Origin of the sequence: Embleya sp. AB8 (assembly GCF_049739465.1) — a bacterium.
Classification (GTDB): domain Bacteria; phylum Actinomycetota; class Actinomycetes; order Streptomycetales; family Streptomycetaceae; genus Embleya.
Window position 1 is genome coordinate 230,686 of sequence record NZ_JBMHHY010000006.1, and the last position, 112,302, is coordinate 342,987.

The window sequence follows — 112,302 nt, forward strand, 5'->3', positions numbered from 1 at the left end:
CGCAGGAGATGATCCTGCCGACCATGCACCCGGCCGAGATCTGGCAGAAGAGCGGTCGCTGGGAGGTCATGGGCGACGAGATGTTCCGGCTCAAGGACCGCAAGGGCTCGGATCTGGCGCTGGGCATGACGCACGAGGAGATCTTCACCACGCTCGCGCACGAGCTCAGCTCCTACCGCGACCTGCCGCAGACCTGGTACCAGTTCCAGACCAAGTTCCGGGACGAGCCGCGGCCCAAGAGCGGGCTGATCCGGGTGCGCGAGTTCACCATGAAGGACTCGTACAGCTTCGATCTGGACGCCGAGGGTCTGGACCGCTCGTTCGAGGCGCACCGGCAGGCGTACGTACGGATCTTCCAGCGGCTGGACATCCCGGCGATCGCCGTGCAGGCGTCCAGCGGCACCATGGGCGGCAGCGGCTCGACCGAGTTCATGTGCCCGTCGGCGGCCGGCGAGGACCTGGTGGTGCACTGCCCGAACTGCGACTACGCGGCCAACGTGGAGAAGGCGACCTCCCGGCTCGCCGAGATCGAGGACGGCGCCGGTCTCGACGCCCCGGAGCGGTTCGACACCCCCGGCATCAAGACCATCGAGAGCCTGACCAAGGCGCACGGGGTGCCGGCCGATCGGCAGATCAAGACGCTGGTCTACGTGGTCGGCGGGCAGCTCACCCTGGCCCTGTTGCGCGGCGACCACGCGCTGGTCGAGCAGAAGCTGATCGACACCACCGGCTCGACCGATGTGCGCCCGGCCACGCCGGACGAGATCAAGGCCGCGCTCGGCGCCTACCCGGGCAGCCTGGGCGGGGTCGGCGTGCGCGACCTGCCGATCCTGGCCGACGAGGCGCTGCGCGGGCGCCGGGACATGGTCACCGGCGCCAATGTGGACAAGGTGCACGTGCGCGGCGTGGACGTCGAGCGGGACATCGCCGTGGGCACCTGGGCGGACCTGCGCGAGGTGGTGGCCGGCGAGCCGTGCCCCAAGTGCGGCACGGGTCTGGAGGTCGAGCAGACGGTCGAGATCGGGCACATCTTCAAGCTCGGCTACAAGTACACCGAGGCGCTCGGGGTGAATGTGCTCGGCGCGGACGGCGAGCGGGTCGCGCCGATCATGGGCAGCTACGGCATCGGCGTCGAGCGGGCGATGGCCGCGGTCGTGGAGACGCACCACGACAAGAACGGCATCGTGTGGCCGGTCGCGGTGGCGCCGTTCGAGGTCGCGGTGGCGCTGCTCGACGTGGACGACGAGAAGTCGCGCGGCACCGCCGAGGAGATCTACGCCGAGCTGAAGCGGCAGCGGGTGGACACGATCCTGGACGACCGGGCCGAGCGGCCCGGGGTCAAGTTCAAGGACATCGAGCTGGTCGGCATCCCGTTCCGGGTCACCGTGGGCGCGCGCAGCCTGGCCGAGGGCAACGTGGAGATCGTCTCGCGCGCGAGCGGCGACAAGGCGCTGGTCCCGGTCGCCGAGGCGGTCGAGTACGTGCGCAAGCTGGTCCTGGACGCGAGCTGACCCGCGCTCTCCTACGTACGGCCCGGCACCGCGCAGGTGCCGGGCCGTACGCGTGCCCGCGGCGGATGTCGGGTCAGCGCAGGGTCAGTTCGGTGGGCTTCTTGGGCTGGGCCGGGTCGAACAGGTCGAGCAGTTCGGCCGCCCGGGCCGCGGTGCCGCGAATCGCCCGGGCCTCCTCGCCGGCCAGCGCGCCGCGCAGGTCGGTGCGGCCCAGGTGCAGGGATTCCACGGTCGCGCGCGGGAGTTCGATCACCACGTCGGCATCTGCCGGGATCTCGCGCAGGAAACGGGCGACGCCCCGGTGGATGTGCAGCGCGATCTCCTCCTCACCCGACACCCCGCCGAGCACCCGCCAGCCGAGCACGGCGTCCGTCTCAAGCGCCTCCTCCGCGCGCAGCCGGGTGGTGTACAGCTCGATCAGCCACGCCGCCGGGATCCGGGCGATCAGGTCCGGGGGCGCGAAGACGGCCGCGAAGTTGATCAGCGGCAGGATCGGCTGGATCCGGTCCTCCAGTTCGTCCGCGCTGGTCAGGTACCAGTTGCGCCAGTTGACGTTGAGCTGGGCGTAGCCAAGGCGCCGGAACGCGGCGGCCTTGACCGAGCGGGCGTCGGCGTCCTCGCGATCGATCCGGGTCAGGTGGGTGGCCAACTCGGCCGCCCACTGGTACTCGCCCATCGTGTAGGCCTCGGTCGCCGCGCCGAGCACCCGCTCCCGGCCGCCCATCAACTCGACCGTACGACGCGCGAATTCGGCCCGGGGCAGCGGGTCCAGGTCCACCGGGTCGCCGCCGAACCAGCCCAGGTAGCCGAAGAAGATCTGCCGCACGGTGTGCTTGACGGTGCCGTAGTACTCGCGGGCGTAGGGCGCGTACGAGGCCAGGTGTTCGGGCAGTTCGACGGTCTCGGCCAACTCGTCCGGGGTCAGCCCCTCGTTCATCCGGCGCACCGTCTGGTCGTGGATGTACTGGATGCAGTCCCGCTCCACGGCCAGCACCTCGGCCACCTTCGCGGCGCCCGACACGGGCTGTCCGTGACTGGGGATCAGATGTGCGGCGCGGTGCGCGCGCAGCGCGTCGATGCTGCGCACCCACTGCATCGGGTCGCGGTAGCGACAACCGCGCAGGGTATGGATGTTGGGCAGGGTCGGGCCCTGGATGGTGTCGCCGCACAGGAGCACGTCACGGTCCGGGAGGTACACGCTGATCGCGTCGTCGGTCTCGCCGGGATTGTGGAACAGCCGCAGCCGCACCCCCGCGACCTCGGTCTCCAACTCGTCGCCGACCAGGACCGTGGGCATCACGAACGACGGTGTGCCGACCCCCGCGTGCGGGCCGACCGCGTCGTTGACCCCGTCGGTGTCCGAGGGGCCGAGCAGGTTGCCCAGCGAGTAGACCGAGCGCAGGCCCATGATGTGCAGCGTGGGCCCGGACTGGTCGGTCAGCGCGGCCAGGAAGGTCCGATGCGCGTAGACGTCCACGTCGGGCGTCGCGGCCCAGTGGCTCAGCCCGTTCACATGGTCGGGGTGATGGTGCGTCACCACCACGGCCCGGACCGGCGCGTGCGGGTCGCGCAGGTACGGGCGCAGTTCCGCCTCGATCACCGCGGCCAGGTCCGCGCCGCTGCCGGTGTCGACCACCACCAGGCCGTCGGGGCCCTCGATCACCGCCGCGTTGGCCGAGGACCAGCCCACGGCGACGTGTACATGCTCGGCCACGGTGTACACGCGTCTGGTGAAGTGCGCGGTGTGGGCGGCGAGTTCGGGATGGACGGCAGGCTCGACCTCGTACGTCATGGGCGGGCAGCCTGCCACGTCCGGCCCTACGAGGGAAGAATCGCCTTTTCCGCTCCCGGCCACTCCTCGGCGGTCAGCGCGAAGCGTTCGTGGTCGCGCCACGCGTCGTTGATGAACAACATGCGCGGCGTGAAGCCCTCGTAGCGAAAGCCCATCCGGCGGGCCAGTGCGATCGAGGCCTCGTTCCCCGGCTGGACGTTGATCTCGAGCCGGTGCAGTCCGAAGCCGTCCGCGGCGAACACCCGATCGATCACCAGGGCGAGCGCCTCGGTCATCCGGCCGGTGCCCGCGTAGGGCGTGTAGGCGTCGTAGCCGAGCGTGGCGTTGCTGAACCGCGAGCGCACGATGTTGGAGACGTTGACCCGGCCGGCCAGACCACGATCGGCGAGGTCGAGCACCAGGAAGGTACGGAAGTTGTCGCTCTGCCGGCCGATCAGGTCCGGCAGGTCGTCCGGGTCGGACGGGTTCCAGCGCGCGATGTGCTCGGAGCGGCGGATCGCCTCGGCGGACGCGGCCACGTCCGACTCCAGCGGCCCGCGAATGCCCACCCGACAGCCGGGCACGGTGTACAACTCCTGGTCCATGGCCCCCGTCATGTCCTTCTCTTCCTTCTCTTCCTCGTCGTCGCGGGCGCGTCCGCCGACGCGACCCGGGGCACCCGCGGGCCCGGGTCGCGGGCGCGCCTACTTCTGGCTCGGCGGCAGGAAGTTCTTGAACTCGTCGGGCAGTTCGAAGTCGGCCGCGCCACCCGCGGCGCCGCCGGCGGGCAGCCCGAACGGGTTGGCGGCACGCTCCTCGCGCCGGGCCGCCTCGGCCGCCGCCTCCTGCTTGCGCTTCATCGGGTTGCCCGACTGGCGCTTGCCCTTGGCCTGCTTGGGCGCCTTGCCCTTCTTCTTGCCGGCGCCGCCGCCCAGGCCCGGCATCCCGGGCATCCCCGGCATGCCGCCGCCCTTGGCCATCTGGCCCATCATCTTGCGGGCCTCGACGAACCGTTCGATCAGGTTGTTGACCGCGTTGACCTCGGTACCGGCGCCCTTGGCGATCCGGGCCCGGCGAGAGCCGTTGAGGATCTTCACATCGGCCCGCTCGGCCGGTGTCATCGACTTGATGATCGCCGCGACCCGGTCCAGATCGCGGTCGTCGATGTTGTCGATCTGGTCCTTCATCGCGCCCATGCCGGGCAACATGCCGAGCAGCTTGGAGATCGAGCCGAGCTTCTTGACCTGCTCCATCTGCTGGAGGAAGTCCTCCAGGGTGAAGTTGTTGCCGCCGCCGTGCAGCTTCTCCGCGGCCTTGAGCGCGAGGTCCTGGTCGTACTTGGCCTCGGCCATCTCGATCAGGCTGAGCATGTCGCCCATGCCCAGGATGCGCGAGGCCATCCGGTCGGGGTGGAACGCGTCGAACTCGTCGAGCTTCTCGCCGCTGGAGGCGAACATGATCTGCCGGCCGGTCACCGACGCGACCGACAGGGCCGCGCCGCCGCGCGCGTCGCCGTCGAGCTTGGAGAGCACCACGCCGTCGAAGCCGACGCCGTCGAGGAACGCCTGGGCGGTGACCACCGCGTCCTGGCCGATCATCGCGTCGACCACGAACAGGATCTCGTCCGGCTTGACCGCGTCGCGGATGTCCGCGGCCTGCTGCATCATCTCGGCGTCGATGCCGAGCCGGCCGGCGGTGTCCACGACGACCACGTCGTATTGCTTGGTCTTGGCGAACTCGATCGAGTCGCGGGCCACCTTGACCGGGTCGCCGACGCCGTTGCCGGGCTCGGGCGCGTAGACCGCGACGCCGGCCCGCTGGGCGACCACGGAGAGCTGGTTGACCGCGTTCGGGCGCTGGAGGTCGCAGGCCACCAGGAGCGGCTGGTGCTTCTGCTCCTTGAGCCACCTGCCCAGCTTGCCCGCCAGGGTGGTCTTGCCCGCGCCCTGGAGGCCGGCCAGCATGATCACGGTGGGGCCGGTCTTGGCGAAGCGCAGCCGGCGGGTCTCGCCGCCGAGGATGCCGACCAGTTCCTCGTTGACGATCTTGACGATCTGTTGGGCCGGGTTGAGCGCACCCGACACCTCGGCGCCGCGGGCGCGCTCCTTGACGCGTCCGATGAACTCGCGGACCACCGGGAGCGCGACGTCGGCCTCGAGGAGGGCGACGCGGATCTCGCGCGCGGTGGCGTCGATGTCGGCTTCGGAGAGCCGCCCCTTGCCGCGAAGGTTCTTGAAGGTCGCTGCGAGGCGGTCGGAGAGAGTGTCGAACACGTCGGCAGAGGTCCTTCGTCAGATACGGGTGGTGTCGGCCCCAGCCTAACCGCCCACCGAGCCCGCGTGACGTGGGCACGCACCCGAAACCGCCACACCCGGCTGCCGCCCACCCGGTCGCGGGTGCGGGCGGGGGCACCGCACGGGCTCGGCGGGCCGGCGCGGCACGGGCGCGGTGGGCAACGCGGGTGGAGCGAGCGGACGGCATGGGCGGGAGTGGGCAACGCGGGCGGGGCGGGCAGGCGCGGTGCGGGTCCGGGCGCAGGCGTGGCCGCAGGCGCGGGCGGGGTGGAACGCGGGGCGGAGCGAGCGGACACGACACGGGCTGGGCGCGGGCGGGGCCGGGTGGGCAACGCAGGCGGGAGCGGGCAAGCGCGGTGCGGGCGTGGGTGGGGCGAGCGGACGCGGCGGGAGTGGGGACGAGCAGGCGCGGGCGCGTGGGCAACGCAGGCGGGGCAAGCGGGCACGGCACGGGCTGGACGCGGGTGGGGTAGGGCGGTCGGCGACGGACGGGTGCGGGTGCGGTAGGCAATCGCGCTGCGGGCGTGGGCGGTTCCGGTGTAGCGGGTCGTGTGGGCGGTCCCGGGCGGGGGCCGTGGCCGATGCCGGCGAGGGCGTCGGGGTCGGTCCCGCACCGGTGCGGCCGGGCACGGAGTGGGTGTCGGGGCGGTCACCCGGTGTGGGTGTGGTGGCCGGCCCGGGCGCACGGGTGTCCGTGTCGGTTACGGGGACAGGGCCTTTTCCAGGGTTTTGGCCAGGGTTCTGGCCTCGGCCGCGGATAGGGGGGTGCCGGTCGGGGTGACCACGTAGAAGGCGTCGACCGCTTCGGCGCCGTGTGTGCCCACTCGGGCCTGGCGAACGCTCACTCGGGCGTCGGCGAGGGCCCGGCCGATCCGGTGCAGCAGGCCCGGGCTGTCGTGCGCGCGCACCTCCAGGACGGTGGCGCTCGCCGAGGCGTCCGGGATCACCTCGACCCGGGCGGGCGCGCGTCGGGTACCGCGACGCGGCGGGTAGGCCGCCTCCCGCTTGGCCAGCCGCGCCGCCACGTCCAGGCCGCCGGCCAGCGCCTTGCGCACGTCCTCGCGCAGCGCGGCCGGATCGGGCAGCCGGCCGAATTCGGTCTCCACCGTCCATACCGTGATGCCCAGTTCGTCCACCACGTCGAGCGTGGCCGAGCGCACGGTGAGCCGATGCAGCGCCAACACCCCGGCCGCCAGCGCCAGCAGGCCCACCCGGTCGGCGGCGGCGATGGTCACCTCGGCGCCGAACGGCAGCGGTTCGAGCCGGACCACCGGCAGTTCGCCGGACACGTCGGCGGTGACGATGCGCTCCGTCGGCACCGGCATCGGCCGCCCCGCGAACACCGCCCTGGTCCGGGCGACGAGGTCCCGGACCAGGGCGTCCCGCCAGGCGCTCCACGCGGCGGGTCCGGTGGCGGCGGCGTCGGCCTCGGTGAGCGCGTGGAGCAGTTCGAGGGTTTCCACACTGCCCACCGCCTCGGCGAACGTCGCCACGGTGGTCGGATCGTCCAGGTCACGCCGAGTCGCCGTGTCCACCAGGAGCAGGTGATGGCGAACCAGCGTGCCCAGTACGTCCACGTCGTCCTTGGCGAAGCCCATCCGCGCGGCGGCCTCGCGCGCGATCACCTCGCCGCTGACGCTGTGGTCGCCGGGCCAGCCCTTGCCGATGTCGTGCAGCAGCGCGGCCACCAGGAGCAGGTCGGGGCGGGACACCCGGCGGGTGCGCGCGGCGGCCTCGACCGCGGTCTCGATCAGATGCCGGTCCACGGTGAAGCGGTGCACCGCGTTGCGCTGCGGCCGACAGCGCACCCGCTCCCAGTCGGGCAACAACCGGGTGATCAGCCGCCGGGCCTCCAGCGCCTCCCACACCGGCAACACGTCGCGGCCCGCGCCGAGCAGCGAGACGAACGCCTCGCGCGCGGCGGCCGGCCACGGGTCGGCGGGCGGCGGGCACTCGATCGCGAGCCGGTCCACGGTGTGCCGGGACAGCGGCAGACCGGCCTGCGCGGCGGCGGCCGCGGCGCGCAGGAGCAGTACCGGGTCCCGGGCCGGTTGCGCGGCCTGGGCGAGCACCACCTCTCCGGCGTACTCGACCACGCCCTCGGCCAGCGGGGTACGGGCCGAGACCCCGGCCCGGGCCCGGCGCAGCCGGCGTACCCCCGCGCCCGCCTCGCGCGCCGCGAGCACCCGGGAGACCTCGCGCCAGGTCACATCGGCGGCGTAGGCCAGCGCGCGGGCCGCCTCCGAGACCCGGCGCAGCAGCGTGTCCGCGTCCAGCAGGCCGAGCCGGCGGGCCACCGCGTCCTGTTCCTGGAGCAGCAGCCGGTCCGCGCCGCGCCCGGTGACCAGGTGCAGCGCGTCGCGCACGTCGAGCAGCGTGGCGCGCGCGGCGGCCACCTCCTGGTGCGGCGCGTCGGCGATCCAGGACGCGGAGATCGCCCGCAACACGCCGGCGTCGCGCAGGCCGCCGCGGGCCTCCTTGAGGTCGGGTTCGAGCAGGAACGCCACCTCGCCGTGCCGTTCGGCGCGTTCGCGGCAGGAGGCGAGCAGTTCGGGCAGCCGCCCGGCCGCGCCGGCCCGCCACGCGCCGAACGTCGACGTGCGCAGCGCGGCGGTCAGTTCGGGGTCGCCCGCGATGTGCCGGATGTCGAGCAGGCCGGTCTGCACCCGCAGGTCGTCGGCCGCGGCCCGGCGGGCCTCCTCGGGGGTGCGCACCGCGTGGTCGAGTCGGATGCCGGTGTCCCAGACCGGATACCAGATCGCGTCGGCGAGTTCGGCGATCCCGCCGTGGCCCGCGTGCAGGAGCACCACGTCCAGGTCGCTGCCCGGGGACAGTTCGCGCCGGCCGTAGCCGCCGACCGCGACCAGGGACACGCCTCGCTTCGGCGCGCCCGCGGCGGTGAACAGCTCGGTCAGCCAGCGGTCGGAGAGCGCGCCGAGCGCCTGTCGGCGGGCCGCTCCGGTGGGCCCGGCGGGGTCGGCCAGCAGGTCGTCCCTGGCCCGGGTGTACCGCGAGCCGGCGGTCGGTTCCATCGGAGACCACTCCCTGGTTCACATGCGGCGGACGGCCTGGCTCTCGAAACGGCCGACGGCCGGACCCGTCCCCGAGGACTCGCTTCGGGGCGGGACCGGCCATCGGGGTGCTACAGGGCTTCCGGGCCGCGCTCGCCGGTGCGCACCCGGACCACGCTGTCGACGGGGACGATCCACGCCTTGCCGTCGCCGATCTTGCCGGTCCGGGCGGCCTTGACCAGCACCTCGAGCAGTTCGTCGGCGTCCTCGTCGTCCGCGAGCACCTCGATCCGGACCTTGGGCACGAGGTCGACCTGGTACTCGGCGCCCCGGTAGACCTCGGTGTGGCCGCGCTGTCGGCCGTAGCCGCTCGCCTCGGTCACGGTCAGGCCGTGCACGCCGAACGCCTGGAGGGCGTTCTTGACGTCGTCGAGCCGGTGCGGCTTGATCACCGCCGTGATGAGCTTCACGCATCCACCTTCGTGTCGGCGGGCACCGCGGCGCCCGCGCCCGTAGAGGTGCCGATGCCCGCCGAGGGTCGGGTGGAACCGCCGAGGCCGGCGAAGTCGTACCCGGTCTCGGCGTGCTCGACCTGGTCGATGCCGGCCACCTCGTCGTCCTCGGACACCCGGAAGCCGATGGTCTTGTGGATCACCGTGCCCAGGAGATACGTGACGACGAAGGAGTAGGCAAGCACGGCACCGACCCCGATCAGCTGCTTGCCCAGCTGGTCGAGGCCCCCACCGTAGAACAGGCCCCGGGCGTCGCTCTGGACGTGCCCGGTGGCCAGCAACCCGGGGGCCAGCGAGCCGATGATGCCGCCGACCAGGTGCACGCCGACCACGTCGAGCGAATCGTCGTAGCCCAGCCGGTACTTCAGCCCCACCGCCCACGCGCACACCGCGCCCGCGACCAGGCCGAGCGCGATCGAGCCGAGCGGGCTGAGCGCGCCGCACGCGGGGGTGATCGCGACCAGGCCGGCCACCGCGCCGGAGGCGGCGCCGAGCGTGGTCAGGTGCCCGTCGCGGATCTTCTCCAGGAACAACCAACCGAGCATCGCGGCGGCGGTGGCGATCTGGGTGTTGATCAGCGCCCGGCCGGTGACGCCGTCCGCGGCCAGCCAGGAGCCGGCGTTGAAGCCGAACCAGCCGAACCACAGCAGACCGGCACCGATCATCACCAGCGGCAGGTTGTGCGGGCGCATCGGATCACGTTTGAAGCCGACCCGTTTGCCGATCACCAGGACCAGGGCGAGGGCGGCGACACCGGCGTTGATGTGCACCGCGGTACCGCCCGCGAAGTCGATCACGCCCTTCTTGAACAACCACCCGTCCGAGGCCCAGACCCAGTGCGCGATCGGGAAGTAGACCAGGGTTACCCAAAAGGCCACGAACACGGCCCACGCGGTGAACCTGGTGCGGTCCGCGATCGCGCCGCTGATCAGCGCGGGGGTGATGATCGCGAACATCAGCTGGAAGGCCGCGAACACGGTGACCGGGATGGTGTAGCCGTCCCACAGTTGCGCGACGCCGATGTTGCGCATGCCGTACCAGTGCAGGTCCCCCACCAGACCGCCGAAAGCGTCCGTGCTGAACGTCATGGAAAACCCGTAGAGCACCCACAGCACCGTCACGACCGCCAGGCAGATGAAGCTCATCATCAGCATGTTCAGGACGCTCTTCACGCGGACCATGCCGCCGTAGAAGAACGCCAGCCCGGGCGTCATGAGCATCACCAGTGCGGCGCTCAGGAGTACGAATGCGGTGTTACCCGTGTCCATACTCTGCCTCTCTTCTCCGTGGCCCCGGCCGACCTCCGGGAGCTCATGGGAAGGAGCTTCGGGGCGCGAGGTTTCACCGCGTGGCGCGACGTGTTTCGCCGACATGACGCTTGTCGCACATGTGTTTCCGGGGGATGAACGTCCGCTCACCGCCGCGGCCGGCCGGATCGCGCCGGTCGCGGCGGCCCCTCGAGGGCACCTCGACGGCGCGCCGGCGGCACAGGGGATCGCGCGCGAGGCGCGGGTCCGGGTGTCCCGCGGGTGAGCGGCGGGCGACTCGCACACAGCCCGTCGACGACATCTGACGCACCGTCAGTTCACGGTCCCGTACACCTTGTTCCCGCAGGTCGACACGTGCCGCCGGAGCACGACGCTCCGGTTTCACCGGGACGTTTTCGACCCGCTAACGGTTGCCGCGAATCCATTGACAATGATCGCGCCCACTGCCGTAATTAATCACCGCGCTTAACTGACGACCCGTCAAGGCACGTGTCACCACCGGTGATCCGGCCCGATTCGGGTTCGCCCGTATCGCGCGGCCGCGCCACCGCTGCACCGCACGGAATGTTCAACAGACCTCGTCAACCGACCAGACCAGCGAGAGGGGGTGACACCGTCGTGTTGCGCCTGCTCGGTCGCAAGTTGCTGGCCCTGATTCCGGTGCTGTTCCTGGTCACGTTCGCGACCACGGCCCTGCCCGACCTGGTGGACGGCTCACCGGTCGCCCAGATGCTCGGCCCCGGCTCCACGCCGCAGGACCTCAAGGACCTGGAGCACGAGTTCGGGTACGACAAGTCACTGCCCGTCCGATACGTGACCTGGGTGGGCCACGCGCTCACCGGCGACCTCGGGGAGTCCCTGAAGACCCGTACGCCCGTCATGGACGGCATCGGCGAGCGCTTTCCGGTGACCCTGGAACTGGCCGTCTTCGCGCTGCTCATGGCCCTGGTGGTGGCCGTGCCGCTGGGCGTGTGGACGGCCGCCAAGGCGGGCGGCCGGGTGGACCGCGTGGTCGGGGGCTTCTCCTCGGCGCTGCTGTCCATCCCCACCTTCGTCAGCGTGTTCATCCTCGTCTACTTCTTCGCGAACCCGGAGACGATGCTCGCGTTCAAGCCGACCGGCTGGGAGTACATCTCGGTCGACTTCGGCAAGAACATCGAATTCGCGTTCCTGCCCGCACTCGCCCTGGCCCTGGCCGAGATCCCGCAGTTCCAGCGCCTGTTGCGCAGCGACATGCTCGCCACGCTGCAGGAGGACTTCATCCTGACCGCGCGGTCCAAGGGCCTGTCCACGCAATACGTGCTCTTCCGACACGCACTGCGGCCCTCGTCCTTCTCGCTGCTGACCGTCTCCGGGCTGACCCTGGGCCGGTTGATCGGCGGCACGGTCATCGTCGAGTCCTACTTCGCCATCCCCGGCCTGGGGCAGGGCATGTACCAGGCGATCAGCGGCAAGGACATCCCGGTGGTGCAGGGCACGGTCGTGGTCATCGCGATCGTCTACGTACTGCTCAACACGCTCGTGGACATCGGCTACTCCCTCATCGACCCGAGAGTGAGGGCCCGATGAGCGCACTCGAGACCGCCGCCGCGCCCGCCCCGGACACCGCCGAGGAGGCCGCGCCGGTCGCCGCGGCCAAGACCCGCAAGCGGCGCGGCTTCCTGCTGTGGTTCGCGATCGTGTGGATGGGCCTGGTGCTGCTCGGCGCGCTGCTGAGCCTGGTCGCCCCCGGCGTGTTCCCGCACGAGTACGGCAAGGCGTTCGGCGAGGCGAAGCAGTCGCCGTTCTCCGCCTGGCCCGAGTTCCTCGGCACCGACGGCCTCGGCCGCAGCCACCTGACCCGGCTGGCCTTCGGGGCGCGTGTGTCGATGATCGTCGCGCTGGTGTCGGTCGTGGTCGGGGTGCTCGTCGGCGGGCTGCTCGGCCTGGTCGCCGCCTACTTCCGCGGCGTCGCCGAGCTGGTCATCGACCTGTTCTCGGACGCCCTGCTCGCCTTCCCGCCGCTGATCCTGCTGCTCGCGCTGTCCTCGGTCTACGAGCCGTCGCAGACCAGCATCACCGCAGGGCTCGCGGTGCTCACCATTCCCGGCTTCACCCGGCTGACCAAGGCGAGCGCGATCGCCCAGTCCAACCGCGAATACGTCACGGTGGCCAAGGCGATGGGCGCGGGCCCGGGGCGGATCATCTTCAAGGAGCTGCTCCCCAACACGTTCCCCGCGGTGATGTCCTACTCGGTGATCGTGATGGCGGTGCTGATCGTCGCCGAGGGTTCGTTGTCCTTCCTGGGCCTGAGCATCCCGCCGCCGATGCCCAGTTGGGGCGGGATGATCAACTCCGCCAAGGACGACCTGTCGCTGTATCCCTCGCAGGTGTTCGTCCCGTGCGGCGTGTTGTTCCTGACCGTCTTCTCGCTCAACGTCATCGGCGACCGGCTGCGCGCGAAGTTCGACGTCCGCGACACCAAGCTGTAGCCGCGGGATCGGCGGCGGGCCTCCGCCCGGAGGGCCGCCGCCGGTACCGCTCTTCGACCCCCTCACACAGACGGGACACCTCCTCATGGACGGGATCCGACAGCCGCGCGGCACGAAGGTGGCGTGGTGACCATGGCGGAGCCGAAGACGACCGGCTCGCCCACGCCGGCCGAGCCGCTGCTGCGGGCCGGCGACCTGCGGGTGCACCTGGACACCCCGCGCGGGCTGCTCAAGGCGGTGGACGGGGTGTCCTTCAGCATCGAACGCGGCGAGACGCTCGGCCTGGTCGGCGAGTCCGGCTCGGGCAAGTCGATGCTGGTCCGTTCGCTGATGGGCATCTGCCCCTCGATCGCCAACATCCACGGCAGCGTGCGCCTGGACGGCCGCGAACTGGTCGGTGTGCCGCGCAAGGAGGCCCGGCAGATCTGGGGCAACCGGATCGCGATGGTCTTCCAGGACCCGATGACCTCGCTCAACCCGGTGTTGCGGATCGACCGGCAACTGACCGAGTCGATGCGGCTGCATCTGGGCCTGGGCCGGAAGGAGGCCGACGAGCGGGCGATCGCGCTGCTCACCCAGGTCGGCATCCCCGAACCGGTCAAGCGCGCCCGGCAATACCCGCACCAGCTCTCCGGCGGCATGCGCCAGCGGGTGACCATCGCGATGGCACTCGCCTGCGACCCCGACGTGCTGATCGCGGACGAGGCGACCACGGCGCTGGATGTCACCGTGCAGCGGCAGATCCTCGACCTGCTCCAGGAGATCCAGGCCGAACGCGGCATGGGGATGATCCTGGTCAGCCACGACCTGGGCGTGGTGGCCGGGCGGACCGACCAGATCGCCGTGATGTACGCCGGTCGGATGGTCGAACACGCCTCCACCACCGACCTGTTCGCGCACCGCCGACACCGCTACACGGAGGCCCTGCTCGGTGCCGTACCGCGCCTGGACGTGCCCCGCGACGAACGCCCGCGCGCGATCCCGGGGGCTCCGCCGGACCTGATCACGCTCGGTTCCGGCTGCGCGTTCGCCGCGCGCTGTACGGCGGCCGACGAGCTGTGCCGCACCCGGCGACCGGAGTTGGGCGATCGGCTCGGCACCCACCGGTTCGCGTGCCACCACCCGGTCGGTACGCAGACGCCCGCGGCGGACGCGGCCGAGCAGCCGTCCCTGATGAAGGAGACCCCCGCATGACGGCCGACGACAACACGCCGGGGCCGGTCGCCGTGGCCGAACCGACCGCGGCCGCGACCGGCACCGATCCGCTGCTCACGGTCACCGACCTGGTCCAGCGCTTCCGGGTGCCCGGCGGGATGATGAACGCCGTCGCGGGGGTCAGCTTCGAACTCGGGCGCGGACGCACCCTTGGCCTGGTCGGTGAGTCCGGCTGCGGCAAGTCCACGCTCGCTCGGGCGATTCTGCAGCTGACCAAGCCGTCGGAGGGCTCGGTCCGGTTCGACGGGCAGGAGTTGACCACGCTGCCCAAGGCCGGTCTGCGCACCATGCGGCGGCGCATCCAGATGGTGTTCCAGGACCCCGTCTCGGCGCTGAACCCGCGCCGGAAGATCTTCGACATCGTCGCCGAGGGCCTGGTCATCTCCGGGATGCCGGCCGAGCAGATCCGCCCGCGGGTGGAGGCGGTACTGCGCCAGGTGGGCCTGGACCCGGAGTTGGTCGCCGATCGCCGGCCGCACCAGTTCTCCGGCGGGCAGTGTCAGCGGATCGCCATCGCCCGGGCCATGGTGGTCGACCCCGACCTGCTGATCTGCGACGAGCCGGTGGCCTCGCTCGACGTGTCGGTCCAGGCGCAGGTGCTCGATCTGCTCGACGAGATGAAGCGCCGGACCGGCGTGTCGATGATCTTCGTCGCGCACGACCTCGCGGTGGTGCGCAACATCAGCGACGACGTCGCGGTGATGTACCTGGGCACCATCGCCGAGACCGGGGACACCGCGGCGATCTACGACTCGCCCGCGCACCCGTACACCCGGGCCCTGCTCGACGCGGTGCCCGCGCCGGATCCGGCGGCGGTGCCCGCAGGTCCGGCGCTTGCGGGCGAGATCCCGTCGCCGATGAACCCGCCGAGCGGCTGCCGGTTCCGCACCCGATGCCCGATCGCCCGCGCGGAGTGCGCGGCGCACGTGCCGACGCTGCGCGAGATCGCGCCGGGACATCGGGTCGCGTGCCACTTCCCGCTGATCGGCGCGGCGGCGGTGTTCGACGCGGCGGCGGCCGGGGCCGGGGCACCGACCGACCCGACACCGGCGGTCGCGGCCGAGCCGACTCCCGAGCCTGCGGCGGACGTCGAAGCCGAGGCCAAAGCCGAAGCCACGCCCGAACCCGGGACCGAGGCCGGGACCGAGGCCGGGACCGAAGCCGCAGCCCCGCAGCCGAACTGACGCACCGTCACCCCTCGCGGCCCGGCCCCCGGTCCCACCCCGGCCGGGCCGCGTCGCTGTGCGTACACGGACGAGTCCGACCCGGCCGCCGAGGGGCCGAATCGGGCATCCCGTCGTCGATGCGACACGTGTCGAGCTATAGCCTCACGGCGCTGACCGCGCTGACCGCGCGGCAGCCGGCCTTCGGCCGGCCTGCTCCACGCTTGAGGACGTTTTCTGTGGCACACGCACGACCTTTCGCCCTTCGGGCCCGCCACCGCACCGCCGCCGTGTTCGCGGCGATCGGCCTGCTGGCCGCGGCCGGCTGTGGCTCCGATTCCGGTGAGCCGCCCAGCGCGGTGGGCACCCCCAGGGCCGGCGGCTCGCTGGACATCCTGGCCACCTCCGAGGCCCGCAGCCTCGACCCGTTCCTGCCCTCCTACGCGGCGCAGGCGGACGGCAACCGGCTGTCCGCGCTCTACGACAGCCTCGTGTGGACCAACCCGGTCACCGGCTCCGTACAGCCGCAGCTCGCGCAGAGCCTGGAGCCCGTCGAGGGCGGCGGCAACAAGGTGTGGAGCCTGCGGCTGCGGCCCAACCTCAAGTTCACCGACGGCACGGTGTTCGACGCCGCCGCGGTCAAGATCAACTGGGACACGCACGCGCTCCCCAGCACCAAGTCCCGACAGCGGGACGCGACGGTGGGGATGAAGAGCCAGATCGGCGCCGACGCGCTGGAGCTGCGGATCACCCTGGACAAGCCGAACGGCAACTTCGACCGCCTGGTCGCGCGCAGTCTGTCCTTCATCGCCTCGCCCAAGGCGATTGCCGAGGGCGTCGACAAGTTGGCCGAACACCCGGTCGGTGCGGGCCCGTTCATGTTGTCCCAGGGCGGCTGGGTCAAGGGCGACCACCTGACCCTGGTGAAGAACCCGACCTACTGGCAGGGCCCGGCCAAGCCCTACGTGGACTCGATCACCTTCCGCTACGAGGCCGGCGGCAGTGCGGCCGTCGACAAGGTCAAGCGGGGCAAGGCCGATGTGGCCAACGTCAGCGACGCGTTCAGCCTCAAGGCGGCACGCGAGGCCGGCGTCGGCATCGAGTCGCTGGCGCTGTCCGGCGGCCAGTTGCTCAGCTTCGACACCTCCGGTGGTCCCACCGCCAACCCCGACGTACGACGCGCGATCGTCCTGGCGCTGAGCAGCGAGGAGATCAACCGGCGCGTGTTCGGCGGCGCGGGCACCCCCGCGCGCGGCATCTTCAACCAGTCCTCCCCGGTGGCCAACCCGCAGCTGTCCGCGCCGGAGAACAAGCCGCAGCAGGCCGCGGAGTTGTTCGACAAGGTGACCGACAAGGGCGCCAAGCCGATCCGGATCAAGTTCTTCGCGCCCAAGAGCACCGCGATCGACGAACTGGGTCGCTATCTGAAGGAGACGCTGGAGCGCTATCCCGGGGTCGGGCTGGACGTGGAGACCGCCGACCTGTCCGAGTTCGTCAAGCGCTCCAACCTCCCCGAGTCCTTCGACGTCAAGGTCAGCCAGCTGCTCGCGGACGATCCCGAGCCGGTGGTCTACCAGTACCTGCACCGGGGCAGCCCGAGCAACTGCTGCTTCTACGGCGACGACACGGTGGACCGGGCGCTCGACGACGCGCGCAACACCACCGACCCGGCCCGGCGCCGCGCCGCGTACACCCAACTGCAACTCCAGTTGGACAAGGACATGCCGCTGTGGGTCTACCAGGAGGCGGTGGTGGCCGGGGTGTTCCACTCGGGCGTGACCGGCGTCCAGCTGTCCAACGACGGCATCTTCCTCTTCGACCGGATCGGCAAAAAGGGCTGACTGGTCATCAGAAGTACAACGGTGACCGGATCTTGATGGACCATCAGGCCGGAAGGCAGTAGAAAGGGACGGCACCCTTACCAGTAGGTTCGTGGAGGCCGGGAGTCACTTCGTGATTCCCGGCCTTCACGTGTCTCGTGTACGGATCGCAGACAGTCGAGTACCACGCTCCACCGCACGACCGCACAACCGTACGGACGCACCACCATGCTCCACCCGGGGCGCCGTCGCCCTCTCCCCCGAGTCGGCCGACGTACCCGGCACCATGCACGTCCGCCGCCCGGCCACAGACGCCCGGACGGTCCGTCAGGTGAAGGTTGGCCCTGCAGTGACTCGTACTTCCCTGTTGTCCCTTCGATCCCCGCGCCGTACCCGTCCCCGGCGGCGAATGGCGGCGCTGATCGCCGCCGGCACCCTGGTCACCGCCCTCGCCGGTTGTGGCAGCGACGACAAGACCAAGCCGTCGGCCGCGGGCACGCCCAAGCAGGGCGGCTCGCTCACGATGAGCCTGCCAGGCGACTCGACCAGCCTGGACCCGTTCGCCACCTCGTATGTCAACGTCGCCGACGGCAGCCGGATGTCGGCGCTCTACGACTCGCTGGTGTGGGCGGACCCCACCACCGGCAGCGTGCGCCCGCAGATCGCCGAGTCGCTGGCGATCAACGGCCCCAGGGCCGACACGTGGCAACTCAAGATCCGCCCCAACGTGAAGTTCAGCGACGGCACACTGCTGGACGCCGAGGCGGTGCGCTTCAACTGGGAGCGGCACAAGGACCCCAAGGTCGGCTCCTTCCAGCGCGGCGCGGCGAGCAACATCGCCTCGCTCACCGTGAGCAGCCCGCTCACCCTGGACATCAAACTGGTCGCCGAGAACGCGAACTTCGACCACCTGGTCACCCGCACCCTCACCTTCATCGCCTCGCCCACCGCGCTGCGCGCCTCCCCCACCGGAATCGGCGACAAGCCGGTCGGCGCGGGCCCGTACAAGCTGGTGTCGTGGGAGCGCGGGGCCAAGCAGACCTACACCCGCAACCCCGACTACTGGCAGCGCGAGAAGGGCCTGCCGCACCTGGACAACCTGACCATCACGGTCGACACCGACGTCAACCACTCGATCACCGCGGTGGACCAGGGCAAGACCGACCTGACCGTGGCGGTGGACCCGCTGGCCACGGCGCAGGCCGAGGACAAGAAGCTGGGCGTCCAGCGGATCAGCCTCAACGGCGGCCAGATGGTCGTGTTCAACATGAACGTGGCGCCGTTCAAGGACCTGCGCGCCCGGCGGGCGTTCGTCTTCGCGTTCAGCGGGGCGGAGCTCAACCAGAAGTTCTTCGGCGGCAAGGGCACCCCGGCCAAGGGCATCTTCGCCGCGTCCTCCCCCGTGGCGAACATCCAGCTCGCCGCCTCGGAGAACGACAAGGAGCGGGCCAAGCAGCTCTTCGACGACGTCACGGCCGGCGGCACCAAGCCGATCAAGTTCACCTACTGGGTTCCGCAGGCCCCCGCCTCGATCCGGGTCGCGGAGTACATGAAGCAGGTGCTCGGCACGTATGCCGGGGTCGAGATGGACGTCAAGATCGTCGACATCGCGACCTACGTCAAGACCGTCCGAGGCGGTGGCAGCACCGAGTGGCAGGCGGCCCTCGGCCAGCAGTGGATCGACGACCCGGAGCCGGGCATCTACGATCTCCTGCACAGCAAGAGCATGACGAACAACAGCAGTTACGAGAACGCGCTCGTCGACACCGCGCTCGAGGACGCCCGCCGGACGACCGACCCCGCCCAGCGCCGCGACGCGTACACGCGAGTACAGCTACAGGTGAACAAGGACATGCCGTTCTGGGTCTACCAGGAAGCGGTCGCCGCCGCGATCCACAGCCCCAGGATCACCGGCGTCCAGCTGATCAACGACGGCGTCGTCCTGTGGGACCGAATCGGTACCACCGGCTAGTCGATCGACCTCGTCCCGCCCGGAAACCGTGATCCCGGGCGGGACGCCCCGGCGCCCGCCCGACCCCTCCCGCGACCCCGACGCGCGGGACGGGTCGGGCTCCCTCGCGTGATCCGCGTACGCCGCTCGCAGCACAGCGCTACCGCACTTTTGGAACGACTGCACGACTGCACCGACGCACGAGGCACGTTCGAACCCCACAGTGATAGGTAGGTAGGCCGGCAGTGGCACCCCACCCGACGACACCCTCACCACCGAGACGTCCCCGCGTTCGCCGCCGGCTCTCGCTCGCCCTCGCGCTCGCGGCGGCCGGCGTGCTGGCCACGGCCGGCTGCGGGGCGGACTCGTCCGACGCCAAGGGCTCCTCCGGCGAGCCCGCGCGCGGCGGTTCGGTGACCATCCTGATGCCCGGGGAGGAGCGCGGCCTGGATCCGTTCACCGCGTCCTACTCCAGCGTCGGCGACTCCAACCGGCTGGCCGCGATCTACGACGTGCTCGTGTGGACCGATCCGAACACCGGCGGGGTGCGGCCCAAGTTGGCCGAATCGCTGGTGTCCGATCAGAGCGCCCGGATCTGGACGCTGACCCTGCGGGCGAACCTGCGCTTCAGCGACGGCAGTTCGCTCGACGCGGGCACGGTCAAGGCCAACTGGGAGGCGCACCGCGACCCCTCGGTACGCTCCCTGGTCGGCGGCCCGCTGCGGGGCGTGCAGCTGACCGAGGTCTCCGCGCTGCAACTGCGCATCGAACTCCCCTCCTCCAACGCCAACTTCGACCACACCATCGCGCGAAACCTGTCCTTCGTCGCGCCCCGGCGGTTGGCCGCCACGCCGGAGGGCCGGTTCGAGCTCAAGCACGCCCCGGTGGGCGCGGGCCCGTTCAAGGTCAAGAGCTGGGAGCCGGGCAAGGAGCTGCGCCTGGAGCGCAACCCCCAATACTGGCAACACAATCGGCCCTACCTCGACGAGGTGGTCTTCCGGGTCGACAAGGACGTGGAGAACGCCGACAAGACGATCCGGGCCAAGCACGCCGACCTGACCCTGACCACGGATCCGCAGACCCTGGCCCAGGCGCGCGCGGACGGGCTGGCCGCCGAGGACTCCCGGCTCAACGGCGGCACGATGGTCGCGTTCAATGTGCGCAAGGGGCCGTTCGCGGACCCGAACGCCCGCCGCGCGGTGACCCTGGCGTTGAGCAGTACGGAGATCAATCGGCGCTTCTACGCCGGTCGCGGCGACCCCGCCCGGGGCATCTTCGATGCCGGCTCCCCGCTCGCCAACGTCAACCTGGCCGCGCCGGAGAACCGGCCGGACGCGGCCCGCGCGCTGTTCGCCCAGGTCACCGCCAACGGCAGCAAGCCGTTCGTGTTCCGCTATCTGGTACCGGACAGCGCCAAGATGCGGGCCACCGCCGAGTACATCCGGCAGACCCTGGAGGGCTATCCGGGCGTCACGGTGATCGTCGAGGTCACCGACATGGCCTCGCTGGTGACCCGGCTCGCGGGCAACGACTTCGACGCCACGGTGTGTCAGCTGTGGGCCGACGACGTGGAGCCGACGATCTATCAGTTCCTGTACGGCAAGGCCGGGTTGAGCAATATCACCGGCTACGCCAACGACGTCGTGGACGCCGCCCTGGAGGACGGCCGGCGCTCCACCGACCCCGCCGCGCGGCGCGACGCCTACACCCGGCTGCAGAACCAGGTCAATCGCGATCTGCCGTTCTGGGTCTACTCGCAGGCGGTGATCGGCGCGGTGCACCGGTCCGATCTGGTCGGGATCCAGCTCTACAACGACGGCCTGATCCACTTCGACGCCATCGGGCGGCGCCGATGAGCGGCTGACCCCACAGACTCGGCCGGTCGGCCGCCGCGGCGCCGCGTTCCCGGGCGCCGCGGCGGCCGACCGGTCGTGCACCACCGCACCACCACACCCGGTCCGAACGGGGGCCGGTGTGCCTTGTGACAACGGAGGAGTCACATGAGCAAGCACCACGGCGACAACGCGAGAAAGCGCGCGGCGGCCCTCGCCGGCGCGTCCGTCCTGGCCCTGACCCTCGCCGCGTGCGGCGGCGGCGACGGTGCCGCCGGCGGCAAGGCCGACCCGAGCGCGTCGGCGGGCGGGAAGAAGGGTGGCAATCTGACCCTGCTGACCGTGTCCGACGCGCGCAGCATGACACCGTTCAACGCGTCCTACGCGGCGGTCACCGACCTCAACCGCATGCTCGCGGTCTACGACGCGCTGTTCTACGTGGACAACACGCAGAACACGGTGGTCCCGCAGATCGGGAAGAGCCTGAAGAGCGACGACGGCGGCAAGACCTGGACGCTCGAGGTCAAGCCGAACGTCAAGTTCAGCGACGGCACCCCGTTGGACGCGGCGGCGGTCAAGTTCAACTGGGAGATGCACGCCAAGCCGGAGGTGCTCAGCCAGCACCGCCCGGCCGCGTCCGGCCTGGGTCTGGAGGTGGTCGACCCGCTGACCCTCAGGATCACCCTGCCGATGCTCAACGCCAACTTCGACCGCACGGTGGCCACCGAACTGTCCTACATCGAGTCGCCCAAGCAGTACGGGATCGACCCGAAGGGGGAAAGGCCGGTCGGCGCCGGGCCGTTCGTGCTCAAGACGTGGACCCGGGACAGCCAGATGGTGTTCGAGAAGAACCCGAACTACTGGCAGGGCGCGGACAAGCCGTATCTGGACACGCTGACCATCAAGGTGGTCAACGACGTCAAGCAGCAGGTCGACACGATCAAGGCCGGCGGCGCCGACATCACCTTCACGATCGACGCGCAAAAGACCAAGGCCGCCCAGGAAGCGGGCCTGGGCGTCACGCCGTTCACCCTCGACGGCGGCCAGATGATCGTGTTCAACACCGCGACGGCGCCGTTCGACGACCCGCGCGCCCGACGCGCGGTGGCGCTGGCGCTCGACCCGGCCGACCTGAACCAGAAGATGTTCGCGGGCACGGCGACCCCGGCCAAGAGCATCTTCCACAGCGGCAAGAACTTCACCGACCCCACCGCCGTGCAACCGAGCCCGAACAAGGCCGAGGCGCAGCAGCTCTTCGATCAGCTCGCGGCCGAGGGCAAGCCGGTGAAGTTCGGCTATCTGGTCCCGGAGAACCCGACCTCCAACGCGACCTCCGAATACACCATGACCGCGCTCAACGCGTTCAAGAACGTCGAGGTCAAACTGGACAAGGCCGAGGTGTCGAGCTACTACCTGCGGCTGACGGTACAGAAGAACTTCTCCGCGGCGCTCTACCAGATCTGGTCCAGCGACCCGGAGCCGGTCCTGTTCAACAGCCTGTTCTCGCAGACCCCGTTGAACTTCACCGGCTACCGGAGCCAGGAGGCGGACGCGGCGCTGCTCAAGGGCCGCTCCACCACCGACGAGAGCGCGCGCAAGGCGGCCTACGCCGACCTGCAGAAGGTGCTGGTCAAGGATCTGCCGATGCTCGCCTACCAGGAGGCGGTCACCAACATCATCTCCGGCTCGCGGGCCGCGGGTGTCGTCGGTGTCCAGGACGGCGGCATGCTGATGGACCGGGTCGGGCTGAAGTAACCGGTCCCGCTTCCGCTTCCGGGCCCGCCTCGTCGATCGATCCGACGCCCTGTCACCATCGTTGCCCGGGAGGCCCGTTCGCACTCGCGGACGGGTTTCCCGGGCGGCTCGCGAAGGCCGGGGAGCGCAGGCGACCCGACACGATTCAACGACGCCCGGTAACGATGTGAACGAGCGGCTCGCATCGCGTGCAAGTTCCACCGAGTGGATCTACGGTGTCCCGCACGCAGTACCGATTCGGCAGTTCGGCAGTCCCCGCTCCACACGCACGGCTCCCGGCACCACTTGTGTTGTTCCCGGCGGAGGTGGCAAGAACGTTGTCTGCACGACGCACGACCGCACGTCGCACGGCCCTGGTCTCGATGATGCTGACTCTTGGCATCACGGCCACCGCGTGTGGCGGTTCGGACGATTCCGGCTCCACGGGCGGCAAACAACCCGCCGCCCAGGGCCAGGCCAAGTCCGGCGGCAGCCTGACCATGTTGGCCGTCCAGGACTCGGCCTCGCTCGACCCGTTCAAGTCCGCGTTCGTCGCGGTCGCGGACGAGCCGCGCCTCGCGGCGCTGTACGACCCGCTGTTCTACCTCGACGCGAGCGACAACTCGGTCAAGGCGCACCTCGGGGAGAGCCTGACCACCGCCGACAACGGCAAGACGTGGACGCTCAAGCTGCGTCCCGGGGTCAAGTTCTCCGACGGCACGCCGCTCAACGCCGACGCGGTCAAGATCAACTGGGACATGCACGCCAAGGCGGAGACCCAGTCCCAGCACCGCCAGGCCGCCGCGGCGCTGACCACCAAGGTGGTCGACGAGAACACCCTGGAGATCACCCCGTTGGGCATGCCGAACGCCAACCTGGACCGCTCGATCGCGATCGACCTGACCTACGTCGCCTCGCCCGCGTCGCTGGCCAAGGGCCCCGACGAGTACCGCAACAAGCCGGTCGGCGCGGGCCCGTTCAAGCTGGAGAGCTGGACGCGCGGCAGCCAGCAGGTGTTCGTCAAGAACGAGAACTACTGGCAGAAGGACAAGGGTCTGCCCAAGCTGGACAAGCTGACCATCAAGAACGTGCCGGACGTCAAGCAGCAGTACAACACCGTCAACAGCGGTGGCGCCGACGTGTTCATCAGCTCCGACAACGCCACCATCGCGCAGGCGCAGAAGGAGATCGGCATCGTCCAGCGCACGGTCGACGGCGGCCAGATGATCCAATTCAACATGACCAAGCCGCCGTTCGACGACCCCCGAGCGCGGCAGGCGATCACGCTGGCCCTGGACCCGGCCGGGATCCCGAAGACGCTGTCCAACGGCTACGTCCCCGCCAAGGGCTACTTCGCCCAGAAGTCGCCGTTCTTCGACCCGGCGAACGTCCAGGCGGCCCCCGACAAGGCCAAGGCCAAGCAGCTCTTCGACGAGCTCGAACGCGACGGCAAGAAGGTCGAGTTCACCTACCTGCTGCCGCAGAACCCGTCCTCGCTCAAGGTCGCCGAGTGGATGCAGACCCAACTCGCCGACTACAAGAACGTCTCGATGAAGCTGGAGACGCTGGAGATCGGCGCCTACATCGAGAAGTACGCACTGCGCCGGGACTTCCAGGCGATGCTCTTCCAACAGTGGATCGTCGACCCCGAACCGCAGAGCTTCAACAACTGGTTCTCCAAGAGCCCGACCAACTTCATCGGCTGGAACAACCCGGCGGTGGACGCGGCGCTGATCACCGGCCGTACCTCGACCGACCCGGCCGTGCGCAAGAAGGCCTACTCCGACCTGCAGAAGGCGATGGTCACCGACCTGCCGGTGTGGACCTACGCGGAGTCCTCGATCGGCGTGCTCTACAACAAGAAGGTCACCGGCGTGGTGCAGTACAACACCGGCGTCTTCTTCATGGACCGCATCGGCTTGAAGTAGCCCCGTAGCGCCACACCGTGAAGTAGCCCCGACCGCCCGCCGTTCGGCCCCCTCCCGCCCCGCGCGGGAGGGGGCCGACGCGCGTCACGCGGTCGGGAACGGCGCTTCCGGCAACTCGCGCGCCACCCGGGCGGCCAACGCCCGTACACCCTGGTCCGCCGGGAAGGCGCCGGTCAGCCCCGCCACGGTGCGCCGCAGTCGCACGATCAGCCGCTCCGAGCGCACCCGGAAGGCGATCTCCAGGGCCGCCGCCGCCTGGTCCGCGGCCCCCCGCGGATCGCGCTCGATCAGGTACACCGTGGCCAGCCCCACCCGCGCGAGCGCGAGGCTGCGGACGTACTCCCGGGTGCCCAGCAACAGCCGTACCGCCGCGCTCAGCCGCTCCTTGGCCGGCGCCGTGAACTCCGGTCGGGTATACGCCAGATCGCGATAGGCGTGGCCGCTTTCCGCGAGCAGTTCGGCCCGGTCGAAGTAGCGGATCCAGTCCGGCTCGGTCTCCGGCCGGGTGTCCGCGAGCGCCTGCTCGGCCAGGTCGAGCGCCCGCCGACATCGATCCGCGTTGCCGAGCGCCGCGTACGCCCGCCCCTCCAGCGCGTAGAGCATCGCCTGCAGCGCCGGCCCGCCCGCGTCCCGACTGCCGTACTGGGCCAGGTGGATCAGCTCCAGGGCGTCCTCGGACATCTCGTAGTGGATCATCTGCCGGGCCATCACGCCCAGCACATTGGCCCCGAGCGGCGCATCGTCGCACTCCTTCGCGGCGTGCAGCGCGAGCACCATGTACTTCTGCGCGCCCGGTTGCAGACCGGTGTCGTAGGACATCCACCCGGCGAGCAGCGCGAGTTCCGCGGTCAGCCCGAGCAGTCGGGCCCGCCCGGCGGCGGGTTGCTCGTCGCGCAACAGGTCGGTGAGCCCGTTGAGTTGGCCGATCACCGCCTTGCGCCGCAGTCCTCCACCACCCTGCATGTCCCAACGCCGGAACAGCCGTACCGAGTCGCGCAGTTGCTCGATCGCGCCGGCCGGCAGCCGAAGTCCCCGCGCGATCCCGGCACCCGGCCCCGGTCCGAGCGGCATCGGCAGCGGCGCGGGCGCCCCGGGCGCGGGCGCCGACCAGCGCTGCAGCGGCTCGACCAGATCGCGGCCCGCGGCCAGGCGCAGCGCCGGACCGACGAACTCCTGCCGACCGAGCAGCAGATCGCCCCGGGTGTACTCGCCGAGGATCTCCACGACCGTCTCGAACGTCCAGGGCAGGTCCACGCCGAAGTCGCCGTGCGGCTCGTCCGGCTCGCGCAGGCCCAGTTCGTCGATGCTGACCACCCGACCGAAGCGCCGGGTGAACAGCTCGGCCAGGATCTGCGGTATCGGCTCGCGCGGCTGCTCGCCGTCCAGCCAGCGGCGCACCCGCGAGGTGTCGGTGCTGACATGCGGGGCGGACATCGCCCGCGCGTGCCGGTTCACCTGACGCGCCAGTTCGCCCTTGGACCACCCGCTGCGCGCGAACCAGGCCGAGAGCCGATCGTTGGGCTGCCGCCCCCCGTCCGGCTCGTGCTCGTCGTCCGCGGACCCGCCGTCCCGCGCTCGCGTCGTCGCCACCGCATCGCCCCCATGCCCTCAGCGGTCCGGCCGGTCAGGCGCCGGGCCCCGAAGGAACCGTACGCGCAGGCCCGTTGGCCGAACGTATTCCGACTCGTGTGCGGACACCGGTCGATGCCGCAAACGCCAGGCTTCGCCACCCCACGCGCCCGGGACGCGCTACGGGGGAGGTCACGTTTGACTGCATACCGAATACCGGACGGATATCGCAGCCGCCGAGACTACCTATTGCGGTCATAGCGTAACCAAAAGTAATGAGTGCCGTTGGGGAGGACATGGACATCATGCTCGGATCGCGCCGGCGTACGCGGGCCGCACTGTGGCAGGCGGTGGCCGAGTTCGCGGAGGAACGCGGCTGGCCGGTGGCCCAGGGCGCACACCTGGTGCGCGACGGACGTGGCACCCACTGTTCGTGCGGCCGGGCCGGTTGTGCCGCGCCGGGCATGCATCCGGCCGATCCGCGCTGGTCGGAGCGGGCCACCGCGTCGCCGGCGGCGGTGCGCTACCTGTGGTCGCAGTGGCCGGACAGCACCGTGGTGGTCCCCACCGGGCGGGTCTTCGACGCACTCAGCGTGCCCCGCCAGGCAGGCACCCGGGCACTGGTCCGCCTGGAACGCATGGGCACCCCTCTGGGCCCGGTCCTGGCCACCCCGACCGGGCGAGTGGCCTTCCTGGTCGCCCCCGGCGCCGCCGCCGAACTCCCGCACCTGCTCTACCAGATGGGCTGGGACGACGCCGAACTCGACCTACGCTGCCACGGCGACGGCGACTACGTCTTCGCCCCACCATCCCCCATGGGCCTCCTCGGCCCGGTCGAATGGATCCGCCCCCCGGCCCGCAACGCCCCACCCCTCCCGGAAGCCCGCCTACTCCTGGGCACCCTGGCCTACGCCTGCCACCGCAGGGACGCGTCCCCAACGGGCCGGGGCCTGTGGCTGGCGTCGTAACCCAAGCCGCCGAACGGCCCACGCACCCGCTTGAGGACAGGCCGGCAAGCCCGCCCAACGTCCTGACGCAGGCCCGCCCTCAACCGCCGGCCGAGCACCTCAGCCCACCCGGCACCCCAACCCACCCGGCACCCCAGCCCGTCCGGCACCCCAGCCCGTCCGGCGTTTGAGGACAAGCCCGAAAACCCACCCGACGTCCGGACGCACGCCGGTCCCCAAACACCGGCCGACGAAAAATCCAGCCCGTCCGGCGTTTGAGGACAAGCCCGAAAACCCACCCGACGTCCGGACGCACGCCAGTCCCCAAACACCGGCCGACGAAAAATCCAGCCCGTCCGGCGTTTGAGGACAAGCCCGAAAACCACGCGGCGCACAACCCCAGCCCGTCCGGCGTTTGAGGACAACCCCAGCCCGTCCGGCGCCTGAGGACAACCCCAGCCCGTCCGGCGCTTGAGGACCAATCCAGCCCGTCCGGCGCCGCGCTTGAGGACCAAGCCCGTCACCCGCTACGCGCCCCGCGCCCCGCGCCCGAAACGCCTATTCACCAATGAGCGCATCGACGAACGCCGACGGCTCGAACGGCGCCAGGTCGTCCGGCCCCTCGCCGAGCCCGATCAGCTTGACCGGCACGCCGAGTTCACGCTGCACCGAGACCACGATGCCGCCCTTGGCCGTGCCGTCCAGCTTCGTGAGCACGATGCCGGTGATGTCCACCACCTCGGCGAACACCCGGGCCTGGACCAGCCCGTTCTGCCCGGTCGTGGCGTCCAGCACGAGCAGCACCTCGTCCACCGGACCGTGCTTCTCCACGACCCGCTTGACCTTGCCCAGCTCGTCCATCAGACCGGTCTTGGTGTGCAGTCGCCCGGCCGTGTCCACGAGCACCGTGTCCACACCCTCGGCGATGCCCTCCTTGACCGCGTCGAACGCGACGCTGGCCGGGTCACCCGCCTCCGGCCCACGCACGGTGTGCGCGCCGACCCGCTCGCCCCACGTCTGCAACTGGTCGGCCGCGGCGGCCCGGAACGTGTCGGCCGCACCCAGCACCACACTGCGCCCGTCCGCCACCAGCACCCGCGCCAGCTTGCCGGTCGTGGTGGTCTTCCCGGTCCCGTTCACGCCGACCACGAGTACCACCGCCGGCCGGTCGCCGGCCTCGCCACCGGTGTGCTTGGCCGTCTTGAGCGTACGGTCCAGGTCCGGCCCGACCAGCGTGAGCAACTCCTCGTGCAGCAACGCCCGCAGCTCGGCCGGCGTCCGCGTACCCAGCACCTTGACCCGAGTGCGCAGCCGGTCGACCAACTCCTGCGTGGACGCCACGCCCACGTCGGCGGTCAGCAGCGTGTCCTCGATCTCCTCCCAGGTGTCCTCGTCGAGGTGCTCGCGCGCGAGCAGGGCGAGCAGGCCCTTGCCGAAGGTGGTCTGCGAGCGGGCCAACCGGGCCCGCAGCCGGATCAACCGGCCCGCCGTCGGCTCCGGCACCTCCAGCGGGACGAGTTCCGGCTCGGCCGGCACGACCACCGAGGTATCCGGCAGATCGACCGTGTCGACGGTGCGCCGAGGCGCCTCGACGGTCGGGGCGGCCTCGTCGCCGACACCCGGCTCGACCGGCGTGCGCGGCGGCGCCGGCGGTACGCCCTTGCGGCGCGAGCCGACCACGAACCAGCCGGCGGCGCCGAGGACGACAAGGGCAATGACGACAATCAGGATCACAGTCTCCATAGGAGCTCCAGTCTCCCAGACCGCCCGGGGGCGAACCGCGACCGCCCGCCCCCGGCGGGTCCGCGCCGCCCGAGGGCGGGTCTTCGCGCGGTAACCGCCCGATCACCCGAGGACCGTTGAATCCTGACACTACGTCAGATATAACTTGCCGGTGCCAAGTACCGTCCGGCAGACGACACGTGTCCGAGGCGGTTTCGGCTCGACCCGGAAGGTGTTCACGCTCCATGGCTGTCACGAATCTGCGGTTCAACCAGGTCCTCCCCGGTCTCGACCGGCAGGAGATGTCCGCGCGCTACCGGGCCACCGTCGAGATGGCGGCCTTCGCGGACCAAAACGGGTTCGACATGATCAGCCTGGAGGAACACCACGGCGCGGACAACGCGTGGAGCCCCTCCCCGCTGAGCACCGCGGGTGCCATCTTCGGCGCCACCGAGCGGATCGGCGTGATCGTCTGCGCGCTGCTCGCGCCGCTCTACGACCCGATCCGGCTCGCCGAGGACATCGCGGTCCTGGACAACATCAGCGGCGGTCGACTCTCCCTGGTCGCGGGTCTGGGCTACCGCCCCGAGGAGTACGCGGCACTCGGCAAGGACTGGAAGCGGCGCGGGAAGATCCAGGACGAGGTCCTGGAGACGCTGCTCAAGGCGTGGACCGGCGAGCCGTTCGAGTATCGGGGCGGCACCGTCCGGGTCACCCCGAAGCCGTTCACCGACCCGCACCCGATGGTCATGGTCGGCGGCACCGCGAAGGCGTCCGTGCGACGCGCGGTCCGACTGCGGCTGCCGTTCTACGCCGCGGCGCCGATCCCGGAGCTGGAGCAGTACTACTACGAGTTGGCCGCCGAAGCCGGCTTCGAGGGCGGCTTCGCGATGATGCCGCCGGTCAAGACCCGGATGATCTTCTGCACCGAGGATCCCGACCGGGCGTGGGCCCAGTACGGCGAATACTTCCTGCACGAGGCCACCACCTACGCCGGCTGGCAGACCCCGGACATCGCGTCGGTGGTCGAGTCCTCGGCCCACACGGTGACCGCGCTGCGCGAGGAGGGCATCTACTGCTGCCTCACCCCCGACGAGTGTGTGGAGATCGGGCAGCAGGGCGGCCTGACCGACGCGCTGATCCTGCACCCGCTGGTCGGCGGCCTGCCGATCGACGCGGGCTGGGCCAGCCTGCAACTGTTCAACGACAAGGTCATGCCGCGCAACGTACCGGCGTAGCCGGTCGGCGACTTCGACAGCGGTCCCGGGTCCCACGCCCGGGGCCGCCCTCGCCGCTCAGCCGCCGACCGACACCCCACTCATCGGCTCCGGGTGTTCGAGCGCCGCCCGCCGATCCTCCTGCCGCAGCCGCTGGCTGATCACCGTGGTCACCCCGTCGCCGCGCATCGAGACGCCGTACAGCGCGTCCGCGACCTCCATCGTGCGCTTCTGGTGGGTGATCACGATCAGCTGCGAACTCTCCCGCAACTCGGCCAAGATCCCGATCAGCCGCTGCAGATTCATGTCGTCCAGCGCCGCCTCGACCTCGTCCATCACGTAGAACGGACTGGGCCGGGCCTTGAAGATGGCCACCAGGAGGGCCACCGCGGTGAGCGAGCGCTCGCCGCCGGAGAGCAGCGACAGCCGCTTGACCTTCTTGCCCGGCGGCCGGGCCTCCACCTCGATGCCGGTGGTCAGCATGTCGTCGGGGTCGGTCAGGATCAGCCGCCCCTCACCGCCCGGGAACAACCGTGCGAACACCCCGACGAACTCCCGCGCGGTGTCCTGGAAGGCGGCCGTGAACACCTGCTCGACACGCTCGTCGACCTCCTTGACCACGGTCATCAGATCGCGCCGGGTGTTCTTCAGATCCTCCAACTGCTCGGTCAGGAAGTTGTGTCGCTCCTCCAGCGCGGCGAACTCCTCCAGCGCCAGCGGGTTCACCTTGCCCAGCTGGGTGTGCGCCTTCTCCGCCGCCCGCAGCCGCTTCTCCTGCTCGGCTCGTACGTAGGGGCGCGGGCGCGCCTCGGCCGAATCCGGATCGCGCTCCTCGCCCTCGGCCGGCGGCGACGGCGGCACCAACCGGTCCGGGCCGTACTCGGCGAGCAGCCCGGCCGCCTCCATCCCGTGCTCCTCCAGCGACTTGGTCTCCAACTGCTCGACCCGCAGCCGCTTCTCCGCACGCACCATCTCGTCCCGGTGCACCGAGTCGGTCAACTTCTCCAACTCGCCGGCGAACTCGCGCGAGCGGGCCCGCTCCCGGGCCAGCTCCGCCTCCCGCGCGGTGCGGGCCGCCTCCGCCGCGTCACGTTCGTCCCCGGCCCGCGCCAACGACGCCTCGACGTAGCGCAGCAGCGCCTCGGTGCCGGCCAGCACGGCGCCGGCGACCTTCGCCTCCACCGCCATCCGCTCCCGTCGCCGGGCCGCCGTCGCCCGCGCCTCGCGCTCCGCCCGCGCGCCCCGATCCAGCGCGTCGGCCCGGCCGGCCAGGGACCGCACCCGCTCCTCGTGCGTACGCAGCGCAAGCCGCGCCTCCATCTCGCCCTGCCGGGCCGCGCTCGCGGCCCCCGCGAGCCGGTCCCGCTCGGCGTGGTCCGGCTCCGCGTCGCCCTCGGCCGCGTGGTACTCCTCGGCCGCCTCGAGCCGCGCCGCCAACTCCTCGACCGCCGACTCCTGCTGCGCGCGCGCCGCCTCGGCCTCGACCACCGCGCCCGCCAACCGCTCGGCCTCCCCCGCCGCCGCCCGCGCCTGCCCGCCGAGCCGGCCCAACTCCTTGCCGGCCGCGGCGGCCCGGCGCTCCGCCTCGCGCCGCTCCGCGGTGACCCGCTCCACCTCGGCCGCCGCCTCGCGCCGGGTCGCCACCGCACCGGCCAGCGCGTCGGTCAACCCGGCACACCGCGCGGTCAGCGCCACCAACCGCTCGGCCGCCTCGTCCACCGCCGCCTGCACCTCGAGCAGACTCGGCGCGCTCGCCGACCCGCCGTGCGCGAAGCCCGCGCCGACCAGGTCACCCGCCCGCGTGACCGCCCGCACCCCGGGCAGCGCCCGCACCAACTCGGCGGCGGCGTCCAGATCCTCGACCACCGCGATCCGCGCGAGGAGTCCGTACAGTGCGCCGCGCAACTCCTCGGGTACGGACACCAACCGCACCGCGTACACCACGCCCGCCGGCAACTCGGGCCATCCCTCCGGCCCATCGGCGACAACCCCGCCGAGCACCAGGCCGGCCCGCCCCGCGTCGTCCTCGCGCAACAGCCGCAACGCCTCGACGGCCGGCCGCACACCGGTCACCGCGACCGCGTCCGAGGCCGCCCCGAGCGCCGCCGCGATCGCCTGTTCGGCGCCGGGCTCGACGCCGATCAGCGCGGCCACCGTGCCCAGCACACCCGACAACCGGTCGCCCGCCGCGAGCAGCGCGCCCGTACCGTCCTTGCGCCGCAGCGCCGGCTCCAGCGCCTCCTTGCGGGCGCCCACCGCCGACCGCTCCCGCTCGGCCTCGCGCTCCGCCGCGCGGATCCCGGCCAACGCCTCCTCGGCGTCGGCCAGCACGTCCCTCGCGGTGGCCAACCGGGCCTCGAGCGCGGCGAGCCCGGACCCGCCGTCGTCCTCCGGGGAGCCCTCGACACCGACCCTGAGCCGCTCGTACTCCTCCTGCGCGGCCACCGCCCGCGCCAGCGCCTGGTCCCGGGCCGCGACCAACCGCCCGATCTCCGCCTCGGCCGCGGCCACCCGGCTGCGCGCCGCGCCCGCCTGCCCGACCAGCCGAGCCAGCCCCTCGCGGCGATCCGCCAGCGCCCGGGCGACCTCCTTGAGTCGCCGCTCCTCCCCGACCAGGGCACGCTCCGCCTCGCCGCGCCGCTCGACCGTCTCGGCGAGTTCGACCTGCGCCGACTCGAGCGCGGCGGCAAGTTCCGCCTCCTGCTCGCGAATGTGCGCCGCCTCGCGCTCCATCTCCTGCGGATCCCGGCCGCGCCGCTCCTCGGCCGGGGCGGAGCGGGCATGCCGGACCCGCTGTCCGGCCAGTCCCGCCGTCCCGCGCACCCGCTCGGCCAGCGCGGACAGCGCGTACCAGGTCTCCTGCGCCCGGGCCAGCCGCGGCGCCATCGCCCGCACCTCGGCCTCCAACGCCGCCTCGCGCGCCTGGACCAGGCCCAGCTCGCGCTCCACCGCCGTCCGCCGCTCGCGCAACGCGGCCTCGTCCGCGACCTCCTCGGCCAACGCCCGCTGCAGCCGCACCAGATCGTCGGCGAGCAGGCGCAGCCGCGCGTCGCGCAGATCGGCCTGGATCGCCGCCGCCCGGCGGGCCACCTGGGCCTGCCGCCCGAGCGGCTTGAGCTGCCTGCGCAGTTCGGCGGTCAGGTCCTGCACCCGGGTCAGATTCGCCTGCATCGCATCCAGCTTGCGCAGCGCCTTCTCCTTGCGCTTGCGATGCTTGAGGACGCCCGCGGCCTCCTCGATGAACGCACGTCGCCCGGTGGGATCGGCCTGCAGCACCGAGTCGAGCCGACCCTGCCCGACGATCACGTGCATCTCCCGACCGATGCCGGAGTCGGAGAGCAGTTCCTGGATGTCGAGCAGCCGACAGGTGCTGCCGTTGATCTCGTACTCCGAGCCGCCGTTGCGGAACATCCGCCGGGTGATGGTGACTTCGGAATAGTCGATGGGCAGCGCGCCGTCGGTGTTGTCGATGGTCAGACTCACCTCGGCGCGCCCCAGCGGCGGTCGGCCGGAGGTGCCGGCGAAGATGACGTCCTCCATCTTGCCGCCGCGCAGCGTCTTGGCACCCTGCTCGCCCATCACCCACGACAACGCGTCGACCACGTTCGACTTGCCGGAGCCGTTCGGCCCCACCACGCACGTGATCCCGGGCTCGAAGCGCAACGTCGTCGCCGACGCGAAGGACTTGAAGCCACGCAGGGTCAGACTCTTGAGGTGCACGCGACGAAAGGGTAGTCGGCGCACATCGCACGATCGTTCCGCTCGGTCCGTCCGAGGGCGTGTCGAGCACCTCGGATGGGGGTATCAACCGCTGGAAGCGAGCGGGTGGGCGGCAAGGGGGATCGGCGGGGACGGGCACAGGGGTCAGTCGAAGCACCGGGCGCGCGGTCGAGGGCGCGCCACGCGGGGATGCGCGGGACGGCAAGGATCGAACCCGGCGAGGATCGAACAAAAGTCGGAACAAACGTCGTGGGTCGGAAACGACAAAGGGACGCCTGAAGGCGTCCCTGGTTATCGCTTACGGACCTACGCTCGCGAAAGCGCGGGTTCCGCCGCGGAGACGTCGAAGCCGGCAAGCAGCTCGTCCGAAGCGGCGGCGTTGAGCGCGTCGTTACGCTCCTGGGCACGGACGAGTTCCGTTTCCAGGTCACGAACACGCTGCTGGAGCCGTCGATTCTCGGCGAGCAGTCGGGGATCGGGGCCACCGACGTAACCGAGAAGCGCCTTCGCCATGAGAGGGTCCTCCACGCTGAAAATGAATGACCACGCAGATTCGCGGGTCTAAATGTGGCACCCGGCCGCAAGGCTCCTGATAGGGTGCGCGGGCTTCCAGCGTCGCACCAAAAACGCAGGAGGTCAATATCATAACGGCACGATAACGAGACCTTCACCCGATCAAACGCGGTTCGACCGCGGACTGGGGTGACGGCTCGTGTGCTGGGTGTACGAGATCATCTTTCGACCTCCGCAGTCAAGAACATTCCGGTTCTCGGTCGACTCCGTACGGCCGTGCCCTAGAGTCACTCCGGCACCACACCCGTTCGGGTGAACCGACATCCCCTGCCGGAAGGTGACGCGACCCTCGATGGCCCGGCACAGTCGCACCCCGACGTCGACCCGCCCGCAGCGCCGCCGGGCGAGGTCTCGGCGCCGCCGAATCGCCCCGCTGCTGGCCCTGTTGGCCGTACTCGCGGTGGGTGGGACGGTGGCCGGCATGGTGGTCTCGGGCCGGACGGGCGAGTCCGTCGAGCGCGCCGCCGGCCCCGAAGGCGCCCACCCGGGGCCGGCCGCGGACCCGTCCGGCCCGCCGGGCGGCGCCGGCGCGGACCGCGCCGGCGACGAGGCCTCCCGCAGCGTGCTCCCCGGCGCCGCCGGCACCGGCCGCACCGTGCTGCCCACGACGAGCCCCGGCCCGGTGAGCGGCACGAGCGCCCCGCCGAGCCTGCCGGCCACGAGCGGGTCGGCCGCGCCGAGGGCGAGCACTACGCCGAGCCGGTCCGCCCCGAGCCCGACCGGCAGCGCGCCGAGCGCCCCCGAGGACCGGGTCCTCGCCGCAGTCAACGACGAGCGCGCCAGTGCGGGCTGCGCACCGGTCAGGAGCGATCCGAAGCTGATCGCGCTGGCTCGCGCGCACAGCGCGGACATGGCCGCCCGTGACTACTTCGACCACAACACCCCCGACGGCCTGACCCCGTGGGACCGGGCCGCGCAGGCGGGGGTGAACTACCTGGGCGCGGAGAACATCGCCCGCGGCCAGAAGAGCGCCGACTCGGTGATGCGCGCCTGGATGAACAGCCCCGGCCATCGCCGCAACATCCTCGACTGCTCGCTGACCAAACTCGGCGTCGGCATCCAGGACGGCGGCAACGGCCCGTGGTGGACCCAGGAGTTCGGCCGCTGAGCAGCGGTGCACCCGATCAGCGCGGGCCCACCCCGAGCCGGTCCGCGAACAGCCCGAACACCCGCAGCGCGGATTCGCCCTGATTGCGGGCCAGCACCAGCTCCACCGCCGCCCCGTCGGCCGGCATCCCCGCCGCGGCGGCCCAGGCCACCGCCGCCCCGACCACCCTCGGCCGGCGCCGCTCCAACTCGTCGGCCACCTCGTCGCGCAGTTCGGCGTACCGCTGCGGGCGCGCCAACTCGCCGTCGTCGTCGAACACCTCGGCGCCGGCCCGGGCCGCCTCCAGTTCGAGCCGGCTCATCGCCAGATGCGCCGCCGCCTCGCCCGGATTGAGCCAGACCTCCCACGCGCCCGCCGCGCTCACCGCCTGGACGTGTGCGATGTGCGTCTCGAAGACCCAGCACACCAGCACCGGCGAGTCCGCCTTGGCCGCGAGCGCCGCCAACCACGGTCGCTCGAACGCGTAGGGGTCGTCGTCGTGCCGTACGTGGGTCGCGCTCCAGCCGTCCGGCGACTCCCACATGGTGCGGGCCGGGTGCGCCGTGGTGTCCACGTGCGGCGCGAACTCGGACAACGGCCGCGCCCCGCGCACCACGACGATGTCCCCGTTGAATCCCATGACACGCGCTCCCTGGTCTCGGCCCTAGGCCCCGGCCCCGCTCGTCGTGCGACGTGGTGTCCGCTGACATCTCGGACAGAAATAACTGCTGCGATTCATGAACGAGATCCGCCGGATCGGGGTGGCGCACCGATTGCACGGCTCGCCCTCGCGGCCGTAGGCGTCCAACGCGCGCGAGAAGTAGCCGCTCTCCCCGTTCACGTTGACATAGAGGCTGTCGAACGAGGTGCCGCCCGCGGCCAACGCGTCGCTCATCACCTCGCGTGCCGAGGCGAGCACCAGCGTGGTCTGCGCGAGGGTGAGCCGACCGGTGGGCCGGGCGCCGTGCAGCCGGCTGCGCCACAGCGCCTCGTCGGCGTAGATGTTGCCGATCCCGCTGACCAGCGACTGGTCCAACAATGCGCGCTTGAGTTCGGTGTCGCGCCGGCGCAGCTTGGCGTGGAAGAGCGCGTCGTCGAACAGGGGGTCGAGCGGGTCGCGGGCGATGTGCGCCATCGACGGCGGCAGTTCGGCGCCGCCGCGCTCGACCGCGAGGCCGCCGAAGGTGCGTTGGTCGACGAAGCGCAGCTCGCGGCCGCCGTCCGTGAAGGCGAAGCGCACGTGCAGGTGTTTCTCCCGGGGCGCCTCGGCCGGTCGGACGAGCAGTTGGCCGCTCATGCCCAGGTGTGCGAGCAGCGCGTCCTCGGGGGTGTCCGCGCCGGGCGCCACCAGCGGCAGCCACAGATACTTCCCGCGCCGGCGGGCGTCGAACACCCGGGCGCCGGCGAGCGAGTCGGCGAAGTCGGCGAGACCGGCGAGATGGCGCCGTACCGCCCGTTCGTGGGTGACTTCGACGTGCGCGATGGTGCGACCCACCACCCACTTCTCCAGTCCGCGACGGACGACCTCGACCTCGGGCAGTTCGGGCACGTGGGCTCTCCCCCTGGCGACGAATGCGAAAATGCCTGCCGGTAGGTGAGGTCGTGCCGGGCGCCCGCGAAGGGGGCGGTGACCGGTTCGAACTTACCTATCGGCAGGCATTGGCTCGGAGACTACGCGGTGGCCGGCGGTGTGCCGGAACCGTCTCCGTACTTGGCGCGAATCGAGTGCCAAGCGCTTTCGGCGGCCTGTTGCTCCGCCTCCTTCTTGCTCCGCCCGACACCGGTGCCGTAGTCGACACCCGCGACCCGGGCCAGGGCGGTGAAGGTCTTCTCGTGATCGGGACCGGTCTCGGAGACCACGTACTCGGGGACTCCGATACCCGCCGCGGCGGTCTGCTCCTGGAGGCTGGTCTTCCAGTCCAGGCCCGCGCCGAGATTCGCCGACTGCTCGATCAGCGGATCGAACAACCGGTGGATCAGCTCGGTCGCCGCGTCCAGGCCCTGGTCCAGGTAGACCGCGCCGAGGATGGCCTCGAGCGTGTCCGCCAGGATCGAGGACTTGTCTCGCCCGCCCGTCCCCACTTCACCTCGGCCGAGCCGGATGAAGGCGCCCAGGTCCAGTCGCCGACTGACGCCCGCGAGGGCGCGCGAGTTGACGACGGCGGCCCGCAGTTTCGCGAGCTGACCCTCGGGCAGGTCGGGGTGCCTGCGGTAGAGCGTGTCGGTGACGACGAGACCGAGCACCGAGTCGCCCAGGAATTCCAGACGCTCGTTGGTCGGGAGCCCGCCGTGCTCGTACGCGTACGAGCGATGGGTGAGGGCACGTTCCAGAAGGGCGGCGTCGAGCGACCAGCCCAGCCGCCCTTCCAGATCCGCGTATTGCGCGAGTGATTCCGTCACCGGAACGACCACCGGCCTGATCAGACGTCGAGGACCTGGCGGCGGTTGTAGGTGCCGCAGCTCGGGCACGCGATGTGCGACAGCTTCGGCTCACGGCAGCGCTCGCAGGTCACCAGGTTGGGGGCAGTGGCCTTCCACTGGCTCCGGCGGTGCCGGGTGTTGCTGCGCGACATCTTCCGCTTCGGAACAGCCACGGCTACTTCTCCTGGTTCTCGTCGGCGCGGGGTGCGCCGTCAACGTCGGCTTCGGCGGAAGGTCCGTCGAAGATGCTGGTCAACTTCGCCCACCGGGGATCGGCGAGCTCGTGACTGTGGTCGGGGTCCTCCGCGAGCAGCGCTCCGCATTCGGAGCACAACCCCGGGCAGTCCTCCCGGCACAGCGGCGAGAGCGGCAGTGCGAGCACCGTCGCGTCCCGCAGCACCGGCTCCAGGTCGAACAAGTCGTCCGTGAGCCGGAAGGCGTCCTCGTCGGCGTCCGCGTCCGGGTAGACGTACAGCTCCTGGAAACGCACCGTGAGCTCGCGCTCGAGCGGTTCCAGGCACCGGACGCACTCACCGGTCAGCGGCACCTGTGCGACGCCGGTGACCAGCACACCCTCCATGACCGCTTCCAGCCGGACACCCAGCTGGATGGGGGCACCCGGGGGAGCGCCGATCACGTCTGCCACGCCCATGTCCACCGGGGCCGGCACAGTGCGCGACACCTTCAGCATGGATCCAGGCCGACGCCCCAGCTCGCGTGTATCGACGACGAGCGGTTTGCGGTGATCCAAGCGGTCCAGGGTGTCCCACCTCATGCAGTACCACCCCCCGGGTCGCGGGAGGCTCAATGGTCAGGGTGCCGACCCTCGGGGCACGCGGAAAACACGCCTCGGGCAGGGTCGGTCCGTAAGAGTATCGCAGCCCGCGCGCCAGGCCCCAAACGGGGCCATTCGAGCGGGACCTGTTCCGGCCGCTGTGCGCCGGCTACTGCCGGCCGCCGCCGTCCTGCTGGAACTGGCGGACGTCGATCAGGCTCGTGTCGAAGAAGCTGGTCTCGTCCAGGGACTGTGCGTACTGCGCCTGCGGGTCGTAGACGGGCTGCTGACCCGTGTTCGGCTGCTGCGGGTGCTGCTGCTGGGTCTGGTACGGCTGCTGCTGCCCGTGCTGATCGTATTGGCCCATGTCGTACTGGCCCTCGTAGCCGCCGGTGTAGCCGTTGTCCTGGCCGGTGCCCTGCTGCGCGTACGCGGGTTGACCGTAGCCGGGCGCCACGTAGGCGTCCTGGCCGTACGGACCGGCCTGCGCGGGCACCGCCGGCGGGGCGGCGGGCGGGGCCGCGGGGTATTCGGGGGCGGCCGGCGCGGCAAACGCCGCCTCGTGGCCGTCGAGCTGGGCCTGGAGGCTGCCGGGGCGGCCCTTGGCCTGCGCGTCGGCGAGCTCCTGTGCCTGCATGTACTCGCCGAGCTCGTCGGAGGGACGGCGACCGCGCATCTTGTCCCGGCCGCGGCCGATCGCGCCGAGCGTCTTGGTCAGCACGACCTCGAAGTTGGCCAGCTTCTGGTCGACGTAGTCGTCGGCCTCCTCGCGGATCCGCTGGGCCTCGCGGCGGGCCTCGTTCAGGATGCGGTCGGCCTCGCCGTACGCCTCGCGGGCCACCTCGGTGTCGGCGACCAGCGAACCGCGCTCCTCGCGCGCCTTGGCCAGCACCTGCTCGGCCTCGCGGCGCCCCTCCTCGATGACCGACTCGCGGTCGCCCAGCACCCGGCGGGCGTGGTCGAACTCCTCGGGCAGCAGGTTCTTGAGTTCCTCGAGCCGGGCCACCACGTCCGCACGATTGACCACGCACGACGCCGACATCGGCATCGAACGCGCGTTCTCGACCAGTGCGATCAGTTCATCGAGCTTGGGCTGCACGTCCACGGGCTTGCTCTCTCTCCTCAAACCGACGGTAGCCGTCGTGTTCGCCGGCATCGCGTGACGGACCGACTCGCCCCGGGCGGTCGGCCCGGCGGCGAGACACGTGCCGCGTCAGCCCTGCGCGAGCCGCTCGGTGAGCCGACGTAGCACCGTCGCCGGCACCAGGCCGGAGACGTCGCCCCCGTACGTCGCGACCTCTTTGATGAGACTCGACGACAGAAAGCTGTAGAGCGGGTTCGTCGCGACGAACAGGGTCTCCACTTCGGTAAGACCGTAGTTCATCTGCGCCATCTGCAACTCGTAGTCGAAGTCGGTGACCGCGCGCAGCCCCTTGATGATGGCCGGAATCCCGCGCTCACGGCAGAAGTTGACGAGCAGCCCCTCGAACGCCTCGACCTTGACGTTGCCGTACGTCTCGGTCACCTCCTGGAGGATCTCGATGCGCTCCTCGATGGTGAACAGTCCGGAGCGCTTGGCGCGGTTGAAACCGATCGCCACGTAGACCTCGTCGTAGAGGCTCGAGGCCCGGCCGATGATGTCCAGATGACCGTTGGTGACCGGGTCGAACGAACCGGGGCAGACGACTCGACGCAACGGAGGTTCCCCTCGAAATCGGGTGCCGGCGGGTCCGGACCCGCCGGCCCGCCCGCCTGGTCAGGCTTGCGCGGCGCGACCGTACCAGAGCGTTCCCTCGCCGTAGCGACGGGATCTGATCTCGGTGAAATCGGCGGGCCACCCGAATGGTCCACCACGCGTGGCACGTTCGACCGCGATCAGCGCCTCGGCGGCCAGCCAGCCGTGCGCGGCGAGCGCTTCGAGCAGCGCGGCCACGTCACCGTCGGTGACCACGTACGGGGGGTCGAGGAAGACCACGTCGTACGGCTCGTCCGGGCAGCGCACGGCGGCGGTCTTCTCCGCGCGGGCCACCCGCACCTCGGCGCCGGGCAGCGCGACCAGCTCGATGTTCTGCCGGACGACGTTCGCCGCGCGGGCGTCGGACTCGACCAGAAGCACCCTCGCGGCCCCCCGCGACAGCGCCTCCAGGCCCACCGCACCGGAACCGGCGAACAGATCCAGGACACGCGCGCCGTGCAGATTGCCGCGCAACGACTGAAGGGTGGAGAACAACCCCTCCCGGGCCCGATCCGAGGTCGGCCGAGTCCCCTCCCCCGGCGGCACCAGCAACCGCCGCCCACCGGCCGCCCCACCGATCACCCGCGTCATCCGGCCACTCGCACACGGTCGCCGAAGGCACGCGGCCCGGGCCCGACATAGAAGTCCTGCATGCCGCCAACGCTATCGCCGACGGATCCGTCGGGATCCGGCACCCACCGAGCCGTCGGGGTGTCGGGGGTGAGCGCGGTGCGGTCAGGGGCAGTCGGGGACTTCCTTTTCGTTGCGGGTTCGCACGCCGGGGAGCCAGCCTTCGGCGTCGGTGCCGGTGACGACCACTCGGTACCAGTGCCTGGAGGCGATACCCGTTTCGTCGGTGACCGATGGGCCGTCGGCGAGCAGGCAGACCAGGCGTACCCGGTCGCCGTGCCAGACCCGGTCGGCGAGGTCGGTCGAGCGCGAGGACAACTTCGCCTCCTTGAAGACGCCGAGGGAGCACTCGATCGTGCGCAGCCCCTGGCACGGGACCTCGGAGTTGTAGACCTCGGTCGCCACGCTCTGCGCCCGTGCGGCGGGCGGCTCGGGCCTCGGGTGCCCCGCAGGCGCCCTGCGCCCCGCCAGGAACGCGCCCAGGCCGACCACGGCGACCACCAGCAGCACCGCCAGTGCGATCGCGAACGCGCCGCGCCACACCGGACGCGGCGCCGCCGGCCGTACCACCCGGGCCGCCAGGCCCGGCGGCTCGACGCAGGCCGCGTCCGCGTCCCGCAGCCGGGTGCGCAACTCCCGTACCGCGTCGTCCGGATCGTCGAGGGCGGGGGGCGGCGGGTTCACCGGGTCACTCCTTCGTGCCGCTCCCGGCGGCGAAACCGGCCGGCCGGACCACTCAGCCCGGCTCGGAGCCGGGTCAGCGCGCGCTCTCGCGAGCGGGACACCGTGCCCCGGTGCACGCCCAGGATCTCGGCGGCCTGATCGATCGTGTAGCCGTCCAGGTCGACCAGCAGCACCGCCGCCGCCTGCTTGGCGGGCAACGAGCCGAGCATCCGCACCGCCTCCCATTCGGCCTCGCGCCGGGCGATCGGATCCCCGTCGGCCGACCGGGTCCGCTCCCCCGGTTCGGGCGGCTCGGACAGCAGCACCTGCCGGCTGCGCACCCGCCACATGTCGCGCGTGACGCTGACCAGCGCCCGGAAGGCGTACGCGTAGGGCTCCGGGTGGCCGAGCAGCCGGTCCGGTCTGCGGGCCAGTTTGAGGTAGGTCTCGTGCACCGCGTCCTCCGCGCTGCCGTCGCCGGCGAGCAGCACGGCCCGTCGGTAGAGCCGAGGGAGCAACCCGCAGAACAGCGCGTCGAACCCCTCGTCCCCCGTACCTGCGTTCATGGCCCAATTCGTAGCCAACCGACGAGCTGTTCCGCGTGCTCCGAACGGGTGATGGCAGGGGGCGCGTCGTAGCGGAACAAGGGCGGTCAGCCCTTGTCGAGGTACTCCACCCGCTCCGCGTCCAGGATGCTGGCCAGCGCGCTGCGCAAATCGTCGTGCTCGACCAGGTCCGGATCCCGCTCGATGATCGTGCTCGCCTCCTCGCGGGCGGCCACGATCAGTTCCTCGTCCCGGACCACCTCCAGCATCCGCAACGACGAGCGCGAACCGGACTGCGCGTCGCCGAGCACATCGCCCTCGCGGCGCTGTTCCAGGTCGATCCGGGACAGCTCGAAGCCGTCCAGGGTCGCCGCCACCGCGTCCAGCCGCTCGCGCGCCGAAGTGCCCCCCGGCATCTCGCTGACCAGCAGGGTCAGCCCGGGAGCACTGCCGCGGCCGACCCGCCCGCGCAGCTGATGCAACTGCGAGACGCCGAACCGGTCGGCGTCCATGATCACCATCGCGGTCGCGTTGGGCACGTTCACCCCGACCTCGATCACCGTGGTGGCGACCAGCACGTCCAGCTCGCCGGCGGTGAACCGGCGCATCACGTCGTCCTTGTCGTCCGGCGCCATCCGCCCGTGCAACACCGCGATCCGCAGCCCGGCCAGCGGTCCGGCGGTCAGCGCCGCCGCGACGTCGAGCACGGCCAACGGCGGCCGGCGCTCCTCGGCCGCACCGGCGGCATCCGCGCCGATGTCCTCGGGATCGTCCAGGTATGCCTCGGCCGGCAGATCCTCGTCCCGCCTGCTCTTCGCGGCCTTCTTCGCACCGGCCTTCTTCTTGGCCTTCGGGTCGTCCTCCTCGTCGCCGATCCGCGGGCACACCACATACGCCTGATGGCCGTTCTCCACCTCCTCGCGCACCCGCTGCCAGGCCCGATCCAGGAAGTGCGGCTTCTCCTTGGCCGGCACCACGTGCGTGGCGATCGGCGACCGCCCGGACGGCAACTGGGCCAGGATCGAGGTCTCCAGGTCGCCGAAGACCGTCATCGCCACCGTCCGCGGAATCGGCGTCGCGGTCATCACGAGCAGATGCGGCGGTCGCTTCCCCTTGCCGCGCAGCGCATCGCGCTGCTCCACCCCGAACCGGTGTTGCTCGTCCACCACGACCAGTCCGAGGTCGTGAAACTCGACCTTGTCCTCGATCAACGCGTGCGTCCCGATCGCGATCCCGGCCTCCCCGGTGACCAGATCGAGCAACGCGGCCCGCCGTGCGGGCACCCCCATCGACCCGGTCAACAACGTCACCTTGGTCCCGACCTCGGACCCCCCGAGCATCCCGGCCCCTTCGGCGAGCGGCCCGAGCATCTCCACGATCGACCGATAGTGCTGCTGCGCCAACACCTCGGTCGGCGCCAACAGCGCGGTCTGCCCCCCGGCATCCACCACGGCCAACATCCCCCGCAACGCGACCAACGTCTTGCCGGCCCCCACCTCCCCCTGGAGCAGGCGGTGCATCGGGTGTTCGGTGGCCAGGTCGGCTTCGATCTCGGCGCAGACCTGTTTCTGGCCGTCGGTGAGTTCGAAGGGGAGGCGGGCGTCGAAGGCGTCGAGGATGCCGTCGGGGCGGCGCGGGCGGGCCACCGCGGCTTGGGCTCGGGCGTCGCGGCGGCGCCGGGCCAGGGCGATCTGCAGGACGAATGCCTCGTCCCACTTGAGCCGGTCCCTGGCCGCGGTGACGTCGGCCCAGGAGGCCGGGCGGTGCACTTGGACGAGGGCCTCGGCCAGCCCCGGCATGCCGCGGCGCACGCGCATCTCGGCGGGCAGCGGGTCGCCGATCTCGCCGAGGGTGTCCAGCGCCATGCCGACACACTGGGCGATCTTCCAGGACGGCATGTTGGCCGCCGCCGGATAGACCGGGATCAGCGCGCCGGCGAACAGGTCCGCCACGCCGTCCTGTTCGTCCTCGCCGATCAGCTGGTAGTCCGGCCGGCTGAGCTGGATCACGTTGTTGAACCGGCCCACCTTGCCCGCGAACAGGCCGCGCCGGCCCGGTCGCAGCTCCTCCTCGCGCCAGGCCTGGTTGAAGAAGATCAGGGTGAGCTTGCCGCGCCCGTCGGTGACCTCGACCTCCAGGAGGTTGCCGCGCCGGTTGCGGAACTGGCGCTTGCCCACCTTGGCGATCTCCGCCATCACGGTGACGTGCTCGTCCGGCTCCAGGCGGGAGAGGTCGGTCAGGCGCCCGCGCTCCGCGTAGCGCCGGGGGTAGTGGCGCAGCAGATCGCCGACGGTGTCCAGCTTCAGGGACTTGGCCAGGACCGTCGCCGTGCGGTCGCCGACGAGTTTCTTGAGCGGTTCGTCAAGGCGCGACATGTCGCCCAACGCTACTGGGCGCCGGTGTCATCGGGCCCGCTCGACGCCCGCCGCACGCCTACTCGACGCCGATGAGCAGCGGATACACCTCCTGGCCGCCCTCGTAGATCATCACGTCCACGCCCAACCGGGTGGCCCGCAGGTGGCGCTCCAACGCGGCGGCCAGGCCCGGTGGGCAGGCGCTGCCGGTGACCAGGGTGACCAGTTCGCCGCCGCCCGCGAGCATCCGGTCCACCACCACCGTGCCGGTCTCGCGCTGGTCGTGGCCGATCACCGCGATGTCGCCCTCGATCACCCCGAGCACGTCGCCCGCCTGGCAGACGCCGGCCATCGTCCACGACTCGCGCACCGCCACGGTGAGCGCGCCGTAGCGGGTGGCGCCGGCCGCCGAGGTCATCCCGACGATGTCCTGGTCGAAGCGCCGCCCCGGCTCGTGTACGGCGAGCGCGGCCAGGCCCTGGACGGCCGCCTTGGTCGGGATCACCTGCACCCGGATGCCGTGCGCCTGCGCCTGCTGGGCGGCCACCCCGGCCACCGCCTGGCAGTCGGCGTCGTTGGGGAGCAGTACCACCTCGCGCGCCTCGGTCCGGCGGATCGCGTCCACCAGCACGCCGGTGGACGGCCGCCGACCCGGACCGGCCTGTACGACATGCGCGCCGTTCTCGGCGAACAGCGTGGCCAGGCCGTCCCCGTGGGCGACCGCGACGATCCCGCGCGTGGGCGTCGGCTCGGGCGTCGAGGTGCCCACCAGGACGCGCTCCAGGTGGGTGATCCGGATCCGGTGCGGCCGGCCCGCCGCGATGCCCGCCTCCACGGCCGCGCCCGCGTCGTCCACGTGCACGTGCACGTTCCACAACCCCTCGCCGCCGACCACCACGAGCGAGTCGCCGAGCGCGCCGAGCCGCTCGCGCAGCGCGGGCAGCGTGTGGTCGGGCGCGTCCAGCAGGTAGATCACCTCGAACCCGGGCCCGGCGGCCGGCTCGTCGGCCTCGATCGGCCCGGCGTACGGGACCGGGACCGGGGTGTGCACCTGGTGCGGGTGGATCCGGTAGGCCGAGCGCTCCCCGGTGACCACCGCGAGCAGCGCGTCGAGCAGCACCGTCAGCCCGCGCCCGCCCGCGTCCACCACACCGGCCCGGCGCAGCACGTCCAACTGCTCCGGCGTACGCGCCAGCGCACCGCGCGCCGCCGTCGCCGCGGCCCGCACCACCGGCCGGATCTCCTCGCCCGCGCCCGCCGCCGCGTCGGCCGCGGCCCGGGCCACGGTCAACATCGTGCCCTCGACCGGTCGGGCCACCGCGGCGTACGCGGCGTCCGCGGCGGTCCGCAGCGCATGGGCGAGGGCGAGCCCGGCGGGCACCTCGCGGCCGGTCCGGACGGCGGCGGCCTGTTCGGCCTCCAGCCGCTCGGCCATCCCGCGCAGGAGCTGGCTGAGGATCACCCCGGAATTGCCCCGCGCGCCCATCAGCGCACCGTGCGCCAGCGCCCGGAACGTGGTCGGCAGATCCGGCTCGGGCAGCCCCGGGCCGAACAGCGCGTCGACCTCGCCGGTGCCCGATTCCAGAGTCAGGAACAGGTTCGTACCGGTGTCGCCGTCGGGCACGGGATACACGTTGAGGGCGTCGATCTCCTCGCGCGCTCGTCCCATCAGTTCCAGGGCGACGCGTCCCCAGCGGCGTACCGCCGGACCGTCCAGCTCTCCCAGCAGGCCCTGCACGCCCACCTCCTGTACGAATCCGTTTGTGCGCGTCCCGTTCGCCGGCAGGCTATCGAGACGGGGAGCGGCAAAGCGGCCCACCCGGATGGGTTAGGCTTGCCGGGAAGCATGACGAGATCGGCTGATTGTGTATGCCCGGATAGGCCCGGGTTCGCGCATCGCCTGGTTCGTCGGTTACTCTTCTGCGGTTGTCCGGCATTCGGCCGGCACGTGTTCGTACGCAATTCCCATTCGTCTTTGGAGTGTTCCCGTGGCTGCCAACTGCGACGTCTGCGGCAAGGGGCCGGGCTTCGGCAACAGCATTTCGCACTCTCACCGCCGGACGCCCCGTCGCTGGAACCCCAACATCCAGACGGTGCGCGCGATGGTCGGTGCCACGCCGAAGCGCCTCAATGTCTGCACCTCTTGCATCAAGGCGGGCAAGGTTTCCCGCTAGTTGCTCGACTGCTCGACGCCGAAGGGCCGGTTCACCTCGGGGTGACCGGCCCTTCGGCGTGTCCGGAGAGCCGGCCCGGCCCCGGGTCGGCTTCCCGGGCCCGGGAAGGACTCAGAACCGGTCCCGCCACCGCCACGCGTGGTCGACCGGCCCGATCCCCTCACCGAGCGGGAACCCGGCCCGGATCGCGCCGGTGACGTATTCCTTGCCGGCGGCGACCGCGGCCGGCATCGAGTCGCCGAGCGCCAGCCGCGAGGCGATCGCGCTGGCCAGCGTGCACCCGGTGCCGTGGGTGTGTCGGTTGTCGTAGCGCGGGCTGGTGAACCAGTGCTCGTCGGTGCCGTCGAAGAGCAGGTCGGCCGCCTCACCCGCCAGATGCCCGCCCTTGACCAGCACCCAGCGCGGCCCGAAGGCCAGCACCGCCTCGGCCGCGTCGCGCATGTCGGCCCGCTCGCGCACCTTGTGGCCGGTCAGCAGCTCGACCTCGTAGAGGTTCGGCGTGACGATCGTGGCCACCGGCAGCAGTCGGGTGCGCAGCGTCTCGAGCGCGTCGTTGGCAAGCAGCGTGTCGCCGTGCTTGGAGGAGGCCACCGGGTCGACCACCACCGGCACCGCCACGTCGCCCAGCAGGTCGGCGACCACCGCGACCAGGTTCGGCGAGGCGAGCATCCCGGTCTTGATCGCCTGTACGCCGATGTCGTCCACGACACTGCGGAACTGGGCCCGGACCGCCTCCGCCGGCAGTTCCCAGTAGCCCTGTACGCCGAGCGAGTTCTGCGCGGTCACCGCCGCGAGCACGCTCATCCCGTGTACGCCGTTGGCCAGCATCGTCTTCAGGTCGGCCTGGATCCCGGCGCCGCCACCGGAGTCGGAGCCGGCCACCGTGAGCACGCGCGGAGGAGTCTGCACCATGCCGGGCAGCCTATCCGGGCACCTTTCGGGTCCCTCAGCCGCGCCCGAAGTGGTCCCAGCCGCCCGCGAGTCCCGGATCGCGGCCGTCGACGGTGACCCCGCTGCCCGCGTGTACGCGTCCGATCGCCCGCCAGCGGGCGGGCAGCGCGGTGCCCGCCGGGAACGTCGCGGCCAGCGCGTGGTCCTCGCCGCCGGTGAGCACCCAGTTGAGCGGATCGGCGCCAAGCGCGCGGGCCACGTCGCGCAGCTGCGCGGGTACGTCGAGCCGGCCGGACAGCACGTCGATCCGCACGTCGGAGGCGCGCGACACGTGTCCCAGGTCGGCCAGCAGGCCGTCGCTGACGTCGATCATCGAGGTCGCGCCCAGGATCGCCGCGCCGGGGCCCGCCTCGTAGGGCGGTTCGGGCCGACGGTGTGCCTCGACGAAGGCGCGCGGCGCGCGATGCCCGTGGCCCAGGATCGCCAGCCCGGCGGCGGACCAGCCCAGCCAGCCCGCGACCGCGAGCACATCGCCGGGGCGCGCCCCGGAACGGACCACCGGGGCCCGGCCCTGGAGATCGCCGAGCGCGGTCACCGCGACGGTGACGGTGTCGCTGCCGACCACGTCGCCCCCCGCGACGCCGGCGCCGACCACGGCGCATTCGTCGCGCAGGCCGTCGTAGAGCTCCAGCGCCCATCCGGTGGGCAGGTCCGGCGGGCCGCACAGGCCGATCAGCAGCGCGGTGGGCACCGCGCCCATCGCCGCGACGTCGGCCAGGTTCTGCGCGGCGGCCTTGCGACCCACGTCGTAGGCGGTGGACCAGTCGCGCCGAAAGTGCCGGCCCTCGACGAGCAGGTCCATGGTGGCCACCACACGTCCGTCGGCGGCGGCGACCACGGCGGCGTCGTCGCCCGGCCCCAGGGACACGTACGGCCCCGCCGGCACGCGCGCGACCAGCGCCCCGATCAGGCCGAACTCGCCGAGATCGCCCAGCGTCCCGCTCATCGCCGCACTCCTGCCATGACCATCAGCCCTGATCCGCCTCGTTCACCGTGTTCGCCGGGTATCCATCGGCCCCCGCTGTGGTCGCCGAGCCCCCGCCGGGCCGACAATGGTCGCAGCAGCGGGGATCATCTCAAGATCCCATCATCCTGCGCGCCGGGAGGCCGTGGTGGTACAGGCATACATCCTGATCCAGACCGAGGTCGGCCGTTCGGCTTCGGTGGCCCGAGCGATCGCCGAACTGCCGGGGGTGACCCGAGCCGACGACGTGACGGGCCCCTACGACGTGATCGTGCGCGCCGAGGCCGCCGACGTCGACCAGTTGGGTCGCATGGTGGTCGCCGAGGTGCAACGTATAGACGGCATCACCCGCACCCTCACCTGTCCGGTGGTCAACCTGGGCTGACCCCCGCGAGCCGGACGCCGCGCCCCTCGCGCCTAGGATCGAGGCCGTGCGCCTCTCTCGACTTCTCGCCTGCCTGCTTCCGGTCACCGCGCTCACGATCGCGGGGTGCGGCGACGGACCCGGCAGCGTCGAGGTCGCGGCACCGACGCCGGCCCCGGGCGCGGCGGCCGACGCGTGTCGCGCGCTGCACGACGTGTTGCCGGCGAAGGTGATGGACGCCGGGATGCGCCGGATGTCCCCGCAGTCCACGCTCACCGCCGCGTGGGGCGATCCGGCGATCGTGTTGCGCTGCGGCGTGGGGCTGCCGGCGTCGCTGCGCGTGGTGGATCCGAGCAAGGCCGGCTCCGAGCCGATCGACTCGGTCGAGGTGAACGGGGTCACCTGGACGTTCGCCAGGTTCGCCGACGGGGTGCGCTTCACCACGGTCTATCGCCGGGCCAACGTCGAGGTGACGGTGCCGAAGAAGTTCGCCGAGCCGGCCGCGCCGCTCGTCGACGTCGCGGACGCGGTCGCCCGGGCGGTGCCGACCACGCTGGACCTGTCGAACGCGTGAGGGGTGGCCGAGGCGTCGACCACCCCGCACGCGGGGTACGGCACTAGCGCAGCAGCTGGTTCGGCCGGCGCAGCGCGGCCTGGATCAACCGGTCGACCAGTTCCGCGTAGTCGACGCCGGTGGCCTGCCACATGCTCGGGAACATCGACACCGGGGTGAAGCCGGGCATCGTGTTCACCTCGTTGATCACGAACTGCCCGTTCTCCAGCAGGAAGAAGTCCACCCGGGCCAGCCCCTCGCAGGACAGCGCCTCGAACGCGGCCACCGCAAGCCGCTGCACCTCGGCGGTCTGCTCCGGGCTCAGCGCGGCGGGCACGTCGAGTTCGGTGCCGTTGTCGGGGAGGTACTTGGCCGCGAAGTCGTAGAACTCGTGGTCGCCGCCGACGCGCACCTCGGCGGGCAGGCTGGCGCGCGGTCCGTCCTCGAACTCCAGTACACCGCACTCGATCTCACGGCCCGTCAGCATGCCCTCGACGATCACCTTGGGATCGTGTCGACGCGCCTCCTCGAGCGCCGCGTCCAGGTCCTCGATCCGGTGCACCTTGGTGATGCCCATGCTCGAGCCCGCCCGGGCCGGCTTGACGAACACCGGGAAGCCGAGCGCGGACACCGCCGCGCGCACCGCGGCCGGATCACGCTCCCAGTCCCGGGGGCGGACCGTGGTGTACGGGCCCGAGGGCAGGCCGAAGCCAGCGAACACGGCCTTCATGTATTCCTTGTCCATGCTCGCCGCGCTGGCGAACACGCCGGAGCCGACGTAGGGGACCTGGGCCAGTTCCAGGAAACCCTGGAACGTGCCGTCCTCACCGTAGGGGCCGTGCAGGAGCGGGAAGACCACGTCGATCTCGCCGAGCAGCTTGGGCAGCACGCCGGGTTCGAGCATGGTGATCTCACGGGAGGTGGGGTCGGCCGCGAGCACGAGGGCCGCGGTGGACTCCGCGACGTCGGTGACCGTGGGCAACTCGTCGCCGCGGATCGCCAGGCGCGTCGGGTCGTCACCGACGAGCATCCAGCGCCCGTCGGTGCCGATGCCGATCGGCAGCACGTCGTACTTGGAGCGGTCGATCGCGGCCAGCACGCTGCCCGCAGTGACGCAGGAGATCGCGTGCTCGGAGCTGCGGCCGCCGAAGACGACCGCGACACGGGGGCGCGGAGTGAAGTGCGGGGTGGCGGAAACGTCGTTCATGGTCGGACGACCCTATCCCGGACTGTGTTCGAACGTCGGAATGCGGCCCCGGCGGGGTGGCGTCGCCGCGCGGGATCGGCCCGACCTGCGGCCGAGGCGGCCGCAAGCGCCGGCCGGGCCGACTTTGGGCCCCGCCGGCGCTCGGTGACAGGTCGACGAGCCGCTTGCCGATGGTGCGGTCGCCGGCACGCGAAGGCGGCTGTTCCCTGCTCGGGGTGGGCAGGCGCGGCGTCGACAGGCCATCCGGCCGCCTCCTGGCGCGTCAGCGCCCACGACTTGATCGTCGACCGGTGATCGACGAGCGCAGCGAGGAGAGCGGCCGGAGGCCGCCCGGCGGCGCAGCCGCCACCGCGCGAAGCGCGGCAACAAGAGTTAGCCGCGCGGAGCGCGGCTAACGTTCGGGCTTTGCCGAGCGGGAGAGCAGCGCCATGCCCACCGACGGGGGTTTGCCGCCGTGCATGATCGAGACGACCACGTCGGTGATCGGCATTTCCACGTGGTAGCGGCGGGCCAGGGTTTGTACCGATTCGCAGGATTTGAAGCCCTCGGCCACCTGGCGGCTGTCTCGGACGGCCTCTTCGATCGGCATGCCTCGGCCGATTTTTTCGCCGAAGCTACGGTTGCGGGACAGTGGCGAGGTGCACGTCGCCACCAGGTCGCCGAGGCCCGCGAGACCGGCGAAGGTGTGCGCGTCGGCGCCCATCGCGGCGCCCAGTCGGGCCGTCTCGGCCAGGCCGCGGGTGATCAGCGTGGCCTTGGTGTTGTCGCCCATGCCCATCCCGTCGGCCATCCCGACGGCGAGGGCGATCACGTTCTTGACCGCGCCGCCGAGTTCGCAGCCGACCACGTCGGTGTTGGTGTACGGCCGGAAGTACGGCGTATGGCAGGCCGCCTGGAGTCGCCGGGCGACCTCCTCGTCCGGGCACGCGACCACGCTCGCGGCGGGCTGGCGCAGGGCGATCTCCGGCGCCAGGTTCGGGCCGCTGACCACCGCGATCCGGCCCTCGGGAACACCGGTGACCTCGCGGATCACCTCGCTCATCCGACTCGCGGTGCCCAGTTCGACGCCCTTCATCAAGCTGACCAGGATCGCGTCGTCGGGCAGCAGCGGCGCCCACTCGGTGAGGTTGCCGCGCAGCGTCTGCGAGGGCACCGAGAAGATCACGAACTCCGCGCCCTCGGCCGCCTTCGCCGGATCGGTGGTGGCCTCGATCCCGGCCGGCATGGCGATCCCGGGCAGGTATTCGTGGTTCTCGTGCAGCGTGTTGATCGCGTCGACCTGCTCCGGCCGCCTCCCCCACATCACCACGTCGCAGCCCGCCTCGGCGAGCACGATCGAGAACGCGGTCCCCCAGGACCCCATGCCGAATACCGCGCAACGCGTCATGCGTGGCCGTCCTCGGTGCGCCGGGTCTCGGTGCGGTGGGTGTCGGAGGGGGTCGACTCCGGCTCGGGTTCGGGTTCGGCGGACTTGGTGAGGTCGAGCGCGCCGGTCGCCGGCGCACCCGCCTCGACCTGCTCGACCCGGGCCTTGCGGCCGGACCCGCGACGCACCCCGGCGTCCGGCGGCACCGGTTCGTCGCGCAGCTTCGCGAGCAGTTCGGTCACCGCCTCCATGATCTTGTCCGTCGCGCCGCGCAGGACGTCGGCGGTGAGCTCACGGCCGCGGAACTCGTCCAGGTCGACCGGCGGGCCGGCCAGCACGTGCATCGTCTTGCGCGGGAGCAGCCGAGGTCGCTTCGCGTACGGCGGCAACAACTCGTGCGCGCCCCACTGCGCGATCGGGATCACCGGAGCGCCCGTGGTCAGCGCGATCCGGGCCGCGCCGGTCTTGCCCTGCATCGGCCACAGCGTCTTGTCCCGGGTGATGGTGCCCTCCGGGTAGACCGCGACGCACTCGCCCTTCTCCACCGCCTCGACGGCCGCGCGGAACGCGAGCGCGGCGTCGGTGGAGTCCCGGTAGACCGGGATCTGCCCCGCGCCGGCCAGTACCCGACCGACGAACGGGATCTTGAACAGCCCCGATTTGGCCAGGAAGCGCGGCACCCGGCCGCTGTCGTACTGATAGTGCGCGTAGGTCAGCGGGTCGACGTAGGAGATGTGGTTCACCGCCGTGACGAACCCGCCGGAGGTCGGGATGTGCTCGGTGCCCCGCCAGTCGCGTTTGGTGAACAGCAACAGCAGGGGTTTGATCACCACGACCGCCAGGCGGTACCAGAAACCGATCCTTCGGCGGGCCACCGGCGTTCCTCCCGTTCATGTGTTTCAGGCGTTTCGGATGTTCCGGGTGTATGCGTGCCGACGTGTGCGGGCGCGGAAACACGCTGTGGTGTTTCGCCGCCGTGGCGCTCCTCACACAATCGACGTTCCCCGCGAGAAGCGCGGAACATCGATTCTGACGGAACATCGATTCTGTACACGCGGACCCCATAGTTTCCCCTGGGCCTTCCGCATTGTCGAGAAACGTCCTCGTCGACCGGTGAGGATATGGGCTTACGGTACGGATGCGAGGATCTTGCCGATGTTCCCCGCCACGGATCACCCCGGCCGGCGCCGCGCCGCCGACCCTCGTCCCGCCGCCCACGCCGATGCCGGTGCGCATGCGTGGCGGCTGGTGGTACCGGTCAAGCCGCTGTCGATCGCCAAGAGCCGACTGGCGGGCACCATCGGACCCGGTCATCGGCCCGAACTCGCCCTGGCCTTCGCCCTGGACACGGTTCGGGCGGCGCTGGCCTGCGCACGTGTGCACGGGGTGCTCGTGGTCACCGACGACGTCCGGGTCGGTACGGCGATCCGCGCGCTCGGCGCGGAGGTGGTGGCCGATGTCGGCGCCGGGCTCAACGCGGCGCTCGCGCACGGCGCCCGGGTGGCCGGTGCCGCGGCGCCGCGGACCGGGGTGGCCGCGCTGTCCGCGGACCTTCCGGCGTTGCGTACCGAGGAGTTGGATCGGGTGCTGGCCGCCGCGACCGGACCGCGACGCGCGTTCCTGGCCGATGCCGCCGGGGTGGGCACCACGTTGCTCGCGGCGGCTGCGGGGGTGCCGCTGGCGCCGGGCTTCGGCGGTCCGTCCCGGGCCCGGCACCTGGCCTCGGGCGCGGTCGAACTGGCGCCCCACGACGTGGAGTCGGTGCGTCGGGACGTGGACACCGGCGAGGATCTGCGGGCCGCGATCGTGCTCGGCGTCGGCGCGGCCACCGCCGCGGTGTTGCCGTCCGTGCCGTTTCTCCCGCGCGCGGCCGCCTCCTGACGCCGCGTCGGCTGCGCGGCGGTGCCGAAGCCGGGACGCGCGGCGGTGACAATGGGGTCATGCAGGGCACCGTGTACACCTTCGAGACCGACTCGCGAGAGGGCGTCGTGCTGCTCGACGACGGCTCTCCCGTGCCCTTCGACGCGGCGGCGTTCGACGCCGGCGGGTTGCGATTCCTGCGGCCCGGTCAGCGGGTTCGGCTGAATGTGGATGCCGGCGGCGAGCGGGTGGTCCTGGTGACGTTGTACACATTGCCGGATCCGCCGCGCTGAGTCGGTCGCACCGGCAGACGGCGCCGGGCCGGAACCCCCGTCTGGGAGTTCCGGCCCGGCGCCGTCGCGATGTTGCGGAAATCCGCCGCGTCAGGCCTTCTTGGCCGCACGCTTGGTGGCGGGCTTCTTGGCCGCGGGGGCCTTGGCGGCAGCGGCGGGCTTGGTCGCGGCCGGCTTGGCGGTCGCGGCCTTGGTCGCCTTGGCCTTGGTCGTGGCCGCCTTGGTCGTCGCCGCCTTCGCCGCGGCCGGCGTGCTCTTGACGGCCTTGGTGGTGGTCGTCTTGACCGTGCTGGTCGCGGCCTTGGCGGTGACCTTCTTGGCCGCGGCCGGCTTGCTCGCGGCCTTGGTCGCGGGCGCCTTGGTCGCCTTCTTGGCGGCGGGCTTGGCGACCGCCGTCGTCTTGGTGGTCGCGGCCGCGGCGGTCTTGCGCGTGGTCGCGGCCGGGGTCTTGACCGCGGCGGCGCGAGAGGTGGCCGGCTTCGCCGGTGCCTTCTTCGCCGCGGTGGCCTTGCGGGTGGTCGCCTTCGCGGCGGGCGCCGTGGCGTCCGTCGCGATCACGCGCGGAGTCGGGCTGCTCTTCGCCGCCGCGCTCTTGACGTTGGGCTTGGGGAGCTTCTTGGTCCCGCTGGTGTAGTCCTTGAAGCCCTGGCCCGCGCGGAAGCGCGGCACCGAGGTCTTCTTGACGCGCACCCGCTCACCGGTCTGCGGGTTGCGGGCGTATCGAGCCGGACGGTCCACCTTCTCGAACGAGCCGAAGCCCGTGATGGACACCCGGTCTCCTCCCGTGACCGCACGAACGATGGTGTCGAGGACGGCATCGACTGCCTCTGCGGCGGCCTTTCGGCCACCCAGTCGGTCAGCGACCGCCTCGACGAGCTGCGCCTTGTTCACGTCTTCCCCTTCGGAAACCGATGCCGGGACAGTTCAGCCGGCATTGGGCACGCTAAGCATCCAAAAGTGCCGAAGCAATTACCGAACGGGCGAATCACCCTTGTGTCGCAACGGATTCAGGCTTCGGCGGTGTCCCGCGAACTCGCGGGCCCCGCGTCCAACTCGTCCATGAGCTTGGTCAGTCGCCGGTCGGCGTCCGCCAAATCATGCTTTGCCGCGTCGGTGATGACCAACAAGCGGCGTATTAGCGCCACTTTCGCCTCGTTCGGTAGTCGGAGCCTACGCACCCGGGCGTGGGCGACCTTCAACCGGGTGGCCAGTTCGGCGAAGAGTTCCACTTCTTCGAACTCGTTCACGTGTCGGCCTTGGTGCTCCACACCGCAATTGTGACAGCTCATCCGGCTATGGGCACAACGGGGCGGCCATTGGGGCGAACGCCGAACACACAAGCGGCGGGACGCAACCGCGTCCCGCCGCTCGATTCTGGCGAATTTGCCTATGGGGTAAGGGAGTTCGTGATCAGCTCACCGGCTGGGTGCGAGGCAGCCAACTCGGCCGAGTCGCCTCGAACGAGGTGATGTCCTCCTCGTGACGCAGAGTCAGACCGATGTCGTCCAACCCTTCGAGCAGCCGCCAACGTGTGTAGTCGTCGATCTCGAAGTCCGCGACGATCCCCGCCGCGCGGACCTGACGATCCACCAGATCGACGGTGATCTCCGCGGTCGGGTCGGCCTCGGTCAGTGCCCACAGGCGTTCGACCGTCTCCTGCGGCAGCACCACGGTCAGCAGCCCGCCCTTTTGCGAGTTGCCGCGGAAGATGTCCGCGAAGCGCGCCGAGATGACGGTCCGGAACCCGTAGTTCTGCAGGGCCCACACCGCGTGCTCACGCGAGGACCCGGTGCCGAAGTCGGGACCGGCCACCAGGACCGTGGCGCCGGCCCGCTCCGGCCGGTTCAGCACGAACTCCGGGTTCTTGCGCCAGGCTTCGAACAAACCGTCCTCGAAACCGTCGCGGGTGACCTTCTTGAGCCAGTGCGCGGGGATGATCTGGTCGGTGTCCACGTTGCTCTCGCGCAGCGGGACGGCCGTTCCGGTGTGGGTGGTGAAGGCTTCCATCGCTCAGACTCCTGCGGTGCTCAGGTCGGCGGGTGCGGCCAGGTGGCCCAGCACCGCGGTCGCGGCGGCGACCTGCGGCGAGACCAGGTGGGTACGGCCGCCCTTGCCCTGCCGTCCCTCGAAGTTGCGGTTGGAGGTGGACGCGCTGCGCTCGCCGGGGGCGAGTTGGTCGGGGTTCATCCCCAGGCACATCGAGCAGCCCGCGTACCGCCATTCGGCGCCGAACTCGGTGAACACCTTGTCCAGGCCCTCGGACACGGCCTGCAGGGAGACCCGCACCGAACCGGGCACGACCAGCATCCGTACGCCGTCGGCGACCTTGCGACCCTTGATGATGCCGGCCACCTCGCGCAGGTCCTCGATCCGGCCGTTGGTGCACGAGCCGACGAAGACCGTGTCCACCGCGATGTCGCGCAGTTTCTGGCCCGCCGTCAGACCCATGTACGCGATGGCCTTCTCGGCCGCCGCGCGCTCGACCGGGTCGGCGATCGCGACCGGGTTCGGCACCGAGTCGCCCAGCGGCGCGCCCTGACCGGGGTTGGTCCCCCAGGTGACGAACGGGGAGAGCGCGGCGGCGTCGATGACGACCTCCTTGTCGAACACCGCGTCCGGCTCGGTGGCCAGGCTCTTCCAGTACTCGACGGCGGTGTCCCAGTCGGCGCCGCGCGGCGCGTGCGGCCGGCCGTTCAGGTACTCGAACGTGGTCTCGTCGGGGGCGATCATGCCCGCCCGGGCGCCGGCCTCGATGGACATGTTGCACACCGTCATCCGGCCCTCCATCGAGAGCCGGCGAATCGCCTCGCCGCGATACTCGATGACGTAGCCCTGCCCGCCGCCGGTACCGATCCTCGCGATCACCGCCAGGATCAGGTCCTTGGCGCCGACCCCCTCGGGCAGTGCGCCCTCGACGGTGACCGCCATCGTCTTGAACGGCGCCATCGGCAACGTCTGGGTGGCCAGCACGTGCTCGACCTGGCTGGTACCGATCCCGAACGCCAGTGCGCCGAAGGCGCCGTGGGTGGCGGTGTGGCTGTCGCCGCAGACCACCGTGGTGCCCGGCTGGGTCAGCCCCAGCTGCGGGCCGACCACGTGCACGATGCCCTGTTCCACGTCGCCGAGCGAGTGGATCCGCACGCCGAACTCGGCGGCGTTCTTGCGCAGCGTCTCGATCTGGGCGCGCGAGACCGGGTCGGCGATGGGTTTGTCGATGTCGAGCGTCGGCGTGTTGTGGTCCTCGGTCGCGATCGTCAGATCGGTCCGGCGCACCGGCCGACCGGCCTGGCGCAGCCCGTCGAACGCCTGCGGACTGGTCACCTCGTGCAGCAGGTGCAGGTCGATGTAGAGCAGGTCCGGCTCGCCCTCCGCGCGACGCACCACGTGTGCGTCCCAGACCTTCTCCGCGAGTGTCCGTCCCATCGCTGTCCCTCCGGCCGGCGTCATTGCCGGCGATGTGTCTCTGTCGAGCGGGTACGGCCGATCCGCATCCGCGATCGACGCCTCGACGCGTTTGCCCGCGTGCCCGAGCGGTCCCGGCGATGCCTCGGCCCTCGGGATCGGCGCGTTGCGCCACTGTGCCGGCACCGGCCTCGGCAGCGGACTTGCGTCTCGTAATCCGAGACGGCAATATCAAGGCATGGACAATTCTAGCGGAGTCGGCGTTCTCGACAAGGCCGCTGTCGTGCTGGCCGCGCTCGAAGCCGGCCCCGCCACGCTCGCCGGGCTCGTCGCCATAACCGGTCTTGCCCGGCCCACGGCGCATCGACTCGCGGTCGCCCTGGAACACCACCGGTTGGTCGCCCGCGACATGCAGGGGCGTTTCGTGCTCGGCCCGCGCCTGGCCGAGTTGGCCGCCGCCGCCGGCGAGGACCGCCTGCTCGCCGCCGCGCACCCGGTGCTCGCGCACATGCGCGACATCACCGGGGAGAGCGCGCAGTTGTACCGACGCCAGGGCGACATGCGGGTGTGCGTGGCCGCGGCCGAGCGGCTGTCCGGGCTGCGCGACACCGTCCCGGTGGGCAGCACGTTGCCGATGAAGGCCGGTTCGGCGGCGCAGTGCCTGCTCGCCTGGGAGGAGCCGGAGCGACTGCACCGCGGCCTGCAGGGGGCACGTTTCACCGCGACCACGCTCTCCGGTGTGCGGCGCCGCGGCTGGGCGCAGAGCATCGGCGAGCGCGAACCGGGCGTCGCGTCCGTCTCCGCCGCCGTGCGCGGCCCCAGCAATCGGGTGGTGGCCGCGGTGTCCGTCTCCGGCCCGATCGAGCGACTGACCCGCCACCCCGGCCGGTTGCACGCGCAGGCCGTGATGGAGGCCGCCGCGAAGTTGTCCGACGCGCTGCGCCGGGCCCAGGTGGAGGTCTGACGGTTCGTCCCCCGGGCGCCGCCGGCGGTCGGGGGCGCAGGCACGAACACACGTACGCAGACCCGGAGAACGCGAAAGACCTCCCGCGTTCGCGAGAGGTCTTCTGCTTCGAGGTAGCCCCGACGGGATTCGAACCCGCGCTACCGCCTTGAGAGGGCGGCGTGCTAGGCCACTACACAACGGGGCCTCGTATTGCCGGTGTTGCAGGTGTTGCGGATGGATCGGATCTGGTAGCCCCGACGGGATTCGAACCCGCGCTACCGCCTTGAGAGGGCGACGTGCTAGGCCACTACACAACGGGGCCAGATCAGCGATCATCAACTTCTTCCAGCGACATCGCCCGAGGACGATGCAGCTGGGGTACCAGGACTCGAACCTAGACTAACGGAACCAGAAACCGTCGGGCTGCCAATTACCCCATACCCCAATGCTCGGTCCTTCGCGTTTCCCGGAGGCTTTTGCGAGGACTTCGCTCCGCGCCGATCCCTTGCGGGGCGGCACGAGAAGAACTTTACCCGATGAGTCCCGCGTGACCAAAACGGGTTACCGGACCCTCGTTCGAACCGTCACAAGTGCGGACGACCCGCCCGTGCACAGCGCTCGTTCGCCTTCAGCCGCGCTTGATCACGGTGTTCGTGAGGGTGCCGATGCCACCCACGGTGACCGAGACGCGGTCGCCCACGTGGATCGGTCCGACGCCCGCCGGGGTGCCGGTGAGCAGCACGTCGCCGGGCAGCAGCGTCATCGCCTGGGTGACGTGCACGATCAGTTCGGTGACGGTACGGATCATCTGCCCGGTGCTGCCGGCCTGGCGCACCTCGCCGTTGACGGTGCACGCCACGGTCAGCCCCTCGCCCTCGGCCACCTGGGCCAGGTCGATGTCGGTCTCCACCCACGGGCCCAGCGGGCAGAAGGTGTCCATGCCCTTGGCCCGGCCCCACTGGCCCTCGCTGCGCTGCAGGTCGCGCGCGGTCACGTCGTTGGCGCAGGTGAAGCCGAAGATCACCTCGGCCACCCGCTCGGCCGGCACGTCACGGCACATCCGACCGATCACCACGGCCAGTTCGGCCTCGTGCTGGACGTCGTCGGAGATCTGCGGATAGGCGATGCCGTCGCCGTGCCCGATCACGGATGTGGACGGCTTGAGGAAGGTGATCGGCACGTCCGGCACCGCCGAGCCCATCTCGGCGGCGTGCGCGGCGTAGTTCTTCCCGATCGCGACCACCTTGCTCGGCAGTACGGGCGCGAGCAACCGGACCTCGGACAGCGGGTGTTGGGCCCCGGTGGGGCGCAACTCGCCGAAGGGGTGCCCGGCGAGGGCATGCACCACCAGCGATTCGGGTCGGTCGGTGTCGCCGGTCACCACCCCGAAGGAAACCGAGTCGTCGGTGGAGAACCTGGCGATGCGCACGATGGGGTCACCCTTGCCAAAGAGTCGTGAACGAGACGTCTCCAAGGCTACGCGGACGAATCCCGCCGGGGCGGGTGGTGCGGCCGGATCAGGCCGGGGTGTCCATCAGGTTGGTGCGCCTGGGGTTCGCGGTGCGTACCTCCGCGATGGTCGGCTGCTCGGCGACCGGCTCGGCGGTGCGCTGCCGGGGCACGACCGTGTCCACCTTCGTCCGCCGCGGGTTGGCCGTGCTGGGGCGGTGCGTGCTGATGTTGTCCACGGTTCCCGGTTCTCGTTCGTTCTCGTGCCGCAGGTGTGCGGGGTGCGGGCTTGTCCATACAAGATTACCCGTGGTTACGTCAGGGGTGGTCACGGGTCACCCGAAGGCAGCGATCACCGACCGCACATCACGGTTTACACCAGGTGTTCGAAGCGGGACGTCAATATGTGATTTTCACCTCCCCGGAACCTCGACAAACGTGTGGCATTTTGCCCGGGATCGCCCGTTAATACCGGTCGATTACCCCCCGAACCGGGTTAATCACCGAGACCGGTGGCAATCCCTGTTTGTCCGGACCCCGCTATCTTGTTGCCGCCCCGTGGCTGTGCTGAAATGCCTGCGACCACGGGGGTGGTTCCCAACAAGCGGAGTTCCTTCACCTTGTCGCGCACACGCGGCAAAGGTGCCCTGGGAAGAACGCGAATCCAGGGATTTACGCACACGAGCCTCGCCTTACCGGCGGGTCTAACGACTGGTCACAAGAGGTTGCGACGCTAGTGCAGGGACGTCGGAAGAAGCAGCACGACTCCGCAGGGGCCCCGGCCACGGCCGGCCCCGCCACGCCGGAGGTGCGAGCCCCGCAGCAAGCCAGCGGACCCAAGGACGCCAACGGGACCCCCGACTCCGTCGGGGAGTCCATAGCCGGCGCCGGGGCGGCCCGGCCCGCCGGGACGGCACCGTCCCGGCTCAAGTTGCTGTTCTCGATCAGGAACTGGCGCATCCGTACCCGGATCACCGCGCTGCTCCTGCTCCCGGTCGTGGTCGCCGCGTTGCTCGGTGGCCTGCGTATCCAGTCGTCGATCGACAAGACGCGCGAGATGGACACGGTGCAAAAGGCCGCCGCCATCATCGATCAGGCATCGACGCTGGCCACGTGGCTGGAACAGGAGCGGGACCTGCTCGCCCAGGCGAGTGTGGGTCCGTCGCCGGACCTGACGGCCGAGGTGGCGAAGGCCAAGAAGGCCTCCGACGACCAGTTCGTCGTCTACACCAACACCGTCAAGAAGCTCAACACCGACTCGATGCCGGTGCTCGGGGCCACGCTCAAGGGCATCGGCAGTTCGCTGACCCTGCTCAACTCGACCCGTCAGGACGCGTTCCGCACGAGTGTGCGCAGCACGATCGACGCGTACGACCGGATGATCCTCCAGCTGTTGCAGATCAACCAGGAGGCGCCCGAGGTCACCCGCGACGCCGACCTGATCCAGGGCGCCCGCTCGCTCGGCTCGTTCGCCGAGGCGAAGGCGTACGCGTCCTCGCAGCGCGCCGCGGTCACCGCGTACGGCCTCAAGCCGAACGAGATCCCGCTGGAGGCCAGTGAGACGCTGGCCCGGCTGAACGAGTCCGAGCAGAACGCGATTCGCGGCTTCACCAGCGTCGCGCCCGCCGACTGGAACGCGCTCTACAAGAGCGGCGTCAGCCGGGACAAGGTCACCGCGGTCGAGGAGCGCTTCCAGTCCTTCAAGGGCCAGGTCACCGCCGCGCTCAGCTCCAACAACAAGCCGAACGGCCTGGCCCGGCTCGACCCCACCAGCGAGTTCAGCGCGCAGGAGTGGTGGACGCTGGCCACCGACAAGATCAGCGCGCTCGGCCAGGTCGAGGCGCAGCTGGGCAAGAAGCTCACCGCCACCGCGAAGGACCTGCGCGACCAGGCCCGTACCGACGCGCTTGTCAACGCGATCCTGGTGGTCGGCGCGCTGTTGGTGACCATCCTGCTCGGTGTGATCGTGGCGCGGTCGCTGGTGCGGTCGCTCAACACGCTGCGCCGGTCCGCGCTCGAGGTCGCCGAGGAGCGACTGCCCGAGACGGTGCGCCGGCTCTCCGAGTCCGATCCCGGCGACGTGGATCTGGCCATCGAGCCGATCGGCGTGCTCTCCCGGGACGAGATCGGCCAGGTGGCCCGCGCGTTCGACGCGGTGCACGCCGAGGCGGTGCGACTGGCCGCCGAACAGGCCCTGTTGCGTGGCAACGTCAACGCGATGTTCGTCAACCTCTCGCGCCGCAGCCAGAGCCTGATCCAGCGTCAGCTCGCGCTCATCTCCGACCTGGAGAACCGCGAGGCGGACCCGGACCAGCTGGCCAACCTGTTCAAGCTCGACCACCTCGCCACCCGCATGCGCCGCAACGGTGAGAACCTCCTGGTGCTCGCGGGCGAGGAGCCGGGCCGGCGCTGGACCCGACCGGTGCCGCTGGTCGACGTGCTGCGCGCGGCGGCCTCCGAGGTGGAGCAGTACGAGCGGGTCGAGTTGGGCGCGCTGCCCACCACCGACATCGCCGGACGAGCGGTCAACGACCTCGTCCACCTGCTCGCCGAGTTGCTGGAGAACTCGACCACCTTCTCCAGCCCGCACACCAAGGTGCGGGTGACCGGCCACATCCTTCCGGACGGCCGGGCACTGATCGAGATCCACGACAACGGCATCGGGTTGACCGGCGACGACCTCGCCGACGCCAACCAGCGGCTGGCCCGCCCGCCGGTGGTGGACGTGTCCATCTCGCGCCGCATGGGTCTGTTCGTGGTCGGCCGACTGGCCACCCGGCACGGCATCCGCGTCCAGCTGCGGCCGGGCGAGGGTGGCGGTACCACCGCGCTGGTCATGCTCCCGATCGAGCTCATCCAGGGCGACCGTCCCGGTGGCGGCGACGGGTGGAGCAAGGGCGGCGACAAGACCGCGGCGGCCGTGTCCGGTTGGGCCGAGGAACTGCCCTCGGCCACGCCGGTCGCCCAGGCCCTGCCCGGGCCCCGGATCGGCAGCCGGGCCGAGGAGCGCAACCGGCGGCGCGAACTGCCGCAGCGCGGCGCCGAGACGCCCGCTCCGGCGGCCGGCGAGACGCCGCAGCCGACCCGGATCCCGACCGACCACGCGCCGCAGGCTCCGGTCCAGCAGGAGCCCTCGTACGGCAGCACCCAGCAGTTCGAGGCGCCGTCCTTCCAGGACGCCTCGACCGGCCAGGACACGCCGTACCCGGGCACGGTGAACCCGTTCGCAAGCGAGCCGGGGGTCACCAGCACCGGGGCGCACCGCGCGCCCCAGCCCCCGCTCCAGTCGGCGCCGCCGGCCACGCCGGGTCGGGACAACCCGTTCGCGCCGGTGTCGCCGACCGCGGACGACGGGCACACCGGCTCGTTCCCGGCCGCGCCGCCGGCCCCGATGTTCGGCACCGCCGAGTTCGAGTCGCCGCAGCCGGGCTACGTGACGGACACCGGTTCCTTCCCGGCCCCGCCGCTCGGCGGCGCCGGACAGGTGGGCGACACCTCGCAGTTCGCGTCCCCGTTCGGTGTGCCGTACGCGGACGAGCCGCCCGCGCCGATCGACCTCGGCGGCTACGAGCAGCCCGCGCAGCCGTTCGGCCACTCGGGCGCGGAGCTCGCACCCCGGTCGGACCAGCTCGCGCCCGCCCCGTGGGGCACCGACTACGACGAGCTCACCCCGGTGGCCCCGCTGCCGCCGATCGAGCCCGTCGCGCCGCCGGCCGAGGTGCCCTCCGGGTACGACGCGCCGCGCCGCGAGGAGTTGACCCGGCGCGAGGAACTGCCGCAGCTCGGGCAGTCGGACGGCGGGGAGGCGCTGCCGGTGCTGCGCGGTCTCGGGGCGCGCCCCGCGCCCACTGCGCACGAGCGGGAACAGGACGAACACACCAGGGCCGAGCAGGTGCGCGGCCCGCAGGGCGATGTGCGGCCGGCAGCCTCGCCGTTCGCCCCGGCCGGCCCCGGTCGGTCCGAGGCCGGCCCGTTCGCGCCGGTCGGCGCACCGGAGTTCGCCGAATCGGCGCCCGCTCCGTCCGAACTGGACGTGAGTGCGCCGCCGAGCAGCGGTGACGACGGTAGGCTGCCGATCTTCGACACACTCGAGTCGGACTGGTTCCACCGCCAGGGCAACCGCGGCGGTCGGATGCGTGCCGCACAGGTCCGTTCCACGCCGCGAGGCGGGGAGCAGACCGGGGCGGCCCGCGAGCAGGCGATCCCGGAGCCGGGGGCGCCGGGCGACCTCGACCGTCGGGTGCCGATGGCGACCAATCCGCCGCAGGCACCCGCGGCGCCGGCCGAGTCGGCACCGGCCTTCGGTGTCGGGCGTTCGCAGCCCGCCACCGACATGTTCGGGACGCCGACCGAGCCGAACGAGGTCGCCGAGCAGTCCCCCGCGGTGGCACCCGCCGTCGACCCCCAGGGCCGGCAGTCCGGCTGGTACTCCGCCGGTGACGACGGTTGGCGCGCGGCGGAGGCCGCTCGCGAGCCGTCCTCGGGTGGCACCACCGGAGCGGGTCTGCCCCGTCGTGTGCCTCGCGCCAACCTGGTGCCGGGCGGCGTCGGAGAGGCCGGCGGGGCCCAGGCCCCGGGCCGGCCGGGTGCGGGGCCTGCCGCGCCCGGCGCCGGTCGGGAACAGCAGGGCCGGCCGACCGCGCCGGGTGCTCCGGGCCTGTCCCGGTCGCCCGACGAGGTTCGCGGGCGGCTGACCAACTTCCGCCGGGGCATCCAGCAGGGTCGCACCGCCGGGTCCGGGGGATCCGCCCCTCGGCCTCGTGACGAGAACAACCAGGAGCAGGCATGACTGAGAAGTCGTTGAGCCAGGCCGCGCAGAACCTGAACTGGCTGATCACGAACTTCGTGGACAACACCCCCGGGGTGTCGCACACGGTGGTGGTCTCCGCGGACGGCCTGCTGCTCGCCCTGTCCGAGGGCTTCCCTCGCGACCGGGCGGATCAGCTCGCCGCCGTCGCATCGGGTTTGACCAGCCTGACCCAGGGTGCGTCCCGTATCTTCGAGGGCGGGCACGTGACCCAGACGGTCGTGGAAATGGAACGGGGTTTCCTCTTTATCATGTCGATTTCGGACGGCTCGTCGTTGGCCGTGCTGGCGTCGCCGGAGTGCGACATCGGCCTGATCGGCTACGAGATGGCCCTGCTCGTCGACCGCGCGGGCGCCGTGCTCACGCCGGCCCTGCGCGCCGAACTCCAAGGTGCACTGCCGCGATGACACCTTCGGATATGTCCGATCACGGGGACCAGGAGTTTCACGAGACCCTGGTCCGCCCGTACGCCATGACCGGTGGTCGCACCCGGCCTCGCTATCAGCTCGCGCTGGAGGCCCTGGTCACCACGACACCTCAGGTGGCCAATCCCCCCGGCCTGTTGCCCGAGCACCAGCGCATCTGTGCGCTGTGTCGGGAGGTCAAGTCGGTAGCCGAGATCTCGGCTCTGCTCACCATCCCGCTCGGCGTCGCCCGCGTACTCGTCGCGGACCTCGCCGAAGCCGGGCTGGTGGTCATCCACCAGCCCGGGAACGACCAGGGGCAGCCGGACGTCACGCTGCTCGAAAGGGTGCTCAGTGGACTTCGCAAGCTCTAGCCCGGGCCCGGTCCCCGCCAGGTCCTCCACCACGTCGGCGAAGATCGTCGTCGCCGGCGGATTCGGCGTGGGCAAGACCACGCTCGTCGGCGCCGTCTCGGAGATCGCTCCGCTGCGTACCGAAGCGGTCATGACGTCCGCCAGCGCCGGCGTCGACGACCTGTCGGCGACGCCGGACAAGCAGACGACCACGGTCGCGATGGACTTCGGTCGCATCACGCTGGACGAGGATCTGATCCTGTACCTGTTCGGTACGCCGGGTCAGCACCGATTCTGGTTCATGTGGGACGACCTGGTCCGCGGCGCGATCGGCGCCGTGGTTCTCGTGGACACGCGCCGACTCGCCGATTGTTTCCCCGCGATCGACTACTTCGAGAACAGCGGGCTGCCGTTCATCGTCGCGTTGAACTGCTTCGACGGATTGCAGACCCACCACGCGGAGGATGTCCGCGAGGCATTGCAAATAGGGCCCGACACCCCGATCGTGAGCTGTGACGCACGGCGCCGCGAATCGGCCAAGTCGACCCTGATCACGCTGGTCGAGCACGCGCTGATGGCTCGCCTGCGCTGACGTTCGGCCCGGCAACCGTTCCAATCTGTGTTTTTTCGTATCGCGTACCACCTCATCTCAGGCGAATCCCATTGCGGGGTTCGCCTGAGGTGTTGTGGCGCCGCGCACACCGTGTGTCGTCATTCCCGAGGGTGTTCGAGAAATTCGACAAATGTGTGACAGGACTCGGCGACATGCCCGACCGGGGGCCCGCCTCGACCCGCACATTGCTAAGGTCATCCCATAGCCATCTGTTGCCCAATTGATATCAGAACGTTTTTGCGGCGCAGGCCCAACAACGAACCGAGGTGGGGTTCGGTGGACGACAACAGCAGGCGCGCGGCACAAGCGGCCCGCCTTCCGATGGTCGACGGAACGACCGAGTCGGGGCTGCCGCGCAGGCCCCCGCAGGCGAATCTGCTGCCGGGTGCGGCGGCCGAGGATTTCGACCTGGATCGGGAGCTGTCGCTCTCGCGGGAACCGGAAGAGGTCCGAGGACGGCTCGAACGCTTCGCCGTCGGGCGCGAGTTGGCCCGGCTCGAGGAGAGCGAACCACTGCTGCCGCCGAAGCCGATGACCAGCGAACCGTTGCTGCCGCCGAACCCGATGACCGCGGCCAGTCCGCTGGCCTCCGCACCGGTTCGGCCGCCCGCGCCGACGCCGGCCCCGTTGCAGTCTCGGGTGGTCAAACCCGCACCGCCGGCGCTGCCCGCGCCGCCGCCGGGGGCGCTGTCGCCGCTGCCCGCGGGCTGGGACGAACCGTGGGGCGACGGGTGGCGGTCGTTCCGCCCCGGCCGCCCCTGACGGTCCGTCACATCCGGTCCGCTACCCGCTACTTGTCGGCCTGACCGTCGTCGTCCCGGGCGACGGGGGTCAGGCCCGCCTTGAGCAGGCCGTAGGTGTACGCGTCCTCCAGGGCCGCCCACGACGCGGCGATCACGTTCTCCGCGACCCCGACGGTGCTCCACTCCTGCTTGCCGTCGGTGGTCTCCACCAGCACGCGGGTGATCGCGTCGGTGCCGCCGCGACCCTCCAACAGCCGTACCTTGTAGTCCACCAGCTCGAACGACGCGAGCTGCGGATAGATCCGCTCCAGGGCCAGCCGCAGCGCCCGGTCGAGCGCGTTGACCGGGCCGTTGCCCTCGCCGGTGGCAACGATCCGCTCCCCCTTGGCGTACAACTTCACGGTCGCCTCGTTGACCGGTACGCCGTCGCCGCGCTGTTCGCTGATCGCCCGCCACGACTCGAGCGTGAAGAACCGGGCGCGGCCCAAGCTTTCGTCGCGCAGCAGCAGTTCGAAGGAGGCGTCGGCGGCCTCGTAGGTGTAGCCGGCGGCCTCGCGCTCCTTGACCTGGTTGACCACCCGGCCGACCAGGTCCTTGTCGTTGGAGAGGTCGTAGCCCAGTTCCCGGCCCTTGAGTTCGATCGAGGCGCGGCCGGCCATGTCCGAGATCAGCATCCGCATGTCGTTGCCGACGAGCGCGGGGTCGATGTGCTGGTACAGGTCGGGGTCGACCTTGATCGCGGACGCGTGCAGCCCGGCCTTGTGCGCGAACGCGGACACGCCCACGTAGGGCAGGTGGGTGGAGGGGGCGAGGTTGACCACCTCGGCGATCGCGTGCGAGATCCGGGTCATCTCGCGCAGCCGGCCCTCGGGCAGTACGCGCATGTCGAGCTTGAGTTCGAGGTTGCCGACCACCTGGAACAGGTTGGCGTTGCCGACCCGTTCGCCGTAGCCGTTGGCGGTGCACTGGACGTGCGTGGCGCCGCCCTCGACGGCCGCAATGGTGTTGGCCACCGCGCAGCCGGTGTCGTCCTGCGCGTGGATGCCGAGCCGGGCACCGGTGCCGGCGCGCACGGCGGCGACGATGTCCCGAACGCCGCCCGGGAGCATGCCGCCGTTGGTGTCGCACAGGACGACCACCTCGGCGCCCGCGTCGTGGGCGGCGGCGACCACGCTCAGCGCGTAGTCGGGGTTGGCCCGGTAGCCGTCGAAGAAGTGTTCGCAGTCGACGAACACCCGGCGGCCCCGGCCGCGCAGGTGCGTCACGGTGTCGCGGACCATGGCCAGGTTCTCGTCGAGGGTGGTGCGCAGGGCGAGCGAGACGTGCTTGTCGTGCGACTTGGCCACCAGGCACACCACCGGCGCCTCGGCATCCAGCAGCGCCTGGACCTGGGGGTCGGCGGCGGCGGTGGTACCGGCCTTGCGGGTCGCGCCGAACGCGACCAGGACCGCGTTGTTCAGCGGCAGTTCCTCCTTGGCTCGGCGGAAGAACTCGGTGTCGCGCGGTACCGCGCCGGGCCAGCCGCCCTCGATGAACCCGACGCCGAAGTCGTCCAGGTGGCGGGCCACGGTCAGCTTGTCGGACACCGTCAGGTTGATCCCCTCACGCTGCGAACCGTCCCGGAGGGTGGTGTCGAAGACGTGGAAGGCGTTCGGATCGGTCGTCGTGGGGTGCATCGGCCTCGGTTCTCCCATCGGTCAAGACATGGCGGGCCCGCGCGCGCTCGCTCGCCGCGGGGTGGGCGGCCAAACAAAAAGACCCCTCGCGGTCGCGAGAGGTCTGCGTGCGGGCGGTGGGCGATGGAGCCCCTTGTGGGGGAATCAGCCCGTTGCCGGCACGCCGCGGCTAATGATGAGCCACTGCTGCATGGTCGCGAGTCTGCCACATCCGCACTGTGCGCGGTCCGGCGGTCTCACAATGTGGTCGGGGCGTATTTGGTTTTTGCCCACCCGCCCACCCGTTGCGTCGGGTGAACGCGCTGCGGTTTCGCGCGGAGGCGACGGGAGTTGGGGGTGGTGGCTGCGGTGGACCGGTGGTGGGGCCTGCGGCGCGGGGGGTGGGCGGCGCGGGTGGGCAAGCGCGGGTGGGCGGCACCGGTGGGAGGGCAAGCCCCGAGCGGTCGGGCGGGCGGGAGTTGAGGGCGGCTGCGGTAGGGCTCTGCGGCGCGAGCGGGCAGCGCGGGCGGGCAGCGCGGGCGGGGGCCCGGGCGGGGCACGAGCAGGTGGGACCGGGCGTCGTTGGGGGCGGCTGCAGCAGGGCCCGGCGCGGCGAGGCAGGCGGCGCGGGCAGGTGGTGCAGGCGGGCAGCGCGGGCCGCGCACGTCACTTGCAGGTGGCCCGGGCGCCGTTGGGGGGCGGTGGCTGCGGCACAGCCCTGTACCACGGGCGCAGCGCGGGCGGGCGGTGCGAGCGGGCCGGGCAAGCCTCGGGCGGGTGGGCCCAGGCAGGCCGCGAGCAGGTGGGCTCAGGCGCCGTTTGGGGGGTGGCTGGGCTGCAGCACGGCCCTGCCGACACAGGAGGCAGCGCGGGCAGGCTGTGCGGACGGGCGGCAGGGCCCTGCGGTGCGGGCAGGCAGGCAGGCAGCACGAGCGGACCGGGCGGGCCCCGGGCGGGCGGGCCCAGCCGGGCACCAACGGGCCGCTGCGGATCCGGCCGCTCCCCCGGCGCGTCAGCGCCCACGACTTGATCGTCGACGAGTGATCGACGAGCGCAGCGAGGAGAGCGGCCGGAGGCCGCCTGGCGGCGCAGCCGCCTCCGCGCGAAGCGCGGCGACAAGGGGGCCGCGCTCCGCGCGGCTTGGCCGGAGGCCGCCTGGCGGCGCAGCCGCCTCCGCGCGAAGCGCGGCAACCAGGGGGGCCGCGCGGAGCGCGGCCCGGCGGCTTCCTAGATTTGGTGGGTCCAGCCGTGGGTGTCTTCGGCTCGGCCGGTTTGGATGTCGACCAATGCCTTGCGGAGTTCCATCGTGATCGGGCCGGCCTCGCCCGTGCCGACGGTCCAGTTGTCGGTGCTGGACTTGACCGAGCCGACCGGGGTGATCACCGCGGCGGTGCCGCAGGCGAAGACCTCCGTCAACGTCCCGTTCGCGTTGCCGTCGCGCCAGTCCTCGACCGAGATCAGCGCCTCCTCGGTGGCATAGCCGCGGTCCGCGGCCAGTTGGAGGAGGGAGTCGCGGGTGATCCCGGGCAGCAGCGAACCGGTCAGGCGCGGGGTGACGATTCGGGCGTCCTTGCCCTCCCCGTACACGAAGTACAGGTTCATCCCGCCCATTTCCTCGATCCAGCGCCGCTCCACCGCGTCCAGCCAGACCACCTGGTCGCAACCCTGTTCGATGGCCTGGGCCTGGGCGATCAAGGACGCGGCGTAGTTGCCGGCGCACTTGGCCTCGCCGGTACCGCCGGGCACCGCGCGCACGTACTCCTTGGACAGCCACACCGAGACCGGCCGGACGCCGCCCGCGAAGTAGGGGCCCGCCGGCGACGCGATGACCAGGAACAGGAACTCGTTCGCCGGACGCACGCCGAGGCCGACCTCGGTGGCGAACATGAAGGGCCGGATGTACAGGCTCTCCTCGGGCGCGCTGGGCACCCACGCGGCGTCCTGGCGGACCAGCGCGTCGACCGCGGCCACGAACAGGTCCTGCGGCAGCTCCGGCATGGCCAGCCGGCGCGCCGAGTTCTGGAAACGCGCGGCATTGGCGTGCGGTCGGAAGGTGGCCACGCTGCCGTCGGGGCGGCGATAGGCCTTGAGGCCCTCGAAGATCGACTGCGCGTAGTGCAACGTCATGTTCGCGGGGTCGATGTCGAGGGACGCGTAGGGCGTCAACCGGGCGTCGTACCAACCGCGTCCCGCGCTCCACTTGATCGCGACCATGTGCTCGGTGAACACGCGGCCGAAGCCCGGGTTCTCCAGGCGGGTGGCGCGTTCGGCGTCGCTCAGCGGGTGTGCGGTGGGCTTGAGGTCGATCGTCAGGGAAGCCTGGAGGGCGGGCTCCTGCGGGGCGGCAGTCGTCATGGCTGGTTCTCGTCCTTCACCGTGGAGTATGGCGGGGCTGGGTGCTGCTGGGACCCGGCTTCCCGTACTGGACGTACTGGAAGTGTTCCCGGGAACCGCACCCGCGTTCCACCCGGTGAGACGTTAACGCAGTCGACCGGGATCCCGACAGGCGCGGCCCCCGAAGCGCCGAACGACGGATTCGCCGGTCCGGCAGGGGGCACGCGTCGACGGTCCCGGTCGACGAACGTGTGGATGCCGGCGAATCAGCCGGCTACTCGGGCGGCGAGCGCGTCGCCGATCTGCGCCGTGGTACGGGCGCCCAGGCTCGCGCGCTCGGCCAGGTCGGCATAGACGGCGGCCTCGACCCGGCGGGCCTCCTCGGTCCGGCCGAGGTGTTCGAGCAACATCGCGACCGAGAGCACCGCGGCGGTGGGGTCGGCCTTGCCCTGCCCGGCGATGTCCGGCGCCGAGCCGTGCACCGGCTCGAACATGGACGGGAACTCGCCCGACGGGTTGATGTTGCCGCTGGCCGCGAGCCCGATGCCGCCCGCGATGGCGGCGGCGAGGTCGGTGATGATGTCGCCGAACAGGTTGTCCGTGACGATCACGTCGAACCGCTCGGGCTGGGTGACCATGAAGATGGTCGCGGCGTCCACGTGCAGGTAGTCCGTGGTGACGTCGGGGAATTCGGCCGCGACGGTCTCGAAGATCCGGGTCCACAGGCGACCGGCGTAGACCAGCACGTTGTTCTTGTGCACCAGGGTCAGCTTCTTGCGCGGCCGGGCCTGGGCGCGGGCGAACGCGTCGCGGACGACCCGCTCGATGCCGAACGCGGTGTTGACGCTGACCTCGGTGGCCACCTCGTGCTCGGTGCCGGTGCGCAGCGTGCCGCCGTTGCCGGTGTACGGGCCCTCGGTGCCCTCGCGGACCACGACGAAGTCGATCCGCGCGTCGGCGCCCAGCGGCGAGACCACGCCGGGTGCGAGCTTGGCCGGGCGCAGGTTGACGTGGTGGTCGAAGGCAAAGCGGAGCTTGAGCAGCAGGCCGCGCTCCAGAACGCCCGAGGGGACGCTCGGGTCGCCGATGGCGCCGAGCAGGATCGCGTCCTTGCCGCGCAACTCGTCGAGCACGCTGTCGGGCAGCGTCTCTCCGGTGCGGTGGTACAGGCGGGCACCGAGGTCGTACTCGGTGGTCTCCACCTTGACGTCGGCGGGAAGTACGGCGCCGAGGACCTTCAGGCCCTCCGCGACCACTTCCTGGCCGATGCCGTCACCGGGAACCACTGCGAGACGAATGCTGCGAGACATACGTGGACCCTACCTTCCGTCCCAGGGGCTGACATGTGCGGTCCGGATGGTGGGACGCGCCGGGTGCGATCGGTGCTGGTCAGCGGTCCTCGTCGGTCGGGCTGCCGCCGTTGTCGCGGCGGTCGAGGGCACGCTGGAGGGCGCGGGCGGCGTTGCGGCGCGTGGTTTCGTCCATGAGTGCACTTCCTTCACAGGGCTGGGTGTCTACACGGTGTGTGACGGACACGTGCAGGGGCCTTGTGGGCGTGCTTGAAGTTCCTGCCGTGCGGGTTTGCCGGGCACGGGAGGAGCCGTCTGCTTTCACGGTAGGCGACGGGTGACATCGCTGTCTGCAATTTACTCGGAGTTCCTACTATCTGAGATCAACGGTCCACGAGTCGGCGTGGCGCGGTTGCGTTGCACTTGGCTCGGGAGGGTGTGCCCGCCCGCTCCACCCGTTGCGTTCACCTCGATGGCTGCGGGATTGGAGGCTGCGGGGCGACCCGGTCCGGCCCCGCAGCCCCCCGGGGCGGCTCACCGGGATTTGGTGGATCGGCTGCGGATCCGGGGTGGGCTTCCCCCAAGTCCCCGACGTCGGCTGCGGTTCGGCGCGGCAGCGCCCACGAGATGGGCCCGCCCGAGTGATCGACGCGCGAAGCGCGGAGCGCGGCGGAGCCGCGAAACAAGACGGCGTGGCCCGGAGCGAAGCGGAGGGACACGCCGTCACGAGCGAGGGGTCGATTTTCTCTCGGAGGAGCGAAGCAGGAGAGAGAGAAAATCGACCCCTCGCGAGCCGGCGGCGCAGCCGCCCGACAAGTCAGTCGTCCAGGTTGACCGAGCGGACGAACTCCGCGCCGATTTCCTCGGCGATGGCGTTGAGGGTCTGGGGGTCGACCGTCGAGTCGACGGTCAGGGCCACCAGGGCCTGGCCACCCTTCGCGGCGCGGGCCACCTGCATGCCGGCGATGTTGATGCCGGCCTCGCCGAGGTGGCGGCCGATCACGCCGACCACGCCGGGCTTGTCGGCGTAGCGCAGGAAGACCATGTGCGCGGTGAGCACCAGGTCCACGTCGAAGCCGGTCACCTCGACGATCTTCTCGATGTGCTTGGGACCCGCCATCGTGCCGGAGACCGAGATCTCGCCGCCGTCGGAGAGCGTGCCGCGCACGGTGACCAGGTTGCGGTGGTCCGGGCTCTCCGAGCTGGTGGTCAGCCGGATCTCCACGCCGCGCTCCTGGGCCAGCAGCGGGGCGTTGACGTAGGAGACCGACTCCTCCACGACGTCCGCGAAGACGCCCTTGAGCGCCGCCAGTTCGAGCACCTTGACGTCGTGCTGGGTGATCTCGCCGCGCACCTCGACGTCGAGCCGAACCGCGACGCCGCCGGCCAGCGCGGTGAAGATCCGACCCAGCTTCTCGGCCAGTGGCAGGCCCGGCCGCACGTCCTCGGCGATCACGCCGCCCTGCACGTTGACCGCGTCCGGGACCAGTTCGCCGGCCAGTGCGAGGCGCACCGAGCGGGCCACCGCGACGCCGGCCTTCTCCTGCGCCTCGTCGGTGCTGGCCCCCAGGTGCGGGGTGGCCACCACGTTGTCGAACTCGAACAGCGGGCTGTCGGTGCACGGCTCCTTGGCGAACACGTCGAGGCCGGCGCCGGCCACCCGGCCCTCCTTGAGCGCGGCGGCGAGCGCGACCTCGTCCACGATGCCGCCGCGTGCCGCGTTGACGATGCGCACCGTCGGCTTGACCTTGCGCAGCGCCTCGTCGCCGATCAGGCCCAGCGTCTCCGGGGTCTTCGGCAGGTGCACGGTGATGAAGTCGGACTGCTCCAGGACCTCGTCCAGGGTGAGCAGGCGCACGCCCATCTGCGCGGCGCGGGCGGGCTGTACGTAGGGGTCGTAGGCCACGATGTTCATCCCGAACGCGGACATCCGCTGCGCGACCAGGACCCCGATCCGGCCCAGGCCGACCACGCCGAGGGTCTTCTCGGACAGTTCGACGCCGGTGTACTTGCTGCGCTTCCACTCGCCGTTCTTGAGCGCCGCGCTGCCCTGCGGGATGTTGCGCGCGACCGAGATGAGCAGGCCACAGGCGAGTTCGGCGGCGGTGACGATGTTCGAGGTCGGCGCGTTGACGACCATCACGCCCGCCTTGGTGGCGGCCGGTACGTCGACGTTGTCCAGCCCCACGCCGGCGCGCGCGACCACCTTGAGCCGGTTCGCCGCGGCGATCGCCTCGGCGTCGACCTTGGTGGCGCTGCGGATCAGGATGGCGTCGACGTCGGCGATCGCGGACAGCAGCTCACCGCGGTTCGCTCCATCGCAGTGGCGGATCTCGAAGTCGGGTCCGAGGGCATCGACGGTGGCCGGGGACAGCTCTTCGGCGATGAGAACGACGGGCTTGCTCACGGTTTTCCTTCGCGTGCTGCGATGACGGGTGGCCGCGTGGAAGACGCACGACGGGGTGGCCTGACGCGAGGCCGATCCTACCGCCGCCTTGTGAAGGACTTCACAGAAGTCCGATGAATGGACACGGGACACGCGGGGCAACGTTTCCGACCCGCCGTCAAGTCCCGGTCAAGTCCCGGCCGGGCCCCGCTCGATCCCCGGTCGAGCCTCCGTCAGTCGGCGGCCAGGAACCAGGCGATGGTGACCCGGCGCTGACCGTTCAGATCGAGGATGACCACCTCGCCGGAACCCGGCGTGGGCAGCGGCGCGGTGCCGCCGTAGGGCAGGGTGCGCGATTGCCCGTCGTCGACTCGTACCTCGGCCACCGGCGCGTCCTGCGAGCCGCGGCGCCAGGTGACCCACCACGTCGCGTCGTCCGCGCACTGGAACTCCAGGTGCACCCGGGACACGAACAGCCAGTCGGCCGGCGTCACCAGATGGCAGCGGGTCGCGTCGCGGCCCACCGCCAGCGTCGCTCCCGGCCGGCTCGGCGCGCTGGCCATCAGCATGGCGACCGTCGCCGCGTCGTCCGCCCCCGAAGTCGACGCCATGTTGAGATCGAGCACCGGTTTCCTCCCCCAAGCTCCCGCTCGTCAGTCGATTCCGCGCCCTGCCCCCGCCGTTCGCGTCGCCTCAGTCGATCGAGCCGCCGCGCCGGGCACACGGACACGGTTCGCGGCCCACAATGCCGCAGGTGACCGCCGTCTGGGCGATCAGGTCCCACCCTCCGTGCACATGCGGGGTGGTGTCCAGGTAGTCGGGTCCAAGCAGATGGTTCAATTCCGGGCAAAGATCCGAGCTGTAGAAGTCCCGGCGCAGTTCGGTCTTGCACCGCTCGACGGTGGCCTTGGCCATGTAGAGCATCTCGCACAGCTCGTCCGTGGTCCTGGGCCGCTTGGTGGCCCGGCCGTGGATCCAGTCGCAGGACATCGCCGCGAGTACCTCCAGGCGCACCCCGCGCAGCTTGTTGCGCAGTTCCTCCGGCCCGACGTCCACCGTCGGCGGCGCGCCGCCGTCCAGGGTGGACGCCGAACTGGGCCGGTCCGTCTGCATCGCCCGCCAGCCGAGCACCACGCTGCGCCGCCGGGCCAGGTCGCTGACCAGGATGTTGCCGCCGGTACCGGCGGGCAGCGGCAGAATCGCCCCGTACGGCATGTCCTGCGAGGTCTCCCCGCGCCTGATCCGCACGATCGCCACCGGCGTGTCCCGGGCCCCGCGCGGCCACTCCACCGTCCAGCCGCGGACCTCGCTGTACTCGAACACCAGGTGCTTGCGGGAGACGAACAGCCACTCGTGCGGGGTCAGCAGCGGCCGGCACGCGCCGGGGTCGCGGCCGACGAACAACCGCGTGCCCACCACGCCGGGGGTGCGTACGCTCTTGGGGCCGGGCAGCGGATCCCGCTCCGCCTCGCGGCCGTCCGCGATCGCGGTGAACGACATGTTCAGTTCGAGCATGTTCCCCTCGCCCCCTCCCGGGTCCTACCGCTCACCTGGTACCCGCGTGCGGCGCGTCGGCACCACACGGACACGGACCACGTCCGGTTATCCCGTGGGTGACCGCGGTCTGGGCTATCAGGTCCCACCCGCCGTGTACGTGCCGCACGGTGTCGAGGTAGTTCGGCCCGAGCAGGGAGTTGAGCTCCGGGCACAGGCCCGAACTGTAGAACTCGCGGCGCAGCTTGGTCTTGTACCGCTCGACCGTGGCCGCCGACAGGTGCAGCAGGTCGCACAGTTCCTTGGTCGACTTCGCGCGCTTGACCGGACGCCCGTGCACCCAGTCGCAGGACAGCGCGGCGAGTACCTCCATCTCCGTCTCGGAGAGGCGGTTCTGCAGGACGAACGGCGCGACGTCCTGCGTCTCGGGCACCCCGACGTCGGGCTCCGTGGTGTCCTCGCCCGCGCGTTGCGGCAGCGACACCCGCCACTCCACCAACACCCGCCGGCGCCGGGCCAGGTCGGTGACCACGACCCGGCCCGGGCGCAGCGAGCCGAGCGGCAGCGTGGCGCCGTAGGGCACCGGTTCGGACACACCCTCGCGGTCGATCTGGACCAGTGCGACCGGGCGCGGGTGCGAACCCTGGAGCCACTCCACACTCCAGCCGCGCTCCAGGGAGTAGACGAACTCCAGGTGCACGCGCGACACGAAACGCCAGTCCTTCGGCGTGACCAGGCCGCAGCGCGAGGGGTCCCGGCCGATCGCGATCTTCTTGCCGGGCTCGCTTTGCACCTTCACCGTGCGCGGCCGGGCCAGGTCCGACTCCTGCTGGTCGGCGTCGTCCGACGTCGCCACGGTGAGGATCAGTTCGAGCATCGCCATCCGTCCGGTCTCGTGCCCCGCGCTGGGGCATCGCCCATCGTCACCCGGTGAACCGTCACCAGGCCGTTCCCCCGTCCGACGACCGTAGGGCCCCGGGGCCACTCGACGCATCCTCCGGTTGTTCCCGGGGGTCGGCGCCGGAGCGGTGACCCTCCGGTACGGGGAGCGCGTCGCATTCGACCACGACCGCCGTCGCGTCGTCGTCACCGCTCTCGACGGCCGTCCTGGTCAAGGTCGTTGCCGCGTGGAAGGGGTCGCCGTGCACCAGGTCGGCGACCGTTTCGTCGGGCAGGTGGCCGACGCCGTCCGTGGCGAGGACCACACGGTCGCCCGGGTGCAGTTCGATGCGTTGCAGTTCGGGTTCGGGGGCCTGCGAGCCGCCGAGCGGGGTGGAGGTGAGCAGCCAGGGCCGGCCGAACTCGGCGGCGTTGCCCTGTTCGGTGAGCCGGAACGCCCGGCCGCCGCGGACCAGCCAGCACACGCTGTCCCCGCAGCCGGCCAGATGCAGCCGGCCGTGTTGCAGTACGGCCGCCACGACCGTGGTGCGCATCCCCTCGTACTGCGCGACGCCGTGTCGGCGAACGGCCAGGTCGGCCACCGCGATCGCGGCGCCGAGCCGGTCGCTCCAGCCCGCGGACAGGTCGGCGGCGGCCAGTTCGGCCACCAACGTGCGGACCGCGACATCGGCCGCATACCAACCGGCGGGATGGCCGCCGAGGCCGTCGGCGACGATGAACACCTCGCCGGTGGCGGCGTATCGGTCGTCGTTGTCCCGCGCGCTCAGCTCCGGACCCAGGCCGCGCCGCTCGCGCCTGGCGGCCCGGCGCCGCCCCGGGTGCGAGGAGGTGGACCACGCGGACGCCTGTACGCCCAGCGGCGGCCCGAGGTGTTCCTGCACGTCGTCCCCGGCCTCGTCGGACCGGCGCAGGCTGTCGCTGCGGGACGTGGTGGGCACGTCCAGCTCGTCGGCGTCCTCGACCGGTTCGGCCACGGACAACACCTGGGTCTGCGACTCGTCGGGCGAGGAGGCCGGGGCCGGCGCGGCCGGCGCGGGCACCGACGGCGGCGATGTGGGCATCGGCGGCACCGAGGGCGGCGGCACCGCATGCCCCGCGGCCACGGTGGTGTCGGCGGAACCGGCGACCGTCGGCGGCGCGGGAACCGGCGGCGGCACCGCCGGAGTCCGCGCGTCCGGCTCGACCGCGGCGGGCGTCACGGTGTGCCCGACCCGCCCGGCCGGCTCCTCCGGCTCCGCCGGCTCGGTGGCGAACGTCTCGGCGGGATGCGGCGCCCCGTGCCACGGCGCCCCCGGCCCGGCCGGCTCGGGGCCCGGCGGGTTCGGCGCGTCCTCGGCGGCCGGCTCGGTCGCGACCGGCCCGGCGGCGTACGAGACCGCCGGTACGACCCGCCCGCCCTCGGCCGCCGCGCCCGGCTCGCCCTTGCTCCCGAGCAGGTCGTCGAACCCGATCGGCGGCGGCTCGGCCACCCGGTCCGGCTCGGGCACCGGCGCGGGCACCGGCGGCTCGATCCGGTCCACCGGTTCGCGGGTCGGCGCGTCCTCGAAGTCGAGATAGAGGTCGCCGAAGATGTCGTCGTCCGCCGCCGGTGGTCGTTCGGCGCGCAATTCGTCCTGCCGCAACGTTCGTTCCGGCAAGCCACCGCGAGCCGGCACGGTCGTCTCCCGACCCGAGTCCCCTGTGCCCCTCATGTGTCTCACGCTCCACGATGTCGGACCGGAACGGCAAATCCGGTGCGGCGATAGCACTGCCTCGTTCAAGCATGCTGCCTCGAATACGGCCCCGGCATGTGAACCGGAAGGGCAATTCCCGCAGGTTTCCTCGACGCGCCTCCCGCGCGTCACCCGGATCGACCCCATGGGCGGCTACGACCGACCGGTGCGCACCGGCTCCGAACCGTCCGCGAGCAGTCCCGCCAACGCGGTGCGCCCGCGCGAGAGCCGGGCCTTGATCGTCCCCTCCGGGGTGCCCTCGTGCGCGGCGATCTCGGCGACGGACAGGCCGCCCATGTGATGCATGACCACGGCGCGTCGTTGCGCCTCGGGGATCTGTCGCAACGCGGTGACCAGGGCCACCGACTCCGGTCCCGGGGCGGGCAGGTCGCGGTCGGGCCCGTGCCGGATCCAGCTCTTGAGCGCGGTTCGGGTGCGGCGCCAGCGACTGACCGCGATCCGTTGGCCGACCAGGCGGATCCAGGCGACGGGGTTCTCGTAGCCGCTGATCCGGTCCCAGTCCTTCCAGGCCCGGATGTACGTCTCCTGCGCGGCCTCCTGGGCCTCGCCGAGATCGCCGGTCAGCGCGTACAGGTGTGCGACCAGGGCGCCGTGGCTCTCCGCGTAGAACACGTCGAAGTCGGCGCGACCGCCCGTGTCCCGTCCCATCGTTCCCCCGCGTCCGTCGCGGCGTGTTCGTCCTGCCGTGACCCGGTACCTTATCCGGCCCGGGGCGCGCACCTGATCTCGGTTCAGGTCGCGGAATACCCGCCTCGGGCGTCTCTCCCCCACCCACGCTCGCGAGCGGGTGATCGGTTCCGTGTACGGACCAACCGAATCCCGAGGACGAGCGCGGGGCCGGCCACGAACGCCGCGCTCGCCAGGACGCGGTGCCGGCGGCTGCGCCGGGCGAGCAGTCGGTCGAACGGGACTCGCCCGCCGTCGACGACGCGACGCACGTCACGTTCGAGCGCGCCGAACACGACGGCGAGCGCCTCCTCGTCCTGCATGGCCGCGTCCCCCGTCACCCACCGCGCGGTCCGAGCGACACGTCCGGTACGGGGCACACGTGTGCGGACGGGGTGCGGTTGCGTTGTGGTCGGGCGCGATTTTTGTGCCCACCCGCCCACCCGTTGCGTCACGTTCGAAGGCTGCGGTTTCCCCCGCACCCCTACGCTTGGCCCAACGCCTCCTGGGCCTTGCGTTGGCCCGTGGTGAAGTTGTTGTCCACCGTCAGGTCGTAGCCGGGCATTTCCGCCTGGCGCCCGTGTTGGCCGGCCCAGTCGGCGGCGATCTGTTGCATGTAGCCGCGGCCCCACGCGTGTTGGTCGGCGATTTCGCGGTCGGTATGCGCGGCGCTGTCCGCCTGGTGCTGCTGGACCTCGTAGTCGGCGGTCATCGTGATGATCCGCGACAGCGGCTCGGCGACCATGGTGGGCAACGGGCTCATCTTGACCGCGCCGGCGACCACGTTGGCCGCGCCCTTGCCGGTCCAGCCGACCTCGTTGTTGTACTCCTTGTCGCTGAGCACCTGTTGGTGTCGGATCGCCTCGGCGCGCACCGCGTCCAACGCGCCGACCACCTGGGCCGACTGGGCCAAGTGCTGGTCGGCGGTGATCCCGGCGGGCGGGTTGCCCTTCGCGATGCGTTCCAGGCCGACCGCGGCGAACGCGTGCTCGGCGTCGGAGAGTTGCTTGAACGCCTTGGGGTCCTCGGCGAGCACCGCCATGGTGCGCAGCACGTCGTGGTCGGGTGTGTTGCCGAGGAAGATGGCCCGGGCCTCCCCCGAGTTCGGGAACAGCGGGTCGGGGTCCGAGGATCCGCCCGCGCGCTCGTTGCGCAGCTCGTTGTGGATGTCGGGCATGTACGAGGCCATCGCGTTGGTGAAACTGTCCCGATAGTCGGCGAAGTGCCCGCCCGGGCCGTCCTGCCCGATCGTGTGCACCGCGTCGGCGATGATCCGCGCGCCCGCCTCGGTGTGCCGACCGCTGGTCGGGTCGCCCGCCGGATGCCCGGTCGTGGCCGCCTCGAACGCCTTGCCGAACTCGTTGGCGGGCGAGCCGGGTCCGGTCTCCGGGCCCCAGTCGCGCTGCTTCATCAGGTAGTGCAGGTTGTCCCCCGAAGCCGGGTCGAGCACCTGCTCGGCCGCCCCCGGGTTGCGCCCGAGCGCGTCCATCAGCCCGCCCATCGGGTCGAAGCCGCGCCCCGTGTGCCCCGCTCCGTCGTGCATCAGCGGGTAGTCGTCGCCCATCAGCGGGACCTGCTCGTGCGGGTCGTAGCCCTTGCGGTCGAAGGCGACCATGTCCTTGCCCACGTCGCCGAGGAACTGCTTGTCGTAGTCGCCCTGGTGCAGCAGATTGCCGAGCAGTTGATACCCGTACAGGTAGTGCTTGGGTATGCCGTCGAGCACGAACGTACGACTGCGCCCGGCCTCCTTGAGCCCGTCCACCCAGCTCTGGGTCACGTGCGGCTGCCCGTCGGACCGGGTCGCGGTGGCCAGGTTCACGCCCACCGAGTCCTGGATCGCCTTCAGGTGCTCCATCGTGGTCGGGTCGACGTCGTGCCCGGTCCCCTTTCGGCCCTGGTTGACCACGCCCGCCTCCAGGTCGAGCAGACCCTGCGGACCCAGCGTGTTCATCAAGTTCGTCGAGAAGATCGACGACTTCTCGTTCGCGTGCAGGAGGTTGCGCAGCTCCTCCAGTTCCTCCGGGGTCAGCGTGTTGATCCGCTTGGCCAGTTCCACGGCGCGGATCGAGTCGGGTAGTTCGCCGCCGCCGATCGCGTTCGCGTTGAACGAGGTGGTGCTGGTGCCGATGTCGCCCTTGAGCGCGACGGCGGTACGGGCGTCCGCGTCGGTGGCGTCGTCCAGCGCGCTCTTGAACTTGTGCTGGAAGCCCTCGGCGAGCCCCGTCATCTTGGTGTTGTGTGTGTCCACCTCCTGCTGGTCGGGCTGATGCCCCTGCGGCTTGAGCGGTCCCCAGGTGAGCGATCCGTCGTCGTGTACGACCAACTCGTGCGCCTGGGCGTCCGCGATCGCGTCCGTCAGCCGCTTCTTCGCCGCGCCGATGTCGTCCGCCGTGTCGCGCAGGATCGCGCAGATCGCCCGGAATTCGGTCTTGCCGCCCTCGAACACCTGGTCCAGGCCCCGGTATCGGGCCAGCGTGGCCTTCGCGGACGGACCGTCCCACTGGCCGGTCACCGTCAACGCCTGTGCGTCGACCCGCACTTCCTGCTGTTCGTGGTCCAGCCAGGCCGCGAAGTCGTAGAACTCCTGGGCCGATTCGCGCAGCGCCTCGACGTTGACATCGCGCAGCTGGGCAAAGCCGACCATGCTCAACTCACCTTCCCGGCCAGGGAGATGGTCACCGCGTGCTCGTTGCGGTCGTAGTTGCCGGCGATCGAGTACAGGCCCGAGGAGATCTCCGACAGGTCGCTCTTCAGCCGGCCGACCTGCTCCTTCCATTTCGCCGCGTTCAGCGGCGCGACCAACTGCCAGCCGGCGAAGGCGGTCTTGGCGGCCGACGCGTCCGGTACGGAGCGGTCGACACCGATCGCGCCGCCCATCTCGAACAACGTCTTGGCCGAGGCCCGCAGTTGGCCCGCTTCGACCTTGGTCTTGTCGTTGGGTCCGACGGGGCCGGTGCCGGGCGGGATCACGCTCTGCGGCATGCCGGGATTGAGTATCGAGAAGATCCGTGAGGGGTCGCTCATGATCACCGAGTCAAGCGATCCTGCGATGGCACTCGAAACCGACGCATGGTGAATCCCCCGTGAACACCGATGGCCCGATCCGGAAACCACCCGAACCGGGAAATCCTCCTGCGGAAAGTCCCCCGGTCGGCAAAGTGCCCCGGACCGATCCGGTCCGGGGCACCACGCACGCTACGAAGAAGAGCCGACCACTCGAGGATCAGCCCTCGTTGGTCACCCAGCTCATCATCTTGCGCAGTTCCTTGCCGGTGGTCTCCAGCTTGTGCTGGGCGTCCGCCTTCACGTACTCCTTGTACTTGGGCAGACCGGCCTCGTACTCCGCCATCCACGCGGTCGCGAACGAGCCGTCCTGGATCTCGGCGAGGACCTTCTTCATCTCGGCCTTGGTGTCGGCCGTGATGATCCGGGGGCCGGTGATGTAGTCGCCCCACTCGGCGGTCTCCGAGATGGACCAGCGCATCTTCTCCAGGCCGCCCTCGTACATGAGGTCGACGATCAGCTTCAGCTCGTGCATGCACTCGAAGTAGGCGATCTCCGGCTGGTAGCCGGCCTCGACCAGGGTCTCGAAGCCCGCCTTGACCAGCGCCGAGGCACCGCCGCAGAGCACGGCCTGCTCACCGAACAGGTCGGTCTCGGTCTCCTCGGTGAAGGTGGTCTTGATCACGCCGGCGCGGGTGCCGCCGATGCCCTTGGCGTAGGAGAGCGCGAGCGCGAGCGCCTGGCCCGACGCGTCCTGCTCGACCGCGACGATGCACGGCACGCCGCGACCCTCTTCGTACTGCCGGCGCACCAGGTGACCCGGGCCCTTGGGCGCGACCATGCACACGTCGACGTTGGCCGGCGGCTTGATGAAGCCGAACCGGATGTTGAAGCCGTGCCCGAAGAACAGCGCGTCGCCGTCCTGCAGGTTGGGCTCCACGGCCTCGGCGTAGACCTTCGCCTGGACCGGGTCGGGGGTGAGGATCATGATCACGCTGGCCTCGGCGGCGGCCTCGGCGGGGGTGACCACGCGCAGCCCGGCCTCCTCGGCCTTGGCCCGGCTCTTCGAGCCCTCCAGCAGACCGACCCGCACATCGACGCCGGAGTCCCGCAGCGACAGCGCGTGGGCGTGGCCCTGGCTGCCGTAGCCGAGCACCGCGACCTTGCGGTTCTGGATGATGGACAGGTCGGCGTCGTCGTCGTAGAACAGCTCGGCCACTTCGGGGTTCTCCTTCAAGACAGGGTGTTTCCGGGGGCCACGCCCCGCTCGTCATCTTCGCAAACGACGAGCGGACCGCGGGCCGGCGGTTTGCAATGTGGACCGTGACGGACCGTCAGATATCCGTCGGATACCCGACCGGACCGGGTGGGTCCGTCAGGCCGAGCGCTCCACCGACCGCAACGAGCGGTCGGTGATCGAGCGACCGCCGCGACCGATGGCCACGACGCCGGACTGGACGAGTTCCTTGATGCCGAACGGCTCCAGCATGCGCAACATCGCGGCAAGCTTGTCGGGGCCACCGGTGGCCTCGACGGTGACCGCCTCGGGTGAGACGTCGACCGTCTTGGCGCGGAAGAGCTGGACGATCTCCACCACCTGCGAGCGGGTCTCGTGGTCGGCGCGCACCTTCACCAGCAGCAGCTGGCGCTGCACCGACGCGGGCGGGTCCAGCTCGACGATCTTGAGCACGTTGACCAGCTTGTTCAGCTGCTTGGTGACCTGCTCCAACGGCAGTTCCTCGACCACGCTGACCACGATGGTGATCCGCGAGATGTCGGGATGCTCGGTGGTGCCCACCGCGAGCGAGTCGATGTTGAAGCCCCGCCGCGAGAACAGCGCGGTGATCCGGGCGAGGACACCGGGCTTGTTCTCGACGAGAACCGAGAGGGTGTGTTTGGACATGATCGCTGGACTCCTATGCCTTCCTGATGCCCTGTCGTCCGGTCAGTCGTCCGAGTCGCCGAAGTCGGGGCGCACGTCGCGTGCCGCCATCACCTCGTCGTTGGACGAACCCGCCGCGACCATCGGCCACACCATCGCGTCCTGGTGCACGACGAAGTCGATGACCACGGGCGCGTCGTTGATCGACATCGCCTTGTGGATGGTCTCGTCCAACTGGTCCGGGCTCTCGCAGCGCAGGCCGACACAGCCCATCGCCTCGGCCAGTTTGACGAAGTCCGGCAGCCGGCGGCTCTGCAGGTCGGTGTTGGAGTAGCGCTCGTTGTAGAAGAGCGTCTGCCACTGGCGGACCATGCCCAGGGTGCCGTTGTTGATGATGGCGACCTTGATCGGGATGTCGTTGACCGCGCAGGTGACCAGTTCCTGGTTGGTCATCTGGAAACAACCGTCGCCGTCGATCGCCCACACCGTGGTGTCCGGCATGCCCGCCTTGGCGCCCATCGCGGCCGGCACCGAGTAGCCCATCGTCCCGGCGCCGCCGGAGTTGAGCCAGGTGTACGGCTTCTCGTAGCGGATGAACTGCGAGGCCCACATCTGATGTTGACCGACCCCGGAGGCGAAGATCGTGTCCGGCCCGGAGATCGCGCCGAGCCGCTCGATCACCAGCTGCGGGGACAACGAGCCGTCGGCCGGCAGGTCGTAGCCCAGCGGGTAGGTCTCGCGCCAGCGGTTGAGCGCGGTCCACCACTCCTGGTAGTCGCCGAACCGGCCGGCCTCGTGCTCGGCCTGGACCGCGACCACCAGGTCGGCGATCACCTCGCGCGCGTCGCCGACGATCGGCACGTCGGCGGTGCGGTTCTTGGAGATCTCGGCCGGGTCGATGTCCGCGTGCACGATGGTGGCGTGCGGCGCGAAGGTGTCCAGCCGGCCGGTGACCCGGTCGTCGAAGCGGGCGCCCAGGGCGAAGATCAGGTCGGCCTTCTGCAGCGCGGTGACCGCAGACACCGTGCCGTGCATCCCGGGCATGCCCAGGTGTTGCGGGTGGCTGTCCGGGAACGCGCCCAGCGCCATCAGCGTGGTGACCACCGGCGCGCCGGTCAGCTCGGCGAGGATCTTCAGCTCGGCCGACGCGCGTGCCTTGAGCACCCCGCCGCCGACGTACAGGACCGGGCGCTTGGCCTCGCTGAGCAGCCGGGCGGCCTCGCGGATCTGCTTGGCGTGCGGCCGGGTCACCGGGCGGTAGCCGGGCAGTTCGGGGGTGCCGTTCCAGACGAAGTCGGTCTTCGCCTGGAGCGCGTCCTTGGAGATGTCGACCAGGACCGGGCCGGGTCGCCCGGTGGAGGCGATGTGGAACGCCGCGGCGATCGTGGGCGCGATCTCGGCCGGGTCGGTGACCAGGAAGTTGTGCTTGGTGATCGGCATGGTGATGCCGCAGATGTCCGCCTCCTGGAAGGCGTCCGTGCCGATCGCGGCGCTGGCCACCTGGCCGGTGATCGCCACGATCGGCACCGAGTCCATGTGCGCGTCGGCGATCGGGGTCACCAGGTTGGTCGCCCCGGGGCCCGAAGTGGCCATGCACACCCCGACCTTGCCGGTCGCCTGGGCGTAACCCTCCGCCGCGTGACCGGCGCCCTGCTCGTGCCGGACGAGGATGTGGCGCACCTTCGTCGAGTCCATCATCGGATCGTAGGCGGGAAGAATCGCTCCCCCGGGAATGCCGAAGACCGTGTCCACCCCTGCGGCTTCCAGGGAGCGGATCAGCGCTTGGGCTCCTGTCACCTGATCGGTCATGCGTTCGTCTCTTCTCGTCTTCTCGATCTGAAGTCGGCATCTCGAGTGGGGGCGCGAGGCCCGGACCCGTCGGACTGCAACAAAAAACCCCCCGTGCCGTTAGGCAAGCGAGGGGGGCGCGCGAACCGACTCGGTGGTCAGTTCACGCGCTTCTCAAGTACGAGGATGCGGGTCTGCATGCCCGCGACTCTCTCTCCGCGCCCGTGTACGTGTCAAGCCGGGTCTTCGCACGTCTCAGTATTCGGGATTCTTTGTCCAGGAATGACGGGCCGTCATAGTTTCGGCCGCCCCGTGCCGCGCCGCGCGCCCGGCCCGCGCCGCGCCCCGGCTCACGGCTGTGGTCTGGGCACCTGTACCGGCAGCGCGGCACGCACCTCGGGCAGCGGATCCGGACGCGGGCCGCGCACCGCGCTGTTCCCCAACGGGATCTGACCCAGCACATCGAAGATCGCGTCGCCGGACACCGCCGGGTGGAACCAGTTGCCCTGCCCGCGCTGACAGCCCATCTCGCGCAGTATGTCCACCTGCGCGTGACTGTCGATGCCCGCCGCCACCAGGGTCAGTCCGGAATCCAACCCCAATCGCACAATCGTCGAGGTGAGCACGGTCAGATGTGGACACGTGCCGACCTCGGCGACGAACGAACGGTCGATCTTGAGCGCGTCCACCGGCAACCGGCGCAGGTAGGTCAGCGACGAGTGACCGGTGCCGAAGTCGTCCAGGGACAACCGCACGCCCAGCCGGCGCAACACCGCGATCCGACCGAGCAGCAGCTCGTCGCCGTCCGGGAGCACGTTGTCGGTGATCTCCAGGGTCAGCGCGGCGGCCGGCAGGTCGGCCCCGCGCAGTGTCTCCTCCAGCACGTCCAGGAAGCCCGGGCCGGTGAGTTGGCGCGCGGCCAGGCCGACCGTGACGCCGATCTCGTGGCCGGCCGCCCGCCAGGTCGCGGCGGCCAGCGCGCTCTCCTCGAGCAGGCGACGGCCCACCGCCGAGAGCCGCCCGTCGACGCCGGCGGTGAGCCGGACGTGGTCCGCCCGGCCCGGGACGCCGCCGTCCTCGACCCGAGACAGCGCCGCCTCGACGTCGCGCACCCGGCCGGTGTCCAGGTCGACGACGGGCTGGTACGAGATGGCCAGCCGGCCGTCCCGATCCACCCGCCGGCGCCCCGCCGCCCGGGCCGCCCGGCGCTCCACGTCGGCGTCCATGTCCGGCGTGTAGACCTCGACCCGGCCCTTGCCGCCGTCCTTGGCCCGGTACATCGCCGCGTCCGCGTGCCGCATCAGGTCGGCCGGGGCGATCCCGGGCGCGGAGAAGGCGATCCCGATGCTGGCCGCGACCCGTACCTCGCCGTCGGCGATCCGGTACGGCGAGGACAGCGTGGACAACAGCCGCTCGGCGATCTCCCGAATCGCCCGCGGGCTGGGATCGCCGACCAGGAGCGCGGCGAACTCGTCGCCGCCGAACCGGGCCACCGTGTCACCGATCCGGACCGCGTGTTCGAGCCGGCGCGCGGCCTGGACGAGAAGTTCGTCACCCGCGGTGTGCCCGTAGTTGTCGTTGACCGCCTTGAACCCGTCCAGGTCCACGAACAACACCGCGATGGTGGGCGTGACCCCGCGCCGCTGGGCCAGCGCGTGCTGGATCCGGTCCTCGAACAGGGCCCGGTTGGGCAGATCGGTGAGCCGGTCGTGGAACGCGTCGTGTTCGAGCTGGGTCTGCAGCTTGATCCGGTCGGTGACGTCGCGGCTGTTGAAGATCAGCCCGTCGCCGTAGCGGTTGACCGCCGATTCGGTGTGCAGCCAGGTGCCGCCGGCCGAGCGGATCCGGCACTCCACCCGCACCATCGCGGTGTCCCCCTCGGCCGGCGGCACCGCGCCGTCCAGGAACGCGCGTAGCTCGCGCTGTACCCGCGCGCTCTCCTCCGGATGGATCAGCAGTTCCAGCCGGGTGCCGACCAACTCCTCGGGTTCGAACCCGTAGACCCGGCGCACCGCGTGGCTGACGTACTGGAGCACGCCATCGCTCGCGGCGATCATGATCACATCGCTGGAGCCCTGCACGAGGGACCGGAAGTGGCTCTCCTTGGCGGACAGTTCCTGGGCCATGAACACGTTGTCGACGAGCGTGATGCCCTGCCGCAGCACCAGGGTGACCAGTACGGTCGCACCGACCCCGAGCACCACCTTGTCCGGCGCGTGGCCGGCCACCGCGCCGCCGAGGACACCGGCCGTACACACCGCGGCGGCGATGTAGGGGGTGAGCGCGGAGAGCATCGAGATGGTCCGGTGCCGGGGCCGCTCGTGCGCCTCGGTCCCGTGCCCGGTCCACGGCGCGATGGCCAGCAACAGACTGCCCGCGAACCAGCCCACGTCGAGGAGGCCGCCGGAGCGATATCCGCTGTTCAGCCCGGGTGTGGTCCATAGCGCGTCGCTCATCACGGTGACCGCGAGGCCGACCAGGGCCAGATTCAGTGCCGCGCGATCTCCCGAACCGGCCCGAAAACGCAATCCGAGGACCATGCTGATCATCAGGATGTCGAGCACCGGATAGGCGAGCGTGAGCACGATCTTGATGATGTCCGAGCGATCCCCGTTGGTATTGCGGGCCAGCGCCAGACTCCAGCCAAGGGTGAACAACGAGCCCGCGATCAACCAGCCGTCGAGGGCCACGCAGGTCCACGCGGCGATCCCGCGCGGGCGCTGGGCGACCAGCAGCAGGCCCACGATGGTGGGCGGCGCGAACAGCAGGAAGATCACATCGGTCGGCCCGGGCGTGGGCACCGGTACGCCGAGCACGACCTCGTACCAGCCCCAGATGCCGTTGCCCAGCGAGACCATCGTGGCGGAGAACGCGAACAGCGCCCAGGACAACCGGGCCCGCCCGCATTCGTGCACGGACTTGAGCGCACAGGAGACCGCCGCCACGGCCGCCGCGGCGGCCAGGCCGAAGTCGCCCATGGCGAGCGACAGCGTCGGATTGCCCCAGCCCTGGAGCGCACCGATCGCATACACGAGACACAACGGCGCGATCAGGTACTTCAGCTGCCGCTGTGCAGGGGTGTCGGCCAAGATCAGCAGCCGCACCGGGTCGTCGTGGCTCGGCCACTCCGGCAGTGGTCCCCCGGCATTCCGCACTCCCCTCTGCCCGAAGTCGCCTCCACGACGCTTCATGGCACTGCACCGGCCCTCACACCCCAGCCGTGAGGCGGGGCGGTCGGCGCCGGCGCGACGGGGGTGCGACACCCGACCGTGCGCGTCTCTCAACGCCCCACGCCCCGGACGATACACCAACCCGTCACTGTGAGCTTGTCTTACTCAACACAGAGTAACTAATGATGCCCAGCATGGGAGTCCCTTCCCGTGCATTTGTGACAAAGTCCCGACACTGGCCGGAAAAAGGGTCGCTGATCAGGGCAAACCTGGGAGTTTCAGCACCCCGCAACGGCGTTGTCGGGAAGCCGGAAACCACCCCGGGCACCGGCGAAACCACGCGCCGGCCTGTCGCCCGGGCCCTGCCCACCGGCCGACCGGGCGGCGGGCAGGGTGAGCACGGAGAACTCGGACGGCGGAGCGCAGACCGGGGGCGCCCGGGCGCGGGGGGCTCGCAGCCAAGGTACGGAGGGGCGCGGGGCGCGCGGGTGGAGACCGGACGGGCCGGTCTTGACGGATCACGCCCGGTGGGTCGCACCCGACGGCTCAGTCCGGTGCGCCCAGGCAGGTGAACCCCGACGGGTCAGCCGGCCTGTGCAGGCCCGGGGGCGGGCGCCGGGTAAAACCGCAGGTCACGCATCGACCCAAGCAGTGAGAGTCTCGTCGGGATCCGGTTTCGGGCCCGGCGAGGGCGGGAGCCGGGATGGGCCGCGAAATGCGACATGGCCACCGGCCGCCGAGGCCGCCAAGCGGACAACGGCTCCCGACCGCGAGCCAGCAAAGCCGTGCAGGGCAGCAACGGCCGCGTAGCGGACGGGCAACAACGGATGCGAAGCACCAAGCAAAAACCCCGGCCGCGGAGCGGACGTGCAACGACGAGGCGGTGGCCACCGCCACGAGACGGCCCCGCCGAACGGACCCAGGGCCACCCCGCCGCCAGCCCAACACCACCACGCCAAGCCGCCAACCGCCCCCGACCACGAGCCGGCAAAGCCGACCAGGGCAACAACGGCCACGCAGCCGACAGGCGACACTCGCGACGCAGGGCGCCGGGCGCGGATCCGTCGGGCCGACCCGCGCTGCCAAGCGGCCCGCGAAGCGGCCCGCCAAGCGGACCCCGGATAGCGGCCTCAGTCGCGCTTGAGAAGGACCGCGCCCGGTTCTCTGGCTACCTCCGTGAAGCCCTGGCCGAGGAGGTAGGCGATCCAGTAGCGGGCCCATTCCTTGTTGTCGCCCCATACCTCGATCGCCGCGTAGCCGGGGCCGGGCAGGATGGTCGGGAAGTCGGTGACCCGGGCCCGTGCGGTCAGTTGCGGCGAGAAGCTCATCGTGGCCGACACCTTGGCGTCGTCCGGGATCTGGTCGAGCACCTTGTGCGCCGAGTGCACCCGGTCCTGGACCACCCAGGCGCGCTTGTGCAGCAGGTCCATCAGCGGGAAGTCGCGCGCGAAGGCCATCGACACCGCGAGCGGAACGATGGCCGCGTGCACCGCGTATCGGCGCAGCCAGTCCACGTGCGACGCGCGCAGCTTGACCACGCCGTCCACGAACGCCGCGAACACGATGGGCATCAGCACCGCGCTGTAGTGGAAGTAGGTGCCCCAGTAGAACGTGTTCTGGGAGGTGAACCGCCACAGGATGGTCGGCACGATCATCGCCAGGATCGGCGAGCGCAGCGCGATGAACCCGGTGGGCAGCAGCAGCATGAACAGCGTCATCCACTTCATGCTGGGATACACCATCGACTTGGGCAGTTCGACGATCAGTTCGGAGATCGGCACCTGACTCAGCGAGGTGTTCGGGTCGGCCTGGCCGGAGCGCTGCGAGGTGTCCAGGTTGCCCCAGAACGCATAGGTGTCGTTCGGGTTGATCGCCGGGAGCAGGACGAAGATCGCCAGCGCGAATGCGGCCACCCCGATCAGCACGTGTACCGCGGCCAGCTTCCAGCGGCGCAGCGCCAGGAGCGGTACGGCCGCCGCCGCCAGGGTCAGGCCGAGGTCCTCCTTGACCAGGATCAGCGGCAGCCACCAGGCCAGCGCCTGGACATGCCGGCCGAGCAGGAAACGATCCAGACCGAAGGCGAGCAGCGGTACGGCGAAGGCGATCTCGTGGAAGTCGAAGGAGATCGCCGACTGGATGCCCCAGGACAGGCCGTACGCGATGCCGAGCGCCGCACTCCCCCACGGCCCGAACGCGCGGGCCGCGATCCGGGTGATCGGGATCACCGAGATGCCGACCAGGAACGCCTGGGCGACCAGCAGCGTGCTCGCGCCCGGGAAGATCCGGTAGATCGGGCCGAGCAGCGCCAGGATCGGGTGGAAGTGCTCGCCGAGCACGTTGAATCCGGGCGATCGGATGTCCGATACCGGCGCCTCGAAGTTGGAGTACGCCCGGACCACCTGTTCGAACAGGCCCAGGTCGTAGGCGTGTGTCTCCATCCGGCGATGGCGCAGCAGCGAGTGGGTCGTGTAGATCGCGAAGAAGAGCCCGGCGAGCAGGTACGGCAGGGCGCCCGGACCCACCCGGCGGCGGGCCCGCTCGACCACCGTGCGCAATCCGAGGTCGTGTTCACCCGTGCGGGGGGCGACGACGGCCGCTTCGGCCACCGCCGAGCCACCGGGTCCACCGGCCGGGCCGGCCGGGTCCGATGCCTCGAATCGTTCGTGAACAGCGCGGTGCGCCGTCCCCCTGTCTTCCATGTCTCTCCGTCCGGGTCGGCCTGCGCGGGGCACACCGTACCGGTGTCGGCCCCGCATCCCAGCAGAGCGCGACCGACCGCTTTAGGTTGCTCGGTGACGCACGATATTTGTCGGAGCCACCCCTTCGGACCAACGTTCGAGCTGCTCGCGGATCAGTCGCAGGGCCCGTGGGAGGAACGCGGAGGAGCTGCCGCCGACATGCGGACTGATCAATACGCCGGGCGCGAAACGCAGCGGATGGTCGGCGGGCAGCGGCTCGGGGTCGGTGACGTCGAGCGCCGCGCGCAGCCGTCCGGCACCGGTCTCGGCGAGCAGCGCGTCGGTGTCCACGACCGCTCCGCGCGCGACATTGACCACCAGTGCGCCGGCCGGCAGCCGGGCCAGGAAGGCGGCGTCGACCAGGCCGCGGGTGTCCTCGGTGAGCGGGACCGTGACAATCACCACGTCGGCGTGCGGGAGCAGCTCCGGCAGTTCGGCCGTCGCCCGGACCGGTCCGTGCCCGCCGGCGCGAGCGCTGCGGGCGACTCGGACCACGTCCACCTCGAAGCCCTGGAACCGCCGGTCGACGGCCTCGCCGATCGCCCCGTAGCCGAGGATCAGCACGGTCTTGTCGGCCAGCGCCGGATAGAACCCGGACCGCCACTCCCCCGCGTCCTGGCCGCGTACGAACGCCGGGATGTCGCGCAGCGCGGCGAGCGTGAGGGCGAGCGCCAGTTCGGCGGTGCTCGTCTCGTGGATGCCGCGGCCGTTGCACAGCCGCACGCCGGGCGGGAGGTAGGGCAGGACGTGTTCGTAGCCGGCGGTGAGCGTCTGGATCAGCTGGAGCCGGGGCATCTCGGCGATCCGGGCGAGGTGTTCGCGGTCGAAGGTGTAGGGCAGTACATAGAGCTCGACGTCGGCCGCGGTGCCGGGGATCGGGCCGCCGATGCCGTCGTAGGTGTCGATGACGTGGGCCCCGACGAGCTTGGCCGGAAGAGGGGCGAGTTGTTCGAGGGTGTACGGGACCCAGATTCTGCCTTCGGTGACCATGGGCGAACTCTAAATCGGCGGGTAAATCGGCGTGGCCGCCGGGCCGGGGGCCGGGGCCGGGCGGCTTAGGGTCGGGGGGATCCCGAGAAGGATCCCGAGAAGGTGGTGTTCCGGTGGCGTTGTCGGTGGTGGTTCCGGTGCGCGTACGGCGTCCGAAGGCTCGTTGGTTCGCCCTCCTGCTCGCGCTCACCGTGGCGCTCGGGCTCACCGCGTGCTCCGACGGTGGTGGTGGCGGTTCGACGCGTCGCAAGGCGACGCCCGGGAGTTCGAGCGCTGCCGGCCAGGCGCCCCCGGCGCCGAACGTACCGGTGGGGCCGACCGCGGCCAAGGTCGGCGAGCCGGTCGTGGTGGGCGAGTTGGCCCGGGATCTGAACACGCCGTGGGGTGTGGCACTGCTGCCGGACCGGGACGCGCTGGTGTCCTCGCGGGACACCGGCACGATCACCCGCTTCGGGCCGGGCACGGTGCCGCCGGTAGTGGTCGGGACGGTGCCGGGTTCGGTACATCGGGGGGAGGGCGGTCTGCTCGGGCTCGCGATCTCGCCGAAGTACGCGACCGATCACCTCCTGTACGCCTACCTGACCACGGATCAGGACAACCGGATCGTCCGGATGACGTACCTGCCGGGGCAACCCCTGGGACCACCCGAGGTGCTGCTGACCGGGATCCCGGCGGGTACGAACCACAACGGCGGCCGGATCGCGTTCGGCCCGGACGGGATGCTCTACGCCGGTACGGGCGAGGCGGACCAAAAGCAGTCGGCCCAGGACACGTCCTCGCTCGGCGGCAAGATCCTGCGGCTGACCCCCGAGGGCAAACCGGCTCCCGGCAACCCGTTCCCGAACTCGCCGGTCTGGAGCCTGGGCCACCGCAACGTCCAGGGCCTCGCCTGGGACTCGACGGGCCGCCTGTGGGCGAGCGAGTTCGGCCAGGACACCTGGGACGAGCTGAACCTGATCCGCTCCGGCGCAAACTACGGCTGGCCGGTGGTGGAGGGTGCCGGCAACCGGCCGGAGTATATGAACCCGGTGGCCCAATGGGCCCCGGAGGACGCCTCGCCGAGCGGCATCGCCATCCTCGGCGACACCGTCTACCTGGCCGCGCTGCGCGGCGAACGCCTGTGGCAGACCCCGATCCTGGGCTCGACGGTGGGCGAACCGAAGGCGTACTTCCAGGGCAGGTACGGGCGCCTGCGCACGGTCCTGGCGGTCGGCCCGGACGAACTGTGGCTGGTCACCAACACGACCGACGGGCGGGGAACACCCCGAAAGGGCGACGACCGCATCCTGCGCCTGGTGGTGCGCTGAGGGCTGGAGGGTGTGCGGCCGGGAGGCTCTTCCGGGTCGGCGGGTTCGGGACGTCGGGGGTGGCGGTTAGCGTGTGCGTGGCCGAGTGCTGGGGTCGCGGGAAGGGGATTCATGGGGCTGGGGCTGGAATTGGTGTTGCGTGAGCTCTCCGGGACCGAGGTGACCGGGGTGTTCGCGCGGCTCGCGGCGTTGCGCGGGGTCGAGGCCCTCGTCGCCGACGAGGTTTGTCTCTCCGATGCGTTGGTGGCGGCGATTGCCACGCACGGGACCGCCGAGGAGGTCGTTCGGGCCGCGCGCAATCCGTGTCTGACGTCGGGTCAGCTGTGTCGGTTGATCGAGGCGGGCGGTGATCCCGTGGTGGCCGCGGCGTTTCCGCCCGGTGGGGTCGACGAGCCGGCCGGGGAGCACGGTTCGGTGCTCGATCGGGGGCGGTGGGAGATTCGCGCGGGTGGGGCGCGGGCCGAGCGGGTGGTGGCGTTGCTTCGGGCACATCCGCTGCTCGCGCATACCTGTCGGCGGCCGGGGGCGGTCGGTGTGCTGCATTCACCCGAGGCGCCGGTCACCCGGACCGAGGCGCTCGATCAGGTGGGACCCGCGTTGCGGGCCGGGGTGTTGGCGCCGCGCGAGATCCTGGTCCGGATGCGACCCGCGCGGGTCGCGGCCCAGGTGCTCGCGGTGATCTCGCGCGAACACGCGTACGTCACCGGCGAGTCCGCCATCCACGAGCTGCTCCGGCCCCGGATCGTGGACACGCTCGGCACCACCCCCGCCGCCTGGGCGTATGTGGCCCGCCACCTCGGGCGGTTCCCCGGTACGTTGCCCGAGCTGTTCGCGGCGGCGAAGGCACACACCGGCGAGGCCGCGATCATGGTGCCCGCCACCGTACGGCCTTCCCTGGTCTTTCTGCTCCGCCGCCTGGACGCGGACGAACTGACCACCGTGGTACCGCGGCTCGACGACGCGGCGGCGGCCGCACTGCTGCCGGGCAACGTCCCGCCGCTGACGAACGTGGCCGAGGCGGCGCTGCGTTGCGGACATCCGGCCCTGCTCGCGGCGCTGGCCGAGCACCAGAGCCTCGGTCGGCACTACGCTCGCCGGCTCAGGGACCTCGGCGACCACCGGGTCGATCGGCTTTTGGTGGACAACCGCTCGGGGGTCACCGCCGAGCTGCGCCGCGAGGTCTACGCCGGGCGCCGCACGGATCGGCCGCGCGTCGCGATGGACCCGGAGTTGCGGATCCATCTGCTCGAGGATTCGCCGTTCGGCCGCGAATACGACGCCTATGCGCTGTCCGGCGATCCGGCGCTGGTGGACTACGCGTTGGCGCGCCTTGATGGGCAGAAGTTGCGGCGGATCGACTGGATCGACATCCTGCTGAGTCTGTGGGAGCGCGCCGATCCGAAGGTGACCGGCGACATCCTCGACCGGCATGCCGACCTGTTCCCGGACCGGATCCGGACCACCGCGCAGGCCGCGCTGGCCGCCGAAGACCCGTCTGCGCTACGGGAGTTGCGGGCCCGCTGGGATCGCGGTGGGCGCGCCGAACCGCCCGTGCCCGAGCACCGCCGGCCGGCCGCCGATCGGCTGCGCGATACCCCCCTCGACGCGTGGCACGCGTGGCTGATCGCCGCGGTCACCTCCGGTGAACTCGACGCCGAGGACCTGGTCCGACACGCCCACCCGGCCCGGCACGCGTTCGAGGCCCTGGCCTCGATCGACGCCTACCGCTGGGCGCCCGGCGATCCACGCCCGGCGCTCGCCCGGCTCGCGAAGCGGATCGGCGCCAATCCGGAGGCGTGGGTGATCCTGACCGGGCTGACCGCCGAGTTCGACGGCACGCTCGCCGAATTGGCCGACGTCTCGATGGCCGCCGCAGGTTGATCTCGGCTCGATGGCTGGGTTTCGGGGGCTCCCCGGTGGCCTGATCGGGCCCTGCGGTCGTGCTCCGGCTACCCGTCCACCAAGTGCAGTCGGTGGGCTACCGCGGCTGCTTCTCCTCGTCCGGTCACCTCGAGTTTGGCCAGGATGTTGGAGACGTGGACGCTGGCGGTCTTGACGCTGATGTAGAGCTCTTCGGCGATTTGCCGGTTGCTGCGGCCGTCGGCCACCAGGCGCAGGACGTCCAGCTCGCGCGGGGTCAGCGTGGGCAGTGGGGCGCCGGCCACGCCCTGGGGGTTCGGGGCCATCCGGGCTCGGCGGGTCAGCAGGTCGATCAGTTCGCGCAACGTCTTGGCCTCGAGCCTGGTCGCCACCTCCGCCGCGGCTGCCAAGGGGATGGCCGCCGCGTCCCGGTCGCCGGCGGCCAGCAGCGTTTCGGCGTGCCGGTAGCGGACCCAGGCGGTGCGGTAGGGCTGTTCGGTGAGCTCCCACGCGCAGCCGACCCGGCCCCACAGGGCCGCGTCGTCGGTGCCGGCGGCTCGCGCCAGCTCGGCCTTGACCAGCGACTCGTAGGCCGCGTCCAGGGCACAGTCGACGGCCAGTGACGCGGCCATCGTCGCGATCCGGTCGGCGATGTCCTGCCGGGCCTTGAGTTCGGACTCGCGGGGTCGCACCGTCGAGGTGCGCGCGTCGGCCTCGTTGGCCGCCGCGTCGGCGAGCAGTTGCCACATGTAGCGCTGGTGGCCCGGCGGGCAGCCCACCCCGTCGAGCGCCGCCACCAGCGCCTCGCGGGACTCGTCGAGGCGACCTTGCGCCTCGGCCACCCGAATCTCGGCCCGGGCCAGCGGGATCGAGTATTGCGCCTCGACGAAGCGCGACCCGGCGGCCAGCCGGGACCGGCGCAGATGCGCGGTCGCGCCGCGCACGTCGCCGCGGGCCAGGCACAGGTCGACCAGCGAGAGTTCGAGGTGGCGGGTGGTCTGCGGGCCCGGGTCGAGGTCGAGGGTCTTCTCCACCAGCGTCTCCAGGCCGGCCCAGTCGCCCGCCGAAAGCAGCGACTCGGCGAGGTTGCCCAGCGCGAACGAGCCCGAGGTGCGGGTCAGTCCGCGCTCCGCCGCCAGCTCCATCGCCTGCCGTGCGGCGGCCACGCTCTCCCGATGCCGGCCCAGGCCCTCGAGCAGGGAGGCCCGGTTGCTCAGGATGTGCACGAGGCTGTCCGGCTCGCTGCTGCTGATCGCCCCCTCCTCGGCCAGGGTCAGCTGGGCCATGCCCTCCTCGATCCGGCCGATCTGGACCAGCGAGCAGGCGAGGGTCTTGCGCGCCTCCGCCTCGATGTCGGCGCTGTCCACACTCTGCGCGCGCTCCAGCGCCTCCAGTGCCTCGGCGATCGCCTCGGCGCCCTCGCCGTCGAGCATCCGGTCGCGGGCGATGTGCGCGAGCACCCGGGCCTGTTCCATCGACGGCGGCAGGCCGTCCAGGATCTCCTTGGCCCGGCGCAGCTCCGGCATGCCCGACGAGCGGCACAGGTTGCGCAGCCCCCGGCCCTTCTCCCGCCACAGGAACGCGGCCAACTCGGGCTCGGCGACCGGGTCCACCAGTTCGATCGCGCGCTTGCAGAAGTGGATCGCCAACTCGCGCTCGCTGCCGAGCCGGGCCGCGGTGACCGCCTCGATGTAGATGTCGAGCAATCGGCGCCCGGTCAACGCATCCGGGTCGGGCACCTGCTCCCACAACAACATCGCCCGCTCCAGCAACCGGGTGCGCTCGTCGAACGCGTATCGCTCCCGCGCCGCCTCGGCTGCCGCGAGCACCGCGGGCAGCGCCTTGACCGCCTTGCCGGCGTGGTACCAGTAGGTCGCTATCCGCCCGCGCAGCTCGTCGGCGCCGACCAGGTCCGGACAACGTTCGAGCGCGTCGGCGAAGGCCGCGTAGAGCCGGACCCGCTCGCCCGGCATCAGGTCCTCGCGAATGGCGGTGCGGACCAGCGCGTGTCGGAACTGGAACTCGTCCCCGATCGGCACCAGTACGTGTGCGGACACCGCCGTGCGCAGCGCCTCCTCCAGGCGATCGGGGTCCAGCGAGGAGACCTCGGTGAGCAGCCGGTGGCCGACGGTGACCCCGCCGATCGCGGCCAGCCGGATCACCTTCTGGGCGTCCTCGGACAGTTCCTCGATCCGGATCAGCAGCAGGTCGCGCAACGTGTCCGAGATGCCGGTGAGTTGCCCGTCGCGGATGCTGCAGGCCAGCTCCTCGACGAAGAACGCGTTGCCCTCGGATTTCTGGAAGATCTGGCGAAGCAGGCGACGCGGCGGCTCCTCGCGCAGGATGCCGCGCAGCTGGTCGCCGACCTGGGCCCGGGTGAGCCGGGCCAGGTCGATCCGGGCCACGTTGTGCACCCGGTCCAGCTCGGCCAGGAACGATCGCAGCGGGTGTCGCCGACCGACCGCGTCGGCCCGATACGTGCCGACGATCAGGATCCGGCCGGTACGCAGCAGCCGGAACAGGAAGCCGAGCAGCTCACGCGTGGACGAGTCGGCCCAGTGCAGGTCCTCGATCGCGATCACCAGCGTGCGGTCGTCGCCCAGCCGCTCGAGCAATCCGAGCATCAGTTCGAACAGGCGGACCCGGTCGAACTCGCCGTCGCGCGCGAGCGTGCCCGGTGCCAGGTCGGGCAGCAGCCAGGCCAGGTCACGCTCGCGACCGGCGACCACGTCGGCCAGCTCGGGGCCCATCCGACGCGACAGGGTGCGCAGCGCGGCCGAGATCGGCGCGAACGGCAGGCTCTCCGCGCCCAGCTCCAGACAACCGCCGACCGTGGTCACCGCGCCCTGCAACTCGGCCCGCTCCAGGAACTCCTGAAGCAGCCGCGTCTTGCCCACGCCGGCCTCGCCGCCGACGAGCACCACACCCGGCGTGCCCTCGTCGGCTTCGCGCAAAGCCGTGAGGAACCGCGCCATTTCCACTGACCGGCCTACGAACACGGGAGAAACAGAAGTACTCGCCACAGTGCCGAGCATGTCACGTTCCTTCGCGTCACAGCCGGGGATTTCTCCCCCGGCGAAACCCGTTTGCGCAGGTCAGCTCGGGGGTTCCGGCGGGCGTGGCGAGCGTCACGTGCGCCCCCGGGCCCGGCTCACCGAGCCCGCCCCCGAGCCGGGCTCGCCGAGCCGGGCCGGCTCACCGGGCATAGAGGTGCAGGGTGGCGATGCCCCACCCGGATACGCCCCGATCGGAAGTGAGCCCGCCGGCACCCTGGCCGGTTCGCCGCTCCTCGCGCCGCGCCACCCGAGCGGCCTTGGCCGCCTGCCGGCTCGTACGCAGCGCCTCGCGGACGACGCGGTCCTGGTCCGCAGTCGCCCGCAGTTCGCGCTCACGGGCCTGGAACAGTTCGAATTCCAACATGGTGTCGACCTCCTGGTCACCCGAGCCGGGCTGTCCGGCTCGTGGTACGAGCCTCGCGTCCCAGTGGGCCTGCGGACATCGGTCGGATGCCGCATCCCGGTTCGCTCACGTCGTCCGTAAGCGATCTAAGGCGCCCAAGAAGAAGGCGATAAGGGGGTCGAACAGACCTGGGGAGAACCCCGGTCGAACATCAGTGCGCGCACGGCGAGAGGGCCTCCGATCGCACACTGCGACCGAAGGCCCTCTGTGTACAGCCGATAATCGAAGGCCCTCTTCGAACAGCCGATAAATCGTCAGGAAACGCCCAGGCGCTCCAGGATCAGCTCCCGCACCCGGGCCGCGTCCGCCTGCCCGCGCGTGGTCTTCATGACCGCGCCGACCAGCGCGCCCACCGCCTGCACCTTGCCGCCGCGGATCTTGTCGGCGATCCCCGCGTTGGCCGCGATCGCCTCGTCCACGGCCGCGCCGAGCGCCGAGTCGTCGGAGACGACCTTGAGCCCGCGTGCCTCGACCACCGCGTCCGGCTCGCCCTCGCCGGCGAGTACGCCGTCGATCACCTGGCGGGCCAGCTTGTCGTTCAGCTCGCCGCTCTTGACCAGCGCCGACACCCGGGCCACCTGGGCCGCGGTGATCGGCAGCGTGGCCACCTCGACGCCGCGTTCGTTGGCCCGCCGGGACAGCTCGCCCAGCCACCACTTGCGCGCCGCGTCCGCGTCCGCCCCGGCGTCGATCGTGGCCAGGATGACGTCCAGGACGCCCGCGTTGACCATCGACTGCATCTCGAAGTCGTTGACGCCCCACTCGGCCTGCAGCCGGGCCCGGCGCAACGACGGCAACTCGGGCAGCGTGCCGCGCAGTTCCTCGACCCAGGCACGCGAGGGTGCCACCGGCACCAGGTCGGGCTCGGGGAAGTAGCGGTAGTCCTCGGCCTCTTCCTTGATCCGGCCGGCCGTGGTGCTGCCGTCCTCCTCGTGGAAGTGCCGGGTCTCCTGCACGATGGTGCCGCCGTCGGTGAGGACGGTGGCGTGCCGCTGGATCTCGAACCGGATGGCCCGCTCGACCGAACGCAGCGAGTTGACGTTCTTCGTCTCGCTGCGGGTGCCGAACTTCGCCCGGCCCTTGGGCCGCAGCGACAGGTTCGCGTCGCAGCGCAGCTGGCCGAGTTCCATCCGGGCCTCGGAGACCCCGAGCGCGCGGATCAGCTCGCGCAGCTCGGCCACGTACGCCTTGGCCACCAGCGGGGCCAGCTCGCCCGCGCCCTCGATCGGCTTGGTGACGATCTCGATCAGCGGGATGCCGCACCGGTTGTAGTCGAGCAGCGAATAGTCCGCGCCGTGGATGCGACCGGTGGCGCCGCCCATGTGCAGCGACTTGCCGGTGTCCTCCTCCATGTGCGCGCGCTCGATCTCCACGCGCCAGGTCTTGCCCTCGACCTGGACGTCGAGGTAGCCGTCGAAGGCGATCGGCTCGTCGTACTGCGAGGTCTGGAAGTTCTTCGGCATATCCGGATAGAAGTAGTTCTTCCGGGCGAAGCGGCACCATTCGGCGATGTTGCAGTTGAGCGCGAGACCGATCCGGATCGCCGACTCGACCGCGACCGCGTTGACCACGGGCAGCGCGCCGGGCATGCCCAGACACGTCGGACAGACCTGGCTGTTCGGCTCGGCGCCGAACTCGGTCGAGCAGCCGCAGAACATCTTGGTCGCGGTGCCCAGCTCGACGTGGACCTCCAGGCCCATCACCGGGTCGAAGGTCTCCAGCGCGTCCTCGTAGGACATCAGGCTGGTGGTACTCACAGGACGTCGGCCTCCGTCCGTTCGGCAAGCTCCGCGTTGTCCTCGCGCATCGATCGGATCAGCAGCGCGAAGCCGGTGACCACGGCGGCGGCGCTGATCACCGCGTCGGCCAGCTCCAGCTTGTCGTTCTTGCCGCGGGCCTCCTTGATCTGCTTGATCACGCCGTACGCGCCGACCAGCTGCATGCCGACGCTGAACACCTTGCCGATATTGCTCTTGGGAGCCTTCTGCTTCTGCTTGTTCTTGTTGGTCTTGGCCATGTCGACTCCTCGAAGGTCAGAGCGCGGGTGCGCGGTCGAGCAGCGGGGCACCCCAGCGGGACAGGTAACCGGCCTCGACGGCGGCGCCCACCCGGTACAGCCGGTCGTCGGCCATGGCAGGCGCGATGATCTGCAGGCCGACCGGCAGCCCGTCCTCGTCCGCGAGGCCGCACGGCAGCGACATCGCCGCGTTGCCCGCGAGGTTGGACGGGATGGTGCACAGGTCCGCGAGGTACATCGCCATCGGGTCGTCCGCCCGCTCCCCGATCGGGAACGCGGTGGTCGGCGTGGTCGGCGAGATCAGTACGTCCACCTGCCCGAACGCGGCCTCGAAGTCGCGCGTGATCAGCGTGCGGACCTTTTGCGCCTGGCCGTAGTACGCGTCGTAGTAGCCCGAGGACAACGCGTACGTGCCGAGCATGATCCGCCGCTTGACCTCGGCGCCGAAGCCGGCCTCGCGGGTCAGCGACATGACCTCCTCGGCCGAGCGGTCGCCGTCGTCGCCGACCCGCAGGCCGTAGCGCATCGCGTCGAAGCGGGCCAGGTTGGAGGACGCCTCCGAGGGCGCGATCAGGTAGTAGGCCGGCATCGCGTAGCCGAAGTTGGGACACGAGATCTCGACGATCTCCGCGCCCAGCTCACGCAGCAGTTCGACGGCGTCGGCGAACCGGGCCAGGACACCCGGCTGATAGCCCTCGCCGGCGAACTCCTTGACCACGCCGACCCGCAGGCCGCGCACGTCGCCGTTGCGGGCGGCCTCGACCACGTTCGGCACCGGGGCGTCGATCGAGGTGGAGTCGAGCGGGTCGTGTCCGGCGATCGCCTCGTGCAACAACGCGGCGTCGAGCACGGTGCGCGCGCACGGGCCGCCCTGGTCGAGCGAGGACGAGAACGCCACCAGGCCGTAGCGGGAGACCCCGCCGTAGGTCGGCTTGACGCCGACCGTGCCGGTCAGCGCGGCGGGCTGGCGGATCGAGCCGCCGGTGTCGGTGCCGATGGCCAGCGGCGCCTGGAAGGACGCGATCGCGGCGGCCGAGCCACCGCCCGAGCCGCCCGGGACCCTGGTGGTGTCCCACGGGTTGCCGGTCGGGCCGTACGCGGAGTTCTCGGTCGAGGACCCCATGGCGAACTCGTCCATGTTGGTCTTGCCGAGGATCACCACGCCGGCGTCCTTGAGCCGGCGGGTCAGCGTCGCGTCGTAAGGCGGTCGCCAGCCCTCCAGCATCTTCGACCCGCAGGTGGTCGGGACACCCTTGGTGGTGAACACGTCCTTGAGCGCGAGCGGTACGCCGGCCAGCGGGCCCAGCTCGTCGCCGCGCGCGCGGGCGTCGTCGACGGCCTTGGCGGCGGCGAGCGCGCCGTCCGCGTCCACGTGCAGGAACGCGTGCACCTTGGCGTCGACGGCCTCGATGCGGTCCAGGTGGGCCTGGGCGACCTCGACGGCGGTGACCTTGCCGTCGGCGATGGCGGAGGCGGTCTCGGCCGCGGTCCAGCGGATGGTCTCGGTCATGGCCGTCACTCCTCTCCCAGGATGCGAGGCACCCGGAAACGCTGCTCTTCGGCGGCCGGCGCACCGGACAGCGCCTCCTCGGGGGTGAGCCCGGGGCGGATGACGTCCGGCCGCATGACGTTGGTCAGCGGCAGCGGATGCGAGGTCGGCGGGATGTCGTCGGCTGCGACCTCGGCGACGCGGGCTACCGCGCCGATGATGTCGTCGAGCTGCGCGGCGAGGTGATCAAGCTCCTCGGCGCCGAGCTCCAGCCGCGACAGCCGGGCGAGGTGGGCGACCTCCTCGCGCGTGATGCCAGGCATGCAGGCGGGTTCCTTCGGTTTCGGCGGGTGTGGTGGGGCCAGTCTATTGGCCGGGCGAGGGGTGGCCGTGGGCGCGGGTTTTGCGGCCGGGCGGTGGCCTTGGCGGGGGTTTTGTGCCCACGTGGTGGCCGAGGGCGCGGGTTTTGTTCCCACCCGCCCACCCGTGCCGTTTGGTGGTGAGGCTGCGGGTCTACTGCGGCGGGGTGGCCGATCGGGGCCTCGTGGCCAGGTTCGTGGAGGGTTCGGGGCGGGGTCGGGGGTCGGCGCGCGGTGGGCTCGGGGCGGAGTCGGGGGTCGGCGCGCGGTGGGCTCGCCCCGAGCCCGCGCTCAGCCTGCGGAACGCTGCCCCAAGCCCGCGCTCAGCTTGCGGCAGGCTGCCCCGAGCGCGCCCGGCCCGCGGCCCGCCGCTGCCCCTCCCCGAACTGCGCCCAGCCCACGGCGCCCCAGCCCGAGTCGACTGCACGCCGGCCCCCGACCTGCCCGAGCCTGCGGCCGGTGCGCGGCGACCTACCGCCGAGTCCCCATACAGGCCGGCCCCGTCCTCCCCAGACCTGCGCCCAGCGCGCAGCGCCCCACCGCCGAGTCCCCGTACAGGCCAGCCCCGACCTCCCCAAGCCTGTGGCCCGCTACCGCTCCCCGAACCTGCGGCCAGCCCACGGCACCCCAGCCCCGAGTCCACTACACGCCGGCCCCGACCTCCCCGAGCCTGCGCCCAGCGCGCGGCCCGCCGCCCCCGAGCCCACCGCACGCCGCACGCCGGCTGGCAAGCTCTCCGAGCCCGCCGCCGGCCCACTGCGCACCGTCCCAGGCTCCCTCCGAGTCCGTCCCGAGCCCGCCCCGAACTCGGTGCGAGTCCATCGTGGGCATGCTGCGCCGGCCCCGAGTTCCGTCGGATGTCGGACGTGCGCCGGCCCCTGGGCGTCGCAAGCTCGCCGCGAACCCGCCCCGAGCCCGCCCGAGTCCGCCCCGAACCCGTCGCGAGTCCACCCCGGGCGGGCCGCGCCAGCCCCGAGGGCCGCCGGAGGTCGGACGTACGCCGACCCCTGCACGTCGCAAGCTCGCCGCGAACCCACCCCGAACGCGCCCGAGTCCGCGCGAGTTCGTCCCGAACCCGCCGCGAGTCCACCCCGCGCGCGCCGCGCCCACCCCGAGCCCTGCCAGAGGCCGGACGTGCGCCGGCCCCTGCGCGTCGCAAGCTCGCCGCGAACCCACCCCGAACGCGCCCGAGTCCGCCCGAGTCCGCCCCGAACCCGCCGCAAATCCACCCCGGGCGCGCCGCGCCCACCCCAAGCCCCGCCGGACGCCGGACGTGCGCCGACCCCTGAGCATCGCGAACCCGCCCCGAACCCGCCCAGTCCGCCGCGAACCTGCCCCGAACCCGCCGCAAGTCCACCCCGAGCGTGACGCGCCGGCCCCAAGCCCCGCCGGAGGTCGAACAGGCACCGGCCCCTGGGCATCGCAAGCTCGCCGCGAACCCGCCCCGAGCCCGCCCGAGTCCGCCCCGAACCCGCCGCAAATCCACCCCGGGCGCGCCGCGCCCACCCCAAGCCCCGCCGGACGTCGGACGTGCGCCGGCCCCCAGCCGTCGCCGGCTCGCCGCGAGCCCGTCTCGTTTTCGGGCCGGCTGCGGGCGAAGTCTTGGTGAACCCCGGGTGGTTCGTGCGGTTCGGGGGCGGCGCGTGGCGGGTTTGGGTGGGCTCGGGGGCGTGGATTCGGGGATCAGGTGCGAATAATTCCGGCCGGATGGCACATCTCGTCGAACAACCCGGAAGTAACTTCACTCAAATGCCAACTTCCGTTACCGACTGGGTAAGAGAACCTTGCGAAGCCACTCTCCGGTCTGCGTCCCCCCGCGTCGATCGGCCCTTCGCACAACTCTTGGGCCCGGCGTCCGAGAGCGCGCTCGTCAAGGACTCGGGGCTTGGGAGGGGACACGATGGCCGCCATCGTGCTGGTACACGGGATCGCGCAGGAATACCGGTCGGCCCACACGCTCGAGGAGGAGTGGGTCCCACGGCTGGCCCGGGGAGTGAAGGCCGCGGGTTTTCCCGAGGTCGCGGATCGTCTGTGGAAGTACCGCCACACCCGTCGCGGAATCGACGCGAGGATGGCGTTCTATGGTGACCTGCTCCGTCGGCACCCGTCGCAGAGCGAGATGATCGACGAGGACATCCAGCACGAGGTGACCGCGCGGATAGGTCGGGAATGGCTGGATCGTGCCGCGGTGCGCGGCTCGGTACCGCCGGAACGGCAGCGCGCGGCACGGGAGATCGCCCGACTCGAGGGCGGGCCCGGCGAGACGGGCCGGACCGTGGTGCTCTCCCCGACGTGCGGGTTGGCCGGGCTGCGCTGGTTCGCGGCGGACGGGCCGGGTTCGGCGGGCGGCTTCGTAAACAAGGCGTTGACTCAGTTGACCCGATATCTGACGGATGATCAGACCCGGAACCGGGTACTCGATCGGGTCGGCGGCGAGATCGGCTTCGACACGAAGGTGGTGATCGGGCACTCGCTCGGCGCGGTCGTCGCCTACGAGTTGGCCCACCGGCTGCGCAGACCGCTGCCGTTGTTGATCACGCTCGGGTCGCCGCTGGGGCCGGACACGGTCGTCGACTCGTGGGTACGCCCGCAGCCGGCCCAGCCCCCGGCGTTCGTGGAGAACTGGGTCAACCTGGCCGACCGGGACGACCTCGTGGCGGCCGATCCCACGCTGTCCCGGATGTTCCCGGTTGCGGGGGATGGCGGGCCGGTGATGCGCGGTGGCTACACGGGCGAGCATGGGGCGGAGCCGCACAAGGCCTGTTTCTACTTGCAGCGACGGGAGATCGGGCGGTCGGTGGGGTTGGCTTTCGGGACATAGAGCCGTACGGCCGACCGGTTCGTGCGCAGGCGGCCTGCGGACTGCCGTCCTCAAGCGCCGGACCGGCTACTTGGCCTCAAACGCCGGCCGGGCTGGATTTTTGGCCCGGTCGGCATTTGAGGTTGACGTTCGCGGTGGGCGAGTGCGGTTGGTGAGCGCGGTGGGCATGCGCGGTTGGTGACTGCGGTTGGCGAGCGCGGTCAGCGATCGAGGGTGGCCTGCTTGGGACTTGGTTGGCCGGTGGTCGAGGTTGGCGGCCTCGGTCAGTTCGCGGTCGCCAGTACGTCGTGGACTATCGGGCCTGCCGAGCCGCCGCCGGTTACTCCGGCTTCGACGATTGCGGCTATTGCGACGTTGCCTCGGTAGGCGATCAGCCAGCCGTTGTTGGGGCCGGTTTCGGTGACTTCCGCGGTGCCCGTCTTCGCGCCCACGTCGCCCGGGAGGTCGGCCAGGACCTTGGCCGTGCCGTCGGTGACCGTGGCGCGCATGAGTTTGCGGAGGTCGGCCACCACCGGGGGCGGGAGGTCGCGGGTCTTGGCGGTCGGTTGTTGGCCCTTGATCAGTACCGGCTGGTGGAACGTACCGGACGCCGCCGTCGCGGTCGCCGAGGCCATCACCAGTGGGTTGGCCTGGACCGTACCCTGCCCGAACATCGCGGCTGATTTATCGGTTTCATCCACCGGCAGCGGGACCTTGCCGTCGAACGACGCGATGCCGGTCTTCCACTCCTGGCCGATGCCGAAGTGGTCGTTCGCGAAGCGGCTCAGTTCGTCGTTGCCGAGTTTGCCGCGCAGGCTGACGAATGCCGTGTTGCACGAGTGCGTGAAGTCCTCGCGGAAGGTGGCGTTGGGAATCTCGGATGTCTCGACGTTGTGGAACTGCTTGCCGACAGTCAGGTATTTGGGGCAGTCGACGATGTCGGTCGGTTTCACCGCGCCCTTGCTCAGGAGGGCTGCGGTGGTGATCACCTTCATGGTCGAGCCCGGGGCGTAGCGGCCCATGAAGGCTCGATTCATGCCGGTGGTGGGCGCGTTCGCGAGGGCGAGTACCTCGCCCTTGTCGATGCTCACCGCGACCAGGCCGACCAGTCGGCCGTTCGCGTACTTCGCCACCGCCGCGTCCGCCGCGCGCTGGAGCTTCGGGTCGATGGTGGTGGATACCGGACCGCCGCCGCCGGCGCCGCCGGTGGTGGCGGCGGCGGCGGGCTTCGAGGTGCCGAATTCGGCCTCGGTGGACTCGACCGCGCCGGTTTGACGGTTGATCAGTTGTACCGATCCGACGCCGGTTCCGCCTGCACCGCCGCCGGCCGCGCCGGCGAAGAGCGGGGTCAGGGACGGGTGGTCGGTCGGAGAGAGTACGCCGCCGTCGCGGTCCAGTACCTTCGGCGCCCGGCCCGGTGTCGCGCCCTTGGCCAGGCGGAACTTGGCCTCGGGGCCGAGCTTGGGGTGTACGAGGGACGGCTGCCACTTGACCATCCATCGACCGCTGCCCCCGGTGAGGGCGAGAGTCGAGTCGTAGGTCCAGGTACCGAGGCCGGCCACCGGCATCGCCGCGCCGAAGGGCACCGCGACCGCGCCGTCCGCCGCCGGCTTGGCCGGTCCCGGAGTGAACGCCGGTTGGCCGATCTCCAGGCCGGCCGTGAAGCTGCGCAGCGTGGTCTCGGCGGTCTGCGGGTTGTCGGTCAGGCCGGCCGCGTCCGCCCAGCGGCCGGCCGCCCAGTGGTCGAGGAACGTCCGCGCCGCGCGGTCCGCGTCGGTGTTCGCCGTGCTGCCGACGGGGACCGGGCCCAGCCGGTTGTCGTCGGTGTCACCGCGCCAGTGATCGGCGACGGCCCAGCCGGTTCCGCCGAGGACCAGCGTGCCGGCGGCAACGAGCGCCCAGGCCCGTCGGGCTCGACGGCCCCGATGCGGTCCGTGTGGTCCGTGTGATCCGTGTGATCCGTCCACCCCGTGCGTCATGTGCATCCCTCCCGAGCTCCGCGTGCCTGGACAGGTCGACAGGAGAACAGGGACTCGGGCGGGTAGTCCAAGACCGTTATCGGACAGGAGTTGATAGTCGAATGACTATGATGCCTGGTCATGGACCTGCTTCGACATCTCCGGTACTTCCGGACCGTTGCGGAGGAGGGACATGTCGGCCGGGCCGCCGAGCGGCTTCGGATGGCCCAGCCATCGCTGTCGCAGCGGATCCAGCGGCTCGAGCGCGAACTGGGCGTGCGGTTGTTCGATCGGAACAGTCGTGGGGTCGCGTTGACCCCGGCGGGGCGGGTCGTACTGACCGAGGCGGTCGAGCTGCTTGCCGCCGCCGATCGGCTCGGCGGTGCGGTGGCGGGGCTGCGCAGCGGTACGACCGGCGCGATCCGCGCGGCGGTACCGCCCGATCTGGGCGGCGCGGCGGTGGCGGGGATCCTGACCGGGTTTCCGGAGCGTTCGCCGGGCGGGGTGCTCGACCTGCGCGAGTTGACCACTGCGGCGCAGTTGCGCGAATTGGCGGCCGGCACGCTGGACGTCGGCGTACTGCGGCATCCATGCGCGATGGCCGATCTGGAGTTGGGGCCGATGTTGCATCAGCCGCTCGGTGTGCTGCTGGCCGCCGAGGATCCGCTCGCGGGCTCGACCGAGATCGTGCTCGCCGACCTGACGGGGTGTGAGCTGGTGTTGTTCCCCCGGGAGTTCGCCCCGGCGTTGTATGACGAGACGTTGACGGCGTGTGCGCGGCACGGCTGTACGCCGGCGGCGGTGCACGATGTGCGCGGTGGGGATTTCGCCCGGGCGCTGGTGTTGTCCGGCGCGGCGGTGGCGTTGGTCCCGGAGACCACGGCCGAACCGGGCACGGTGTGGCGGGCGTTGGCGGGTACGCCGTTGGCGTGGCGGACGTCGACGGCGTGGCCGCGGGGGGCCGATGGGCCGGCGGTACGGGCTTTTGTCGAGGCGGCGGAGGCGGCGTTGCGGCGGTATGCGGGGGTGCTCGGTGAGCGTCCGGGGGGTCTGGGGAGTCCGGGGAGTCCGGGGAGTTTTGGGCGGCCCGGGCGTCCGCTGCTTTTCGCGCGGCCTGCTTCGGAGTTCCCGCTGTGAGCGGGGGGCGGGCGTCGGGGGCGTCGCGGGCGGTTCGGGGGCGGATCGTGGACACGTTCGCCGACGCGGGGGTTTCGGGGGTGGTGCACGCGGTCGACATCGACTCGGGTGGCGAACTCGCCCTGGGTGCGGACACGTTGTACAGCACGGCGAGTCTGCACAAGGTGTGCCTGGTCGCCACGCTGTTCCGGGAGGCGGCGGCGGGGCGGGTCGAGCTGACCCGGCGGATCGAGTTGCCGGCGGGCGAAGCGCGCAGTCCGGGAGGTACGGGCGTGGCGGCGATGCTGGATCCGGTCACCATGTCGCTGCGGGACCTCGCGTCGCTCGCGATCGCGGTGAGCGACAACGCGGCGGCGGACGCGCTGTGGGACGTACTTGGGTTGGATCTGGTGAACGCGACGATGGCCGAGCTGGGGCTGACCCGGACGGTGGCGATCGAACCGCTGCGCGAGATGTACGCGGGTATGCGCGCGGACGCCGGTCCGGCGGGGGCCGCCGGGCTGGTCGACCCCGCGGTGGTGGCGCGGTTGCGGGCGTTGGATCCGCACCGGTCCAACCGGGGGACGCCGCGGGATCTGACTCGGCTGCTGGCCGCGATCTGGCGGGACGAGGTGTGTGCGGGGTCGTATGGGGTGGGGCTGCGCCGGGTGCTCGGTCTCCAGGCCTGGTCGCATCGGATGGCGTCGGGGTTCCCGTTCGACGACGTGCGGGTGTCGGGGAAGACGGGGACGTTGCCGACGATGCGGCACGAGGTGGGGGTGGTCGAGTATCCGGACGGCGGCCGGTACACGATCGCGATCTTTACGCGGTCCGCCGACACGGCGGCGTCGTTGCCGACCGCCGACGCGGTGATCGGGACGGTGGCGCGGATGGCGGTCGATGCGCTCAGGTTGTTGCGGTGAACTCGGGTTGCGGGGTGGGTCGTGTCGGGCCCGGGTGGGGTTGTCGGCCAGGGAGGTTCCGGGCCGTCCTCGGGCGCCGGACGGGCTGTAAGGGGCCCGATGCGCCGCGCCGGCCAACAGGCCCACCGGCTCGGGCCGGCCTTCTGTCGGTGGCGGTCAGTACGTGGCGATCAGTACGTGGTGGGCAGGTAGTCGTAGCAGTAGCTGTCGAGGTCACAACTGAAGGACAGCAGCAGTGCGTTGCCGGTGATCGGGCCGACGTCGCCGTCCGGGACGGTGCCCCAGCCGTTGTCCCGGGCCCAGATCTGGAACGCGATGATCGCGGCCTCCGTATCCGGCCCGAACTCGCCGTCCGTCTCGATCCAGGCGGGCGCGGGCGAATCGTTGATGAGCTTCTGTACGCACCACACCGCCAGCGGGTCGTTGGCCCGGCCCGGCCCGATGTATCCCACCCGGCGGGCGTTGTCCTTCCGGCCCGCGAACCCGACGGTCACCAGCATCCCGACGGTGGCCATCGCGGCGGCGGCGAGGGCGACTTCGTTGCCGACCATCCAAGGATCCCTTCTCGGTAACGGTGGTTCTCGTTGCGCTGCCCACACCACGTGGCGATGTCGCCAGGCGGATAAGGGAGTTGGCACGACTCTGGATCGGCCGGGTCTCGTCCCGCCAGGCACCCGTGTCCCTGTCCGCCGTGGGATGCCGACGTGCCCGATGACCTGCGCAAATGTGGCCCGCTCCGAGGCGTCCCATCGGTTGGGTGGGCGGTGTGGGACGGGCTTGGATCGGGACGGTCGAAGCGGGCCGACCGGGGGCGTCACCGGGCGAGTGGAGGGCGGCCGGCGATCACACCGGGCAGCGTGTGCAGCCTGGTGACGGCGTGCGCCGGCGGCCGACGGAATCGGCTCGACCTCGTGGTTCTGCGCCATCAACCATGGCGATGTCCCGGCGCGCGGCACCTGCCGGCGCAGGAACGCCACCCGCGGCCCCGGGCCCGGACTCGGGCGGGCAGGAAGGGGCGACACCGGGGGCTCAACGGGGGCGGCGGCACTACCGCGTTCGTCGGTAGTGCCGCCTTGTTGTCGCCCGAGGGGCCGCGTCCGCTCCCGGATCACTCGCGCGTCGGGACGTTGCCGCCGATGGCGTCGGCGGTGTCGGCGGCGTCGGCGCGGCCATGCCTGGCATCGCGCAAAGCAGTGGGTTCAGGTCCCCGGACCGCTACCGCGGCAGGCCGCCCTACCGGAAGCATTCCGGAAGGTAACTGTTCGGAAACGTCTTGTTGTTGTACACGTACGGCGCGTACACGTACCCGGACGCGTTCAGCACGAAGTTGCCGCTGTAGTGCTCCTGGTAGACGTGGTACCAGACGTTTCCCTGGTTGTTGACGACCTGGCCCCGCGTCCAGCAGTCGGCAACGGCATAGTCGGTCCCGAAGAGAGCCGGGGCGACTATGGGACTGGTGGTCGTGGGCGCCTGATAGACGCCCGTCCCCATACCCGTCCCCCAGATGTTCACGTCCATGATCCCCGCAACGGCGCCTCCCGCGGACGCGCCCCCCGCGGCCATCCCCAGTCCGCTCGCGGTGAGCACCGCGACCGCGGCGACCGTCGCGACTCGACGCCCGAACTTGATCCTCATATCTGCCTCCTGGCACGAGAAGAACGAACGACACGAACACCCCACGTCCGACGGACCGTTCGCCCGGTGGAGCACCCGTCGGAGCGGGCTTCACCCGGATTTCCCCAGGTCGGTGGGTGGTGCTTCCCGGTGAGCAGTGCGGTCGGGACCGGCAGCGCCCCGCCCTTCCGGGTGATCCGCACGTGCGTGCTCCTTCGGGCGCTCGTCGACCGCCTCCGGAACCGGTCCACGCCCGAACGGCGGGCGGCGTGCGGTTGCCCCGCCCGCGTCCCAGGTTGGCGGGTCGGCCGGCGCGCGTATTGCACGAATGCGTCAGCGCGAGGGCCGCGGCGCGTTCGGGTCGACGGGCGCCCGCGCTTGATTCGGGGTGGGCTTGATCCGTTTTGACGGACACCCTGGCTGAGGGGCTGCGGTCCCTTGGGGAGGATGTCCATCATGGAGAGCATGGGGAAGAAGAAGCCTC

87 protein-coding genes, 3 tRNA genes and 2 pseudogenes (1 of these 92 only partly in view) are annotated in these 112,302 nt (G+C 71.2%); 29 read left to right on the forward strand and 63 right to left on the reverse strand.

Going from position 1 to position 112,302, the window contains the following annotated elements; all coding sequences use genetic code 11:
* Window positions 1-1,511: the 3' portion of a proline--tRNA ligase gene (locus tag ABIA38_RS11095; protein ID WP_424638354.1), read on the forward strand. Its footprint begins 196 nt before the window's first position; 1,511 of the gene's 1,707 nt are visible here — the last part of the coding sequence; the start codon falls outside the window, past its left edge; its stop codon occupies window positions 1,509-1,511.
* A 73-nt stretch (window positions 1,512-1,584) separates the two neighbouring features.
* On the opposite strand, the gene ABIA38_RS11100 is transcribed toward ABIA38_RS11095, so the two are convergent.
* The 6 genes from ABIA38_RS11100 to ABIA38_RS11125 all read right to left on the reverse strand — a co-directional run bounded on the left by ABIA38_RS11100 (window position 1,585) and on the right by ABIA38_RS11125 (window position 10,367).
* Window positions 1,585-3,303 carry an alkyl sulfatase dimerization domain-containing protein gene (locus ABIA38_RS11100; protein WP_424638355.1) on the reverse strand — a complete coding sequence of 573 codons (1,719 nt, stop codon included), beginning with the start codon at window positions 3,301-3,303 and terminating at the stop codon, window positions 1,585-1,587.
* Window positions 3,304-3,329: 26 nt separating this feature from the next.
* A complete protein-coding gene (locus ABIA38_RS11105) occupies window positions 3,330-3,899 on the reverse strand; it encodes a GNAT family N-acetyltransferase (protein WP_424638356.1) in 570 nt (189 codons plus the stop codon).
* Between the two features lie 87 nt (window positions 3,900-3,986).
* Entirely contained in the window at window positions 3,987-5,555 is a 1,569-nt protein-coding gene (ffh, locus tag ABIA38_RS11110; RefSeq protein WP_424638357.1) for a signal recognition particle protein, read from the reverse strand.
* A 722-nt stretch (window positions 5,556-6,277) separates the two neighbouring features.
* Entirely contained in the window at window positions 6,278-8,608 is a 2,331-nt protein-coding gene (locus ABIA38_RS11115; RefSeq protein ID WP_424638358.1) for a [protein-PII] uridylyltransferase, read from the reverse strand.
* Between the two features lie 110 nt (window positions 8,609-8,718).
* Window positions 8,719-9,057: a P-II family nitrogen regulator gene (locus tag ABIA38_RS11120; protein ID WP_424638359.1), complete on the reverse strand. Its 339-nt coding sequence runs from the start codon at window positions 9,055-9,057 to the stop codon at window positions 8,719-8,721.
* Window positions 9,054-10,367 carry an ammonium transporter gene (locus tag ABIA38_RS11125; protein WP_424638360.1) on the reverse strand — a complete coding sequence of 438 codons (1,314 nt, stop codon included), beginning with the start codon at window positions 10,365-10,367 and terminating at the stop codon, window positions 9,054-9,056. Before ABIA38_RS11125 ends, ABIA38_RS11120 begins: the two co-directional genes overlap by 4 nt.
* A gap of 618 nt (window positions 10,368-10,985) precedes the next feature.
* On the opposite strand from ABIA38_RS11125, the gene ABIA38_RS11130 reads away from it, so the two are divergent.
* From ABIA38_RS11130 to ABIA38_RS11170, 9 genes are all read left to right on the forward strand, one after another.
* Window positions 10,986-11,936, forward strand: coding sequence for an ABC transporter permease (locus ABIA38_RS11130; protein ID WP_424638361.1), 951 nt, complete (start codon window positions 10,986-10,988; stop codon window positions 11,934-11,936).
* Complete coding sequence (locus tag ABIA38_RS11135; RefSeq protein ID WP_424638362.1) at window positions 11,933-12,838, forward strand: ABC transporter permease; 906 nt, start codon at window positions 11,933-11,935, stop codon at window positions 12,836-12,838. Before ABIA38_RS11130 ends, ABIA38_RS11135 begins: the two co-directional genes overlap by 4 nt.
* Window positions 12,839-12,970: 132 nt before the next feature.
* Window positions 12,971-14,032, forward strand: a complete 1,062-nt coding sequence (locus tag ABIA38_RS11140; protein ID WP_424638363.1) for an ABC transporter ATP-binding protein — start codon at window positions 12,971-12,973, stop codon at window positions 14,030-14,032.
* Complete coding sequence (locus tag ABIA38_RS11145; protein ID WP_424638364.1) at window positions 14,029-15,237, forward strand: ABC transporter ATP-binding protein; 1,209 nt, start codon at window positions 14,029-14,031, stop codon at window positions 15,235-15,237. The genes ABIA38_RS11140 and ABIA38_RS11145 overlap by 4 nt, the downstream gene beginning before the upstream one ends.
* Window positions 15,238-15,455: 218 nt before the next feature.
* On the forward strand, window positions 15,456-17,057 hold the full coding sequence (locus ABIA38_RS11150) for an ABC transporter substrate-binding protein (protein WP_424638365.1): 1,602 nt from the start codon (window positions 15,456-15,458) through the stop codon (window positions 17,055-17,057).
* Window positions 17,058-17,385: 328 nt separating this feature from the next.
* Window positions 17,386-19,008: an ABC transporter substrate-binding protein gene (locus ABIA38_RS11155; RefSeq protein WP_424638366.1), complete on the forward strand. Its 1,623-nt coding sequence runs from the start codon at window positions 17,386-17,388 to the stop codon at window positions 19,006-19,008.
* A gap of 224 nt (window positions 19,009-19,232) precedes the next feature.
* On the forward strand, window positions 19,233-20,843 hold the full coding sequence (locus tag ABIA38_RS11160) for an ABC transporter substrate-binding protein (protein ID WP_424638367.1): 1,611 nt from the start codon (window positions 19,233-19,235) through the stop codon (window positions 20,841-20,843).
* Between the two features lie 144 nt (window positions 20,844-20,987).
* Complete coding sequence (locus ABIA38_RS11165) at window positions 20,988-22,574, forward strand: ABC transporter substrate-binding protein (RefSeq protein WP_424638368.1); 1,587 nt, start codon at window positions 20,988-20,990, stop codon at window positions 22,572-22,574.
* A gap of 362 nt (window positions 22,575-22,936) precedes the next feature.
* Window positions 22,937-24,481, forward strand: coding sequence for an ABC transporter substrate-binding protein (locus ABIA38_RS11170; RefSeq protein ID WP_424638369.1), 1,545 nt, complete (start codon window positions 22,937-22,939; stop codon window positions 24,479-24,481).
* An 84-nt stretch (window positions 24,482-24,565) separates the two neighbouring features.
* On the opposite strand, the gene ABIA38_RS11175 is transcribed toward ABIA38_RS11170, so the two are convergent.
* Complete coding sequence (locus ABIA38_RS11175; protein WP_424638370.1) at window positions 24,566-26,071, reverse strand: hypothetical protein; 1,506 nt, start codon at window positions 26,069-26,071, stop codon at window positions 24,566-24,568.
* Between the two features lie 254 nt (window positions 26,072-26,325).
* Between ABIA38_RS11175 and ABIA38_RS11180 the strand changes: the two genes are divergently transcribed.
* Complete coding sequence (locus tag ABIA38_RS11180) at window positions 26,326-27,018, forward strand: bifunctional DNA primase/polymerase (protein ID WP_424638371.1); 693 nt, start codon at window positions 26,326-26,328, stop codon at window positions 27,016-27,018.
* A 537-nt stretch (window positions 27,019-27,555) separates the two neighbouring features.
* Here the strand turns inward: ABIA38_RS11180 and ftsY are convergent.
* Window positions 27,556-28,740, reverse strand: a complete 1,185-nt coding sequence (gene ftsY / locus ABIA38_RS11185; RefSeq protein ID WP_424638372.1) for a signal recognition particle-docking protein FtsY — start codon at window positions 28,738-28,740, stop codon at window positions 27,556-27,558.
* Between the two features lie 224 nt (window positions 28,741-28,964).
* Here ftsY and ABIA38_RS11190 point away from each other — a divergent pair, with 224 nt between their 5' ends.
* A complete protein-coding gene (locus ABIA38_RS11190; protein WP_424638373.1) occupies window positions 28,965-29,957 on the forward strand; it encodes an LLM class flavin-dependent oxidoreductase in 993 nt (330 codons plus the stop codon).
* Window positions 29,958-30,014: 57 nt separating this feature from the next.
* Here ABIA38_RS11190 and smc read toward each other — a convergent pair whose 3' ends face one another.
* Window positions 30,015-33,656 (reverse strand): chromosome segregation protein SMC, encoded by a 3,642-nt coding sequence (smc, locus tag ABIA38_RS11195; protein ID WP_424638374.1) that lies wholly within the window; start codon window positions 33,654-33,656, stop codon window positions 30,015-30,017.
* A gap of 306 nt (window positions 33,657-33,962) precedes the next feature.
* The gene (locus ABIA38_RS11200; protein ID WP_078975259.1) at window positions 33,963-34,169 is read right to left on the reverse strand and encodes a hypothetical protein; all 207 of its coding nucleotides are present in this window, start codon (window positions 34,167-34,169) and stop codon (window positions 33,963-33,965) included.
* Between the two features lie 352 nt (window positions 34,170-34,521).
* Here ABIA38_RS11200 and ABIA38_RS11205 point away from each other — a divergent pair, with 352 nt between their 5' ends.
* The gene (locus ABIA38_RS11205; RefSeq protein ID WP_424638375.1) at window positions 34,522-35,337 is read left to right on the forward strand and encodes a CAP domain-containing protein; all 816 of its coding nucleotides are present in this window, start codon (window positions 34,522-34,524) and stop codon (window positions 35,335-35,337) included.
* A 16-nt stretch (window positions 35,338-35,353) separates the two neighbouring features.
* Here ABIA38_RS11205 and ABIA38_RS11210 read toward each other — a convergent pair whose 3' ends face one another.
* The 12 genes and pseudogenes from ABIA38_RS11210 to ABIA38_RS11265 all read right to left on the reverse strand — a co-directional run bounded on the left by ABIA38_RS11210 (window position 35,354) and on the right by ABIA38_RS11265 (window position 46,183).
* Window positions 35,354-35,956, reverse strand: coding sequence for a hypothetical protein (locus ABIA38_RS11210; protein ID WP_424638376.1), 603 nt, complete (start codon window positions 35,954-35,956; stop codon window positions 35,354-35,356).
* Window positions 35,957-35,980: 24 nt separating this feature from the next.
* Complete coding sequence (mutM, locus tag ABIA38_RS11215) at window positions 35,981-36,865, reverse strand: bifunctional DNA-formamidopyrimidine glycosylase/DNA-(apurinic or apyrimidinic site) lyase (RefSeq protein ID WP_424638377.1); 885 nt, start codon at window positions 36,863-36,865, stop codon at window positions 35,981-35,983.
* A gap of 122 nt (window positions 36,866-36,987) precedes the next feature.
* Window positions 36,988-37,728, reverse strand: a complete 741-nt coding sequence (gene rnc / locus ABIA38_RS11220; protein WP_020553268.1) for a ribonuclease III — start codon at window positions 37,726-37,728, stop codon at window positions 36,988-36,990.
* Window positions 37,729-37,736: 8 nt separating this feature from the next.
* Window positions 37,737-37,910, reverse strand: coding sequence for a 50S ribosomal protein L32 (rpmF, locus tag ABIA38_RS11225; RefSeq protein WP_161355386.1), 174 nt, complete (start codon window positions 37,908-37,910; stop codon window positions 37,737-37,739).
* Between the two features lie 2 nt (window positions 37,911-37,912).
* The gene (locus tag ABIA38_RS11230; RefSeq protein WP_424638378.1) at window positions 37,913-38,512 is read right to left on the reverse strand and encodes a YceD family protein; all 600 of its coding nucleotides are present in this window, start codon (window positions 38,510-38,512) and stop codon (window positions 37,913-37,915) included.
* A 169-nt stretch (window positions 38,513-38,681) separates the two neighbouring features.
* A complete protein-coding gene (locus ABIA38_RS11235; protein ID WP_424638379.1) occupies window positions 38,682-39,617 on the reverse strand; it encodes a cell division initiation protein in 936 nt (311 codons plus the stop codon).
* Between the two features lie 108 nt (window positions 39,618-39,725).
* Window positions 39,726-40,208: a pantetheine-phosphate adenylyltransferase gene (coaD, locus tag ABIA38_RS11240; RefSeq protein ID WP_424638380.1), complete on the reverse strand. Its 483-nt coding sequence runs from the start codon at window positions 40,206-40,208 to the stop codon at window positions 39,726-39,728.
* A gap of 60 nt (window positions 40,209-40,268) precedes the next feature.
* Window positions 40,269-40,841 (reverse strand): annotated as a pseudogene (rsmD, locus tag ABIA38_RS11245) (16S rRNA (guanine(966)-N(2))-methyltransferase RsmD); the annotation flags it as partial.
* A gap of 141 nt (window positions 40,842-40,982) precedes the next feature.
* A complete protein-coding gene (locus tag ABIA38_RS11250) occupies window positions 40,983-41,561 on the reverse strand; it encodes a hypothetical protein (protein WP_424638381.1) in 579 nt (192 codons plus the stop codon).
* Window positions 41,558-42,106, reverse strand: a complete 549-nt coding sequence (locus tag ABIA38_RS11255; RefSeq protein WP_424638382.1) for an RNA polymerase sigma factor — start codon at window positions 42,104-42,106, stop codon at window positions 41,558-41,560. The genes ABIA38_RS11250 and ABIA38_RS11255 overlap by 4 nt, the downstream gene beginning before the upstream one ends.
* An 86-nt stretch (window positions 42,107-42,192) precedes the next feature.
* Window positions 42,193-44,460, reverse strand: a complete 2,268-nt coding sequence (gene recG, locus ABIA38_RS11260; protein WP_424638383.1) for an ATP-dependent DNA helicase RecG — start codon at window positions 44,458-44,460, stop codon at window positions 42,193-42,195.
* Between the two features lie 58 nt (window positions 44,461-44,518).
* Window positions 44,519-46,183, reverse strand: a complete 1,665-nt coding sequence (locus ABIA38_RS11265) for a DAK2 domain-containing protein (RefSeq protein WP_424638384.1) — start codon at window positions 46,181-46,183, stop codon at window positions 44,519-44,521.
* Between the two features lie 244 nt (window positions 46,184-46,427).
* Here ABIA38_RS11265 and rpmB point away from each other — a divergent pair, with 244 nt between their 5' ends.
* Window positions 46,428-46,613, forward strand: a complete 186-nt coding sequence (gene rpmB / locus ABIA38_RS11270) for a 50S ribosomal protein L28 (RefSeq protein WP_079026714.1) — start codon at window positions 46,428-46,430, stop codon at window positions 46,611-46,613.
* Window positions 46,614-46,724: 111 nt separating this feature from the next.
* Here rpmB and thiD read toward each other — a convergent pair whose 3' ends face one another.
* Both thiD and ABIA38_RS11280 read right to left on the reverse strand, forming a co-directional pair.
* Window positions 46,725-47,525, reverse strand: coding sequence for a bifunctional hydroxymethylpyrimidine kinase/phosphomethylpyrimidine kinase (thiD, locus tag ABIA38_RS11275; RefSeq protein WP_424638385.1), 801 nt, complete (start codon window positions 47,523-47,525; stop codon window positions 46,725-46,727).
* A gap of 34 nt (window positions 47,526-47,559) precedes the next feature.
* Window positions 47,560-48,510, reverse strand: a complete 951-nt coding sequence (locus ABIA38_RS11280; RefSeq protein ID WP_424638386.1) for a thiamine-phosphate kinase — start codon at window positions 48,508-48,510, stop codon at window positions 47,560-47,562.
* 166 nt (window positions 48,511-48,676) lie between these two features.
* On the opposite strand from ABIA38_RS11280, the gene ABIA38_RS11285 reads away from it, so the two are divergent.
* Entirely contained in the window at window positions 48,677-48,913 is a 237-nt protein-coding gene (locus ABIA38_RS11285) for an Lrp/AsnC family transcriptional regulator (protein WP_391581363.1), read from the forward strand.
* A 46-nt stretch (window positions 48,914-48,959) separates the two neighbouring features.
* A complete protein-coding gene (locus ABIA38_RS11290; RefSeq protein ID WP_424638387.1) occupies window positions 48,960-49,466 on the forward strand; it encodes a DUF3515 family protein in 507 nt (168 codons plus the stop codon).
* A 43-nt stretch (window positions 49,467-49,509) separates the two neighbouring features.
* Here the strand turns inward: ABIA38_RS11290 and ABIA38_RS11295 are convergent, their stop codons facing one another.
* The 3 genes from ABIA38_RS11295 to ABIA38_RS11305 form a co-directional block, all read right to left on the reverse strand.
* Window positions 49,510-50,652: a D-alanine--D-alanine ligase family protein gene (locus tag ABIA38_RS11295; RefSeq protein WP_424638388.1), complete on the reverse strand. Its 1,143-nt coding sequence runs from the start codon at window positions 50,650-50,652 to the stop codon at window positions 49,510-49,512.
* Window positions 50,653-51,043: 391 nt separating this feature from the next.
* Entirely contained in the window at window positions 51,044-52,039 is a 996-nt protein-coding gene (locus ABIA38_RS11300) for an NAD(P)H-dependent glycerol-3-phosphate dehydrogenase (RefSeq protein WP_424638389.1), read from the reverse strand.
* Window positions 52,036-52,893 carry a lysophospholipid acyltransferase family protein gene (locus ABIA38_RS11305; RefSeq protein WP_424638390.1) on the reverse strand — a complete coding sequence of 286 codons (858 nt, stop codon included), beginning with the start codon at window positions 52,891-52,893 and terminating at the stop codon, window positions 52,036-52,038. The genes ABIA38_RS11300 and ABIA38_RS11305 overlap by 4 nt, the downstream gene beginning before the upstream one ends.
* Window positions 52,894-53,173: 280 nt before the next feature.
* Here ABIA38_RS11305 and cofC point away from each other — a divergent pair, with 280 nt between their 5' ends.
* Window positions 53,174-53,899, forward strand: coding sequence for a 2-phospho-L-lactate guanylyltransferase (cofC, locus tag ABIA38_RS11310; RefSeq protein WP_424638391.1), 726 nt, complete (start codon window positions 53,174-53,176; stop codon window positions 53,897-53,899).
* A gap of 59 nt (window positions 53,900-53,958) precedes the next feature.
* Window positions 53,959-54,171, forward strand: coding sequence for a hypothetical protein (locus ABIA38_RS11315; protein WP_424638392.1), 213 nt, complete (start codon window positions 53,959-53,961; stop codon window positions 54,169-54,171).
* Between the two features lie 90 nt (window positions 54,172-54,261).
* Here ABIA38_RS11315 and ABIA38_RS11320 read toward each other — a convergent pair whose 3' ends face one another.
* From ABIA38_RS11320 to leuC, 4 genes are all read right to left on the reverse strand, one after another.
* Window positions 54,262-55,062 (reverse strand): HU family DNA-binding protein, encoded by an 801-nt coding sequence (locus tag ABIA38_RS11320; protein ID WP_424638393.1) that lies wholly within the window; start codon window positions 55,060-55,062, stop codon window positions 54,262-54,264.
* Window positions 55,063-55,178: 116 nt separating this feature from the next.
* The gene (locus ABIA38_RS11325) at window positions 55,179-55,439 is read right to left on the reverse strand and encodes a hypothetical protein (RefSeq protein ID WP_371863149.1); all 261 of its coding nucleotides are present in this window, start codon (window positions 55,437-55,439) and stop codon (window positions 55,179-55,181) included.
* Between the two features lie 142 nt (window positions 55,440-55,581).
* A complete protein-coding gene (gene leuD / locus ABIA38_RS11330; RefSeq protein WP_424638394.1) occupies window positions 55,582-56,178 on the reverse strand; it encodes a 3-isopropylmalate dehydratase small subunit in 597 nt (198 codons plus the stop codon).
* Window positions 56,179-56,181: 3 nt separating this feature from the next.
* Window positions 56,182-57,594 (reverse strand): 3-isopropylmalate dehydratase large subunit, encoded by a 1,413-nt coding sequence (leuC, locus tag ABIA38_RS11335; protein ID WP_424638395.1) that lies wholly within the window; start codon window positions 57,592-57,594, stop codon window positions 56,182-56,184.
* A gap of 217 nt (window positions 57,595-57,811) precedes the next feature.
* On the opposite strand from leuC, the gene ABIA38_RS11340 reads away from it, so the two are divergent.
* Window positions 57,812-58,537: an IclR family transcriptional regulator gene (locus tag ABIA38_RS11340; protein WP_026218813.1), complete on the forward strand. Its 726-nt coding sequence runs from the start codon at window positions 57,812-57,814 to the stop codon at window positions 58,535-58,537.
* 114 nt (window positions 58,538-58,651) lie between these two features.
* On the opposite strand, the gene ABIA38_RS11345 is transcribed toward ABIA38_RS11340, so the two are convergent.
* From ABIA38_RS11345 to ABIA38_RS11365, 5 genes are all read right to left on the reverse strand, one after another.
* Window positions 58,652-58,724 (reverse strand) — tRNA-Glu (locus ABIA38_RS11345).
* A gap of 41 nt (window positions 58,725-58,765) precedes the next feature.
* Window positions 58,766-58,841 (reverse strand) — tRNA-Glu (locus tag ABIA38_RS11350).
* Window positions 58,842-58,892: 51 nt separating this feature from the next.
* Window positions 58,893-58,964, reverse strand: a tRNA-Gln gene (locus tag ABIA38_RS11355).
* 183 nt (window positions 58,965-59,147) lie between these two features.
* The gene (locus tag ABIA38_RS11360; RefSeq protein WP_424638396.1) at window positions 59,148-59,948 is read right to left on the reverse strand and encodes a fumarylacetoacetate hydrolase family protein; all 801 of its coding nucleotides are present in this window, start codon (window positions 59,946-59,948) and stop codon (window positions 59,148-59,150) included.
* A gap of 88 nt (window positions 59,949-60,036) precedes the next feature.
* Window positions 60,037-60,207: a hypothetical protein gene (locus ABIA38_RS11365; RefSeq protein ID WP_424638397.1), complete on the reverse strand. Its 171-nt coding sequence runs from the start codon at window positions 60,205-60,207 to the stop codon at window positions 60,037-60,039.
* Between the two features lie 497 nt (window positions 60,208-60,704).
* Between ABIA38_RS11365 and ABIA38_RS11370 the strand changes: the two genes are divergently transcribed.
* The 5 genes and pseudogenes from ABIA38_RS11370 to ABIA38_RS11390 all read left to right on the forward strand — a co-directional run bounded on the left by ABIA38_RS11370 (window position 60,705) and on the right by ABIA38_RS11390 (window position 66,907).
* Window positions 60,705-64,757 (forward strand): nitrate- and nitrite sensing domain-containing protein, encoded by a 4,053-nt coding sequence (locus ABIA38_RS11370; RefSeq protein ID WP_424638398.1) that lies wholly within the window; start codon window positions 60,705-60,707, stop codon window positions 64,755-64,757.
* Window positions 64,754-65,182 (forward strand): roadblock/LC7 domain-containing protein, encoded by a 429-nt coding sequence (locus ABIA38_RS11375; RefSeq protein WP_020553297.1) that lies wholly within the window; start codon window positions 64,754-64,756, stop codon window positions 65,180-65,182. The genes ABIA38_RS11370 and ABIA38_RS11375 overlap by 4 nt, the downstream gene beginning before the upstream one ends.
* Window positions 65,183-65,220: 38 nt before the next feature.
* Window positions 65,221-65,553 (forward strand): annotated as a pseudogene (locus ABIA38_RS11380) (DUF742 domain-containing protein); the annotation flags it as partial.
* On the forward strand, window positions 65,534-66,124 hold the full coding sequence (locus tag ABIA38_RS11385) for a GTP-binding protein (protein WP_078975288.1): 591 nt from the start codon (window positions 65,534-65,536) through the stop codon (window positions 66,122-66,124). The pseudogene ABIA38_RS11380 and the gene ABIA38_RS11385, both read left to right, overlap by 20 nt.
* Before the next feature lie 297 nt (window positions 66,125-66,421).
* Window positions 66,422-66,907, forward strand: coding sequence for a hypothetical protein (locus ABIA38_RS11390; protein WP_424638399.1), 486 nt, complete (start codon window positions 66,422-66,424; stop codon window positions 66,905-66,907).
* A 28-nt stretch (window positions 66,908-66,935) separates the two neighbouring features.
* Here the strand turns inward: ABIA38_RS11390 and cimA are convergent, their stop codons facing one another.
* The 18 genes from cimA to ABIA38_RS11480 form a co-directional block, all read right to left on the reverse strand.
* Entirely contained in the window at window positions 66,936-68,564 is a 1,629-nt protein-coding gene (gene cimA / locus ABIA38_RS11395; RefSeq protein WP_424638400.1) for a citramalate synthase, read from the reverse strand.
* 1,206 nt (window positions 68,565-69,770) lie between these two features.
* Window positions 69,771-70,898, reverse strand: coding sequence for a branched-chain amino acid aminotransferase (locus ABIA38_RS11400; protein WP_424638401.1), 1,128 nt, complete (start codon window positions 70,896-70,898; stop codon window positions 69,771-69,773).
* 245 nt (window positions 70,899-71,143) lie between these two features.
* Entirely contained in the window at window positions 71,144-72,187 is a 1,044-nt protein-coding gene (locus tag ABIA38_RS11405; RefSeq protein WP_424638402.1) for a 3-isopropylmalate dehydrogenase, read from the reverse strand.
* Window positions 72,188-72,983: 796 nt separating this feature from the next.
* Window positions 72,984-74,573, reverse strand: a complete 1,590-nt coding sequence (serA, locus tag ABIA38_RS11410) for a phosphoglycerate dehydrogenase (protein ID WP_424638403.1) — start codon at window positions 74,571-74,573, stop codon at window positions 72,984-72,986.
* Window positions 74,574-74,785: 212 nt separating this feature from the next.
* A complete protein-coding gene (locus ABIA38_RS11415; protein ID WP_424638404.1) occupies window positions 74,786-75,178 on the reverse strand; it encodes a hypothetical protein in 393 nt (130 codons plus the stop codon).
* A gap of 67 nt (window positions 75,179-75,245) precedes the next feature.
* Window positions 75,246-76,067, reverse strand: coding sequence for a hypothetical protein (locus tag ABIA38_RS11420; RefSeq protein WP_424638405.1), 822 nt, complete (start codon window positions 76,065-76,067; stop codon window positions 75,246-75,248).
* A gap of 31 nt (window positions 76,068-76,098) precedes the next feature.
* Window positions 76,099-76,929, reverse strand: a complete 831-nt coding sequence (locus ABIA38_RS11425; protein ID WP_424638406.1) for a hypothetical protein — start codon at window positions 76,927-76,929, stop codon at window positions 76,099-76,101.
* Window positions 76,930-76,984: 55 nt separating this feature from the next.
* Window positions 76,985-78,637 (reverse strand): PP2C family protein-serine/threonine phosphatase, encoded by a 1,653-nt coding sequence (locus ABIA38_RS11430; protein ID WP_424638407.1) that lies wholly within the window; start codon window positions 78,635-78,637, stop codon window positions 76,985-76,987.
* Window positions 78,638-78,811: 174 nt separating this feature from the next.
* A complete protein-coding gene (locus tag ABIA38_RS11435) occupies window positions 78,812-79,327 on the reverse strand; it encodes a SigE family RNA polymerase sigma factor (protein WP_424638408.1) in 516 nt (171 codons plus the stop codon).
* Window positions 79,328-79,410: 83 nt separating this feature from the next.
* The gene (locus ABIA38_RS11440) at window positions 79,411-79,668 is read right to left on the reverse strand and encodes a hypothetical protein (protein ID WP_424638409.1); all 258 of its coding nucleotides are present in this window, start codon (window positions 79,666-79,668) and stop codon (window positions 79,411-79,413) included.
* Between the two features lie 161 nt (window positions 79,669-79,829).
* The gene (locus tag ABIA38_RS11445) at window positions 79,830-81,989 is read right to left on the reverse strand and encodes a DUF6571 family protein (RefSeq protein WP_424638410.1); all 2,160 of its coding nucleotides are present in this window, start codon (window positions 81,987-81,989) and stop codon (window positions 79,830-79,832) included.
* Window positions 81,990-81,991: 2 nt separating this feature from the next.
* On the reverse strand, window positions 81,992-82,369 hold the full coding sequence (locus ABIA38_RS11450; RefSeq protein ID WP_424638411.1) for a hypothetical protein: 378 nt from the start codon (window positions 82,367-82,369) through the stop codon (window positions 81,992-81,994).
* A gap of 199 nt (window positions 82,370-82,568) precedes the next feature.
* A complete protein-coding gene (gene ilvC / locus ABIA38_RS11455) occupies window positions 82,569-83,567 on the reverse strand; it encodes a ketol-acid reductoisomerase (RefSeq protein WP_424638437.1) in 999 nt (332 codons plus the stop codon).
* A gap of 156 nt (window positions 83,568-83,723) precedes the next feature.
* Entirely contained in the window at window positions 83,724-84,251 is a 528-nt protein-coding gene (gene ilvN / locus ABIA38_RS11460; protein ID WP_020556335.1) for an acetolactate synthase small subunit, read from the reverse strand.
* Between the two features lie 42 nt (window positions 84,252-84,293).
* A complete protein-coding gene (locus ABIA38_RS11465; protein WP_424638438.1) occupies window positions 84,294-86,066 on the reverse strand; it encodes an acetolactate synthase large subunit in 1,773 nt (590 codons plus the stop codon).
* Between the two features lie 302 nt (window positions 86,067-86,368).
* On the reverse strand, window positions 86,369-89,122 hold the full coding sequence (locus ABIA38_RS11470; RefSeq protein WP_424638412.1) for a putative bifunctional diguanylate cyclase/phosphodiesterase: 2,754 nt from the start codon (window positions 89,120-89,122) through the stop codon (window positions 86,369-86,371).
* A gap of 1,196 nt (window positions 89,123-90,318) precedes the next feature.
* A complete protein-coding gene (locus ABIA38_RS11475) occupies window positions 90,319-91,887 on the reverse strand; it encodes a DUF2079 domain-containing protein (RefSeq protein WP_424638413.1) in 1,569 nt (522 codons plus the stop codon).
* Between the two features lie 81 nt (window positions 91,888-91,968).
* Window positions 91,969-92,916 (reverse strand): 2-hydroxyacid dehydrogenase, encoded by a 948-nt coding sequence (locus tag ABIA38_RS11480; protein WP_424638414.1) that lies wholly within the window; start codon window positions 92,914-92,916, stop codon window positions 91,969-91,971.
* 119 nt (window positions 92,917-93,035) lie between these two features.
* Between ABIA38_RS11480 and ABIA38_RS11485 the strand changes: the two genes are divergently transcribed.
* Together ABIA38_RS11485 and ABIA38_RS11490 are read left to right on the forward strand one after the other, a co-directional pair.
* Window positions 93,036-94,223: a PQQ-dependent sugar dehydrogenase gene (locus tag ABIA38_RS11485; RefSeq protein ID WP_424638439.1), complete on the forward strand. Its 1,188-nt coding sequence runs from the start codon at window positions 93,036-93,038 to the stop codon at window positions 94,221-94,223.
* Window positions 94,224-94,334: 111 nt separating this feature from the next.
* A complete protein-coding gene (locus tag ABIA38_RS11490) occupies window positions 94,335-96,104 on the forward strand; it encodes a hypothetical protein (RefSeq protein ID WP_424638415.1) in 1,770 nt (589 codons plus the stop codon).
* Between the two features lie 68 nt (window positions 96,105-96,172).
* Here the strand turns inward: ABIA38_RS11490 and ABIA38_RS11495 are convergent, their stop codons facing one another.
* The 6 genes from ABIA38_RS11495 to gatC form a co-directional block, all read right to left on the reverse strand.
* The gene (locus ABIA38_RS11495) at window positions 96,173-99,118 is read right to left on the reverse strand and encodes a helix-turn-helix transcriptional regulator (RefSeq protein WP_424638416.1); all 2,946 of its coding nucleotides are present in this window, start codon (window positions 99,116-99,118) and stop codon (window positions 96,173-96,175) included.
* A 160-nt stretch (window positions 99,119-99,278) separates the two neighbouring features.
* Window positions 99,279-99,503 (reverse strand): hypothetical protein, encoded by a 225-nt coding sequence (locus tag ABIA38_RS11500; RefSeq protein ID WP_424638417.1) that lies wholly within the window; start codon window positions 99,501-99,503, stop codon window positions 99,279-99,281.
* Window positions 99,504-99,796: 293 nt separating this feature from the next.
* The gene (gatB, locus tag ABIA38_RS11505) at window positions 99,797-101,281 is read right to left on the reverse strand and encodes an Asp-tRNA(Asn)/Glu-tRNA(Gln) amidotransferase subunit GatB (RefSeq protein WP_424638440.1); all 1,485 of its coding nucleotides are present in this window, start codon (window positions 101,279-101,281) and stop codon (window positions 99,797-99,799) included.
* A gap of 14 nt (window positions 101,282-101,295) precedes the next feature.
* Entirely contained in the window at window positions 101,296-101,559 is a 264-nt protein-coding gene (locus ABIA38_RS11510; protein ID WP_424638418.1) for a hypothetical protein, read from the reverse strand.
* A 16-nt stretch (window positions 101,560-101,575) separates the two neighbouring features.
* Complete coding sequence (gene gatA, locus ABIA38_RS11515) at window positions 101,576-103,069, reverse strand: Asp-tRNA(Asn)/Glu-tRNA(Gln) amidotransferase subunit GatA (RefSeq protein ID WP_424638419.1); 1,494 nt, start codon at window positions 103,067-103,069, stop codon at window positions 101,576-101,578.
* A 5-nt stretch (window positions 103,070-103,074) separates the two neighbouring features.
* Complete coding sequence (gene gatC, locus ABIA38_RS11520) at window positions 103,075-103,371, reverse strand: Asp-tRNA(Asn)/Glu-tRNA(Gln) amidotransferase subunit GatC (RefSeq protein WP_355535084.1); 297 nt, start codon at window positions 103,369-103,371, stop codon at window positions 103,075-103,077.
* A 1,936-nt stretch (window positions 103,372-105,307) separates the two neighbouring features.
* Here gatC and ABIA38_RS11525 point away from each other — a divergent pair.
* The gene (locus ABIA38_RS11525) at window positions 105,308-106,228 is read left to right on the forward strand and encodes a hypothetical protein (protein WP_424638420.1); all 921 of its coding nucleotides are present in this window, start codon (window positions 105,308-105,310) and stop codon (window positions 106,226-106,228) included.
* 263 nt (window positions 106,229-106,491) lie between these two features.
* Here the strand turns inward: ABIA38_RS11525 and ABIA38_RS11530 are convergent, their stop codons facing one another.
* Window positions 106,492-108,186, reverse strand: a complete 1,695-nt coding sequence (locus ABIA38_RS11530) for a penicillin-binding transpeptidase domain-containing protein (protein ID WP_424638421.1) — start codon at window positions 108,184-108,186, stop codon at window positions 106,492-106,494.
* 120 nt (window positions 108,187-108,306) lie between these two features.
* Between ABIA38_RS11530 and ABIA38_RS11535 the strand changes: the two genes are divergently transcribed.
* Window positions 108,307-109,302, forward strand: coding sequence for a LysR family transcriptional regulator (locus ABIA38_RS11535; protein WP_424638422.1), 996 nt, complete (start codon window positions 108,307-108,309; stop codon window positions 109,300-109,302).
* Window positions 109,299-110,204, forward strand: coding sequence for a serine hydrolase (locus ABIA38_RS11540; protein WP_424638423.1), 906 nt, complete (start codon window positions 109,299-109,301; stop codon window positions 110,202-110,204). The genes ABIA38_RS11535 and ABIA38_RS11540 overlap by 4 nt, the downstream gene beginning before the upstream one ends.
* A gap of 170 nt (window positions 110,205-110,374) precedes the next feature.
* Here the strand turns inward: ABIA38_RS11540 and ABIA38_RS11545 are convergent, their stop codons facing one another.
* Entirely contained in the window at window positions 110,375-110,755 is a 381-nt protein-coding gene (locus ABIA38_RS11545) for a peptidoglycan-binding domain-containing protein (RefSeq protein WP_424638424.1), read from the reverse strand.
* Window positions 110,756-111,437: 682 nt separating this feature from the next.
* The gene (locus tag ABIA38_RS11550) at window positions 111,438-111,839 is read right to left on the reverse strand and encodes a hypothetical protein (protein WP_424638425.1); all 402 of its coding nucleotides are present in this window, start codon (window positions 111,837-111,839) and stop codon (window positions 111,438-111,440) included.
* Window positions 111,840-112,302 lie beyond the last annotated feature (463 nt).

Excerpts from the sequence above, each read along its gene's own strand:
- ABIA38_RS11530 (WP_424638421.1), bottom strand. The coding sequence starts at position 108,186 with ATGACGCACGGGGTGGACGGATCACACGGATCACACGGACCACACGGA.
- gatC (WP_355535084.1), bottom strand. The coding sequence starts at position 103,371 with ATGCCTGGCATCACGCGCGAGGAGGTCGCCCACCTCGCCCGGCTGTCG.
- ABIA38_RS11210 (WP_424638376.1), bottom strand. The coding sequence starts at position 35,956 with ATGGGATTCAACGGGGACATCGTCGTGGTGCGCGGGGCGCGGCCGTTG.
- ABIA38_RS11255 (WP_424638382.1), bottom strand. The coding sequence starts at position 42,106 with ATGAACGCAGGTACGGGGGACGAGGGGTTCGACGCGCTGTTCTGCGGG.
- ABIA38_RS11420 (WP_424638405.1), bottom strand. The coding sequence starts at position 76,067 with ATGCTCGAACTGAACATGTCGTTCACCGCGATCGCGGACGGCCGCGAG.
- ABIA38_RS11295 (WP_424638388.1), bottom strand. The coding sequence starts at position 50,652 with ATGAACGACGTTTCCGCCACCCCGCACTTCACTCCGCGCCCCCGTGTC.
- ABIA38_RS11490 (WP_424638415.1), top strand. The coding sequence starts at position 94,335 with ATGGGGCTGGGGCTGGAATTGGTGTTGCGTGAGCTCTCCGGGACCGAG.
- gatA (WP_424638419.1), bottom strand. The coding sequence starts at position 103,069 with ATGACCGAGACCATCCGCTGGACCGCGGCCGAGACCGCCTCCGCCATC.
- ABIA38_RS11200 (WP_078975259.1), bottom strand. The coding sequence starts at position 34,169 with ATGGCGAAGGCGCTTCTCGGTTACGTCGGTGGCCCCGATCCCCGACTG.
- ABIA38_RS11405 (WP_424638402.1), bottom strand. The coding sequence starts at position 72,187 with ATGTCTCGCAGCATTCGTCTCGCAGTGGTTCCCGGTGACGGCATCGGC.
- ABIA38_RS11445 (WP_424638410.1), bottom strand. The coding sequence starts at position 81,989 with ATGGTCGGCTTTGCCCAGCTGCGCGATGTCAACGTCGAGGCGCTGCGC.
- ABIA38_RS11510 (WP_424638418.1), bottom strand. The coding sequence starts at position 101,559 with ATGGCCAAGACCAACAAGAACAAGCAGAAGCAGAAGGCTCCCAAGAGC.
- ABIA38_RS11300 (WP_424638389.1), bottom strand. The coding sequence starts at position 52,039 with ATGACGCGTTGCGCGGTATTCGGCATGGGGTCCTGGGGGACCGCGTTC.
- ftsY (WP_424638372.1), bottom strand. The coding sequence starts at position 28,740 with ATGGAGACTGTGATCCTGATTGTCGTCATTGCCCTTGTCGTCCTCGGC.
- ABIA38_RS11545 (WP_424638424.1), bottom strand. The coding sequence starts at position 110,755 with ATGGTCGGCAACGAAGTCGCCCTCGCCGCCGCCGCGATGGCCACCGTC.
- ABIA38_RS11165 (WP_424638368.1), top strand. The coding sequence starts at position 20,988 with ATGAGCAAGCACCACGGCGACAACGCGAGAAAGCGCGCGGCGGCCCTC.
- leuD (WP_424638394.1), bottom strand. The coding sequence starts at position 56,178 with ATGGAAGCCTTCACCACCCACACCGGAACGGCCGTCCCGCTGCGCGAG.
- recG (WP_424638383.1), bottom strand. The coding sequence starts at position 44,460 with ATGTCGCGCCTTGACGAACCGCTCAAGAAACTCGTCGGCGACCGCACG.
- ABIA38_RS11550 (WP_424638425.1), bottom strand. The coding sequence starts at position 111,839 with ATGAGGATCAAGTTCGGGCGTCGAGTCGCGACGGTCGCCGCGGTCGCG.
- ABIA38_RS11480 (WP_424638414.1), bottom strand. The coding sequence starts at position 92,916 with ATGGTCACCGAAGGCAGAATCTGGGTCCCGTACACCCTCGAACAACTC.
- ABIA38_RS11535 (WP_424638422.1), top strand. The coding sequence starts at position 108,307 with ATGGACCTGCTTCGACATCTCCGGTACTTCCGGACCGTTGCGGAGGAG.
- ABIA38_RS11425 (WP_424638406.1), bottom strand. The coding sequence starts at position 76,929 with ATGGCGATGCTCGAACTGATCCTCACCGTGGCGACGTCGGACGACGCC.
- ABIA38_RS11430 (WP_424638407.1), bottom strand. The coding sequence starts at position 78,637 with ATGAGGGGCACAGGGGACTCGGGTCGGGAGACGACCGTGCCGGCTCGC.
- ABIA38_RS11400 (WP_424638401.1), bottom strand. The coding sequence starts at position 70,898 with ATGACGACTGCCGCCCCGCAGGAGCCCGCCCTCCAGGCTTCCCTGACG.
- ABIA38_RS11135 (WP_424638362.1), top strand. The coding sequence starts at position 11,933 with ATGAGCGCACTCGAGACCGCCGCCGCGCCCGCCCCGGACACCGCCGAG.
- leuC (WP_424638395.1), bottom strand. The coding sequence starts at position 57,594 with ATGGGACGGACACTCGCGGAGAAGGTCTGGGACGCACACGTGGTGCGT.
- ABIA38_RS11170 (WP_424638369.1), top strand. The coding sequence starts at position 22,937 with ATGATGCTGACTCTTGGCATCACGGCCACCGCGTGTGGCGGTTCGGAC.
- gatB (WP_424638440.1), bottom strand. The coding sequence starts at position 101,281 with ATGTCCTACGAGGACGCGCTGGAGACCTTCGACCCGGTGATGGGCCTG.
- ABIA38_RS11435 (WP_424638408.1), bottom strand. The coding sequence starts at position 79,327 with ATGGGACGGGACACGGGCGGTCGCGCCGACTTCGACGTGTTCTACGCG.
- ABIA38_RS11315 (WP_424638392.1), top strand. The coding sequence starts at position 53,959 with ATGCAGGGCACCGTGTACACCTTCGAGACCGACTCGCGAGAGGGCGTC.
- ABIA38_RS11190 (WP_424638373.1), top strand. The coding sequence starts at position 28,965 with ATGGCTGTCACGAATCTGCGGTTCAACCAGGTCCTCCCCGGTCTCGAC.
- ABIA38_RS11140 (WP_424638363.1), top strand. The coding sequence starts at position 12,971 with ATGGCGGAGCCGAAGACGACCGGCTCGCCCACGCCGGCCGAGCCGCTG.
- ABIA38_RS11475 (WP_424638413.1), bottom strand. The coding sequence starts at position 91,887 with ATGGAAGACAGGGGGACGGCGCACCGCGCTGTTCACGAACGATTCGAG.
- ABIA38_RS11105 (WP_424638356.1), bottom strand. The coding sequence starts at position 3,899 with ATGACGGGGGCCATGGACCAGGAGTTGTACACCGTGCCCGGCTGTCGG.
- ABIA38_RS11450 (WP_424638411.1), bottom strand. The coding sequence starts at position 82,369 with ATGAGCGACCCCTCACGGATCTTCTCGATACTCAATCCCGGCATGCCG.
- cofC (WP_424638391.1), top strand. The coding sequence starts at position 53,174 with ATGTTCCCCGCCACGGATCACCCCGGCCGGCGCCGCGCCGCCGACCCT.
- ABIA38_RS11375 (WP_020553297.1), top strand. The coding sequence starts at position 64,754 with ATGACTGAGAAGTCGTTGAGCCAGGCCGCGCAGAACCTGAACTGGCTG.
- ABIA38_RS11495 (WP_424638416.1), bottom strand. The coding sequence starts at position 99,118 with ATGCTCGGCACTGTGGCGAGTACTTCTGTTTCTCCCGTGTTCGTAGGC.
- ABIA38_RS11230 (WP_424638378.1), bottom strand. The coding sequence starts at position 38,512 with ATGAGGTGGGACACCCTGGACCGCTTGGATCACCGCAAACCGCTCGTC.
- ABIA38_RS11500 (WP_424638417.1), bottom strand. The coding sequence starts at position 99,503 with ATGTTGGAATTCGAACTGTTCCAGGCCCGTGAGCGCGAACTGCGGGCG.
- ABIA38_RS11125 (WP_424638360.1), bottom strand. The coding sequence starts at position 10,367 with ATGGACACGGGTAACACCGCATTCGTACTCCTGAGCGCCGCACTGGTG.
- ABIA38_RS11100 (WP_424638355.1), bottom strand. The coding sequence starts at position 3,303 with ATGACGTACGAGGTCGAGCCTGCCGTCCATCCCGAACTCGCCGCCCAC.
- ABIA38_RS11440 (WP_424638409.1), bottom strand. The coding sequence starts at position 79,668 with ATGCAGGACGAGGAGGCGCTCGCCGTCGTGTTCGGCGCGCTCGAACGT.
- ABIA38_RS11145 (WP_424638364.1), top strand. The coding sequence starts at position 14,029 with ATGACGGCCGACGACAACACGCCGGGGCCGGTCGCCGTGGCCGAACCG.
- thiD (WP_424638385.1), bottom strand. The coding sequence starts at position 47,525 with ATGGTGCAGACTCCTCCGCGCGTGCTCACGGTGGCCGGCTCCGACTCC.
- ilvN (WP_020556335.1), bottom strand. The coding sequence starts at position 84,251 with ATGTCCAAACACACCCTCTCGGTTCTCGTCGAGAACAAGCCCGGTGTC.
- ABIA38_RS11525 (WP_424638420.1), top strand. The coding sequence starts at position 105,308 with ATGGCCGCCATCGTGCTGGTACACGGGATCGCGCAGGAATACCGGTCG.
- ABIA38_RS11180 (WP_424638371.1), top strand. The coding sequence starts at position 26,326 with ATGAGTGCCGTTGGGGAGGACATGGACATCATGCTCGGATCGCGCCGG.
- ABIA38_RS11115 (WP_424638358.1), bottom strand. The coding sequence starts at position 8,608 with ATGGAACCGACCGCCGGCTCGCGGTACACCCGGGCCAGGGACGACCTG.
- ABIA38_RS11340 (WP_026218813.1), top strand. The coding sequence starts at position 57,812 with ATGGACAATTCTAGCGGAGTCGGCGTTCTCGACAAGGCCGCTGTCGTG.
- ABIA38_RS11280 (WP_424638386.1), bottom strand. The coding sequence starts at position 48,510 with ATGAGCGGGACGCTGGGCGATCTCGGCGAGTTCGGCCTGATCGGGGCG.
- cimA (WP_424638400.1), bottom strand. The coding sequence starts at position 68,564 with ATGCACCCCACGACGACCGATCCGAACGCCTTCCACGTCTTCGACACC.
- ABIA38_RS11205 (WP_424638375.1), top strand. The coding sequence starts at position 34,522 with ATGGCCCGGCACAGTCGCACCCCGACGTCGACCCGCCCGCAGCGCCGC.